Raw genomic sequence first — 110,530 nt, 5'->3', positions numbered from 1 at the left:
CGACCTGCGCCGGGCCGCCGTCGACTTCCGGACGAAGATCGCCGAGGACGACAAGTGGCGTGAGGACCTCGACCTGGTCGAGGAGAACAACGACCCCCGCCACACCCCCTGCAGCACCCCCCACCTCACCCCCCGCCCCACCCCTGCCGGCATGGACAGCGGGCCCGCCTGTGGCAGCAGTCGGGAGGGTGGCCTGCGCAGCAGGGCGGCGGGTAGCAGGGCCAGCGGGTTGAGGTAGTGCGGGCCCTGCCGCAGGCCCCAGTGGAGGCAGCCGGCCGCGCAGTGCGAGCGCGCACTGGTGTCGACCACCGCGACGGTCTCGCCCGCTGTCACCACGGCGCCCTTCTTCACCAGGGGCCGAACCGGTTCGTAGGTGGTGCGCAGCTGCGATGGGGGCGACCCCGAAACGACACCGGCGCCGTCGACAGTGCCCGCGCCCGCGCTCGCGGTCAGGGTGATGGTCAGGACTCCGCGGCCGCCGACCTGGCCGGCGAAGGTGATGTGTCCGGCGGCTGTGGCGCGCACCGGGGTGCCGGGCGGTGCCGCGAGGTCCACTCCTCGGTGGCCCGGTCCGTAGGGGGACGCGGGCGGTTCCCAGCCCCGCAGGAGTGGGGGCCGCGGTGGACCCAGCGGCCAGACCGCCCCGGGCACCGGCACCGGTGGATCCGGCGGATCGTGCGGCACCAGCGGTATCGGCACCGGCGGATCCGGCGGATCGTGCGGCACCAGCGGTATCGGCACCGGCGAATCAGGCGGCCGGTCCGGGACCGGTGCCAGGGGCGCGGCCGTGAAGGCAGGGCCTCCGGGAAGGGCGCCGCCCGGGGCGGGCGAGGCGCTGGCCGTGGTGGCCAGCAGAAGGGCGATGAGGTGCGTTGCCGTGCTGTTCATGTACGCACTGTGACGCAGGAAGCGCGCTCCGCGCTGATCTTGGTGGGGGGCTGTGGACGGGCGGGCGGTTGTGGACAGCGCCGTCACCCGGGGGTGTCGAGGTCCCGTACACTTCTTCTGGCGATCCGGGCCACCGGGTCGACTTCGCACGCCCCGCCACCACTGTCACCAGTCGTGGTAGCGCTCTTCGGTCCTTCGAGGCGCAGCGCGCCGGGGCGTCAGGACAAACCGAGAAATCAAGGAGATACGGCCATGGCCGTCGTCACGATGCGGGAGCTGCTGGAGAGCGGCGTCCACTTCGGTCACCAGACCCGTCGCTGGAACCCGAAGATGAAGCGCTTCATCTTCACCGAGCGCAACGGCATCTACATCATCGACCTGCTCCAGTCGCTGTCGTACATCGACCGCGCCTACGAGTTCGTCAAGGAGACCGTCGCGCACGGCGGCTCCATCATGTTCGTCGGCACCAAGAAGCAGGCCCAGGAGGCCATCGCCGAGCAGGCGACCCGGGTCGGGATGCCGTACGTCAACCAGCGTTGGCTGGGCGGCATGCTCACCAACTTCTCCACCGTCTACAAGCGCCTTCAGCGTCTGAAGGAGCTTGAGGCGATCGACTTCGAGGATGTGGCCGCCTCCGGCCTCACCAAGAAGGAGCTGCTGGTCCTCTCCCGCGAGAAGGCCAAGCTGGAGAAGACCCTCGGTGGTATCCGCGAGATGCAGAAGGTGCCGAGCGCCGTCTGGATCGTCGACACCAAGAAGGAGCACATCGCCGTCGGTGAGGCGCGCAAGCTCCACATCCCGGTCGTCGCGATCCTGGACACCAACTGCGACCCCGACGAGGTCGACTACAAGATCCCGGGCAACGACGACGCGATCCGCTCCGTCACCCTGCTCACCCGCGTGATCGCCGACGCCGTCGCCGAGGGCCTCATCGCCCGTTCCGGCGTCGCGACCGGTGACTCGAAGCCGGGCGAGAAGGCCCAGGGCGAGCCGCTCGCCGAGTGGGAGCGGGACCTGCTGGAGGGTGACAAGAAGGCCGACGAGGCCGAGAAGCCCGCCGAGGCCGAGAAGCCGGCTGAGGCCGAGCAGGCCGCCGACGCCGAGAAGGCCGACGAGGCTGAGAAGCCCGCCGAGACCGAGGCGCCCGCCGCCGAGGCCCCGGCCGCCGAGCAGGCCTGACGCCCGGGGCTCCGGCCCTGAACCCGAGGGCGCCGGGCCGGCGGTGAGCCGGCCGGGTGCCCGGGGGACCGGACGGCGGCAGCCGCCGGACGCGGTCCCACGGATTCGGAGTGGACGGCGGAGGCCCACGAAGCCTCCGCCGTCCATCCGTCGATCTTCGTAGATCTTCCAGACTTCGAGAGAGATTCACAGATCATGGCGAACTACACCGCCGCTGACGTCAAGAAGCTCCGCGAGCTCACCGGCGCCGGCATGATGGACTGCAAGAAGGCGCTGGACGAGGCCGAGGGCAACGTCGACAAGGCCGTCGAGGCGCTCCGCATCAAGGGCCAGAAGGGCGTCGCCAAGCGCGAGGGCCGCTCGGCCGAGAACGGCGCGGTCGTCTCCCTGATCGCCGACGACAACACCTCCGGTGTCGTGGTCGAGCTGAAGTGCGAGACGGACTTCGTCGCCAAGGGCGAGAAGTTCCTCGCGGTCGCCAACGCGCTCGCCGCGCACGCCGCCGCCACCTCCCCGGCCGACCTGGAGGCCCTGCTCGGCTCGGAGATCGAGCCCGGCAAGACCGTCCAGGCGTATGTGGACGAGGCCAACGCCAACCTGGGCGAGAAGATCGTCCTGGACCGCTTCGCGCAGTTCTCCGGCGGCTACGTCTCCGCGTACATGCACCGCACCATGCCCGACCTGCCGCCGCAGATCGGTGTCCTGGTCGAGCTGGACAAGGCGAACGCCGAGGTCGCCAAGGGCGTCGCGCAGCACATCGCCGCCTTCGCGCCGAAGTACCTGTCCCGTGAGGACGTCCCGGCCGAGGTCGTGGAGACCGAGCGCCGCGTCGCCGAGGAGACCACCCGCGCCGAGGGCAAGCCCGAGGCCGCGATCGCCAAGATCGTCGACGGTCGTCTGAACGGCTTCTTCAAGGACGCCACGCTGCTCGGCCAGCCGTACGCGCTGGACAACAAGAAGTCCGTCCAGCAGATCCTGGACGAGGCCGGCGTCACCCTGAAGCGCTTCGCCCGCATCAAGGTCGGCGTCTGAGCCGGTACGCGCTCGACCCGGGAGCCCGCTAGGGTTTCCCACGTGGACGTCGGCCGCGTGAGCGCCGGACGGCCGCAGATCTGACGAGGAGGCCATTGCCGTGAGGGACACCGCACCCACCGGCAATGGCCTTCTTCGTATGTGCACGAGGAGATCTCCATGAATCAGGGCGCCGCACAGGGCGACGACACATCCGGCAACAAGTCCGGCCGCTTCATGCTGAAGCTGTCCGGGGAGGCGTTCTCCGGCGGCGGAGGGCTCGGCGTCGATCCCGACGTGGTCCACGCCATCGCGCGTGAGATCGCCGCGGTCGTACGCGACGGCGCCCAGATCGCCGTCGTCATCGGCGGGGGCAACTTCTTCCGGGGCGCCGAGCTCCAGGTCCGCGGCATGGACCGGGCCCGCTCCGACTACATGGGCATGCTGGGCACGGTGATGAACTGCCTCGCCCTCCAGGACTTCCTGGAGAAGGAGGGCATCGAGACCCGGGTCCAGACCGCCATCACCATGGGCCAGGTCGCCGAGCCGTACCTTCCGCTGCGGGCCGCGCGCCACCTGGAGAAGGGCCGTGTGGTCATCTTCGGCGCCGGTATGGGCATGCCGTACTTCTCCACCGACACCACCGCCGCCCAGCGGGCCCTGGAGATCGACGCCGAGGCCCTGCTGATGGGCAAGAACGGCGTGGACGGGGTGTACGACTCCGACCCGAAGACCAACCCGGACGCGGTCAAGTTCGACGCCCTGGAGTACGGGGAGGTGCTGGCCCGGGACCTGAAGGTCGCCGACGCCACCGCCATCACCCTGTGCCGGGACAACAACCTGCCGATCCTCGTCTTCGAGCTGCTCGCGGCGGGCAATATCGCGCGGGCCGTGAAGGGTGAGAAGATCGGCACTCTCGTGAGCGACGAGGGCACCCGGAGCTGACCCCGCCCCCCTCGGGGAGCGGGGAGGGGATGGACAAAGGCCTGCCGGTCGGACACCGTGCAGGAACGCAACGCCGCGCGGTGAGCCACTCCGCGCGGCGGGGTGCCGGGTACCGCGGTCGATCCCCTGGTACGCGGCACGGACAGACAGGGACACGCGGGTAACGCCGGGCCCCACCGGGACGCACAGGCGCCACCGACCGACGCCTTTCCACCAGACGATCCACAGACGACACGCAGGAGCAAGTGGTGATCGAAGAGACCCTCCTCGAAGCCGAGGAGAAGATGGAGAAGGCCGTCGTGGTCGCGAAGGAGGACTTCGCCGCGATCCGCACCGGGCGCGCCCACCCGGCCATGTTCAACAAGATCGTCGCCGACTACTACGGCGCGCTCACCCCGATCAACCAGCTGGCATCGTTCTCCGTGCCGGAGCCGCGCATGGCCGTGGTCACCCCGTTCGACAAGAGCGCGCTGCGCAACATCGAGCAGGCCATCCGCGACTCGGACCTCGGGGTCAACCCCAGCAACGACGGCAACATCATCCGGGTGGTGTTCCCCGAGCTCACCGAGGAGCGGCGCCGGGAGTACATCAAGGTCGCCAAGGGCAAGGGCGAGGACGCCAAGATCTCGATCCGCTCCGTGCGCCGCAAGGCCAAGGAGACCATCGACAAGGCGATCAAGGACGGCGAGGTCGGCGAGGACGAGGGCCGCCGCGCCGAGAAGGAGCTCGACGACACCACCGCGAAGTACGTGGCGCAGGTGGACGAGCTGCTCAAGCACAAGGAAGCCGAGCTGCTCGAGGTCTGATGAACGACGCATCCTGGGGGGCCCCGCCGAAAGGCGGTTACTGGGGTCCGCCCGACCAGGGGTTCGACGCCGGGCTCGCCCCGGCCGCCCCGGCGGGTCCCGCCTACGACGGGCGTGAGGCACAGCAGACTCGCCCCATGCCCATCGTGCCCGACTCTCCCGCCGGCCCACCGCCCGGCGGCGACCACGGAGACCAGGACGACCTCGACCACGGCCGTGACCGGGGGACCGCCGCGGGCGGTCCCCCGTTCCGTGCGACGCCGCCCGACGGGCCGCCGTACGGCCCAGGCCACGGCCGGAGCCACGGCCCCGTACAGGGGCAGCCGGCGGCCGGGCAGCCGGGTCCGCCCGGCGGGCCGCCGGCCAAGCCCGAGACCGGGAACCCGTCGCCCGCCAAGAAGCGGGCCGGCCGCGATCTGCGGGCGGCCATAGGCGTCGGTGTCGGGCTCGGCGCCGTGATCCTGGCGTCGCTGTTCGTCTGGAAGGCCGCCTTCGTCGGGGTGGTCGCGCTGGCCGTCGTGGTGGGCCTGTGGGAGCTGACCTCCCGGCTCCAGGAGAGCAAGGCCATCAAGGCCCCGCTCGTCCCGCTGGCCGTCGGCGGCGCCGCCATGGTGGTCGCCGGGTATCTGCGGGGTGCCGAGGGGGCCTGGGTCGCCATGGCGCTGACCGCGCTGGCGATCCTCGTCTGGCGGATGACCGAACCGCCCGACGGCTACCTCAGGGACGTCACCGCGGGCGTCTTCGCCGCTTTCTACGTGCCGTTCCTCGCCACCTTCGTGTCGCTGATGCTCACCGCCGACGACGGGCCGTGGCGGGTGCTGACCTTCCTGATCCTGACCGTGGTCAGCGACACCGGGGCGTACGCGGTGGGCTGGCGGTTCGGCACCCACAAGCTGGCCCCGCGGATCAGCCCCGGCAAGACCCGGGAGGGACTGCTCGGCGCGGTCGGCTTCGCGATGGCGGCGGGCGCGCTGTGCATGGAGTTCGCCATCGACGGCGGCACCTGGTGGCAGGGGCTGCTGCTCGGCCTGGCGGTCGCCGCCAGCGCCACCCTGGGCGACCTCGGCGAGTCCATGATCAAGCGGGACCTCGGCATCAAGGACATGGGCACCCTGCTGCCGGGCCACGGCGGCATCATGGACCGGCTGGACTCCCTGCTGCCGACGGCGCCGGTGGTGTGGCTGCTGTTCGTCTTGTTCGTGGGGTCGGGGTGACCCTCCGGCCGCGAGGGTGACCACCGCCACCTCCCGTAGGCACGGACCGCACGGACTACGGGAAGAGGACGGGATCCCCGGACCGTTACCCTGGAAGGGCTCGCCGCCTCGCGCGGCGGGCCCTTCCGGCCTCGTACGCCGCCGCGCCGGGGCACGGACCGTCCCGGACAGGGGCGCCCCTCGGCCGACCGTCACCACCGACCAACCGCCCCCACCGCCGACCGCACCGGCGCACGCGACGCACCGACGCACCTAGGAGTAGTACGCCATGGCCCCCGCCCCGGGAGAACTGACGTTCGTCGCGCCCCGCGGCGCCAAGAAGCCGCCGCGGCACCTCGCCGACCTGTCGCCCGCCGAGCGCAAGGAGGCCGTGGCCGCGATCGGCGAGAAGCCGTTCCGCGCCAAGCAGCTCTCCCAGCACTACTTCGCCCGCTACGCCCACGACCCGGCGCAGTGGACCGACATCCCGGCCGCCGCCCGCGAGAAGCTGGCCGCCGAGCTGCTGCCCGAGCTGATGAGCGTGGTCCGGCACATCTCCTGCGACGACGACACCACCCGCAAGACCCTGTGGCGGCTGCACGACGGCACCCTGGTCGAGTCGGTGCTGATGCGCTACCCGGACCGGGTCACCATGTGCATCTCCTCCCAGGCCGGCTGCGGGATGAACTGCCCGTTCTGCGCCACCGGCCAGGCCGGCCTGGACCGCAACCTCTCCACCGCCGAGATCGTCCACCAGATCGTGGACGGCATGCGGGCGCTGCGGGACGGCGAGGTCCCCGGCGGCCCGGCCCGGCTGTCCAACATCGTCTTCATGGGCATGGGCGAGCCGCTGGCCAACTACAAGCGGGTGGTCGGCGCGATCCGCCGGCTCACCGACCCCGAGCCGGACGGCCTGGGGCTGTCCCAGCGCGGGATCACCGTCTCCACCGTCGGCCTGGTCCCGGCGATGCTGCGGTTCGCCGACGAGGGCTTCAAGTGCCGGCTCGCGGTCTCCCTGCACGCCCCGGACGACGAGCTGCGCGACACCCTGGTCCCGGTCAACACCCGGTGGAAGGTCCGCGAGGTGCTGGACGCCGCCTGGGAGTACGCGGAGAAGTCCGGCCGCCGGGTCTCCATCGAGTACGCCCTGATCCGCGACATCAACGACCAGGCCTGGCGCGGCGACCTGCTGGGCCGGCTGCTCAAGGGCAAGCGGGTCCACGTCAACCTGATCCCGCTCAACCCGACGCCCGGGTCGAAGTGGACGGCCTCCCGGCCGGAGGACGAGAAGGCGTTCGTGGAGGCCATCGCCGCACACGGAGTCCCGGTCACCGTCCGGGACACCCGGGGGCAGGAGATCGACGGCGCCTGCGGGCAGCTCGCCGCGTCCGAGCGCTGACACTCAGGCTTCCACAGACGTGCTGGCCGAAAACCGTCGGCGAAAGTGACCTAGTACCCTGGGGGCGCGCGGCAGCGACCGCGCGCCACAACTCCACAACAACACCACCATCCGACAGGGGAGCGCCACAGCGCTGAGAGTGCGGCACCGTCAGGCCGCAGACCCTCTGAACCTCGCCCAGGTCATTCTGGGTAGGGAGTTCGGTCACCACTCAAGCTGTTGCGCCCTGCCCGCCCGTGCCCTTCCCGGCGCCGGCGGGCGGGGCCGCGTCTCTTCCTGGTCACCCCCAGGAGGAATCAGTGTCCACCACCACCAGGATCGCGGCCGGTGCGCTGGCCGGCGCGCTGGGCGTCACGGCGCTCACCGCGTGCGGCGGCGACGGCGGGTCCGCCGGCGGGAGCGACGAGGGCGGCAAGACGTCCAAGACCGTCACCCTCGTCACCCATGACTCCTTCAACGCCTCCCCCGAGGTGCTGAAGAAGTTCACCCAGCGGACCGGGTACACCGTCAAGGTCCTCAAGAGCGGCGACGCCGGCGAGGCCGTCAACAAGGCGGTGCTGACGAAGGGCGCGCCGCAGGGGGATGTCTTCTTCGGCGTCGACAACACCCTGCTCTCCCGGGCCCTCGACAACGGGCTGTTCCAGCCGTACGAGGCCAAGGGCCTGGACCGGGTGCCGGAGGCGCTGCAGCTCGACAAGGGCGAGCACCGGGTCACCCCGGTCGACACCGGCGACATCTGCGTCAACTACGACAAGAAGTTCTTCGCCGACAGGAAGCTCGCACCGCCGAAGACCTTCGACGACCTGGCGAAGCCCGCCTACAAGGACCTGCTGGTGGTGGAGAACCCCGAGCGGTCCTCACCCGGCCTCGGCTTCCTGCTCGGCACCGCCGCCCGGTACGGCGACGGCGGCTGGCCGGACTACTGGAAGAAGCTCAAGGCCAACGGCGTCAAGGTGGTCGACAGCTGGGAGATCGCCTACAACCAGGAGTTCTCCGGCTCGGCCGGCGGACGGAAGGCCAAGGGCGACCGCCCGCTGGTCGTCTCCTACGCCTCCAGCCCGCCCGTCGAGGTGCTGTACGCCGAGCCGCAGCCCAAGGAGGCGCCCACCGGGGTGTCCACCGGCACCTGCTTCCAGCAGACCGAGTTCGCCGGGCTGCTGGACGGGGCGAAGAACCCCCAGGGCGGAAAGGCGCTGATCGACTTCCTGATCTCCCAGGACTTCCAGGAGGACGTGCCGCTCCAGATGTTCGTCAACCCGGTCGCCGAGGACGCCGAGCTGCCGAAGCTGTTCACCGAGCACGGCGCCAAGGCCGACGACCCGCACGCGCTCGACCCGAAGAAGATCGCCGCCAACCGCGACCAGTGGATCCAGACGTGGTCCTCCCTCGTCCTGAGGTAGTCGCGAAGACGGCGGAGAGCGCGGAGCAGACCGCCCCCGCCGCGGAAGGACCCGCGCGGAGTCTCGCGCGGCGGCGGGCGGTGCGCGCGGGGGCGCTGCGGGGCGCGCTGATGGCACTGCCGGTGGTGTTCTTCGCGGTCTTCTTCGCGTACCCGGTGGCCGCCATCACCGCCCGCGGCCTCGGCGCCGCCGGACCGGCCGGCACCGTGGGCACCGGCGGGGGCGGGCTCGACCTGGGCCGGATCGGGGAGGTGCTGGGTCGCTCCGACATCCTGGACGTGCTCTGGTTCACCACCTGGCAGGCACTGGCCTCCACCGGGCTCACTCTGCTGCTGGCGCTGCCCGGCGCCTATGTGATGGCCCGGTTCGCCTTCCCCGGCAAGCGGCTGCTGCGGGCGGTGGTCACCGTGCCGTTCGTGCTGCCCACCGTTGTCGTCGGCACCGCCTTCCTCGCCGTGGTCGGCCGGCGCGGGCTGCTGGACGAGCTGTGGGGGATCCGCCTGGACACCAGTGTCTGGGCCATCCTGCTCGCCCATGTCTTCTTCAACTACGCGGTGGTCGTCCGCACCGTCGGCGGGCTCTGGTCCCAGCTCGACCCGCGCCAGGAGGAGGCCGCCCGGGTGCTGGGCGCCTCCCGGCTCGGCGCCTTCCGCCGGGTGACGCTGCCGGCGCTCGCCCCGGCGGTGGCCGCCGCCGCGCTGATGGTCTTCCTCTTCACGTACACCTCCTTCGGCATCGTGCAGATCCTCGGCGGGCCCGCGTACACCACGCTGGAGGCCGAGATCTACCGGCAGACCGCGCAGCTGCTCGACCTGCCGACGGCCGCGGTGCTCACCCTGGTGCAGTTCGCCGCGGTCGGCGGGGTGCTGGCCGTACACGCCTGGACGGTACGGAGGCGGGAGACCGCGCTGCGGCTGGTGGACCCGGCCACCACCGCCCGTCGCCCGCGCTCCACCACCCAGTGGGCGCTGCTGGTCGGCGTCCTCGCCTCGGTCGCCGTGCTGCTGCTGCCGCTCGGGGTGCTGGTGGCCCGCTCCTTCGGCGGACCGGACGGGCTGCTGTACTATCGGGCGCTGGCCGACGCGGGCGCCTCCGGCGGCACCTTCCTGGTCGCCCCGCTCACCGCCATCGGCACCTCGCTGACGTACGCGCTCGCCGCCACCGCCATCGCCGTGCTGGTCGGCGGGCTGGCCGCGGCGGCGCTGACCAGGCGGGCCGGTCGGCTGGTCCGGGGCTTCGACGCGCTGCTGATGCTGCCGCTCGGGGTGTCCGCGGTCACCGTCGGCTTCGGCTTCCTCATCGCGCTGGACGAGCCGCCGCTCGATCTGCGCGCCTCCTGGTGGCTGGTGCCGCTGGCCCAGGCGCTGGTCGGGGTGCCGTTCGTGGTGCGCACCATGCTGCCGGTGCTGCGCGCCGTGGACGCAACGCTGCGGGAGGCGGCCGCGGTGCTCGGTGCCTCCCCGTGGCGGGCCTGGCGGGAGGTGGACCTGCCGCTGGTGAGCCGGGCGCTGCTGGTGGCCGCCGGGTTCGCGTTCGCCGTCTCGCTCGGCGAGTTCGGGGCGACGGTGTTCATCGCCCGGCCTGACAGCCCGACCCTGCCGGTGGCCGTGGCCCGGCTGATCGGCCGGCCCGGCGACCTCAACTACGGGCAGGCGATGGCCCTGTCCACGATCCTGATGGTGGTGTGCGCGGTGTCCCTGCTGCTGCTGGAACGTGTCCGGGCCGACCGCGCCGGGGAGCTGTGAGCACCATGCTGACCCTGGAGAAGGTGACCGTCCGCTTCGGCGGCCGGCTGGCGCTGGACGCGGTGGACCTGGCGGTCGCCGACCACGAGACCGTGTGTGTGCTGGGGCCCAGCGGCAGCGGCAAGTCCACCCTGCTACGGGCGGTCGCCGGGCTGCAACCGGTGGACGGCGGACGGGTGCTGCTGGACGGCGCCGACCAGTCCGGGGTGCCGGTGCACCGCCGAGGGGTGGGGCTGATGTTCCAGGACCACCAGCTCTTCCCGCAGCGGGACGTCGGCGGGAACGTCGCCTTCGGGCTGCGGATGCGCGGCGCGGCCAAGGGCGAACAGGCCCGGCGGGTGGGGGAATTGCTGGAACTGGTCGGGCTGCCGGGCGCCGAGCGGCGGGCGGTGGCCCGGCTGTCCGGCGGCGAGCAGCAGCGGGTCGCCCTGGCCCGGGCGCTGGCCCCCAGCCCCCGGCTGCTGATGCTGGACGAACCGCTGGGCCAGCTCGACCGGGGCCTGCGCGAGCGGCTGGTGGTGGAGCTGCGGCAGCTGTTCGGGCGGCTCGGCACCACCGTGCTGGCCGTCACCCACGACCAGGGCGAGGCGTTCGCGCTGGCCGACCGGGTGGTGGTGATGCGGGACGGGCGGATCGCCCAGAGCGGCACTCCGCGCGAGGTGTGGCAGCACCCGGTGGACGAGTTCACCGCGCGCTTCCTCGGCTTCGAGAACGTGACGGAGGCGACGGTACGGGGCGAGGCGGCCGACACCGCCTGGGGCACCGTCCCGGTGCCGGCCGGCTCCCCACAGGGCCGGCGCCCGCTGCTGGTCCGCCCCGCCGGGGTGCGGCTGACCGCCCCCGCCGACGGGCTGCGCTGCACCGTCGAGGCCCGCACCTTCCGCGGCCACCATGTCGCCCTGCGGCTCCGCCCGGAGAGCGGCCCCCCGCTGGAGGCGGTCTGCGCCCTGCGCGACACCCCGGAGGAGGGCGCCGAGGTGGGCGCGGTCTTCACGGCCGAGGAGATCGTGGTCCTGGGCTGAGCCCGGTGGCCGGGCCGCATGCCGGGGCCGGCCCCCCGGCGGCGCTCAGCGGGTGCCGGAGCCCGGGCGGACCAGGCCCAGTTCGTAGGCGAGGATCACCGCCTGCGCCCGGTCCCGCAGGCCTTGTTTGGCGAAGAGGCGGTTGATATGGGTCTTCACCGTGTGGTCGGTGATGGTCAGCCGCTCGGCGATGTCCGCGTTGGACAGCCCCCGGGCGATCAGCACCAGCACCTCCTCCTCCCGCGCGGTCAGCCCGGTGACCGGCGCGGATGCCCGCGGGCCGGGCCGCTGCCGGGCGAACTCGGCCACCAGCCGCCGGGTGACCCCGGGCGCCAGCAGTGCGTCGCCGCGCGCCACCACCCGTACCGCGTGCAGCAGTTCGGGGAAGGTGGCGTCCTTCAGCAGAAAGCCGCTCGCCCCGGCCGCCAGCGCCTCGTAGACATACTCGTCCAGGTCGAAGGTGGTCAGCATCAGGACCCTGATCGATCCGTCGGAGGCGGCGAGGATACGGCGGGCCGCCTCGATGCCGTCCAGCCGCGGCATCCGGATGTCCAGCAGCACCACATCCGGCCGCTGCTCGGCCACCACCCGCACCGCCGCCGCCCCGTCCTCCGCCTCCCCGACCACCTCGATGTCCTCCGCCGTCCCCAGCAGACCGACGAACCCGGCCCGCACCACCGCCTGGTCGTCCGCGACCACCGTCCTGATCACCACGGCAGCTCCGCCTCCACCAGGAACCCGCCGCGCGGACCGGGACCCGCGCTCACCCGGCCGCCCAGCAGCGCGGCCCGCTCCCGCATCCCGGTCAGCCCGTGCCCGGCCCCGGCCCGCCCCGGCTCCGCCGCACCGCCCAGCGGACCCGGGCCGTCGTCCTCCACCCGTACGGTCAGCAGGCCCGGGCCGTAGTCCAGCGCCACCACCGCCCGGGCGCCCGGGGCGTGCCGGCGGGTGTTGGTCAGCGCCTCCTGCACGATCCGGTACGCCGACAGCTCCCAGCCCGCCGGCAGTGCCACCCGGTCCCCGCTGACTTCCAACTCGGCCCGGGCGCCCGCCGCCCGGTGCTGCTCCACCAGCTCCGGAAGCCCGTCCAGGGTCGGCTGCGGGGAGGTGGCGGGCGCCCCCTCGCCCGCCCGGGTGCGCAGCACGCCCAGCAGCCGCCGCAGCTCCGCCATGGACGCCCTGGCGGTGCCCGCGATCTCCTGGAGCGCGTCCCGGGCCGCCGGACCGAGGTCGGGGGTGGTGTAGGTGGCGCTCTCCGCCCGTACCGCGATCACTGACACCGAGTGCGCCACCACATCATGCAACTCCCTCGCTATGGAAGCCCGTTCCTCCTCGGCGGCCTGCCGGCGCTCCATGGCGAGCAGCCGCTGCTGGGCCGAGTCCCGCTCCCGGCGCGCCTCCGCCCGGGCCCGTACCGCGTCCCCCGCGCTCACCGCGCCGATCATCACCACCGTCAACAGAAACGCCTCCGCGTACAGCCCCGGGTCCAGTCGGTCGCCGCGCACCGGCACCGGGACGGCGCTCCGCATCAGCCCGGCCCACTTCTGGATGTGCACCAGATTCACCCCCAGCGCGGCCAGCGCACCCGCGCCGATCAGCAGCGCCGGGTGCTGCACCCGCCGGCGCCCCAGGGTGTACAGCCCGCACACCCCGCTGACCATGGTCACCAGATAGAGGTTGGTGTCGGCGGCGAACGCCAGCAGCCCGGCCGCCACGGTGAGGATCGCGGTCTCCGGCCGGGCCCGGCGCCACATCAGCGAGGCCGCCGACACCAGCACCGACACCGTCACCCACGGGGTGCCGGGGAAGAGGACCAGTTCGGCGGCGGCGGCCGCGGTCAGGGCGGCCCCGGAGGCCCAGGGATAGGCGGGGTGCGCCACGGTCCGGCGCAGCGAGCGGGCGAGCACGTTCATGGCAGCCGATTCTCCCGGGCCGGGCCGGTCGCGCGCGTCGGAGCAGGGGTTGATCCTCCGGCCCGGCTCATGCCCCGGGTGGAGGGCGGGGTGCGGCCCGGCGGTTGACGCCCGGCGGGGTGGCCCGCTCCTAGCGTCGGGAGGCATGCGAGGGAGACGAAGGCCCTGGTCAGGGCGGTGGGAGCAGTGGGAGCGGTGGGTGTGGGCCGGGTGCGCCGGGGCGAGCGCGGGGTTCGCGTGGGTGGCCGGGCCCTGGCCGCACCGGGTGTGGGGCGGCTGCGCGGCGATCGGTTACGCGACGGCCGCGCTGCTCGGTGGGCGGTGGGCGTTTCCGGTGGCGGGGCTGGGGGCGGTGGCCGTCCCACTGGGGTGGCTGACCGTCCTGGGGCGGGGGCAGTTGGAGGTGGCCGTGGTCGAGCGGTCCGGCCGGCTGCTGCTGGCCACCGGCTCCCCGTACCCGCCGGACCCGGGCCGACTCGCCGACTACACGCCCTATCTGCCCGGTATGGCGGTGTTCGGGGCGCTGCCCGGTGATCCGCGCTGGTGGCTGGGCGGGGTGTTCGTCGGCTCTCTGTGGGTGGTGGGGCGGTTGGGGGCGCCTCCGCCGATGCGGTGGCTGGTGATCTGCCCACCGGTCGCGTTGCCGCTGGCCACCGGCGGGGTGGATCTGCCGCTCGCCGGGCTGATGTGCCTGGGGCTGGCGCTGGCCGGACGTGGCCGGGCGGTACCGGCCGGGCTGGTCCTCGGGCTGGCCGCCACCCTGAAGTGGACCGCCTGGCCCGCGCTGCCGGTGGCCGCCGCCCTGCTCGCCGCCCGTGAGCCGCTGGGCCGCCGAGCGGGGCCGGGATCGCCGGTGCCTTCCGTTCCCGGCCGTCGGAGCGGGCCGTATGCGCCCGGCCGCCGGTCCGCGCTGCGGTGTACGGGCGTGGCGCTCGCCACCGCCGCGGCCGGGACCCTGCCCGCCCTCCTCGCCGACCCGGATGCCTTCCGCGCCCATGTCGTGGATTTCCCCCTGGGGTTGACCACGACCGCCTCACCGGCGGCCAGTCCGCTACCCGGGCCGCTGCTGGCCGCCTACGCCCCCGGCGGCACCCTTCTGGCCGCCGCGCTGCTCACCACCGCCGCCCTGCTGCTGGCGCTGTCACTGGTGGTCCGTCCGCCCCGTACCACCGCCGCGGCCGCCGCCCGGCTCGCCCTCGGCCTGGCCCTGGCCACCGCCCTGATGCCCGCGTCCCGCTTCGGCTATCTGGTCCACCCGCTCGTCCTGCTCGCCACCCTCTGGAGGCCTCCGTGCCCGGCATCCCCGTCACCCTGGTCGTCACCAATGACTTCCCGCCCCGCCAAGGCGGCATCGAGACCTTCGTCAAGCAGCTGACCGACCGCTTCCCGCTCGGCCGGGTCGTGGTGTACACCTCCGCCGAGCCGGGCGGGGCCGCCCATGACGCCGCGCTGCCGTACCCGGTGGTCCGGGACCGGGCCCGGATGCTGCTGCCCACGCCGCGGACCACCGCCCGGGCGGTGGCGCTGGCCCGGGAGCACGGTTGCGAGGCGGTCTGGTTCGGGGCCGCCGCCCCGCTCGGGCTGATGGCGCCCCGGCTGCGCCGGGAGGCCGGGGTGCGCCGGGTGGTCGCCACCACCCATGGCCATGAGGTGTGGTGGGCCCGCACCCCGGGCGCCGCCGCGCTGCTGCGCCGTATCGGGCGGGGCGCCGACGCGGTCACCTACCTCGGCGCGGCGACCCGCGCCCCGCTGGCCCGTGCCCTCGGCTCCGGGGCGCGGCTGGTGCGGATGGTGCCCGGGGTGGACGCGGCCGCCTTCGCCGGGGGCGTTCCGGGGCGGATACGGCGGCGGCTCGGGCTGCCCGCCGAGGCGCCCGTGGTGCTGTGCGCGGCCCGGCTGGTGCCGCGCAAGGGGCAGGACACCCTGATCCGGGCGCTGCCCCTGGTACGCGCCCGGGTGCCGGGCACCCGGCTGCTGCTGGTGGGCGCCGGACCGGACGAGGCCCGGCTGCGTCGGCTGGCCGACCGGTACGGGGTGAGCGGGGCGGTGGTCTTCGCGGGTGGACGCCCGCATCGGGAGCTGCCCGACCACTACGCCGCCGCCGATGTGTTCGCCATGCCCTGCCGCACCCGCCGGGCCGGGCTGGAGCTGGAGGGCCTGGGCATCGTCTATCTGGAGGCCGCCGCGGCCGGACTGCCGGTGCTCGCCGGGCGCTCCGGCGGGGCGCCCGACACCGTCCGGGACGGTGAGACCGGGTTCGTGGTGGACGGCCGGGATGTGGCGGCGGTGGCCGGGCGGCTGACCGGGCTGCTCGGTGATCGAGCGGCGGCCGCCGCGATGGGCGCCCGGGGGCGGGAGCGGGTGGCGGCCGACTGGAGCTGGGAGGGCGCCTGGGAGGTGCTGGCCGGGCTGCTCGGCGAAGGGGCCCCGGTCGGCGGGCGCTAGCGGGCCCGGCCGCCGAGCCGGAGCAGCGCCTCGGGGGCCTCCTCCACGGTGTCCACCAGGGCGATCCGGTGGGCCATCGACCGCTCACCGGCGAGGGCTTGGAGCAGCGGCCAGGCGGGCAGGCGCTCGGTCCAGTGGGCGCGGTTCACGAGCACCATGGGGGTCGGCTCGCCGCGGGACTCGTAGTAGTTGGGGGTGGCGTTGTCGAACACCTCCTGGACGGTCCCGGCCGCGCCGGGCAGGAAGACCACCCCGGCGGTGCAGCGGGCCAGCAGCCCGTCCTCGCGGGTGGCGTTGGCGAAGTACTTGGCCAGGTGCGAGGCGAAGGCGTTCGGCGGCTCATGCCCGTAGAACCAGGTGGGGATGCCCACGGAGGCACCGCCCTCGGGCCAGCGGGAGCGGACCGCGAAGGCGGCCCCGGCCCAGTCGCCGATGGACGGGACGAAGGACGGCTCCTTGGCGAGCAGGAGCAGCGCCTCGTCCAGCATGGGGTCGGCGTACGGGGCGGCGTAGGCGCCGAGGTTGGCGGCCTCCATGGCGCCGGGGCCGCCGCCGGTCGCCACGGTCAGCCCGGCGCGGGCCAGCGAGCGGCCGAGCCGGGCGGCCCCCTCGTACTCCACCGTGCCCCGGGCCATCGCGTGGCCGCCCATGACACCGACGACCGGCCGGCCGTGCAGATGCTCGTCCAGTGCGTCGGAGACCGAGTCGTCGTGCACGGCCCGCAGCATCGAGGCGAAGATGTCCCCGTCGGCCTTGGTCCGCTGGAACCAGGCGTAGGTCAGCGCGTCAGGGGTCGCCTCGTAGCCGCGCTCGGCCAGGCCCGCGTACAGCTCGGCGGGGGTGTAGAGGCTGCCCCGGTAGGGGTCGTACGGCAGGCCCGGGATCGGCGGGAAGACCAGCGCCCCGGCGAGGCGGACCCGGGCGGCGGCGTCCGGGTCCATGGGACAGCCGAGGAACACGGCGCCGTCCACGGGGAGTTCGAGGAGCGCGGGGGTGCGGTCGGTGAGGTCCACGGACTGCACCCGGAATCCGGCGAGGCTGCCGGCCGCGGCCACCTCGTCGAACTCCGGGAGCGTCTCTATCTCGTGGTCGGTGCGGTGCTCGGGGGAGTGGGCCATACGGGCCACCCTAGTTGGCGGCTAACGGCCCAGCGGCAGCGCGGCCAGTTGGGCGACCAGCCAGGTGAGGGGGAGGAAGACGGCCAGCAGCACACCGGCGCGCAGGGCGGCGGTGGTGCGCAGCAGGGCGGCGGGGGCGCCGAGGTCGGTGAGGGTGCCGGTGGTGGGGGCGCGTTCCTGGCGGGACTCGACGGCGGCGGTGAGCAGGGTGGCGACGGCGCAGAGGACGACCAGGGTGGCGCCGAGGGCGGTGAGGTCGCCGAACGGGCGGAACGCCTCCTGGCGGAAGAGGACCGTTCCGTCGAGGGTCACGGCGGCCACCGCGGCGGAGACGCCGAGCGGGCGGCCGATGCGGCGGGCCTCGGCCATCAGGGCGCGGCCGGCCAGCAGCCGGGCGGCGCCGGGGCGGCCGATCTGGAGCAGCCGGCCGGACAGGTGGGTGAGGCCGGGGCCGGCCACGGCGAGGCCGATGGAGGCGATCACCCAGCCGGCCAGCACGGCGCCACGGCCGCTGCCGAGGCCGCCGGGCAGGGCGGCGCCGCCGGCCGCGTAGGTCTCGGCGGCCAGGCCCAGGGCGACCAGGGTGACGCCCCAGGGCAGTCCGGCGGGCGGTTCCTCGGGGGTGGGGCGGGCGGCGTCCGGGTCCCTCTCGGTGGCGGGCGGCTCGCGGCGGGGGCGCAGCGCCAGCGCGACGGTGGCGGTGGCGGCGATCGGGACCACGGCCAGCAGGGTGAGCGCGGCAGGCAGCGGGAGCGGCCGGCCGGCGGCGGTCAGCTCGGCGGCGGCCCCGTCGAACGGCATCCCGCTCAGGTCGCCGCGCAGATGGAGGAAGACGGCGAGGGCGAGGAGGGAGCCGGTGAGGGCGGCCAGCGCGGTGGTGGCGGCCGCGAACAGGGCGAGTTTCGCCGGGCCGAGGCCGATGGCGGAGAGCCCGGGGCGGGGCCGGGTGCCGGGGTCGGTGCGGGCGATGGCGAGCGCCAGGTGCACGGTGGCGGCGACGGGCAGCAGGCACCAGGCGAGCCGGGCGGCCGGGGCCTCGCCGCCGGGGCGGGCCAGGGCGTAGGCGAGGGCGCACAGCAGCAGGAAGCCGGTGGTGGCGGAGGCCGCGGTGACCAGCAGCCGGCGAGCCAGCACCACCGGGTGCGCGCCGCGGGCTAGACGGAGAGCGAGCATGTGTCGCGCCCCTCCGCTCCGGTGGTGGCGGTGTACGGCGTCTCGCCGATGCGGCGGCCGTCCACCAGGTGCACCGCGCGGTCGGCGAGGGCCGCCACGTCCGGGTCGCCGGTGGCCAGCAGCACGGTGATGCGGTGCGAGCGGGCGGCGGCGGTGAGGGTGCGCAGCACCTGGTTGCCGGCGGCGCGGTGCAGCGCGGCGGTCGGCTCGTCGGCGAAGAGCAGCGGCGGCAGGGTGATCAGCGCGCGGGCGACGGCGATCCGCTGGCACTGGTCCTGGCGGAGCCGGTGCGGGCGCTGGTGGGCGCAGTCGCCGGCGTCCAGGCGGTCCAGCCAGTCCAGGGCGGCGCTCTTGGCGGCGCGGTGCGCGGTGCCGCGCAGCAGCAGCGGCAGGGCGGCGTTCTCCCAGCCGGTGAGTTCGGCGATCAGGGCGGGCTGGGTGCCGATCCAGCCGAAGGACTCGCGGCGCAGCTTCTCGCGCTGGAGCCGGTCCATGGAGTGCAGGGCGGTGCTGTGGAACCAGACCTCGCCTTCGGTGGGGACGAGCCGGCCGGACAGGCAGCGCAGCAGACTGGTCTTGCCGCTGCCGCGGGGGCCGCTGACCGCGAGGATCTCGCCCTCGCGCACCCCGAGGGAGACGCCCTGGAGCGCGGGGGAGCCGTTGGGGGAGTAGTGCAGGGCGCGTGCCCAGAGCACGTCGTTGTCCGGCGGTGCCACCATGGCGTACACCTCGCTGTCGGTTCCGTGCGTCGTCGCCCGCGTGCCCGGCCTTCCCTCGTACGGGGGAGTGGGGGTGGGGCCGATCGGTCAGGGGAACCGTAGGGAGCCGGTGGGCGGCTGCCGGGACAGCACACGGCCCGGGCCCGCCCATCTCACTCGGATGGGGCAGGTCCCGGGCCGCGTTCAGCCTACGATCGTACGAACTCGATCACGGTCACAGCTTCGTCCAGGCCTCGGTGAGGGTGGCCCGGAGGATCCGCTCGATCTCGTCGAACGTGGACTGGTCGGACACCAGCGGCGGCGCCAGCTGGACGACCGGGTCGCCGCGGTCGTCGGCGCGGCAGTACAGACCGTTGTCGTAGAGGGCCTTGGAGAGGAAGCCGTACAGGACGCGCTCGGTCTCCTCGTCGTTGAAGGACTCCTTGGTGGCCTTGTCCTTCACCAGCTCGATGCCGTAGAAGTAGCCGTTCCCTCGGACGTCGCCGACGATCGGCAGGTCGTTGAGCTTCTCCAGCGTGGCGCGGAAGGCGCCCTCGTTGTCCAGCACGTGCTGGGTGAGGTTCTCGCGCTCGAAGATGTCGAGGTTGGCGAGGCCCACCGCCGCGGAGACCGGGTGGCCGCCGAAGGTGTAGCCGTGCAGGAACGTGTTGTCGCCCTTGTAGAACGGCTCGGCGAGCCGGTCGGAGATGATGCAGGCGCCGATCGGGGAGTAGCCCGAGGTCATGCCCTTGGCGCAGGTGATCATGTCCGGCACGTAGTCGAACTTGTCGCAGGCGAAGATCGTGCCCAGCCGGCCGAAGGCGCAGATGACCTCGTCGGAGACGAGCAGCACGTCGTACTGGTCGCAGATCTCGCGGACCCGCTGGAAGTACCCGGGCGGCGGCGGGAAGCAGCCGCCGGCGTTCTGCACCGGCTCCAGGAAGACCGCGGCGACGGTGTCGGGGCCCTCGAAGAGGATCTGCTGCTCGATCTGGTCGGCGGCCCAGCGGCCGAAGGCCTCCGGGTCGTCGCCGAAGAGCGGGGCGCGGTAGATGTTGGTGTTGGGCACCTTGTGCGCGCCCGGCACCAGCGGCTCGAACGGGGCCTTCAGCGCCGGCAGGCCGGTGATGGACAGGGCGCCCTGCGGGGTGCCGTGGTAGGCGACCGCACGGGAGATGACCTTGTGCTTGGTGGGCTTGCCGACCAGCTTGAAGTACTGCTTGGCCAGCTTCCAGGCGGTCTCCACCGCCTCGCCGCCGCCGGTGGTGAAGAAGACCTTGTTCAGGTCGCCGGGGGCGTGGTGGGCCAGGCGCTCGGCCAGCTCCACGGCCTTGGGGTGGGCGTACGACCACACCGGGAAGAAGGCGAGCTCCTGGGCCTGCTTGGCGGCGGCCTCGGCCAGCTCGGTGCGGCCGTGGCCGGCCTGCACCACGAACAGCCCGGCCAGGCCGTCGAGGTAGCGCTTGCCCTTGTCGTCGAAGATGTAGGTGCCCTCGCCGCGGACGATGGTCGGGACGGGGCTGTTCTCGTACGACGACATGCGGGTGAAGTGCATCCACAGGTGGTCGTACGCGGTCTTGGAGAGGTCCTTGGTCACGGCTATCGGGTTCCCCACATATAGGTCTGCTTCTTGAGCTTGAGGTAGACGAAGCTCTCGGTGGAGCGCACACCGGGGAGGGTGCGGATGCGCTTGTTGATGACCTCCAGAAGGTGGTCGTCGTCCTCGCAGACGATCTCCACCATCAGGTCGAAGGAGCCCGCGGTCATCACCACGTACTCGCATTCGGCCATCGCGGTCAGCGCTTCGGCCACCGGGTCCAGGTCGCCCTCGACGTTGATGCCGACCATCGCCTGGCGGCGGAAGCCCACGGTGAGCGGGTCCGTCACGGCGACGATCTGCATGACTCCCTGATCGAGGAGCTTCTGCACGCGCTGGCGCACCGCGGCCTCGGAGAGGCCCACGGCCTTGCCTATGGCGGCGTACGGACGGCGTCCGTCCTCCTGGAGCTGTTCGATGATCGCCAGGGACACGGCGTCGATCGTCGGGGACGATCCGTTCCCGGTCCTGGGCTCTGCGCTTCGACTTGCCACATCCTCACCATGCACCGAGACCCGTCGGTCCCGCAACCCGGAACTGATGTAATTCGTTGATCAGAGGCCGATTCGCCACCGAATCCGAAGTTCGGGGCCGTCGGCCCTGTCGAAAGCGTCGCCTCAGCGATTAGGGTGGGACTGTCCAGCCTGTGGACACCCACCGGCCGGACCCCAGAGCACCACACAAGCACCGAGACCGACAGGAGGGGTGGCACGTGACCACCGAGCTGCGTCGTCTGCGCAACTACATCAACGGGGAGTTCAAGGACGCCGCCGACGGACGGACCATCGACGTGGTCAACCCGGCCACCGGCGAGGTGTACGCGACGTCCCCGCTGTCCGGACAGGCCGACGTCGACGCCGCCATGGAGGCCGCCGCGGCCGCCTTCCCGGCCTGGCGCGACACCACCCCGGCCGAGCGCCAGAAGGTGCTGCTGAAGATCGCCGACGCCTTCGAGGAGCGCGCCGAGGAGCTCATCGCCGCCGAGTGCGAGAACACCGGCAAGCCCACCGCTCTGATGCGCTCCGAGGAGATCCCCCCGGCGGTCGACCAGATCCGCTTCTTCGCCGGCGCCGCCCGTCTGCTGGAGGGCCGCTCGGCCGGCGAGTACATGGAGGGCCTGACCTCCATCGTCCGCCGTGAGCCGGTCGGGGTCTGCGCCCAGGTCGCCCCCTGGAACTACCCGCTGATGATGGCGGTGTGGAAGTTCGCCCCGGCGCTCGCCGCGGGCAACACCGTGGTGCTCAAGCCGTCCGACACCACCCCCGCCTCCACCGTGCTGATCGCCGAGATCATCGGCGCCATCGTGCCCAAGGGCGTCTTCAACGTGCTCTGCGGCGACCGCACCACCGGCAGCGCCATGGTCGAGCACCCGGTGCCCGCGATGGCCTCCATCACCGGCTCGGTACGCGCCGGCATCCAGGTCGCCGCCTCCGCCGCCAAGGACGTCAAGCGGGTCCACCTGGAGCTCGGCGGCAAGGCCCCGGTCGTGGTCTTCGAGGACACCGACATCGCCAAGGCCGTCGAGGACATCTCGGTGGCCGGCTTCTTCAACGCCGGCCAGGACTGTACGGCCGCCACCCGGGTGCTGGTCCACGAGTCCATCCACGACGAGTTCGTCTCCCAACTGGCCAAGGCCGCCGCCGAGACCAAGACCGGCGCGAGCGACGACGAGGACGTGCTCTACGGGCCGCTCAACAACGAGAACCAGCTCAAGCAGGTCACCGGCTTCGTCGACCGCCTCCCGGCGCACGCCAAGGTCGAGTCCGGCGGCCACCGGGTCGGCGAGAAGGGCTACTTCTACGCCCCCACCGTGGTCTCCGGCCTCCAGCAGGACGACGAGATCATCCAGAACGAGGTCTTCGGCCCCGTCATCACCGTCCAGTCCTTCACCGACGAGGCCCAGGCCCTGGAGTACGCCAACGGCGTCGAGTACGCGCTGGCCTCCTCCGTCTGGACCAAGGACCACGCCCGCGCCATGCGGATGTCCAAGGCGCTGGACTTCGGCTGCGTCTGGATCAACACCCACATCCCGCTGGTCGCCGAGATGCCGCACGGCGGCTTCAAGAAGTCCGGCTACGGCAAGGACCTCTCCGCGTACGGCTTCGAGGACTACACCCGCGTCAAGCACGTGATGACATCCCTCGGCTGATCCCTGCTCACGGCCGCAGGCCCCGCCCTCTCACGGGCCGGGGCCTGTGGCCTTTTCGGGGCCTGTGGCCGTTCCGGGGACCCGTGCTTTTCGGGGCCCTGTGTAAAGGCCGCGTAAACACCGGCGTACGCTTCCGATCATGAGCGAAGTCGGCGCCCTGCAGCGGCGCATACGCCGGTGGCTGGTCCTCTTCATCGTCTGCCTGGCGCTGAGCGGGCTGACGGCCTTCCCGCTCGTCACCGAGATGCGGCTCGCGGTCGACGCCCTGAACGGCTGGGCGTCCTTCCTCGCCGACGCCTTCCCGGGGTTGGAGGGGTGGATGCTCCGGGTCCAGGAGGGCGTCAACACCGCCGACGGGCGCTACCCGTTCCTGCTCTACGGCACCGACTGGCTGGCCTTCGCCCATCTGGTCATCGCCGTCGCCTTCTACGGCCCCTACCGCGACCCGGTGCGCAACATCTGGGTGATCGAGTTCGGCATGATCGCCTGCGCCGGGATCATCCCGCTGGCCCTGATCTGCGGCCCGATCCGGGGCATCCCCTTCTGGTGGTCGGTCATCGACATGTCCTTCGGGGTCTTCGGCATCCTGCCGCTGCTCGTGGTCCACCGCCTCATCAAGCGGCTGGAAGCCCTCACCGCCCCGGTCGGCCCTCGGCCGCTGACCATGGCCTGAGGGGTTCTCCCGCTCGGCGGCCGTTACGGCTTGCGGGCCACCGCGCCGAACTGGGCGACCTCGCCGGAGGCGGCGAACCGCCAGCTCGCGCAGGAGACCAGCCCCGGCTCCAGCAGCTCAAGCCCCTCGAAGAAGGACTCCACCTCGGCGCGGCCGCGGGCGGTGATCGGCGGGGTGGCGTGGGCGTTCCAGAAGTCCATCGCCTCCGCGTTGCCCTCGCCGCCCAGCTCCAGCGTCGGATGGGTCAGCACCAGATGGCTGCCGGAGGGCACCGCCGCCATCAGGGTCCGGACGATGGTCCGGGCCTCCTCGGTGTCCAGGACGAAGTTGAGGATGCCCAGCATCATCACCGCCACCGGGCGGTCCAGGTCGAGTATCCGGCCCGCGGCGGCGACGATCTCCTCCGGCCGGTGGGCGTCCGCGTCCACATACTCGGTCACCCCCTCCGGCGCGCCGGTGAGCAGCGCCCGGGCGTGGGTGAGGACGATCGGGTCGTTGTCCACGTAGACCACCCGGGCGTCCGGGGCGATCCGCTGGGCCACCTCATGGGTGTTGTCGGCGGTCGGCAGCCCGGTGCCGATGTCCAGGAACTGCCGTATCCCGGCCTCACCCGCGAGATAGCCCACCGCCCGGCCGAGGAACGCCCGGTCGGCCCGGGCCACCTCGCCGATGCTCGGGTACAGGGAGGTGACCTGCTTGCCCACCTCCCGGTCCACCGGGTAGTTGTCCTTGCCGCCCAGCCAGTAGTTCCAGACCCGGGCGTTGTGCGCGATGTCGGTGCGGATGCGGTCGTTCATGTGCGGCTCCCCTTCGCGACTCCCGGGGCACCGGCCGCCCGCAGTACGCGGCTGAGCGCGTCCACCCGGTTGGTGGTGATCGAGTCCACCCCGTGGGCGACCAGCCTACGCATGGTCCGGCGGGTGTCCGCGGTCCAGGCCGACACCAGCAGCCCGTCCCCGTGCACCCGGTCCACCAGCTCCCGACTCAGCAGCCCGAAGCGGTAGTTGAGCCAGCGCGGGGCGAGCGCCGCCAGCAGTACGGGACGGGGCGGGGCCAGGCTGGTCCAGGTGAGGGCGATCTCCGCGCCCGGGTCGGCGGCGCGCACCAGCAGCATCGCCGAGCCGCTGGAGCAGTAGAAGACCCGGTCGGCGGCGCCCTGCTCGTGCACCGCCCCGACCACGGCGCGGACCGAGGCCTCGGTGGCGCCCGGCAGGTCCAGCATCACCCGGCGCCCCTCGGTGGCGGCCAGCGCCTCCGCCAGCGTGGGCACCCCGTCGGCGCCCGGGCCGGTCAGCGCCCGCAGCTCGGCCAGGGTGAGTCCGGAGAGCGGGCGGTCCACCCGCCACAGCCGCTCCAGGGTGTCGTCGTGCAGCAGTACGGCCACCCCGTCCCAGGTCAGCCGGACGTCGATCTCCACCGCGTCCGCGCCCCGGGCGAACGCCGAGCGCAGCGAGGCGAGGGTGTTCTCCCGCACCCGGTACGGGTCGCCCCGATGCCCGACCACCGAGACCCCTCCGGTGGCGTGCACCGGCCTCAGCGGGCGATCCATGCCGCCGTGTACGCGTCGATCTCGGCACGGAGCCGGGTCTTCCCCGCCGGGTCCAGGAAGGAGGCCTCCACCGCCTGCTTGGCCAGGTCCGCCAGGCCGCGCTCGTCCAGCTCCAGCAGCCGGGCGGCGACCTCGTACTCGGTGTTGAGGTCGGTGCCGAACATCGGCGGGTCGTCCGAGTTGATGCTCACCAGTACCCCGGCCTCCACCATGGTCCGCAGCGGGTGCTCGTCCAGGGCGGCCACCGCCCGGGTGGCGATGTTGGAGGTGGGGCAGACCTCCAGCGGGATGCGGTGCTCGGCGAGGTGGGCGAGTAGCCGCTCGTCCTGCACCGCGCTGGTGCCATGGCCGATGCGCTCGGCGCGCAGCTCGTTCAGCGCGTCCCAGATGGTCTCCGGCCCGGTGGTCTCCCCGGCGTGCGGCACCGAGTGCAGCCCGGCCGCGATGGCGCGGTCGAAGTACGGCTTGAACTGCGGACGCGGCACCCCGATCTCCGGGCCGCCCAGCCCGAAGCCGACCAGCCCGTCCGGCCGCAGGTCCACCGCCAGCCGGCAGGTCTCCTCGGCGGCCTGCAGACCGGCCTCGCCGGGGATGTCGAAGATCCACCGCAGCACCACCCCGAGTTCCGCCTCGGCCGCGCGCCGGGCGTCCTCGATGGCGTCCATGAACGCCTTCTCGTCGATCCCGCGCCGGGTCGAGCTGAACGGGGTGACGGTCAGCTCGGCGTACCGGATGTTCTGCCGGGCCATGTCCCGGGCCACCTCGAAGGTGAGCAGCCGGACGTCCTCGGGGGTCCTGACCAGGTCCACCACCGACAGATACACATCGACGAAGTGGGCGAAGTCGGTGAACACGAAGTAGTCCACCAGCGCCTCGGGATCGGTGGGCACCTTGGAGTCCGGGTGCCGGGCGGCCAGCTCCGCCACGATCCGGGGCGAGGCGGAGCCCACATGGTGCACATGCAGCTCGGCCTTGGGCAGGCCGGCGATGAAGGGGCGCAGTGCGGTCATCGGCTTTCCTCCGGTGGTGCAGGCGGGTGTACGGGTGGGTGTACGGGCCGCGAGGCTGGTCAGAGGTCATCGTAGGACGGCCGGATAACATGACCGGTACACGGATGGGGGAGTTCATGTCAGAGAAGCACGACCCGTACGACCCGTGGGCACCGCCCGGGGACGGGGCGTCCCCGGAGCGCCCGGCCGACCCGCCGGTGACGCCCCCACCCGGAAACGCACCGGGAAATCGCTCACCGGGAGTGCACGACTTCCCGACCATGACCTCGATGCCCGGCGCCGGCGGTGAGGTGCCCCCGCCGCCGACCGCCCCCGGCGGCCCGGCGCCCACCTCTCCCTACGGCTACCCCGACCCCACCGTGCCCCCGGGCGGCGGCTACGGCTATCCCGACCCGACGGTGACCTCCGGCGGCTACGGCTACCCGGTGCCGCCGCCCCCCGCCGCCTCCGGCTACCCGGGCTACCCCGGCTACGGCACCTGGGGCGCCCCCGCCCCGTCCAACGGCATGGGTGTCGCCGCGCTGGTGCTCGGCATCATCGGTGTGGTCCTCTTCTGCGCCTGGGGACTGGGGGTCATCCTCGGCATCCTGGCCCTGATCTTCGGCCTGATCGGCCGCCGGAAGGCCCGGCGCGGCGAGGCGGACAACGGCGGGATGGCCCTGGCCGGGGTGATCCTCGGCTCGGTCGCCATCGCCATCGGCGCGGGCTTCCTCGCCTTCCTCATCTGGTCCGTCGCCAACGACCCCGAGTTCTCCGACCCCGACCCGCCCCGCTACGACTCCGCGCTGGTCGTCTCCGACTCCGGATCCCCCCTCGGGCACCACTGAGCCCGCGTCCCGCCCTCCGCGGCCCGCGGGCCGGGCGACACCGAGCCCGTGAGCGCGGGTCCCTCCCCGGGCCCCGGTGGCACCGGGCCCCGCCCTCCGCGGCCCGCGGGCCGGGCGGCACCGAGCCCATGAGCGCGGGTCCCCCCCGGGCCCCGGCGGCACCGGGTCCTGCGCACTACTCCCGGCCCGGCGGCAGGCCCCGCGCCCCGAGCCCGCCCCCCCCGGCTGGGGCGCGGCCCCGAGCCCGCCGCACCCGGTCGGAGGCGCGGCCACGAGCCTCTGCCGGCACGCGTGACGGCCGTCGGGGCCCGTACGCGGGACGGCAACCGGGGCCCGTACGCGGGACGGCAACCGAGGCCCGCCCTATCCCTCCGGCCGGGGGCGCGGCCCCAAGTCGGGGCCCGCATATGACGGCCGCCCTGAGCCGCGGCCCGCACCTGTGGCGGCCGTACGGAAGCCCGTCCCATCCCGCTCCCGGCGGCGGCGCGCCCGAGTCTCGGCCCGTACGTGTGACGGTCCCCGGGGCCCGTACGGCGGCGGCCGCCAGGCCCCGCACGCATGCGTCAGCAGACCGGAGCGCGCACGCGCGGGCGGCGCCTGCCCGGAGAGCCACGCCACCCAGGGGGTCAGCGGCCCCGGCCCAAGGCTCCGGGCCGCCGGCGGCCCGGGGGGCCGCACGGGTGACGGTCACCCGGGGCGTAAGTGCGGCGGCGCCCGCCCGAAAGCCCGAGCACCCCGCACGCGCCCCAACATCAGGCGGTCGCCCGGGTCCGCGCCGCCCCCGCACGCGCCCGGACGTCAGGCAGTCGCCCAGGTCCGCGCCGCCCCCCACGCGCCCGGACGTCAAGCTGTCGCCCAGGTCCGCGCCGCCCCCCACGCGCCCCGACATCAGGCGGTCGCCCGGGTCCGCCCCCCCTCGCCCCCGCCCCGACGTCCGCCAGTCGCCGCCCCCGGCGTCAGACGGCCCCGGCTGCGGCCCGCAGCTGGGCCCGGGCCTCCATCAGGGCGAAGCCCAGCAGGTTGAGTCCGCGCCAGCGGGACGGGTCGAGGGTGCGTTCGTCGTCGGCGGGGAGGCCTATGCCCCAGATCCGGTCCATGGGGCTCGCCTCCACCAGGACGCGGTCACCGGTGGACAGCAGGTAGGAGGCGAGGCCCGGGTCCGAGGCGAACTTGTGCGTGCTGCCCTCGACCACGATGCCGAACCGCTCCCGGGCCCAGGTCTCCTCGTCGAAGCCGCGCACCAGCCGCCCCGCCTTCTTGGCCAGCGCCGGGCTCGACGCCGCGACGGCCCGCCGCTCGGCCTCCGCGTCGCCGAAGAGGCGGGCCTTTCCGGCCATCATCCAGTGCTCGGCGGTCGCGTACTCCACCCCGTCGACGGTGAACGGCGAGGGCCACCACTGGCTCAGGCAGCTCGGGCCCAGCCTGCCGTCCGGCCGCGGCCGGTGGCCCCAGAAGGGCAGGTAGCGCACCCGCTCCCCGCCGTCGATCCGGGACCGCAACTCCTCGATCTTCCCCATGCACGCGAGTCTTCCAGCCACCACTGACAGTCCGTACGGTATTTCCCCGCCCACGCGACACATGGTCGACCGAATCCGTCGCGTAACCAAAAGGCAACAACGGAATCCCTTGGCTGGTCGGCACCCCTCTGCCAGGATCGGCACTCAATTCGGGTCGGCGCCACACTGGAGAGAGCCGCCGGAGGGCGCGGCCGACCTACACAAGAGACCGCACCGGACACACCCGCTGGGACAACGGAGAACGCCATGGGCAACCGCCAGGAGCCGGACCACCGGCAGGGGCAGGACGACCAGAAGCCGGCCGACCGCTTCCCGGGGCTCGACCGCTTCGCCGCCGGGGCGAACCACATCGCCGGGAAGCTGCGGCCGGGCAGCTCGGGCCGGGAGTACACGGTGGTCGACCCGGCCACCGGGCAGGAGGTGCTGACCTACGAGCTGGCGGGCGCCGCCGATGTGGACGCCGCCGTCGCCGCCGCCCGCGACGCGCTGCCCGGCTGGGCCGGGGCCACCCCCGCCGAGCGCTCCGAGGCCATGCACCGCTTCGCCGCCGAGCTGGACGCCCGCGCCGAGGAGCTGGCCCGCGCCGAGTCCCTCCAGTGCGGCAAGCCGCTGAAGCTGACCCGCGAGTTCGACGTGCCCGGCACCATCGACAACACCGCCTTCTTCGCCGGCGCTGCCCGCCACCTCCAGGGCCAGTCGGCCGGCGAGTACAGCGGCGACCACACCTCCTACGTACGGCGGGAGCCGATCGGGGTGGTCGGCTCCATCGCCCCCTGGAACTACCCGCTCCAGATGGCCGCCTGGAAGGTGCTCCCGGCCATCGCCGCGGGCAACACCATCGTGCTCAAGCCCGCCGAGCTGACCCCGCTGACCTCGCTGCTCTTTGCCGAGGCGGCCACCGCGGCCGGCATCCCGGACGGGGTGGTCAACATCGTCACCGGCGCGGGCCGGGAGGCGGGCGAGCACCTGGTGTCTCACCCGGACGTGGCGATGACCTCCTTCACCGGCTCCACCGCCGTCGGCAAGCGGGTCGCCGAACTGGCCACCGCCACCGTCAAGCGGCTCCATCTGGAGCTCGGCGGCAAGGCCCCGTTCGTGGTCTTCGATGACGCCGACCTGGACGCCGCCGTCAACGGCGCGGTCGCCGGGGCCCTGATCAACACCGGCCAGGACTGCACCGCCGCCACCCGTGCCTATGTCCAGCGCCCGCTGTACGAGGCCTTCGTCAGCGGGGTCGCCGACCTGATGGCCGCCGTCCGGCTCGGCGACCCCTTCGAGGCGGGCACCGACCTCGGCCCGCTGATCAGCCACGCCCAGCGGGACCGGGTGGCCGGCTTCGTGGACCGGGCCCGCTCCTACGCCACCGTGGTCACCGGCGGGGTCGCCCCGCACAACGCGGGTGCCTACTACCGCCCCACCCTGATCACCGGGGCCGCCCAGGACAGCGAGATCGTCCAGGCGGAGATCTTCGGCCCGGTCCTGGTGGTGCTGCCCTTCGACTCCGACGACGAGGGCCTGGCGCTCGCCAACGACACCCCGTACGGACTGGCCGCCTCCGCCTGGACCCGGGACGTCTACCGGGCCGGCCGCGCCACCCGGGAGATCAAGGCGGGCTGCGTCTGGGTCAACGACCACATCCCGATCATCAGCGAGATGCCGCACGGCGGGTACCAGGCCTCCGGCTTCGGCAAGGACATGTCCAGCTACTCCTTCGAGGAGTACACCCAGGTCAAGCATGTGATGTTCGACAACACCGCGGTGGCCCGGAAGGACTGGCACCGCACGGTGTTCGGCGACCGGTGATCCGCGACGGGCGATGAACCGCCGGCGGCGCGGCTTTGCGGATCGGATACCGGAAGGCTCTGGACCGGACGGCCGCCGCCCGTGTCAACTGGTGGCCCGCAGGGCGGACGGCGCGGTCCGCGGAGCGGACACCCCCGGCCGCCGCCCCCAGGTGCCGGGTCCCGGTGCGGCACCCGCCACCCCTCCCCGGTTCCCGACCGCCTCCGTATCCCGACCGCACCGAAAGGCACAGCGCATGGAGCAGTACCAGCCCGAGAGCCTGTCCGCGGCCCAGGTGGCCGCCATGCGGCGCAGTCTGACCAGCGGCCGGGGCGCCCTCACCCGGCGCTCGCTGCTGCGGGCGGGCGGCTACGGGGCGCTCGCCGCGGGCTCGCTGGCCGCCCTCAGCGGCTGCGGCATCCCGCCGGCCAAGCGGGAGGGCGGCGGGCCGGCGTCCACCGACCACTCGGCGAAGGAGAAGCGGCTCACCTTCTCCAACTGGACCCAGTACATCGACGTCAGCGACGACGAGAAGAGCCGGCCCAGCCTCCAGGAGTTCACCCAGCGCACCGGGATCTCGGTCAAGTACACCGAGGACATCAACGACAACGTCGAGTTCTTCGGCAAGATCCAGCCGCAGCTGGCCGCCGGCCAGGACACCGGGCGGGACCTGGTCTGCGTCACCGACTGGCTGGCCGCCCGGATCATCCGGCTCGGCTGGGCGCAGCGGCTGGACTCCGCCAACCTGCCGAACGCCTACGCCAACCTCTCCGCCCAGTTCCGCCGCCCCGACTGGGACCCCGGGCGGGCCTACTCGTACCCCTGGACCGGTATCTCCACGGTCATCGCCTACAACGTGAAGGCCACCGGCGGGCGGAAGGTCGACTCGGTCACCCAGCTGCTGGACGACCCCAAGCTGAAGGGGAAGGTCTCCTTCCTCTCCGAGATGCGGGACTCCATCGGGATGACCCTGCTGGACCTCGGCAAGGACCCGGGGAAGTTCTCCGACGCCGACTTCGAGGCGGCCGCCGGGCGGCTCCAGAAGGCGGTGGACACCTCGCAGATCCGCCGCTTCACCGGCAACGACTACACCGCCGACCTCTCCAAGGGCGATATCGCGGCCTGTCTGGCCTGGGCCGGGGACGTCATCCAGCTCCAGGTGGACAATCCCGACATCCGCTTCGCCATCCCGTCGGCCGGCTACATCACCTCCAGCGACAACCTGCTGGTCCCGGCCGAGGCGCGGCACAAGACCAACGCCGAGAAGCTGATCGACTACTACTACGAGCTGCCCAACGCGGCCCGGCTCGCCGCGTACATCAACTACGTCTGCCCGGTCGAGGGCGTCCGCGGCGAGCTCGCCAAGATCGACCCCGAGCTGGCGGGCAACACCCTGATCCTTCCCGACAAGGCGATGGCGGCGAAGTCGCACGCCTTCCGCTCGCTGACCTCCGATGAGGAGACGGCGTACGAGGAGAGGTTCGGCAAGCTCATCGGTGCCTGAGCCCCGGGGCCGGGCCCCTCTCCTCAGGCCCGTCCCGGCGTACCGCCCCGCCCCGCATCCCCCTCGACACCCTGGGACCGCTATCCATGACGACTGACACCAAGAGCACCGGCGGCGACGTCCGTCTGACCGGGATCAGCAAGACCTACGGCTCGTTCACCGCCGTGCACCCGCTGGAGCTGACCATTCCGCAGGGCTCGTTCTTCGCCCTGCTCGGCGCCTCCGGCTGCGGCAAGACCACCACCCTGCGGATGATCGCCGGGCTGGAGGACCCCACCACCGGCACCGTGCACCTCGGCGAGCGGGACGTCACCGACCTGCCGCCGTACAAGCGGCCGGTGAACACCGTCTTCCAGTCGTACGCGCTCTTCCCGCACCTGAGCATCTACGAGAACGTCGCCTTCGGGCTGCGCCGCCGGGGCGTCAAGTCGGTGAAGGCGCAGGTCGGGGACATGCTGGAACTGGTCCAGCTCGGCGACCGGGCCCAGCAGCGCCCGCACCAGCTCTCCGGCGGCCAGCAGCAGCGGGTCGCGGTCGCCCGCGCCCTGATCAACCACCCCCAGGTGCTGCTGCTGGACGAGCCGCTGGGCGCCCTGGACCTCAAGCTGCGCCGCCAGATGCAGTTGGAGCTCAAGCGCATCCAGACCGAGGTGGGGATCACCTTCGTGCATGTCACCCACGACCAGGAGGAGGCCATGACCATGGCCGACCAGGTCGCGGTGATGAACGGCGGCCGGGTCGAGCAGCTGGGCGCGCCCGCCGACCTCTACGAGAACCCGCGGACCACCTTCGTCGCCAACTTCCTCGGCACGTCGAACCTGATTCCCGCCGAGATCGTGGAGGGCGCTTCGGAGGACCTGGTGGTGAGCGCCGGTGGCGGGAAGCTGCGGCTGCCGGCCGGGCGATGTCAGGCGCCCACCGCCGCCGGCGGTCGGCTGCTGGTCGGCGTACGGCCCGAGAAGATCAGCCTGGTGCACGCCGACGACGCCGGGACGATCCCGGACGGCCGCAACCGGCTCACCGGCACCATCGCCGCCTCCAGCTTCATCGGGGTCTCCACCCAGTACGTGGTGGACGGCCCGGCGGGCAGCGGCCTGCAGGTGTACGAGCAGAACATCGAGCGCGACTCCCGGCTCGCCCCCGGCGCCGAGGTCGTCCTGCACTGGAACCCCGCGCACACCTTCGGCCTCGACGCCGACCAGGCCATCGACGCGGGCACCCAGAAGGTGGAGGACGCCGCATGACCGGCACCACCACCGAAGCGGCCCCGCCGCCGCTGACCACCGCCCCGGCCGCCGGCGAGGTGCGCAAGCCGCCGACCCGCCGCCGGCTGGTCCCGTACTGGCTGCTGCTGCCCGGCATCCTCTGGCTGCTGGTCTTCTTCGCGCTGCCGCTGGTGTACCAGGCCTCCACCTCGGTGCAGACCGGCTCGCTGGAAAAGGGCTTCCAGGTCACCTGGCACTTCGCCACCTACTGGGACGCGCTGGCCGAGTACTACCCGCAGTACGTCCGCTCGCTGCTGTACGCCGGCACCGCGACCGTGCTCTGCCTGCTGCTCGGCTACCCGCTGGCGTACCTCATCGCCTTCAAGGCCGGGCGCTGGCGCAATCTGATCCTGGTGCTGGTCATCGCCCCGTTCTTCACCAGCTTCCTGATCCGCACCCTGGCCTGGAAGACCATCCTGGCCGACGGCGGCGCGGTGGTCGGCGCGCTGGACGCGCTGCACGTCCTGGACGTCACCAACTGGCTGGGCTGGACCCAGGGCGACCGGGTGCTGGCCACCCCGATGGCGGTGGTCTGCGGCCTCACGTACAACTTCCTGCCGTTCATGGTCCTGCCGCTGTACACCTCGCTGGAGCGGATCGACGGCCGGCTGCACGAGGCCGCCCGCGACCTCTACGCCTCCCCGGCCACCACCTTCCGCAAGGTGACCTTCCCGCTCTCCATGCCGGGCGTGGTCTCCGGGACCCTGCTCACCTTCATCCCGGCCAGCGGCGACTACGTCAACGCCGAGCTGCTGGGCTCCACCGACACCAAGATGGTCGGCAACGTCATCCAGTCGCAGTTCCTCCGGGTGCTCGACTACCCGACCGCGGCCGCGCTGTCGTTCATCCTCATGGCCGTGGTGCTCATCATGGTCACCGTCTACATCCGGCGGGCCGGAACGGAGGACCTGGTCTGATGGTGCTGCTGCGCTGGATCCGCCGCCGGCTGGTCGTCTTCGCCGGCCTGCTGACGCTCGCCTACCTCATCCTGCCGAACGTCATCGTGATGGTGTTCTCCTTCAACGACCCGGCGGGCCGCTTCAACTACGCCTGGCGGGAGTTCTCCACCGCCGCCTGGCGCGACCCCTGCGGGGTGGCCGACATGTGCGGCTCCCTCTCGCTGTCGCTCCAGATCGCCGCCTGGGCCACCCTCGGCGCCACCGTGCTGGGCACGATGATCGCCTTCGCCCTGGTCCGCTACCGCTTCCGGGCGCGCGGCGCGATCAACTCGCTGATCTTCCTGCCGATGGCGATGCCCGAGGTGGTGATGGCCGCCTCGCTGTTGACGCTGTTCCTGAACCTCGGCGCCCAACTGGGCTTCTGGACGGTGCTGATCGCCCACATCATGTTCTGCCTGTCCTTCGTGGTCACCGCCGTCAAGGCCCGGGTGATGTCGATGGACCCGCGGCTGGAGGAGGCCGCCCGGGACCTCTACGCCGGGCCGGTGCAGACCTTCCTGCGGGTCACCCTGCCGATCGCCGCCCCCGGTATCGCGGCCGGCGCGCTGCTCGCCTTCGCCCTGTCGTTCGACGACTTCATCATCACCAACTTCAACGCGGGCTCCACCGTGACCTTCCCCATGTTCGTCTGGGGCTCGGCGCAGCGCGGCACGCCCGTCCAGATCAACGTCATCGGCACGGCGATGTTCGCCATCGCGGTGCTGGTGGTCGTGGTGGGCCAGCTGCTGGCCCGCAGGCGCAACCGCGCCGCACAACCCTGAACCACCCCTGAGGGAGTTGGAAGCCATGGCCCCCGTCGCCATGCGAACCGCTGCACGATCACTCTCGGACGCCCAGCCCGTCCCCTACTGGCTGGAAGACCCGGGCAAGCCCGGCGCCCTGCCCGCCCTCACCGGCACCGAGACCTGCGACCTGCTGGTCGTCGGCGCCGGCTACAGCGGACTGTGGACCGCGCTGATCGCCAAGGAGCGCGACCCCGGCCGGGACGTGGTGCTCATCGAGGGCCGGGAGGCGGGCTGGGCCGCCTCCGGGCGCAACGGCGGCTTCTGCGCCGCCTCCCTCACCCACGGTCTGGGCAACGGGCTGGCCCGCTGGCCGGAGGAGCTGGCCACCCTGGAGCGGCTCGGCGAGGCCAACCTCGACGGTATCGAGGCCGCGGTGAAGGGCTACGGCATCGACTGCGCCTTCGAGCGCACCGGCGAGATCGACGTGGCCACCGAGCCGCACCAGGTGGACGAGCTGGCCGAGATGTACGCGGAGGCCGAGCGGCTCGGTCTGGCCGACGGGCTCCAGCTGCTGGACCGGGAGGCGGTACGGGCCGAGGTGGACTCGCCCACCTTCCTCGGCGGGCTCTGGGACCGGCGCGGGGTCGCCATGCTCAACCCCGCCAAGCTCGCCTGGGGCCTCAAGGAGGCCTGCCTCGGCCTCGGGGTGCGGATCTACGAGAACACCCGCGGCCGCGAGCTGGCGCGGGCCGGCTCCGGGATGGCGGTGCGCACCGACTACGGCCGGGTGCTGGCCCGGAAGGTCGCGCTGGGCACCAATGTCTTCCCCTCGCTGGTGAAGCGGCTGCGCCACTACACGGTCCCGGTCTACGACTACGCCCTGATGACCGAGCCGCTGAGCGAGGAGCAGCTGACCTCGATCGGCTGGCGCAACCGGCAGGGCCTCGGCGACAGCGCCAACCAGTTCCACTACTTCCGGCTGTCGGAGGACAACCGGATCCTGTGGGGCGGCTATGACGCGATCTACCCGTTCGGCGGGCGGGTCAGCGCCGAGCGCGACCAGCGCCCGGAGACCTACCTCACCCTGGCCGAGCACTTCTTCACCTGCTTCCCGCAGCTGGAGGGGCTCCGCTTCAGCCACGCCTGGGGCGGCGCCATCGACACCTGCTCGCGCTTCTCGGCGTTCTTCGGCACGGCGCACGAGGGCCGGGTCGCCTACGCGCAGGGGTACACCGGGCTCGGCGTCGGGGCGACCCGGTTCGGCGCGGACGTGATGCTGGACCTGCTGGCGGGGGAGCGGACCGAGCGCACCGAGCTGGAGATGGTCCGCTCCAAGCCGCTGCCGTTCCCGCCGGAGCCGATCGCCTGGGCGGGCATCGGGCTCACCAAGTGGTCGCTGGCCCGCGCCGACGCCAACGGCGGGCGGCGCAACCTCTGGCTGAAGACGATGGACCGGCTGGGCCTCGGCTTCGACAGCTGAGATTCTTTTCCGTCTTCGGGGGCGTTCATCGTATGAGCGCCCCCTTTGCGCCCCCGTGTGCCTCCTTCACCACCGAAGATCCGGTAAAGCCGCGTCATCATCCGCACGGGTTGTCGTCCGATCGTGTGAGCGCACCGCCGGTGTGGGGTGGTGCGGACACACGGGGAACGCGGGAGGCGTGCGGACGATGAGCGGTACGCGGGGACGGGACCACGGGGAAGCGGCGGCGGAGGCGGTACGGGCCGCGGTCGAATGGCTGGCGGCGGCCGCACCCGACCCCGGCGCCTGCCGCTGGGAGTGGGAGCGCGGCCCGCTGGGCGTGGTGCTGCTGCCGGCCGGGCGCCGCTGGGACGTGCTGATCGCCCCGGGCGACCTGGGGTACGCCACCCTGGACGTGCTCTCCCGGCTGGCCGCCCGGCCCGGCCCGGTACTGGCCGGGGCGGGGCAGGGGCGGCTCGGCTTCTTCGTCCCGCCCGGCACGGCCGCCCGCTGGTTCGGCACCGGGATCCGGGCGGCCGGCCCGGGTGCCTGGATCGCCGCGCCGCACCCCGCCCGTACCCCCGCCGGGTCCCGCTGGCTGGTCCTCCCGGACGGCCGGGGCACCCTCACCGAACCGGCGGTGCTGGAACTGGCCCTGCACGAGGCGGCGGCCCGGCTGGCGGGGTGAGGCGGGGCGGACGGAGGCCGGGCTGCCGTCGGCTGCTTCCGTCCGGGCCATTGACAAGCGCATTGGTCTGGACCAACTCTGTGCGGTGCCGCACCCCAACTCCCCCCATCCCGGAGGCAGTCGTGCCCCGCACCGCCCGCCGCGTACCCAGACACGCCCCCACCCCCTTCCGTTCGCTGATGGCCGCCGCCCTCGGCCTCGCCCTCTCGCTGGCCGCCGGAGCCCTGGCGCCGACCGCCGCCCAAGCCGCCGATGACGCCCAACTGGTCCGCAACGGCGGCTTCGAGGCGGGGCTCGACGGTTGGAGCTGCACCGCCGGCAGCGGAGCCGTCACCACCTCCCCGGTGCACGGCGGCACCTCCGCGCTGAGGGCCACCCCGGCCGGCTCCGACAACGCCCGCTGCACCCAGACCGTCGCCGTGCGCCCCGACTCCTCGTACACCCTGGCCGGCTGGGTGCGCGGCAGCTATGTCCACCTCGGCGCCACCGGAACCGGCACCGCCGACGCCTCCGCCTGGACCCAGTCCGCCCCCGACTGGCAGCGGCTGACCACCACCTTCCGCACCGGCCCGGCCACGACCTCGGTCACCCTGCACACCCATGGCTGGTACGGCACCGGGGCCTACCACGCCGACGACCTCACCCTCACCGGCCCGGGCGGCGACCCGGTGCAGATCCCGGCCGCGCCCGCCTCCGTCACCGCCAGGACGCCCACCTCCACCACCGTCCCGCTCTCCTGGCCGGCCGTCCCCGGTGCCACCGGCTACACCGTCTACCGCGACGGGGCGAAGGCGCTGAGCACCACCACCCCCTCGGCCACCGTCACCGGACTGGCCGCCGCCACCGCGTACCGCTTCGACGTCACCGCCACCAACAGCGCCGGCGAGTCACCGAAGTCGCCCGCCGTCACCGCCACCACCGCGCCCGGCGGCCCCACCGACCCGCCACCCGGCGGCGGCCTGCCCCCGCACGCCCTGGTGGGCTACCTCCACGCCAGCTTCGCCAACGGCTCCGGCTACACCCGGATGGCCGACGTCCCCGACTCCTGGGACGTGATCAACCTGGCCTTCGGTGAGCCGACCTCGGTCACCTCCGGGGACATCCGCTTCGCGCTCTGCCCGAAGACCGAGTGCCCCAACGTCGAGACGCCCGCCGAGTTCAAGGCCGCGATCAAGGCCAAGCAGGCCGCCGGCAAGAAGGTGCTGATCTCCATCGGCGGCCAGAACGGTCAGGTCCAACTCGCCTCCACGGCGGCCCGGGACGCCTTCGTCTCCTCCGTCTCGAAGATCATCGACGAGTACGGGTTGGACGGCCTGGACATCGACTTCGAGGGCCACTCCCTCTCCCTGAACACCGGTGACACCGACTTCCGCAACCCCACCACCCCGGTGATCACCCACCTGATCGCCGCCGTCCGGACCCTCAAGGCGAAGTACGGCCCGGGCTTCGTCCTCACCATGGCCCCGGAGACCTTCTTCGTGCAGCTCGGCTACCAGTTCTACGGCTCCGGGCCCTGGGGCGGCCAGGACCCCCGGGCCGGCGCCTACCTCCCGGTCATCCACGCCCTGCGCGACGACCTCACCCTGCTGCACGTCCAGGACTACAACTCGGGGCCGATCATGGGGCTGGACAACCAGTACCACTCCATGGGCGGCGCCGACTTCCATATCGCGATGACCGACATGCTGCTCACCGGATTCCCGGTGGCCGGCAACGCCCAGCGGTTCTTCCCCGCCCTCCGCCCCGAGCAGGTCGCCATCGGCCTGCCCGCCACCCCCAACGCGGGCAACGGCCACACCGCACCCGCCGAGGTCACCAAGGCCCTCAACTGCCTCACCAGGAAGACCGACTGCGGCTCCTACCAGACCCATGGCAGCTGGCCCGCGCTGCGCGGGCTGATGAGCTGGTCGATCAACTGGGACCGGTTCGGCGGCGGGGAGTTCGCCCGGAACTTCGACGCCTACCGCTGGAGCTGACCCACCACAGCGGCGCCAGCAGCAGCACGCCCAGGCAGAGGCTGCCGAAGACGTCCAGCGGCCAGTGGTAGCCGCGCAGCATGAGCCCGGTGCCCGTCGCCGCCGTCAGCACCACGGCGGCGGGCACCGCCCAGCGCCACCGCTCCCGCACCAGCAGCGCGGCGCCGCCGTACGCCACCATCGCCGTGGCGGTGTGCCCCGAGGGGTAGTAGCCGCTCGCCTCGGTCATCGGCCCCACCCGGTCCACCAGCAGCTTCAGTGGGACCACCAGGGCGGGCACCAGCACCATCGCCCCCGCCGCCCACCCGGCCGCCGCCCGGGCCCCGCGCCATACCGCCCAGATCACCGCCACCAGCAGCACCGGCACCGCGACCGGCATATTGCCCAGGTCGGCGCCCGCCTCGGCGAGGGGCGTCGGCACCGCGCCGACCAGCGCCCCGCTCACCCGCTCGTCCAACCGGACCACCGGGCCCCGGACGACCACCTGCCAGGTGGCAGCACCGAACAGCAGCACCGCGAGCAGCGGCGGCAGAAGAACGAGAAGGGCCGGCCGTCCCGGAACAGGGGGGGTAGTTCCGGGAGGGCCGGCCTCGTCGGTGTGCCGCGCGCCCCGGGGGGTGTGGGGCGGGCGGCCGTCCGACCGGAGAGGACTTCCGGAGCGGGAAGCTCCAGCGGTATGCGCCTGGGCGCTGCCGGTACGAGGCTGGGGAGGCTCCGTACCAAGGTCGCCCGCAGTCCCCTGCGGGCGGGGTGTCTCTCTCATCCGCTCAGACCGTACGGCAGAGCGCGGAGGCCGGACACCCGGATCCCCATCCCGCCATCGGCCCCCCACGACCTCTTCACAACCGGCCGCCGCCCGTCACATCCGGTACGAACCCTGTTCGGGGCGGGGCGGGGGTGACGGGAGCGTGCGCTCGTGAGTGCGGAAGCATGTTCTCTCCGTCCCCGTCAGGGGTGACACTTCCTTGCTGACCCTCGTCACGCTGTGCCACGTTGCCCTCATGGATCCAGCACAGTTCGATGGATACGCCCGACGGGGAACGGTCGACACCCTCCCGCTCATTGACGCGGCCCGCCAGTTGGAGGCGATCGCCCGCTATGTCTCCGGGGCCCGGGACGAGCTGACCCGGCGCGAGCAGGACGGCGAGATTCCCGCCCTGGACGCCGGCAAGGCGCTGGCCTTCGCTCATGAGGCCCCCTCGCTCTCCCTCACCGGCCCCGACGGTGAGACCGTCGCGGTCATCGTCTCGCCGGCCGTCCTGGAAGTCCTGGAGGACGCCGTCGGTCTGCTTCAGGGGGAGCTGGACCGCCAACGCGGCACCGGCGCCCCGGTGACCACGGAGCAACTCCGGGAAGAGCTGAAGGGGCGGATGGCTTCGTGAGCCATGTCGTATGGGAGCCGGCCGCCCGGAGCACACTGGCGCGGTACGCCAAGGACGACCCGGCCGGCGTCGATCAGGTCCTCGACAGCGTCGGTTCGCTGACGGGCAATCCCCGTCCGCCCGGTGCGCTGGACTGCGGTGACGGCAAGTACCGCATCCATGTCGGGCGGTACCGCGTCTGGTACACGATCAGGCAGCGTAAGCCCGTCGTCGTCGCCGTCGACCTGGTCGGACGGGTGAGCTGACCGCCCGGTCGACTCGGGCGCCCCCGCGCCGGGGGCGCCGCCGTCAGGCAGGGCGGCGGCCCCGGCGCGGGTTCACTGTCAGAGGGTCGCGAAGGCGTTCTCGATGATGTCGAGGCCCTCGTTCAGCAGGTCCTCGCCGATGACCAGCGGGGGCAGGAAGCGGAGCACATTGCCGTAGGTGCCGCAGGTCAGCACGAGGACGCCCTCGGCGTGGCAGGCCTTGGCGAGCGCGCCGGCGGCCTCCGGGTGGGGCTCCTTGGTGGCGGGGTCCTTGACCAGCTCGATGGCGATCATGGCGCCGCGGCCGCGGATGTCGCCGACGATCTCGTACTTCTCCTGCATCGCGGCGAGGCGGCCCTTCATGACCTCCTCGATGCGCTTGGCCTTGCCGTTGAGGTCCAGCTCCTTCATGGTCTCGATGGCGCCGAGCGCACCGGCGCAGGCCACCGGGTTGCCGCCGTAGGTGCCGCCGAGGCCGCCGCCGTGCACGGAGTCCATGATCTCGGCGCGGCCGGTGACCGCGGCGAGCGGCAGACCGCCCGCGATGCCCTTGGCCGTGGTGATCAGGTCCGGGACGACACCCTCGTCCTCGCAGGCGAACCACTGGCCGGTGCGGCAGAAGCCGGACTGGATCTCGTCGGCGACGAAGACGATGCCGTTGTCGGTGGCGAACTTGCTGATCGCCGGGAGGAAGCCCTTGGCCGGCTCGATGAAGCCGCCCTCACCCAGGACCGGCTCGATGATGATGGCGGCCACGTTCTCGGCGCCGATCTGCTTGGAGATCTGGTCGATCGCCTGGGCGGCGGCCTCGGGGCCGCAGTTCTCCGCACCGGTGGGCCAGCGGTAGCCGTAGGCGACCGGGACCCGGTAGACCTCGGGCGCGAACGGGCCGAAGCCGTTCTTGTACGGCATGTTCTTGCTGGTCAGCGCCATGGTGAGGTTGGTGCGGCCGTGGTAGCCGTGGTCGAAGACCACGACCGCCTGGCGCTTGGTGTACGAGCGTGCGATCTTCACCGCGTTCTCGACGGCCTCGGCACCGCTGTTGAACAGCGCGGACTTCTTGGCGTGGTCACCCGGGGTCAGCTCGGCCAGCGCCTCGCAGACCTCCACATAGCCCTCGTAGGGGGTGACCATGAAACAGGTGTGGGTGAAGTCGGCGAGCTGGGCGGAGGCCCGGCGCACCACGGCCTCGGCGGAGGCGCCGACCGAGGTCACCGCGATGCCGGAGCCGAAGTCGATCAGGCGGTTGCCGTCCACGTCCTCGATGATCCCGCCGCCCGCGCGGGCCGTGAAGACCGGCAGCACGGAGCCCACGCCGCCGGCGACCGTGGCGGTACGGCGGGCCTGAAGCTCCTGCGACTTCGGGCCGGGGATGGCGGTGACGACGCGGCGCTCCTGCGGGATTGCGGTCATGCGGGGCTCCTGGGGGTGATCGGGACGCTTTCGGGTCTTCAGAGTCTTTCTTCCGCAGGCTAGGGGTGGGGGAGGGGTGCGGGCATGCGCCGTTCGGGAGTGGTGCGGGGGGTGTCCTTGTCCGTGGCGGACATAGGGCGGGTCTGCGACAGAGGAGGGGGACGGACGGAGGACGGTCCGCGACAGACAGGAGGACGGTTCGGGGCGGATGGGGGACGGTTCGGGGCGGACGGGGGCGGGATGCTGACCGGTCCGTCCGGGGGCCCGGACCGTGAGTGGGGCGTGCCCGACCCCCGTCCGGGCGCGCCGTCCTCACCCGTCCAGAGTGCGCCCCCGCCGCCCCGTCCGCCTCGCTCCTCAGGGGGATCCGCCTCCCCCGGCCAGGGGAGACGGGCCGCCCCCGCGTCCCGGGAACCATGACGCGCCGCCCCGGACCGGCCCCGCCCGCGCCCCCGTCACCGGGCCGCCCCGTGCCCCGGAACCGGCCGCCTCGCGCCCCGACACCTGGCGTCCTCGGTGAACTCCCCACCGTCTGCCACTAGATTGGCCGTGCACTTCAGCGGGCCTGGCTGGTCAGGGGGCGGCGGTTCATGGATTCCGACAGCACGTTCGACGCGCGGGACGCGCGCGGTACCCGGGCCAACCCGGTGCCCCGCCCGGCCGGACCGCCTCCGGCCGGACCGCCTTCCGCCGGGCCGCCTCCGGCCGTACCGCCCTCGCCGTACGGCGCGCCCGCGGGGCCGTACGGCGCGCCCGCGCGCCCCGCGCACGCGCCCGCCACCCGGCCGGCGCTCGCCGAGTGGCTGCGGCTGCCGCGGCCCGCGGCGGCGCCCGGGATCTGGCGGCTGGGGCATGTGGAGCGGCCGGCGGAGGAGCACCACACCGTCCCGGCCCGGCAGCTGGTGAACGGCGCGCTCATCGCGTACCTCTGCGGCTGGCTGGTCTGGTCCCTGCTGTGGAACGGCTACCTCGAAGGCTGGTGGATCTTCGTCGACGACTGGTGGCTGCTGCCCATGGTGTGGCTGGTGCCGAAGGAGTGGCAGTCACCCGGGCACCCCGACTTCGCGCTCTACGCCGGGGCCACCTACCTCTGGTACGGCCTCGTCCTGGCGCTGCTGGCGCACACCTTCGGCCGGGTCGGCAACTGGGCCGAGGTGTGGCGCCGCTGGGGGGTGCCGATCTGGCCGCTGTTCGTGCTGGTACCGGGCGTCTGGCGGGAGATGCCGCGGATCGAGTGGCTGCTGACGGTGTCCAACGTCTACTACGCGCTGCTGGTCGCCGCCGTGCTGGCCGCCGTGGGGCGGGTCGGACGCTGGCCCGCGGTGCGGCGGCGGCTCGCCGGGGCGGACGGCGGCCCGGTCCCGGCGCCCCCGGAGGCCGACCCCGCCGACTGGCCCGAGGTACGGGACGCCGGGCTGGCCGAGGCGGCCGGGCGGCTCGCCGAGGCCACCCGCTCCGGGGCGCTCGGCGATGTGGACCACGCCCGGATCCGCCGCGCCTGGCAGGGCGTGCGCACCCACCCCGGGCGGCTGCCCGCCTTCGCCGACGCGGTGCGGGCGTACGGGCCGGCGGCCTGCGCTCACCCCTCCGGCGCCCGCGACCTCCCGGTCCGTACCGCCGTCCACGACCTGGTCACCGGCCAGGTGCGGATCGGCACCGCCGCCGACCACCCCCGCAACCCCTACGCCCGCCGCACCACCGGGGTCGCCCTGGAACCGGCGCTGCTCGGGACCTCGCTGCTGGCCGTGGGCCCGGCGGGCTCGGGCAAGACGGTACGGCTCACCCGCCCGGTCACCGAGTCGCTCTGCCTCCAGGCCCTGGCGGGCCGCGCCTCGGTGGTCGCCGTCACCGCCCAGGGCGCCGCGCTCGCCCCGGACGACGCCTTCGACGTGGTCGTCTCCGTGGGCCGCGAGGACTCCACCCATGACCTCGACCTGTACGGCGGCGCCGAGGACCCGGACGAGGCGGCCGGGACGCTGGCCGAGGCGCTGGTCGGCGACCTGGTGCCGGACTACCGCCGGGCCGCCACCACCCTGGCCCGGCTGATCGGCCCCTACCGGGCCGCCCACGGCCACTTCCCGCCCGTACCGGAGCTGCGGGAGCTGCTGGACGGCGCCCCGGAGGCGCTGGCCGCGCTGCGGGACGCCGTCGCCGGTGACCCGGCCCAGCTGCGCGAGCTGGACGCCCGGGCCCGCGGGGCCGGCCGCGGGGACGACACCGGGCCGCTGCTCGCCGAGCGGATCGCCTTCCTGGACCGCCCGGCCCTGGCCCGCTTCTTCCGGCCCGCCGGTGCCCAGACGGGCGGCGACGCGCCCCGGCTCACCCTGCGTGCCATCGAGCACCCGCTGCGGGTCCGGGTCGACCTGCCCGAGCGCGGCCACGCCGAGGCCTCCCGGATCGTGGCCCGGCTGCTGCTGGCCCAGTTCGCCGAGGCGGCGCTCGCCCGGGCCGACCGCTCCCTCTTCGCCTGCCTGGTGCTGGACGACGCCACCCGCACCGTCACCGCCGACTCGGTCCGCGCCGTGCAGCGGCTGCGCTCCGCCCACGCGGGCGTGGTGCTGGCGCTGCGCAGCCTGGAGGAGGTCCCGGAGAACCTGCGCGGCCCGCTGCTGGGCGCGGTCGGCTGCCGGATGGCGTTCGCCGGGATCGGCCCCTGGGACGGCGGCCGGTTCGCCGAGACCTGGGGCACCGAGTGGGTGCAGACCCGGGACGTCACCAACCGGCAGATCATCTCCGACGAGCCGCTGACCAAGGCGATGCACTTCGTCCGTCGGCTGGTCACCGGAAAGGCGGCCACCGCCGAGGCGGTCACGGTCCGCGAGGTCGAACGGCAGCGCTGGTCCGCCTCCGACCTGGCGCACTCCGTCCCGGCCGGGCACGCGGTGCTCTCGCTCTCCGAGGTCCGCGGCGACCACACGCCACCCCTGCTGGTCGACCTGCGGACGTGACAAGCTGGCACAATCGAGGGAGCGGTTCATACGCGACGGCGAAAAGGCCCGTCCCCCGGCGCCCGGGTGGGCCGGGAAAGGGCCGCCCGCACCGTCCGCAAGGCTCCCGGCCGCGAACCGCACGCGAACGGACCGCACCGTCCGCACGGCTCCCGCACCCCCGCAGCACGCCTCCGCCCCGCCGCCTGAAAGCACCACGGTCCCGCCATGCCGCCCACGCTCGCCTCGCTCGTCCAGCACTCGGCGCTGAAGCTCACCGTCCGCGCCGGGCAGGACCGCCTCGACACGCCCGTCCGCTGGGCGCACGCCAGCGAGCTGGCCGACCCCGTCCCGTACATGGAGGGCGGGGAACTGCTGCTGGTCACCGCCACCAACCTGGACGCCGAGGACCCCGAGGCGATGCGCCGCTATGTGCGGCGGCTGGCCGGGGCCGGAGTGGCCGGGCTCGGCTTCGCCGTCGGGGTGAACTACGACGCCATCCCGGACGCCCTGCTCGACGCGGCCCGGGAGGCGGACCTGCCGCTCCTTGAGGTGCCCCGGCGCACCCCGTTCCTGGCCATCGCCAAGGAGGTCTCCGCGGCGATCGCGGCCGAGCAGTACCAGGCGGTGAAGGCCGGGTTCGAGGCGCAGCGGGAGCTGACCCGGGCGGCGCTCGCCGAGGGCCCGGAGGCCGTGGTGGCCCGGCTGGCGGCCCATATGGACGGCTGGGCGGCGCTCTACGACGCCTCCGGAGCGGTGGTCTTCGCGGCCCCCGACTGGGCGGCGCGCCGGGCCGCCCGGCTCACCCCGGACGTGGAGCGGCTGCGCGAGCGGCCCGCCCCGGCCAGCGCCGTGGTCGGCTCCAGCGACGAGCGGGTGGAGTTGCAGTCCCTGGGCAGCGGCCGCCGGGTGCGCGGCGCCCTCGCGGTCGGCACCGGCGCCCCGCTGGGCACCGCCGAGCGGTATGCCGTGCATTCGGCCATCGCCCTGCTCACCCTCACCACCGAGCGCTCCCGCTCCCTCCAGGCCGCCGAGCAGCGCCTCGGCGCGGCGGTGCTGCGGATGCTGCTGGCCGGGCAGCCCGACCACGCCCGCGCGGTCGCCGGGGACCTCTACGGCGGGTTGCTGGACGCCCCGTTCCGGATGCTGGTGGCCGAACCGGCCTCCGGGGAGCGCGACCCGGCCGCCGAGCCGCCGCTGCGGGCCCTCGCCGACTCGCTGGAGGCCGCCGCCGCGCGGGCCGGCGAGTCGGTGCTGACCGTGCCCGACGGCGAGGAGCGGCTGGTGATGCTGGCCGGAGACGGCGGCGCGGTGGTGACCGCCTGCGACGGCTACGCGGAGAGCGAGTCGGACGAGGCCGGGGTGGTGGTGGGCCTGTCCGCGCCGACCGGCCCGATCGCCGCGGCCACCGCCTACAAGCAGGCCGAGCAGGCCCTCTCGGTGGCCCGCCGGCGCGGTCGCGCCCTGGTGGAGCACGAGGACCTGGCGGCCGGCTCGGTGCTGCCGCTGCTCGCCGACGACGCGGTACGGGCCTTCGCCGACGGGCTGCTGCGGGCGCTGCGCGAGCACGACGCCACCGGCCGCGGCGATCTGGTCGCCTCGCTGCGCGCCTGGCTCTCCCGGCACGGCCAGTGGGACGCGGCCGCCGCCGACCTCGGTGTGCACCGCCACACCCTGCGCTACCGGATGCGCCGGGTGGAGGAGATCCTGGGCCGCTCGCTGGACGACCCGGACGCCCGGATGGAGCTGTGGCTGGCCCTGAAGGCCACCGGCGACAAGCCCTGAGCCGGACCCGGGGGTCGGCTCAGCGCAGGTCCATCGACATCCGCAGCACCAGGCCGTCGGCCGAGGAGCGGATCCGCACCAGGTCGCACAGCTCGTTGATCATCCACAGTCCGCGTCCGCCGGAGGCCGCCGCGGGGTCCGGGCGGAACCTGCCCGCCAGCGGGTCGTCCAGCCGGCCGGCGTCCCGGGTCTCCACCTGCACCCGCCCGGGGGTGGTCCACATCCGCAGGGTGCCCCGGCCGCCGCCGTGCCGCAGCGAGTTGGTGGCCGCCTCGGTGACCGCGAGCACCAGATCGGAGCGGCGGGCGGCGCTCAGCCCCGTACCCTCCAGCCGGCCGGTCACGAAGGCGCGTACCGCGGCCAGGTCGCCCTGTGTGTACGGCAGTACGGCGACCGGCCCCGCCGGCTCCTCCAGCGGGACGTCGCACTCCGCGCACACCGCCAGCGGGTCGGCGTACTCGTCGCACTCCCGCACGCCCCCGGCGTCCGGTTCCAGCAGCGCGGGGTGGGTGCGGCGTACCAGCGCCACCACCTCCGAGGGCAGGGCGGGCTCCTGGTAGGCGCAGAGGAAGGTGGTGGGCCGGCCGGTGAAGACCAGGTTCACCAGGGCCTCCAGCCGGGCCGCCTCGACGGTCTCGGCACGGTCCCGCCCCGGCCATATCGGCTCCATGACCACCCGGGCCGGGCGCCCCGGACGCCGCGCGGCGAACGTGGTCAGCAGCGACAGCACCCGCCCCGGGTTGCGGCCCGCCTCCGCCATATCGGTCCACACCGCGCCGCCGTCAGCGCCGAAGCGGTCGCGCAGCGCCTCCAGCCGGGGCCCGGGAACCAGCACCAGCACCGGCCGGTCGGCCTCCAGCCCGTCCTGGACGAAGGAGCCGACCGCCCGCAGGAAGTCCGGCTCGTCCCGGTAGGACAGGGCGGGATGGACGAAGGACTCACCCGGCGGCAGCACCGGGTCGGTGAGCACAGTGGTCGTCATCGCACGACCTTCAGACCGGCCCGCAGCTCCGGGAAGAGACCGAGCAGCCGGTGCAGGGTGGGCGGCGCGCCGCTGACCCGCAGGCTCCGGCCGGCCGGCAGCGACCGGGCCACCTCCGACAGCACTCCCGCACCCACCACGTCGATGAACTCCACAGCACTCAGGTCCAGTTCCGCGTCCCCGTCGTCGGCCATCCGGGACAGCGCGGCCGCCGCCCCGCGGGTGACGGTGCGGCCGTCGTGGTCCAGGGCGCCTTCCAGGACCAGGCCCGGGCCGTGCGGGTGCGGCAGCGCGCGCAGCGCCGGCCGGGCCGGCGGGGCCTCGCCGGGCGGGAAGAGGGGCGCGGCCCGGTGCGCGCCGGTGAGGACGGCCGTGTCCGCGTCCGGGATCAGCCGGCGGTCGTAGAGGCACAGGGCGCTGAGCCGGGGCAGCCGGGCGAACACCTCGCGGTGGATGCGCAACTCGTACTCCAGCAGCCGGTCCGCCCCCGGCACGTCCCGGGCGCACCACGACATCTCGCCGATCGCCCGCAGCCCCGTGCAGCCGTCCGCCAGCGCCTGGGCGGTGGCGTCGTGCCACTGGCCGACCATGGCGTCGGGGTCGAAAGGGCCGGCGGCGAGATAGGTGTCGTCCGCGGTGAACACGTCCAGCCGGCCCCGAGCCCTGGCCGCCTCCACATCCATGCCCCGGGCGGCCAGCGCCGCGAGGACGGCGTCCGGGTCGGTGGCGTCGGCGAAGTAGTACAGCCGCTCGCCGCGCTCCAGCGCGGGGGCCAGGAAGCCGAAGGCCAGATCGGCCCAGGTGCGGTCGTCGGAGTAGCAGGCGCAGACGTGGTTGGGCGCGGAGGCCGGGACCGGCCCGGAACGCGTGTCGGTGCTCCCGGTCATACGGTCCCCTCCCGTGCGGTCGTCCCGCGCGCCTCACCGTGGCGGCGGGCTTCACGGTATCGCCATCCGCCGGCCACCGGGCACCCACTCCGCTTTCGCCGGCTCTTCCGCCCTCCCTGCCCGGTATCGGGCACATCCATGGCCATCGCAGCCATCCGCTGTCTAAGGTCTGCTCATGACAAGCCCCGCCGCGGAACCGGCCGCGGATCCGACGGCCTCCGACGCCGCCGCACCGGTGGACGCCGTACCCGTCGACGCCGTGGAGCCGACCGCCTCCGCCGCCGCACCGGCCGCGGCCCCGCCGGGCACCGGCCGCCGCCGCTTCGGCGCCGCGATCTGGGCGGCGCTGGGCATCGTCTACGTGGTGTGGGGCTCCACCTACCTCGGCATCCGGGTGGTCGTGGAGACCATGCCGCCCTTCCTCTCCGCCGGGGTCCGGTTCGTCGTCGCGGGGCTGCTGCTCGCCCTGCTGCTGGTGTGCCGGTACGGGCTCGGCGTGCTGCGGGTGAGCCGCGCCCAGCTGGCCTCCGCGGCCCTGGTCGGGCTGCTCCTGCTGCTCGGCGGCAACGGGCTCGTCGTCCTGGCCGAGACCACCGTGCCCTCGGGGCTCGCCGCCCTGCTCATCGCGGTCGTCCCCGCCTGGGTGGTGCTGCTGCGCACCGTCTCCGGCGAGCGGCCCGGGCGCGGCGCCTACCTCGGGGTGCTGCTGGGGCTGGCCGGGCTCGCCGTGCTCACCCTCCCGGGGATCAGCGGCGAGGTGCGCATCTGGGGTGTGCTGACCGTGATGGCCGCCACCCTGATGTGGTCGGTGGGCTCCTTCGCCTCCTCCCGGCTGCCGATGCCGAAGAACCCGTTCGCCACCAGCGCGTACGAGATGGTGGCGGGCGGCCTGGCCTGCGCCCTGGTCGGGCTGGCCCGCGGCGAGCAGCACGGACTGGACCTCGGCGCCGTCTCGGCCCGCTCCTGGACCGCCCTCGGCTATCTCATCGTCTTCGGTTCGCTGATCGCGTTCAGCGCGTACGCCTGGCTGCTGCACCATGCCCCGCTGTCGCTGACCGCCACCTACGCCTACGTCAACCCGGTGGTCGCCGTCGCCCTGGGCGCCCTGATCCTGGGCGAGGCGGTGAGCTGGCCGATCGCCCTGGGCGGCGCGATCGTGGTCGGCGGGGTCTGCCTGATCGTCTCCACCGAGCGGCGCGGCTGACCGTACGGAGCCGCCGTACACAGCGCCGCGGCTGACCGCCGTATCCGCCGTACGCGGCGCCGAGGCCGACCGCCCTGAGCCGACCGTACGGAACGGCACACCCGCCCGCCGCACTACTCCATCCCGGACAAACGCCCGTCCGCCGTCCCGGCCCTACCGTGTGAGGACGAAACCCCACTACCTCTGAAGGGCCGGGAACCGCATGACTGCCACCGCCTTCTGGCTCGCCGGCCGCGAGGCCACCGGCGAGACCTCCTTCGACGTCACCTCCCCCTGGGACGGCCGGGTCGTCGCCCAGGTCAGCGTCCCCAGCGAGGCCCAGGTCGAAGAGGCCGTGGCCGCCGCGCACGCGGTGATCGACGAGTTCTCCGCCACCCCGGCCCATGTCCGCGCCGCCGCCCTGGACCATGTCTCCCGGCGGCTGGCCGAGCGCACCGAGGAGATCGCCCAGCTGATCTCCGCCGAGAACGGCAAGCCCATCAAGTGGGCCCGCGGCGAGGTCGGCCGCGCCGTCTCCGTCTTCCGGTTCTCCGCCGAGGAGGCCCGCCGCTTCAACGGCGGCGACGCCCAGCGGCTGGACACCGACGCCGGCGGCACCGGCCGCCTGGGGCTGACCCGCCGCTTCCCCAAGGGCGTGGTGCTGGGCATCGCCCCGTTCAACTTCCCGCTGAACCTCTGCGCCCACAAGATCGCCCCGGCGATCGCGGTCGGCGCGCCGATCATCCTCAAGCCCGCCCCGGCCACCCCGCTCTCCGGGCTGATCCTCGGCGAGCTGCTGGCCGAGACCGAGCTGCCGGCCGGCTCCTGGTCGATCCTCCCGGTCACCAACGACCGGATGCCCGCCCTGGTCCAGGACGAGCGGCTGCCGGTCATCTCCTTCACCGGCTCCGACACCGTCGGCTACGCCATCCAGCAGTCGGTGCCGCACAAGCACTGCACCCTGGAGCTGGGCGGCAACGCCGCCGCGGTCGTGCTCGGCGACTGGGCGAGCGAGGAGGACCTGGACTGGGCCGCCACCCGGATCGCCACCTTCTCCAACTACCAGGGCGGCCAGTCCTGCATCTCGGTGCAGCGGGTCATCGCCGACGCCTCCGTCTACGACCGGCTCACCGCCAAGGTGGTCGCCGCCGTGGAGAAGCAGGGCACCGGCGACCCGTCCGACGACACCACCGACGTGGGCCCGCTGGTCAGCGAGGACGCCGCCAAGCGGGTGGAGTCCTGGGTGGACGAGGCCGTCGCGGCCGGCGCGAAGCTGCTGACCGGTGGCAAGCGGGAGGGCGCCACCTACGCCCCGACCGTCCTCGCCGACCTCCCGGCCACCGCCACCCTCGCCCGCGAGGAGGTCTTCGGCCCGGTGCTCTCGCTGCACCGGGTGGACGGCGAGGCCGAGGCGTTCGCCGCGGTCAACGACTCCAAGTTCGGCCTCCAGGCGGGTGTCTTCACCCATGACCTGCAGACCGCCTTCCGCGCCCACCGCGCGCTGGAGGTCGGCGGCGTGATCATCGGCGACGTCCCCTCCTACCGCGCCGACCAGATGCCCTACGGCGGCGCCAAGCAGTCCGGCGTCGGCCGCGAGGGTGTCCGCTACGCGATGGACGACTACACCTACGAGCGGGTCCTGGTCCTCACCGGCCTGGCGCTCTGACACCCCGGGGCCGCCCCCTCCGTCCGTGAGGCGACGGGGGCGGGCCCCCTTCCCGTACGGCGGCCCGGCAGCCGCCCGCACGGCCCCGAACCGGCGGCCCGAACCCACTGTGCGGGGGTTCGGGCCGCCCCCGTACCCGCACCCTTCCACTGCTCCGCCCGCCCTTTTCGCCCTCCCACCCTTCGGGTATAGGGGTCGAGTAGTACCGGCCGGTAGCACACCGGCCGGCCGACCGACTCACGGCGAGGTGAGCGCATGTCCGGCAACGGCAACCCGAAGGTCTCCGAGCGCGAAGCACGTCAGGTGGCGGAGGAGGCCCGCGAACAGGACTGGCGCAAGCCGAGCTTCGCCAAGGAGCTGTTCCTCGGCCGGTTCCGCCTCGACCTGATCCATCCGCACCCGCTGCCCGCCACCGAACAGGCCCAGGCGGGCGAGGAATTCCTGGCCAAGCTCCGCGACTTCTGCGAGACGAAGATCGACGGCGCGCTGATCGAGCGGGAGGCGCGGATCCCGGACGCGGTCATCGACGGGCTCAAGGAGCTCGGCGCGCTCGGGATGAAGATCGACAAGAAGTACGGCGGCCTCGGCCTCACCCAGGTGTACTACAACAAGGCGCTCGCCCTGGTCGGCTCGGTCTCCCCGGCGGTCAGCGCGCTGCTCTCCGCCCATCAGTCGATCGGCCTACCGCAGCCGCTGAAACTGGCCGGCACCCCCGAGCAGAAGGAGACCTACCTCCCGCGCCTCGCCCGTACCGACATCTCCGCCTTCCTGCTCACGGAGCCCGACGTCGGCTCCGACCCGGCCCGCCTCGCCACCACCGCCACGCCCGACGGGGACGGGTACGTCATCGACGGGGTGAAGCTGTGGACCACCAACGGGGTGGTCGCCGACCTGATGGTGGTGATGGCCCGGGTGCCGAAGTCCGAGGGCCACTCCGGCGGCATCACCGCCTTCATCGTGGAGGCCGGCTCCGAGGGCGTCACCGTGGAGAACCGCAACGCCTTCATGGGCCTGCGCGGTCTGGAGAACGGCGTCACCCGCTTCCACCGGGTGCGGGTGCCCGCCGCCAACCGGATCGGGCCGGAGGGCGCGGGCCTGAAGATCGCCCTCACCACCCTCAACACCGGCCGGCTGTCGCTGCCGGCGATGTGCGCGGGCGCCGGCAAGTGGTGTCTGAAGATCGCCCGCGAGTGGAGCGCGGTCCGCGAGCAGTGGGGCAAGCCGGTCGCCCGGCACGAGGCCGTCGGCGCCAAGATCTCCTTCATCGCCGCCACCACCTTCGCCCTGGAGGCCGTCCTCGACCTCTCCAGCCAGCTCGCCGACGAGGACCGCAACGACATCCGCATCGAGGCCGCGCTCGCCAAGCTCTACGGCTCCGAGATGGCCTGGCTGATGGCCGACGAACTGGTCCAGATCCGCGGCGGGCGCGGCTACGAGACCGCCGACTCGCTCGCCGCCCGCGGCGAACGCGCCGTCCCCGTCGAGCAGATCCTGCGCGACCTGCGCATCAACCGGATCTTCGAGGGCTCCACCGAGATCATGCATCTGCTGATCGCGCGCGAGGCGGTCGACGCCCACCTCGCCGTCGCCGGGGACATCATCGACCCGGACAAGTCGCTGGGCGACAAGGCGAAGGCGGGCGCGCAGGCCGGGGTGTTCTACGCCAAGTGGCTGCCGAAGCTGGTCGCCGGGGCCGGGCAGCTGCCCACCTCCTACGGGGACTTCCACCCGGCCGGCCACCCCGACCTGGCCGCCCAGCTGCGGTACGTCGAGCGCACCTCCCGCAAGCTGGCCCGCTCCACCTTCTACGCCATGTCCCGCTGGCAGGGCCGGATGGAGACCAAGCAGGGCTTCCTGGGCCGGATCGTGGACATCGGCGCCGAGCTGTTCGCGATGAGCGCCGCCTGCGTCCGCGCCGAGATGCTGCGCACCCAGGGCGACCACGGCCGGGAGGCGTACCAGCTGGCGGACGCCTTCTGCCGGCAGGCCCGGATCCGGATCGAGGAGCTGTTCGGCCGGCTCTGGAACAACACCGACGACCTGGACGCCACCGTGGTCAAGGGCGTCCTCTCCGGTACGTACACCTGGCTGGAGGAGGGCGTCCTCGACCCCAGCGGGGACGGCCCCTGGATCGCCGACGCCACCCCCGGCCCGGCCACCCGGGAGAACGTCCACCGCCCCATCCGCTGAAACCTTCATCCGCTGTTCCGCTGAAACCTCTCTTCGCTCCGCGGGCCTGTCCGGGCCCACCCGGTCGGGCCCGCACAGCGAATGGGGCAAGAATGGGGGGCATGAGCGACAGCCCAGCCCCCCTCGCAGACCCGCATATCGCCTTCGATCCCGCCGAAGGCCGCCGGGACGTCGTGGTCCTCGGCTCCACCGGGTCCATCGGCACCCAGGCGATCGACCTGGTGCTGCGCAACCCCGACCGGTTCCGTGTCACCGCGCTGTCCGCCGCCGGCGGCCGGCCCGAGCTGCTCGCCGAGCAGGCGCACCGGCTGGGCGTGCGCACCGTGGCCGTGGCGCGCGAGGACGCGGTGCCCGCGCTGAGGGAGGCGCTGGAGGCCCGCTACGGCTCCGCCGCCGGCCGCCCCGAGATCCTGGCCGGCCCGGACGCCGCCACCGAGCTGGCCGCCTCCCCGTGCCACACCGTGCTCAACGGGATCACCGGCTCCATCGGCCTGGCGCCGACCCTGGCCGCCCTGGAGGCCGGCCGCACCCTGGCGCTGGCCAACAAGGAGTCGCTGATCGTCGGCGGACCGCTGGTCAAGGCGGTCGCCAAGCCCGGCCAGATCATCCCGGTCGACTCCGAGCACGCCGCGCTCTTCCAGGCGCTGGCCGCCGGCACCCAGGCCGATGTCCGCAAGCTGGTGGTCACCGCCTCCGGCGGGCCCTTCCGCGGCCGCACCAAGGCCGAGCTGGCGGCCGTCACCCGCGAGGACGCACTCGCCCACCCCACCTGGGCGATGGGCCCGGTGATCACCGTGAACAGCGCCACCCTGGTCAACAAGGGCCTGGAGGTGATCGAGGCCCATCTGCTCTACGACATCCCCTTCGACCGCATCGAGGTCGTCGTCCACCCGCAGTCCTATGTGCACTCCATGGTCGAGTTCACCGACGGCTCCACGCTCGCCCAGGCCACCCCGCCGGATATGCGCGGCCCCATCGCCATCGGCCTCGGCTGGCCCGAGCGGGTCCCGGACGCCGCCCCCGCCTTCGACTGGTCCACCGCCTCCACCTGGGAGTTCTTCCCGCTGGACACCGAGGCCTTCCCCTCCGTGGGGCTGGCCCGGCAGGTCGGCGAGCTGGGCGGGACCGCCCCGGCCGTCTTCAACGCCGCCAACGAGGAGTGCGTCGAGGCGTTCCTCTCCGGACGGCTGCCGTTCACCGGCATCATGGACACCGTCACCGCGGTCGTCGCCGAACACGGCACCCCGGCCGCGGGAACCCGGCTCACCGTCCCGGACGTCCTGGAGGCGGAGGAGTGGGCCCGTGCCCGGGCCCGCGAGCTGGCAGCGACACTCACCGGAGAGGCGGCGGAGGCCCGCGCATGACGATTCTTCTGACGGTCCTCGGCATCGCGCTCTTCGCGCTGGGCCTGCTGGTCTCCATCGCCTGGCACGAGCTGGGCCACCTCTCCACCGCCAAGCTCTTCGGCATCCGCGTCCCGCAGTACATGGTGGGCTTCGGCCCCACCCTCTGGTCGCGGAAGAAGGGTGAGACCGAGTACGGCATCAAGGCCATCCCGGCCGGCGGCTACATCCGCATGATCGGCATGTTCCCGCCCGGCGAGGACGGCCGGATCGAGGCCCGCTCCACCTCCCCCTGGCGCGGCATGATCGAGGACGCCCGCTCCGCCGCGTACGAGGAGCTGGAGCCCGGCGACGAGACCCGGCTGTTCTACACGCGCAAGCCGTGGAAGCGCGTCATCGTGATGTTCGCCGGGCCGTTCATGAACCTCATCCTCGCCGTCGCCCTGTTCATCGGCGTCTGTATGACCTTCGGCATGGAGAAGCAGACCACCGAGGTGGCCGGCGTCCAGCAGTGCGTCATCAAGCAGAGCGAGAAGCGCGAGGAGTGCCGGTCCGGCGACCCCGTCTCGCCCGCCTACGCGGCCGGGCTGAAGAAGGGCGACCGGATCACCGCCTTCAACGGCGAGCCGGTACGCGACTGGGCCAGCCTCTCCGACCGCATCCGCGCCACCATCGGCCCCGCCACCCTCACCATCCAGCGCGACGGCCGCGAGCAGACCCTCAACCCCACCCTGATCCGCAACGACGTGGTGAAGAAGGACGCCGACGGCCGGGCCGTCGCCGACGCCTACGTCCCGGCCGGCTACCTCGGCTTCGCCGCCCAGAGCGTGATCGAACCGCTCACCCTCGGCGAGTCGGTGGACCGCATGGGCGACATGGTGGAGAACGGCGTGCACTCGGTGATCGCGCTGCCCTCCAAGATCCCCGACCTGTGGGACGCCGCCTTCGGCGACGGCGAGCGCAAGGCCGACTCGCCGGTCGGCGTGGTCGGCGCCGCCCGGATCAGCGGCGAGGTGATGAACCTGGACGTGCCCACCCAGAACATCGTGGCCTCGTTCCTGCTGATCCTGGCCACCTTCAACCTCTCCCTCTTCCTCTTCAACATGCTGCCGCTGCTCCCGCTGGACGGCGGCCATATCGCCGGCGCGCTGTGGGAGTCGCTGCGGCGCAACGTCGCCAAGGTCTTCCGGCGCCCCGACCCGGGCCCGTTCGACGTGGCCAAGCTGATGCCGGTCGCCTATGTGGTGGCGGGTGTGTTCATCTGCTTCACCCTGCTGGTGCTGGTCGCCGACCTGGTCAACCCCGTCAAGATCACCTGATGACCAGGTGATCGCGGGCCCGGGCCCGGCCGCACGCAACCGCGCGCGGCCGGGCCCGCGTCCTTACCCCCGTAGCGCACCCGTCCGTGGGCACCTCACCGCAGGGCACCCCGGGGTGTCCGGCCCGGACCCGCCGGGCCTGTAATCTCGAACCGGAGCCCGCCGATCTCGGGACCTCGATCCACACCTTGGGGTTGCACACCAGATGACCGCGATTTCTCTCGGAATCCCGACCGTACCGACCAAGCTCGCCGACCGACGGGTCAGCCGCAAGATCCACGTCGGGACGGTCGCCGTCGGCGGGGACGCTCCGGTCTCGGTGCAGTCGATGACCACGACCCGCACCTCGGACATCGGCGCCACGCTCCAGCAGATCGCCGAGCTGACCGCCTCCGGCTGCCAGATCGTCCGGGTCGCCTGCCCCACCCAGGACGACGCCGACGCGCTGCCGATCATCGCCCGCAAGTCGCAGATCCCGGTGATCGCGGACATCCACTTCCAGCCGAAGTACGTCTTCGCCGCCATCGACGCGGGCTGCGCGGCGGTCCGCGTCAACCCCGGCAACATCAAGCAGTTCGACGACAAGGTCCGCGAGATCGCCAAGGCCGCCGGCGACGCCGGCACCCCGATCCGCATCGGCGTCAACGCGGGCTCGCTGGACAAGCGGCTGCTGGAGAAGTACGGCAAGGCCACGCCCGAGGCCCTGGTCGAGTCGGCCCTGTGGGAGGCCTCCCTCTTCGAGGAGCACGGCTTCCGCGACATCAAGATCTCGGTCAAGCACAACGACCCGGTCGTGATGGTCAACGCCTACCGCCAGCTCGCCGCCCAGTGCGACTACCCGCTGCACCTCGGCGTCACCGAGGCCGGCCCCGCCTTCCAGGGCACCATCAAGTCGGCCGTCGCCTTCGGCGCGCTGCTCTCCGAGGGCATCGGCGACACCATCCGGGTCTCGCTCTCCGCGCCCCCGGCCGAGGAGATCAAGGTCGGCATCCAGATCCTGGAGTCGCTCAACCTCCGCCAGCGCCGGCTGGAGATCGTCTCCTGCCCCTCCTGCGGCCGAGCCCAGGTGGACGTTTACAAGCTCGCCGAGGAGGTCACCGCCGGCCTGGAAGGCATGGAGGTCCCGCTCCGCGTCGCCGTCATGGGCTGTGTCGTCAACGGCCCCGGCGAGGCCCGCGAGGCCGACCTCGGCGTCGCCTCCGGCAACGGCAAGGGCCAGATCTTCGTCAAGGGCGAGGTCATCAAGACCGTCCCCGAGTCCAAGATCGTGGAGACCCTGATCGACGAGGCCATGAAGATCGCCGAGCAGATGGAGAAGGACGGCATCGCCTCCGGCGAACCCACCGTCTCCGTCGCCGGCTGACCCCCCGCACCCCCGAAGGACCCCGCCCCGGCGGGGTCCTTCGCCGTACACGGGCCCCGTGTCGGCGGGTGGCCCGCCCCCCTACCGGGGCCGTGTCCGGCCCGGCGCGCCGGGCCGCCGTGTCGGGCCGGTGGCCCGCCCCTTGGCCAGGTGCCGTGTCCGGCCGCTGTGCGCGGCCGCTCGCCGCGCTTGGCGGACGGCCCGCGGCTGTCGCCGTCCCCGGGCCGGCCCTGCCGGGTGCGGTACGCGGGCGCCGTTCCCGGCCGCCGTACCCGCCGCCGGCTGGGCGCCTACCCGCCCCACGCCTACGCGGCCCGGGGCCGTCCTCGGCCGGGTGGCCCGGCCCGATACCCGCCCCCGACGGGGCGCCTACCCGCCCCCTGCCTGAGCCGTGTCCGGCCGGGCACGCCGGGCCGCCCACCGGCGCGGGGCGCTTACCCAGCCCCGCCCCCACCCGGCTGCCACCGCTCCCGGCCCTCCGCCTCAGCCCCGTACCCCGTCCATCGCCTTCGCGCCACCCCGGGCCACCCCGGTCGTGCCTGGTCCGCTCCGGCCTGACATGGCACCGGCAGGGCCGGGTACAGTGCCAGGACCCGTACGGAACGCATGTGAGGCCCCTCGTGCTGACGCAGACCACCACCCGGGTCCTCGGCCCCGGCGACCTCGGCGCAGCCCTCGCCGTGCTGGACAGCGACCCGGTCGCCAACGCCTTTGTCGCCTCGCGCGTCCAGGTCGCCGGGCTGGACCCGTGGCGGCTGGGCGGGGAGATGTGGGGCTGGTACGCGGGCGGGGAGCTGCGGTCGCTCTGCTACGCGGGGGCCAACCTGGTGCCGGTCTGCGCCGAGCCCGAGGCGGTGCGGGCCTTCGCCGAACGGGCCCGCCGGGCCGGGCGCCGGTGCTCGTCGATCGTGGGGCCCGCCGAACCCACCGCCGAGCTGTGGCGGCTGCTCGAACCGAGCTGGGGCCCCGCCCGGGACGTCCGCCCGCACCAGCCGCTGATGGCCACCGACCGGCTCGCCCGGGACGTCCAGCCCGACCCGTACGTCCGCCGGGTCCGCAAGGACGAGATGGACGTGGTCATGCCGGCCTGTGTGGCCATGTTCACCGAGGAGGTCGGCGTCTCCCCGCTGGCCGGCGACGGGGGACTGCTCTACCAGGCCCGGGTCGCCGAACTCGTCGGTTCCGGGAGGGCGTTCGCCCGGTTCGCGGACGGCAAGGTGGTCTTCAAGGCGGAGATCGGCGCCGCCACCCCGCAGGCCTGCCAGATCCAGGGCGTCTGGGTGGCGCCCGAGTACCGGGGCCGCGGGCTCTCCGAGACCGGGATGGCCGCCGTACTGCGCTACGCGCTCGCCGACACCGCGCCGGTGGTCTCCCTCTACGTCAACGACTACAACCTGCCCGCCCGGGCCGCCTACCGCCGGGTCGGCTTCCGGGAGACCGGGGCCTTCATGAGCGTGCTGTTCTGAGGCAGTGTGCTGTTCTGAGCCGGTCGGCGTCGACGTAGGGTGCGGCCATGGATGACGTCGTGGTGGAACCGGTCGACCTCACACCCCGCGTGGACGACGCCCTCGCCGTTCAGGCGCTCGCCTTCGGGCTGACCGAGGACGAGGTCGCCGTACGCCGCCATATCGTCCAGCGCCATCTGCTCAACCCCGGCGCCCGCGCCTACGGGGCGCTCACCCCCACCGGCCGGCTGGTCGGCTTCGTCTACGGGATGCCCAACGACCGCGCCCACTGGTGGTCCACCGTGGTCGAGCCGTATCTGCGGGCGGGCGGCGCCGACATCTGGCTGGACGATGTCTTCGTGATCACGGAGTTGCACGTCCTGCCCGGGTTTCAGGGGCGGGGGCTGGGAAGGGGGCTGATCACCGCCATCACGGACACCGCCGGGCAGCCGCGCTCGATCCTCTCGGCCATCGACATCGAGAGCCCGGCGCGCCGCCTCTACCGCTCGCTGGGCTACGCCGATCTCGCCCGGCGGGTGCAGTTCCCCAGTGCGGGACGGCCGTACGCGGTGATGGGGGCGGAGCTGCCGCTGCTGCGCAAGTCCGAGACGGTGGCGCCTAACTGATTTCCGCCAGCGGGCGGGGCAGGGCTAACCTCCTGGCTATCACCATTTCCACCGCAGGAGAGTTCCCCATGGCCCAGGTCCAGCGCATGTCCCGGTTGATGGTCAAGACACTGCGCGACGACCCGGCGGACGCCGAGACCCTCAGCCACAAGCTGCTGGTCCGCGCCGGATACGTCCGCCGCAACGCCGCGGGCATCTGGTCCTGGCTGCCGCTCGGCATGAAGGTCCTGGAGAACGTCAGCCGCGTGGTCCGCGAGGAGATGGACGCGATCGGCGCCCAGGAGGTGCTGCTGCCCGCGCTGCTGCCCAAGGAGCCCTACGAGGCCACCGGCCGCTGGGACGAGTACGGCCCCGAGCTGTTCCGCCTCAAGGACCGCAAGGGCGCCGAGTACCTGCTCGGCCCCACCCACGAGGAGATCTTCACCCTGCTGGTCAAGGACCAGTGCACGTCCTACAAGGACCTGCCGGTGATCCTCTACCAGATCCAGACCAAGTACCGCGACGAGGCCCGCCCCCGCTCCGGCATCCTGCGCGGTCGCGAGTTCCAGATGAAGGACTCGTACTCCTTCGACACCACCGACGAGGGCCTGGCCGAGTCCTACGCGCTGCACCGCCAGGCGTACGTCCGGATCTTCGACCGGCTCGGGCTGCGCCACAAGATCGTCTCGGCGGTCTCCGGTGCGATGGGCGGCTCGGCCTCCGAGGAGTTCCTGGCGCCCGCGGCGGCCGGTGAGGACACCTTCGTCTACTGCCCCTCCTGCGACTACGCGGCCAACACCGAGGCCGTGACCTTCCCCGGCGGCGAGCCCGCCGACGCCTCGGCGCACGGGCCGGTCGAGGTGCTGGACACCCCCGACACCCCGACCATCGAGACGCTGGCCGCCTTCCTGGACGTGCCCGCCTCCGCCACCCTGAAGAACCTGCTGGTCAAGGTGGACGGCGAGATCGTCGCCGTCGGCGTGCCCGGCGACCGCGAGGTGGACCTCGGCAAGCTGGAGGACCACCTGGCCCCCGCCGCCGTCGAGCTGGTCACCGCCGAGGACTTCACCGGCCGCCCCGACCTGGTCCGCGGCTATGTCGGGCCGCAGGGCCTGGAGAAGGTCCGCTATCTGGCCGACCCCCGGATCGCCGCCGGCACCGCCTGGGTCACCGGCGCCAACCAGGAGGGCAAGCACGCGAGGAACGTGGTCGTCGGCCGCGACTTCGCGGTGGACCAGTACCTGGACGTGGTGGTGGTCGAGGAGGGCGACCCCTGCCCGAAGTGCTCCACCGGGCTGAAGCTGGACCGCGCCATCGAGATCGGCCATATCTTCCAGCTCGGCCGCAAGTACGCGGACGCCATGCAGCTGGACGTGCTCGGCCAGAACGGCAAGCCGGTCCGGGCCACCATGGGCTCCTACGGCGTCGGCGTCTCCCGCGCGGTCGCCGCCCTGGCCGAGCAGACCGCCGACGGGCAGGGCCTGTGCTGGCCCGCCGAGATCGCCCCCGCCGACGTCCATGTGGTCGCGGCCGGCAAGGCCGCCCAGACGGAGCTGGCGCTCTCCGTCGCCGAGCAGCTGGGCGAGGCCGGGCTGCGGGTGCTGGTGGACGACCGCGCGGGCGTCTCCCCGGGCGTGAAGTTCACCGACGCGGAGCTGATCGGCGTACCGAAGATCCTGGTCGCCGGCCGCCGCACCGCCGAGGGCGTGGTCGAGCTCAAGGACCGCCGCACCGGTGAGCGCGAGGAGCTGCCGGTCGCCGAGGCGGTCGCCCGGCTGGCGAGTGCCCGCGGCTGATCGCCCGACACCGTACGCCGCGAGGCCCCTCCCCTGGCTCGGGAGGGGCCTCGCGGCCGTGTGGTGCTCAGATGCAGCCGGCCGTACCGGCGTCGTCCGACCGGTCCGCCCGGTGCGGGGGCGCCGGCTCGCGCAGCAGCGGCTCATGGGCCAGCGGCGGATCGTCCGGGTGCGGGTCGTGCACCCGCAGCGTGGGCCGCTCCGCGGTGAACGGCCGCTCGGGCGCCGGCTCCAGCTCCACCACGGGCGGCGGCTCCGGCTCCATGGCGGGCTTCGGCCGGGACTCCGGCTCCGGCTCCGGCGGTGACGAGGGCGCGGCCTGGTCCGGCGCGGCCTGCGGCTGGTTCTGCGAGGCCCGCTCCAGGAAGCGCAGCAGCTCCACCGGGAACGGCAGCACCAGCGTGGAGTTCTTCTCCGCGGCCACCGCCACGATGGTCTGCAGCAGCCGCAACTGGAGCGCGGCGGGCGTCTCCGACATGCCCCGGGCCGCCTCGGACAGCTTCTTGGAGGCCTGGAGCTCGGCGTCCGCGTTGATCACCCGGGCCCGCCGCTCCCGGTCGGCCTCCGCCTGCCGGGCCATCGACCGCTTCATGGTCTCCGGCAGCGAGACGTCCTTGATCTCCACCCGGTCGATGGTGACGCCCCAGTCCACCGCCGGGTTGTCGATCATCAGCTCCAGCCCCTGGTTGAGCTGCTCCCGGTTGGAGAGCAGATCGTCCAGGTCGCTCTTGCCGATGATCGAGCGCAGCGAGGTCTGGGCGATCTGGGAGACCGCGAACCGGTAGTCCTCCACCCGCATGATCGCGGCCGCCGCGTCGACCACCCGGAAGTAGATCACCGCGTCCACCCGGACCGTGACGTTGTCCCGGGTGATGCCGTCCTGGGAGGGCACCGGCATGGTGACGATCTGCATGTTCACCTTGTGCAGCCGGTCCATGAACGGCACCACCATGGTGAAGCCGGGACCCCGCACCCCCTTGCGCAGCCGCCCGAAGCGCAGCACCACGCCCTTCTCGTACTGCTTGATCACCCTGGCGGCGGACGCCACGTACACCACGGCGGCCGTGCCGGTCGCCGCTGCCGCCCCGAGCAGTTCCTCGACCATGACATCCCTCCCGTCCAGCGGAGGTATTCGGTGTGTTATGCCCAATATCGCACTCGGACGGGCGTAACGGACCGGTTTACCCGAACGGGATCGGGGACGGGGCCGAGGGGGCGCCTGCGGCGTGGCGGCTTCAGAGCCAGCCGGCGAACTCCAGCAGTACCTCGCCGTCCTGCCGGCGGCCCGCCGCCAGCGCCCGGACGCCCGACTCCACGGCCCGGAACAGCGTCCAGCCGCGCAGCCGCTCCCGGTCCACGTCCAGCGAGTCGGCCAGCCGGTTCACCCGGCGCCGCCCGGAGGACGGGCCGGTGTCCGCGGCCACCAGGTCCTCCACCCGGTCCCGGACCAGCCGGGCCAGGTCGTAGGCCCGCTCGCCCACCACCGGGTCCGGGCCGACCGCCAGCCAGGGGGCGCGGTCGCCGGCCAGCACCTTGCCCTGCCGGAAGCAGCCGTGCAGCAGCAGCTCCTCGGGGGCGTCCGCGACCAGCGCGTCCCGCGCCTCCAGCGCCGCCGCCACCAGATCCGCGGTCTCCGTGTCCTTGGCCGCCCGCATCGCCTCCGCCTGGCGCTCGGTGCGTACGGCGACCGACTCGAAGCCATGCCCCGCCGGGGGCTCCACCCAGAGCCGGCGCACCGTCCCGGCCGCCTCCAGCAGGGCCTTGGCCTCCGGCAGCGAACGCAGCGACATCTCCGGGTGCAGCCGCTCCAGCAGCAGCCCCGGGCCGCTGCCGTCCAGCAGCCGCACCGCGCCCCAGCCGTCCCAGTGCGCCAGCGCCGCCCGCTCCAGCTCGGGCGCGGCGAACGGCGGCGCCACCTTCAGCGCGGCCGCGCCGCCCTCGGCGTCCCGCACCAGCACCACCAGGCTGCTGCGCCCGCCCGGGACCGCCACCCGCTCGGCGTCCACCCGCCGGGCGTCCACCGCCTCACCGGCCAGCTCGGGCAGGCGGGCCAGCCAGTCCCCGGCGGCGGCGTCCCCGTAGGTCTCGCCGAGCGCCCGGACCAGTCGTCGCGGCGGTTCATAGGCCATGCGTGCGTTGTTCCCTCTCGTCAGCCGGGCTCACGGTTCCGCGTCCGTACGGGCTCCTTCCCGGTCGGAACCAGCCGGTCGGCGCGGCCCCGCCGGGCTCACGCCCGCTCGGCGAGCCCAGGAAAGGCTACGCCGCCGCCCCGCCAGCGCACCGCCCGGACCGCCGCCTCCCGCAGCGCACCGGCCGCCTCCCGGCGCAGCGGCCCTTCGGCGGCCCGTACGAGGTCGGAGTAGACGCCCGCGACCCGGTCCTCCAACTGCGCGGCGAGCCGGACGGCCGCGGCGGCGTCCGGCACGGCGAACGGCAGCGCGTAGCCGGCGGCCGAGGCGGCGGGCTCCCCGCCCAGGTCCCGTACGGTGCGCGCCAGCGCGTCCCGGCGGGCCCGGTGGGCGGCGTGCGCGGCGGTCGCCTCGCCCCGCCGGTCCCTGCCGACCCGGCCGCCGACCACCCCGTACCCGTAGACCGCCGCGTGCTCGGCGGCGAGCGCGGCCTGTGCGGCGTCCAGCGCGGCGGTGGTCATCGGCGAATCCTTTCGGCGCAGGTGGGGCGGCGACGCGGTCTCATGAGGCGGCCCCGGGCTTCGCCGCGGTCAGCAGATAAGCGTGGGCCGCACTGGCGGCGGCGACCGAGGCGAGCAGCCGGGCGTACTCGGGGGCGGCGGCGCCCAGCGCCCGGGCGTGGGTGTCGGCGGTGGTGGTGGCGAGCGCGGCCAGGTCCTTGAGGGCGGCCGCGGGGTCGGCGGGGACCGAGGCGCCGGGTGAGCCGGAGGGGCCCGCCTGGGTGGCCGGGGCGGCGGGGGTCCTCGAAGCGGAGGGCGAAGGGGAGGGGGAGGCGGTCGGGGGCCGGGTGCCCTCCGGGCCGAGTGCCGCGGTGTGCGCCGCCGCCTCGGCCCGTAGCGGAGCCAGCCGCTGCGCCAGCCCGGGGTGGGCCGCGGCCGCCGCGTCGTAACGGCTCAGCAGGGCGGTGGAGACGGCGGCCGACCGGCGGCGCAGGGTGTCCTCGGCCCGCTCCTCGGCGGTCGGCCCGGTGTCCCCGCCGGAGCCGGCCGTGCAGCCGGCCAGCGGCGCGGCGGCGCCCAGCGCCCCGGCCGCGATGAGCACCCGTCTGCGTGTCGTCCCTCTGCGCCCCACGCGTCTCTCCCGCCTCTTACGCGCCGGCCGCTCGGCCCGGCTGTGGTGCCCGGTGGTGAAGATCACCGCAGGCGAGCGTACCCGCGGCCCTGTCCGGGGTGGACGGCAACACCCCCCGCGACCAGATACCCTTCTCATCGACACGCGAGGAACCCACAACAGCACACGCGGCCGAGGAGTCACCCGGATGAGCACCACCCAGAGCGAGCGGCTGCGCGGGCTGCTGGAGCCGCTCGTCAGCGCCAAGGATCTGGATCTGGAAGAGATCGAGGTGTCCCGGGCCGGCCGCCGCCGGATGCTGAGAGTGGTCGTGGACTCCGACCACGGGGTGGAACTCGACGCCTGCGCCGAGCTGAGCCGGGCGATCTCCGAGAAGCTGGACGAGACCGACGCGATGGGCGAGGGCGAGTACGTCCTCGAAGTGACCTCGCCGGGCGCCGACCGCCCGCTCACCGAGCACCGCCACTACGTCCGCGCCACCGGCCGGCTGGTGAAGTTCCAGCTGCGCGAGGGCGGCGAGCTGACCGCCCGGATCCTGGGCGTGGACGACGAGGGCGTGGACGCCGAGGTGCCGGGTGTGAAGGGGCGCAAGCCCACCGCCCGCCGCCTCGCCTTCGCCGACGTCGCCAAGGCGCGGGTGGAGATCGAGTTCAACCGCAAGGACGAGAAGGCCGAGGACGTGCCCGAGGGGCGCCCGGCCGGTGACGACGAGACGGACGAGACGAAGGAAGAGGAGGCGTAGCCGTGGACATCGACGTGAAGCTCCTGAGGGGCTTGGCACAGGAGAAGGAGATCGCGTTCGACCTGCTGGTCGAGGCGATCGAGTCGGCCCTCCTCATCGCGTACCACCGCACCGAGGGCGCCCGCCGCCACGCCCGGGTCGTGCTGGACCGGAACACCGGCCATGTCACGGTCTGGGCCAAGGAGGAGGCCGCCGATCTGGAGGAGGGCCAGGAGCCCAAGGACTTCGACGACACCCCCTCCGACTTCGGCCGGATCGCGGCGTCCACCGCCCGCCAGGTCATCCAGCAGCGGCTGCGGGACGCCGAGAACGACATCACCTTCGGCGAGTACGCCCGCCGCGAGGGCGATGTGGTGGCCGGCCAGGTCCAGCAGGGCAAGGACCCGAAGAACGTCCTGGTCAAGCTGGACGACAAGCTGGAGGCCATCCTTCCGGTGCAGGAGCAGGTGCCGGGCGAGGAGTACGAGCACGGGCTCCGGCTGCGCACCTATGTGGTGCGGGTCGCCAAGGGCGTGCGCGGCCCCTCGGTCACCCTCTCGCGCACCCACCCCAACCTGGTGAAGAAGCTGTTCGCGCTGGAGGTCCCGGAGATCGCCGACGGTTCGGTGGAGATCTCCGCCATCGCCCGCGAGGCCGGCCACCGCACCAAGATCGCGGTCCGCTCCACCCGCTCCGGGCTGAACGCCAAGGGCGCCTGCATCGGCCCGATGGGCGGCCGGGTCCGCAATGTGATGGCCGAGCTGCACGGTGAGAAGATCGACATTGTGGACTGGTCGGACGACCCGGCCGAGATGGTGGCGAACGCGCTCTCCCCGGCCCGGGTCACCAAAGTGGAGGTCGTCGACCTCGGCGCCCGCTCCGCCCGGGTGATCGTGCCGGACTACCAGCTGTCGCTGGCGATCGGCAAGGAGGGCCAGAACGCCCGGCTCGCCGCCCGCCTCACCGGCTGGCGCATCGACATCCGCCCGGACACCGAGCAGTCGTCCGAGCAGTCGTCCGAGCGGCCCCCGTCCGGGCGGCCCGCCCCCGGGCGCGGCTGACACCGGTCCGTCCCGGGGAATGGATCTCGCCGTGATCACGTTGTGGCACGGCGAGATCACGACAACAACCGTTCGATCCTTGCCCCGAAGGGGTGAGGTCGGTGCGGGGAGGTAGACTTATCCGTGTCTGGCCGGACGCATGCCCGCGCACGCCCGGAGCGCACCTGTATCGGGTGCCGGGAGCGAGCGGCCAAGAGCGATCTGCTGCGCATCGTGTTGATCGAGGGCGGTTGCGCCCCTGATCCGCGCGGTACGCTGCCCGGCCGGGGTGCCTATGTGCATCCCGTTCCGGTCTGCCTCGACCTCGCCGTCCGCAGGCGCGCGTTCCCCCGGGCCTTTCGGGCCCAGGGACCGCTCGACACCGCGGCGCTGCGTGAGTATGTCGAGGCTCGGTAAGGAAAGAAGAAGTACGGCACGGGTCCTCCCGTGCGGTCAGGTACCTCGCGAGATGGAAGTAGGTCGAGATTGCGATGAGCACTCGATGAGTACGCGATGAGTACGCCCATGAAGTAGCGACGGTCCGGCGGTAATCCGGACCTCAAAGGAGCGAAGTGGCTAAGGTCCGGGTATACGAACTCGCCAAGGAGTTCGGTGTGGAGAGCAAGGTCGTCATGGCCAAGCTCCAAGAACTCGGTGAATTCGTCCGTTCGGCGTCCTCGACGATCGAGGCGCCGGTGGTACGCAAACTGACTGACGCGCTGCAGGGGCCCGGCGGCAACGCCGGCAAGTCCGCAGCCAAGCCCGGCGCGCCCCGCAAGGCCGCGCCTGCCAAGCCTTCGGCCCCGGCGCCCTCCCCGGCGCAGGGTGCCCGTCCGGCCGCCCCCAAGCCCGGCGCCCCCGCGCCGAAGCCGGCGGCCGCTGAGAAGCCCGCCCCCGCGGCCCCGAGCCGTCCGGGCGGTTCCGCCGCGCCGGCCGCCCCCGGTGGCCAGCGGCCCACCCCGGGCCCGAAGCCCGCGCCCCGGCCCGCGCCGGCGTCGCCGGCCCCGGCCAACCCGGAGTTCACCGCGCCGCCGTCGGCCCCGTCGGCTCCGGCCGCCGGTCCCCGGTCCGGTGGTGCCACCCCCGGCCCGCGTCCCGCGGCCCGCCCGCAGGGCGGCCAGGGTGGTCAGGGCGGCGGCCAGGGCGGACAGCGCCCCGGTGGCGCGCGTCCGGGCCAGCAGGCCCCCCGTCCCGGCGCCCCGCGTCCCGCGGGCCCGCGTCCGGGCAACAACCCCTTCACCTCCGGTGGCTCCACCGGCATGGGCCGCCCGCAGGCGCCCCGGCCCGGTGGCGCGCAGCGTCCCGGCCCCGGTGGTCCCGGCGGCGCCGGTGCCCCCGGCGGTCCGCGTCCGCAGGGCGCCGGCCAGGGCGGTCCCCGTCCCCAGGCGGGCCCCGGCGGTCCGCGTCCCACCCCCGGCTCGATGCCGCGTCCGCAGGCGCCCCGCCCCGGTGGCGGCCCCGCGGGCAACCGCCCGAACCCGGGCATGATGCCGCAGCGTCCGGCTGCCGGCCCCCGTCCCGGCCCCGGCGGCCGCGGTCCGGGTGGCGGCGGCGGTCGCCCCGGCGGTCCCGGCGGCGGCGGTGGCCGTCCCGGCTTCGCCGGTCGTCCGGCCGGTCCCGGCGGCGGTGGCGGCGGCTTCGCCGGCCGTCCCGGTGGCGGTGGCGGCGGCGGTCGTCCCGGCGGTCCCGGTGGCGGCGGCGGCTTCGGCGGCCGTCCCGGCTTCGGCGGTCGTCCCGGCGGTCCCGGTGGCCGCGGTGGCACGCAGGGTGCCTTCGGCCGTCCCGGCGGGCCCGCCCGCCGCGGTCGCAAGTCGAAGCGGCAGAGGCGCCAGGAGTACGAGGCCATGCAGGCCCCGTCGGTCGGCGGCGTGATGCTGCCGCGCGGCAACGGCGAGACCGTCCGTCTGTCGCGTGGTGCCTCCCTCACCGACTTCGCCGAGAAGATCAACGCCAACCCGGCGTCGCTCGTCGCGGTGATGATGAACCTCGGCGAGATGGTCACGGCCACGCAGTCCGTCTCCGACGAGACGCTGCACCTGCTCGGCGGCGAGATGAACTACACCGTTCAGATCGTCAGCCCCGAGGAGGAGGACCGCGAGCTGCTGGAGTCCTTCGACCTGGAGTGGGGCGAGGACGAGGGCGGCGAGGAGTACCTGGAGCCGCGTCCGCCGGTGGTGACCGTCATGGGTCACGTCGACCACGGTAAGACGCGACTGCTGGACGCCATCCGCAAGACCAACGTGGTCGCGGGCGAGGCCGGCGGCATCACCCAGCACATCGGTGCCTACCAGGTCGCGACCGAGGTCAACGAGCAGGAACGCCGCATCACCTTCATCGACACCCCGGGTCACGAGGCGTTCACCGCCATGCGTGCCCGTGGTGCGAAGTCCACCGACATCGCGATCCTCGTGGTGGCGGCGAACGACGGTGTGATGCCCCAGACGGTCGAGGCGCTGAACCACGCCAAGGCGGCCGACGTGCCGATCGTGGTCGCGGTCAACAAGATCGACGTCGAGGGCGCGGACCCGACCAAGGTGCGCGGTCAGCTGACCGAGTACGGCCTGGTGGCCGAGGAGTACGGCGGCGACACCATGTTCGTCGACATCTCCGCCAAGCAGGGTCTCAACATCGACAGCCTGCTGGAGGCCGTGGTCCTCACCGCCGACGCGGCGCTGGACCTGCGGGCCAACCCGGAGCAGGACGCGCAGGGCATCGCGATCGAGTCCCACCTGGACAAGGGCCGCGGCGCCGTCGCCACGATCCTGGTCCAGCGCGGCACCCTGCGGGTCGGCGACACCATCGTCGCCGGCGACGCCTACGGACGTGTCCGGGCGATGCTCGACGACAAGGGCAACAACGTCGCGGAGGCCACTCCGTCGACCCCCGTCCTGGTCCTGGGCCTCACCAACGTCCCGGGCGCCGGCGACAACTTCCTCGTCGTCGACGAGGACCGCACGGCCCGCCAGATCGCCGAGAAGCGCGCGGCGCGCGAGCGCAACGCCGCCTTCGCCAAGCGCACCCGCCGGGTGTCCCTTGAGGACCTCGACAAGGTGCTCAAGGCCGGCCAGATCCAGGAGCTCAACCTCATCATCAAGGGTGACGCTTCCGGTTCGGTCGAGGCGCTGGAGTCCTCGCTGCTCCAGCTCGATGTCGGCGAAGAGGTCGACATCCGGGTCCTGCACCGCGGCGTCGGTGCGGTCACGGAGTCCGACATCGACCTGGCGATGGGCTCCGACGCCATCGTCATCGGCTTCAACGTCCGCGCGGCCGGCCGTGCCGCGCAGATGGCGGAGCGCGAGGGCGTCGACGTCCGGTACTACTCGGTGATCTACCAGGCCATCGAGGAGATCGAGGCGGCCCTCAAGGGCATGCTCAAGCCGGAGTACGAAGAGGTCGAGCTCGGTACGGCGGAGATCCGCGAGGTCTTCCGCTCGTCCAAGCTGGGCAACATCGCGGGTGTCCTCATCCGCTCCGGCGAGGTGCGCCGCAACACCAAGGCGCGCCTGCTCCGCGACGGCAAGGTCATCGCGGAGAGCCTCAACATCGAGGGTCTGCGCCGCTTCAAGGACGATGTCACCGAGATCCGCGAAGGCTACGAGGGCGGTATCAACCTCGGAAACTTCAACGACATCAAGGTCGACGACGTCATCGCGACGTACGAGATGCGCGAGAAGCCGCGCGTCTGACGTGTGAGCCGGACCGGGGCCGGTCGGCGGAGGAATATCCGTCGATCGGCCCCGGCCGTTGCGTGTACGGTTCGGGTGTCCCGCCGGGAGTGATCGGCGGGGCGCCGCGCACCGCCGGAACCGCGGCGGCGCACACGAACCCGAACCGGCGGGACATCCGGTCGCGCATGTATGTGGGGACGCTGTCCTTCGATCTGCTCCTCGGCGACGTACGGTCGTTGAAGGAGAAGCGCTCCGTCGTCCGCCCGATCATCGCCGAACTGCACCGCAAGCACGCGGTCAGCGTGGCGGAGACCGGCGTGCAGAACCTCCACCGCAGGGCCGAGATCGGCCTCGCGGTGGTCTCCGGCGACGTGGGGCACCTCACCGAGGTACTGGACCGGTGCGAGCGCATGGTCGCCGCCCGGCCCGAGGTGGAGCTGCTGTCCGTACGGCGGCGTATGCACACCGACGAAGAGTGAAACGCAAGACGAAAGAGGAGATGGACCGGTGGCCGACAACGCGCGGGCCCGCAAGCTGGCCGATCGCATCCAGGTCGTGGTCGCGGAGACCCTGGACCGGCGGATCAAGGACCCCCGGCTGGGATTCGTGACCATCACGGACGCCCGGGTCACCGGCGACCTGCGGGAGGCCACGGTCTTCTACACGGTCTACGGGGACGAGGAGGAGCGGGCAGCCTCGGCGGCCGCCCTGGAGTCCGCCAAGGGCATCCTCCGCTCCGAAGTGGGCCGCCAGACCGGCGTCCGCTTCACCCCGACCCTGGCCTTCGTGCCCGACGCCCTGCCGGACAACGCCCGCACCATCGAGGACCTCCTCGACAAGGCGCGCAGCCGGGACGCCGAGGTCCGCGAGGTGTCCACCGGCAAGACCTACGCCGGTGACGCCGACCCGTACCGCAAGCCGGAGGCGGACGGGGACGACGAGGAGACGGACAAGGGCGACGCCTCCGCATGACCCAGCACCCCAAGACCCCCGACGGCCTGGTCATCGTCGACAAGCCGTCGGGGTTCACCTCGCACGACGTCGTCGCCAAGATGCGCGGCATCGCCCGCACCCGCCGCGTCGGCCACGCCGGCACCCTGGACCCGATGGCGACCGGCGTCCTCGTCCTCGGCGTGGAGAAGGCCACCAAGCTCCTCGGCCACCTCGCGCTGACCGAGAAGGAGTACCTGGGCACCATCCGCCTCGGCCAGGACACCGTCACCGACGACGCCGAGGGCGAGATCACCTCGGCCAAGGACGCCTCCGCGGTGACCCGGGAGGCCGTGGACGCCGGCGTCGCCGCACTGACCGGCGCCATCATGCAGGTGCCGTCCAAGGTCAGCGCCATCAAGATCGACGGCAAGCGGTCCTACGCCCGGGTGCGCGGCGGCGAGGAGTTCGACATCCCGGCCCGCCCGGTGACCGTCTCCTCCTTCCAGGTGTACGACATGCGCGAGGCGGTCGCCGAGGACGGCACCCCGGTGGTCGACCTGGTCGTCTCGGTGGTCTGCTCCTCCGGTACGTACATCCGCGCCCTCGCCCGCGACCTGGGTGCCGCGCTCTCCACCGGCGGCCACCTCACCGCGCTCCGCCGCACCCGGGTCGGCCCCTACAAGCTGGACGCCGCCCGCACCCTGGACCAGCTCCAGGAGGAGCTGACGGTGATGCCGATCGCCGAGGCCGCGGCGGCCGCGTTCCCCCGCTGGGACGTGGACGAGCGCCGGGCCAAGCTGCTGCTCAACGGTGTACGGATCGACATGCCGGCGTACGAGGCGGCCCCGGTGGCCGTGTTCGACCCGGACGGCCGCTTCCTCGCGCTGGTCGAGGAGCGCGGCGGACGGGCCAAGAGCCTCGCCGTCTTCGGCTGAGCCTCGCCCGCACGGGAGTTCTGCGGGGGCCTTCTCGTGGGGCGGGCCCCCCGGCCCGCCCCACGATCCCCCCGCCCCCCGTCCCCCTCGGCAACAGACTGTCCACTTCACGCCACCTTCTCACCCGGTCGGCCGGGCGCTCGGAGTGAACGGGGGTCGCGCGAGGGGGCGCGTTCGCCTTCCCCGCTCCCCGGTGATCACCCTCGGCCTACCGTCGGACCATGGAACGCGCGGACCGGAGGACGGAACCGGTACGGAACCCCGACCGGCTCGACGACCGGCTCGACGGCCGGGTGCCCGACGAGCCCCCGGCCCCGGCCGCGGGCGTAGGGGACAACGGCCGTCCGGCGGGGGAGAGTTGCCCCCTCGATGACGGCGGCCCCGAACCGGTGTGGATCCGCGACCCGGCCGGCCGGCTGCGCGGCGCCGGATTCGCCGCCGACGACCACGGCACCGTCGTCACCAGCCACCAGACCGTCGACGGACTCACCCGCGCCACCGTCCAGGGCCCGGACGGGACCGCGTACACCGCCGATGCCGATGCCGTGGTCCCGCTGCCCGCCGCCGGTCTCGCCCTGATCCGCACCGAGGGCCTGGGCCTCAGCCCCCTGCCCATCGCCACCCGTACCGGCGTCCCGGCCGGGACCTACCTCCGCTTCCACGCCGACGGCCCCCGCCAGGCCCGGGTGCTGGGCCCGGCCTCCGTGACCTACACCGCCACCGAGCATTTCCACCGCATCGACGGCGTCCTGGAACTCGCCATGGGCACCGACGCCGGTGAGGCGCTGCGCACCACCCACTGTGCGGGCGCCCCGGTCCTGGACCCGGCCACCGGCGCCGTCCTCGCCGTCCTCGGCGGCGCCCTGCACACCGGCCACCGCGCCGCCGGCTTCGCCGTCCCGCTCGCCCACGCCGCCGCCACCGACCCGCACGGACCGCTCGCCGCGCTGCTCGCCCGCAACGCCGCCACCGTCCCCGCCTACGGCGAAGACCTCAACCTGGCCGGCGCCCTCCAGCTCACCGCCACCACCGGCGCCGACGCACCGGATACCGGCCTCCCGCCCGTCGAACGCCGCCACCTCACCCGCGAACTGGACGCCTTCCTCGCCCTCTCCTCCACCGCCGCCGTCTGCGCCCTGGTCGGCGACCCCGGTACGGGCCGCAGCACCGAACTCGCCGCGCTCACCGCCCGCCGCGCCCGGGGCCCGGAACCCGCCCCCACGCTGCGGCTGCGCGGCGCGGACCTCGCCGACGGCGACGCCTCACTCGCCGACGCCCTGGCCCGCGCACTGCGCCAGGCCGGGCGGATCGCCGCCTGCTCCGGGGCTTCCGGAGACATGGCCACCGCCACGCCCGAGCGGGTGGCGCGGCTCGCCCGCGAGTCCGGCCGCCCCCTCCTCGTACTCCTCGACGGCCCGGAGGAGATGCCGCCCGGGCTCGCCCACCGGCTGCCCGACTGGACCGTCGCCACCGCCCATTGGCTGCACGCCCATGGCGCCCGGCTGATCACCGCCTGCCGCCCCGAGCACTGGGAGCGAGCGGGCGCCCTGTACCCGTCCGGGGCCCTGCACCGCCCCGGACGGCCCGCCCCCCGGCTGCCGGACGCCGTCCACCTCGGCGACCTCTCCGCCCGCGAGGCCGGCCGGGCCCGGCAGCGGTACGGCCTGCCTGCCGACGCCCTCACCGAGGCGGACGGCCGCCATCCGCTGACCCTGCGGCTGCTGGCGGAGGTCCGAGCCGCGCTGCCGGCTGGCGGGGGTGGCGGTCGGCAGGGGTGTGGGGAGGGGGCCGCCGATGGGAGCGGCGGTCGGCCCGGGCGGAAGGGAACGTCTGTCGCCGGGAGCATCGGCCGCCCTGGGCGCGAGGAGGGGGCCATCGCCGGGGGCGAGGGCTGGCCTGGGCGGGCGGAGGGGGCCGCCAGTCGGGCGGAGGGGGCCGCCGGTGGGGGTGATGGCCGGTTGCGGCGCCCGGAGGTGTTCGCCGCCGGGAACGACGGCTGGGCCCGGCACGAGGAGGGGTCCGCTGCCAGGAACGACGGTCTACCCGGGTGGGCGGAGGGGCCCGTCGCCGGGGGTGATGACCGACCCGAGCGGGCTGAGGGGGCCGCCGGTGGGAGCCGGGCTGAGGGGGCCGCCGGTGGGGGTGATGGCCGGCCCGGGTGGGCCGAGGGGGTCGTCGCCGGGAGCATGGGCCGTCCCCGGCGCGAGGAGGTGTTCGCCGCCCATCTCGACCTGAGCTGCCTCCGGGTCGCCGTCCGGGTCGCCGCCGCCTCCCGTCCGGCGCCCCGGGGCGCCGAGGTCCGGCGGCTGGCCGCCCGGGTGGCGGGACGGGTCCACGAGGCGGCCCGCCGGTGTCTGGGGCCGGGGCAGGGCGGGCTGGACCGGGCGTCCTTCGAGGAGCTGTTCCCCTGGAGCACCGGCTGGGCGTCCGCGGTGCTGACCGAGGGCCTGCTGGTTCCGGCCGGGCCCGGCTACCGCTTCGCCCACGAGGAGGTCGCCGACTGGCTCCAGGGCGCCCATCTGGACCTCGACGCGGCCCTGGACGCCCTGGTCATGCGCGGGGGAGCGGAGGGCGAGGGGCCGGGGGTGGCTCCGGTGCCCAGGGACCGGGTCGGGCCGGTCGTCCAGGCCATGCTGCTGCTGGGCAGGGTGCACGGCCCCGCCGCCCTCGACCACCGACTCCAGCGGCTGGTGCACGCCCTGGACCGGCTCCCCGCCGACTCCGCCCGGCCCCGGGTCCCGGACGCCCGCTGGTGGGCCGGACGGCTGCTGGGCGGCACCCTGGAACGGACCCCCGACCTCCGCCCGCATCTCGGCACCCTGCGGCTGCTCGCCGACCGTCTCGCGGCGGCCGGGAGTGCCCCCGTCGCCTTCGGCCCCTGGTTCTGGGAGGGGCTGCCGCTCTCCGGGGACGAGCGCGCCGATCTGCTCCGCCGACTGCTGCCCGCCGACGTACCGTCCGAGGGCTCCGGGGAAGCGGTGACGGGGTTTCCGGCCACCGCCGCCCGGTGGCTGGCCGCCGATCCGCGCGGGGTCCAGCCGCTGCTGTGCCGCTGGTTCGGCGACGAGCGCGCGCTGCCCGCCGCCCCGGGTGCCCGGGAGCGGCCGACCGTCGGCGACGCTGCGCAGGCCCTGCTGCATGCCCACCGGGCGCTCGCCCCGGACGACCTGTGCGAGGCCCTGGTCGCCACCGCCCACCCGCGCGCCGGTGACCTCCTCGCCGCCCTCGCCGAGGACGAGCCCACCGTCCTCTGCCGGGCCGTGGACCGCTGGGCCCATGACGGCGCCCGGCCGGAGCGGCGCAGCGCCGCCGCCCGGTACGCGCCGCTCGCCGCCGCCCACGCCACCACCCCCGCCGACCGGCGGCTGCTGCACTACGCGGCGCTCGCCCTGCTGGACCGCCCCGGCGACACCGAGTCACACGGCCCGGCCCTGGCGCTGCTGGTCGCCGACCCCGAGACCCGCGCCGACCAGCTGCCCCGCGCCCTGGCCGCCTTCCAGGACGGCGACCCGGCACTGCCCCCGCAGGCTCTGGCCCCCGCGCTCACCAGCCACCCCGAGCCGGTACTCGCCGCCTTCCACGAGCGGCTGGCCGCCGACCGGGACGCGGGTGCCGTGATGGAGGTGCTGGCCGCCGCCGAGGCCCCGTCCCTGGTCCGACGCGCCGCCGCGCTGGTCGCCGCCTACACGGCCCGCCATCCCGGCGGCGCCCGGAACACCGCCGCGTACCTCGATCGCTGCCTGGAACGCGGACCGGTCACCCACGCCGTACTCTCCCCGCTGGTCGGCGGGCTGCTGCGGGAGGGGCCCGCCGAGGTCCGGGCGGCCCTCGCCCGGGTGCTGGCCACCCCCGGCTCCCCGGCCTCCCTGGTGGCGCGCACCGAACTGCTGGACGAACTGCTGGCGGTGGAGGAGCGGCGGGGCCCCGACCCGGTCGTGCTGGACGCCCTGCTGGAGACCGCCGCGGCGGGCGCCGGGCTGCGCACCGAGTCCCGCACCCGGGACCTGGTCCGCCGCACCGGGCAGCTCTGGACCCGTACCCCCGAGGGCGGAGACCGACTGCGCGCGCGACTGGCCGGGCTCGCCGCCGAACGACCCGCCTTCGCCGCGCTCACCGCCCGCTGGGCCGCCGCCGACCCGGCGACCTGGCTCCCCCTGCTCGGTTCCGACACCTCACACCCCTGTTACCAGCGGTCGGACCTGACACCGATGCTGGCCGAACCGCACCGGCATGGCAGTCTTAGTCCTGCGTAATGGTTCATGCCGTACAAGGGTTCGGGCGAGGAGCGGTCACAGTGCAGCGCTGGCACGGCTTGGAGGACATCCCCCAGGACTGGGGGCGCAGCGTCGTCACCATCGGCTCGTACGACGGGGTCCACCGGGGACACCAGCTGATCATCGGACGGGCGGTGGAGCGGGCCCGTCAGCTCGGCGTCCCCGCCGTCGTCGTCACCTTCGAACCCCACCCCTCCGAGGTGGTGCGCCCGGGCAGCCACCCCCCGCTGCTCGCCCCGCACCACCGGCGGGCCGAGCTGATGGCCGGCCTCGGCGTGGACGCGGTGCTGGTGCTGCCGTTCACCGCGGAGTTCTCCCAGCTCTCCCCGGCCGACTTCGTGGTCAAGGTCCTGGTGGACAAGTTGCACGCCCGCGCGGTCATCGAGGGCCCCAACTTCCGCTTCGGGCACCGGGCCGCCGGCAATGTCGACTTCCTCACCGAGCTGGGCTCCACCTACGACTACGAGGTGGAGGTCGTGGACCTGTTCGTCACGGGCGAGGCAGGCGGCGGCAAGCCGTTCTCCTCCACCCTGACCCGCCGGCTGGTCGCCGAGGGCGATGTGGCCGGGGCCGCCGAGATCCTGGGCCGCCCGCACCGGGTCGAGGGCACGGTCGTCCGCGGCGCGCAGCGCGGCCGCGAACTGGGCTACCCCACGGCGAATGTGGACACCCTCCCGCACACCGCCGTCCCGGCCGACGGGGTCTACGCCGGCTGGCTGCTGGCCGACGGTGAGCGGATGCCCGCCGCCATCTCGGTCGGCACCAACCCGCAGTTCGACGGCAAGGAGCGCACGGTCGAGGCGTACGCAATCGACCGGATCGGGCTCGATCTGTACGGCCAGCATGTGGGCATCGACTTCCTGGCCTACGTACGCGGCCAGTTGAAGTTCTCCTCGATCGAGGAACTGCTGGAGGCGATGGCGGTGGACGTGCAGCGCTGCCGCGAACTGATCGCCCAGGCGTAGCCCCCGAGGGGTCGTGCCCGGCCCGTGACACGGACGAGGGTCCGCACCGGAGTGGAGACGGTGCGGACCCTCGTCCGTGTGTGGCGGTGACCGCCTACTGCGGGGGTGGCCCCTGCTGCGGTTGCTGCGGCTGCTGCTGGTCCTGCTGCGGGTACGGCTGGGGCTGGGCGTACGGGTCGGGGTAGGGGGCCGGTTGGCCCGGCTGCGGCGGATACGGCTGGCCGGGGTGGGGCTGCCCCGGTGCCGGCTGGGCCTGGTACGGCTGCCCGGGCGCGGCGGAGTATGGCTGGCCGGGGTACGGCTGCCCCGGGGCGGGGGCCTGCCCGGGCACCGGCTGACCCGGCAGCGGGGGAGCCATATGCGGCGGTACGGAGCCGTGGCCGTCGCCGGTCCAGAGCCCCTGCGCCTGCTGGGCCCGGGCGAAGTCCTCGGCCACCAGCGCCGAGAGGTTGAAGTACGCCTCACGGGTCTTGGGCCGCATCATGTCGAGGTCCACCTCGGCACCGGCCGCCAGATGCTCGTCGAACGGCACCACGACCACCCCGCGGCAGCGGGTCTCGAAGTGCTGCACGATGTCCTCGACCTTGATCATCTTGCCGGTCTCGCGGACACCCGAGATGACCGTGAGCGAGCGCCGCACCAGGTCGGCATACCCGTGCGCGGAGAGCCAGTCCAGGGTGGTGGAGGCGCTGGACGCCCCGTCCACCGACGGCGTGGAGATGATGATCAGCTGGTCGGCCAGGTCCAGCACCCCGCGCATGGCGCTGTAGAGGAGACCGGTGCCGGAGTCGGTGAGGATCACCGGGTACTGCTTGCCGAGGACGTCGATCGCCCGGCGGTAGTCCTCGTCGTTGAAGGTGGTGGACACCGCGGGGTCCACATCGTTGGCGATGATCTCCAGGCCGGACGGCGCCTGCGAGGTGAACCGCCGGATGTCCATGTACGAGTTGAGGTACGGGATCGCCTGCACCAGGTCGCGGATGGTCGCCCCGGTCTCCCGGCGGACCCGGCGGCCGAGCGTCCCGGCGTCCGGGTTGGCGTCGATCGCCAGGATCTTGTCCTGCCGCTCGGTGGCGAGGGTGGCGCCCAGCGCGGTGGTGGTGGTCGTCTTGCCGACACCGCCCTTGAGGGAGATGACCGCGATCCGGTAGCAGGAGAGCACCGGGGTGCGGATCAGGTCCAGCTTGCGCTGCCGCTCCGCCTCCTCCTTCTTGCCGCCCAGCTTGAACCGGGACGAGGGCGTACGGCTCGACTTGGCCTTCTGCTTGGCGTTGCGCAGCAGCCGGTCGGAGGAGAGCTCCACGGCGGCCGTGTAGCCCAGCGGCGCGCCCGGTACGGAACGCTCACGCTGGTCATGGGCGACCGACGTGGGCCATGCCGCCCCGGCCCTCGGGTCCACCGGGGGAGTGGGGCCCGCCTGCGGCTGGTCGGGGTGGTGCCCGCCGGGCTGCGGACCGGCGGAGTACCCGTCCGGCTGCGGCCCGTCCGGCTGCGGCCCGCCGGGGGGCGGGAAGCCGTAGCCTCCGGGCTGCTGGGCCTGCCCGGGCTGGGGGGTACCGGGGTGCGGGAAGCCGTAGCCGCCGGCCTCCGGCTGCGGGAGGCCGTACCCGCCCTGCGGCTGTGCCTGGGGCTGCGGTTGCGCGTAAGGCTGGGCCTGCGGCGGGGCGGGCATGGGCGGCTGGTCCGGGGCCGGCTGCTGCGCCGGGGCCGGGGCCGGGGCATGGTGCTGTGCCGGGGTGGGCTGCTGGGGCGCGGCCGGGTGCGGGAAGCCGGGCACGGGTGGTGCCTGCGGCGGCACCGCACCCGAGGGGCCGGGCGGTACGGGCTGGGCCGGCCAGGGCTGGCCGGGGCCGGGGTGGCCCGGCTGAGCGGGCTGGCCCGGCTGCTCGGGGCCCGGGAAGCCGTAGCCGCTCTGCGGGGCGCCGGGCGCCGGCTGCGGAGGCGCTGCCGGCGGCCAACCGCCCCCGTGCGGCGGCGCCGGAACCGGGCCGCCCGCTGGGGCGGGACCGGCCTGGCCGCCGTGGGGCGGCCACTGCGGGGCATCGGCCGGGGTGGCGGGCTGGTACGCGGGAGGCAGCGGCGGCAGCACCTGCCCGGGCGTCGCGGGTACGGGTCCTCCCGGGACGGGCGGAGTGACCGGCGGTTGTGTGACCGGCGGCTGGGCGGCGGGCTGCTGGGGCGCGGCCTGCTGCGGCACGGGGGCGCCGGGCACCGCGTCACCGGTGGCCGCCGCCTCACGCTCGGCCGCCTCCGCCATCTCGCGCTTCAGCGCGGCGGGGGAGAAGCGCATGGTGGCACCGCTTTCCAGATCCCCCGACCCGAAGGGGTCGTCGACCGGAGCGGGCGGCGCAGCGGGAACGGGCGCCGATGGAACGGACCGCGACGGAACGGACTGCGACGGCGTCTCGGTGACCGGACCACCGGCCCCGGCCGTCTCGGCGACCGGAGGGTCCACCGGCTCACCAGGAGCGGGCGCCGTCGAGGGAGCGACCCCCTCCGGCACTTCGGCGCTCTCCGGCACTTCGGCGCTCTCCGGCACTTCGGCGCTCTCCGGCACTTCGGCGCTCTCCGGCTCCTCGGCGCTCTCCAGCGCCGGGGCGCTCTCGTCCTCGGTGGCGGGAGCCACGGCGGCGGGAGCCCCTGCGGGTCCGGCCGGTGCATCGCCCTCCGGCGCCGCCCCGGCGGCGGCCACCGCAACGGCGTCCGTGCCCGCTCCCGTATCAGATCCCTGATCCGGGCCGTGGTCCGGGCCGGTGTCCGTACCCGCCGACGGCTGCTGCTCATCGGCGGCTGCGGCGCTCACGACCGGGGAAGCCGGAGGGGCGGGGGGCGCGGCCGGGAAGCCCTGCTCCGGCCCCGGCGGCACCGGAGCCTCGTCCGCCGGTGTCCCGCCGGCCCGCGCGGACTCGCCCGCGTTCTGCGTGTACCAGGCGGGCGGGGTGTAGTCGATGGTGAACTCACCCGTCACCTCGACGGGTTCCGCGTCGGACTCGTCGACGGGAACGTTCCAGTTCCCGTGGATGTCGTCGCGATCGCCGTTCACTTTGCCTCCTGGTGTGGTCGAGCGCCCTCGTCTTGGCGGGCGGGGGTGATCGACTGGCCGTCGATGGTCCCGGCTCTGCGAACCACCCTAAACGTCAGCCGATCCCGACCGGCAGCCCCGTCCCCGGCCCCTGCCGACGACCGTCTACCCGGCCCGGCGGCCCGCCATCGGTCCCGACCGGGCGCCCGTCATCTCGGGCGCCCGTCAGGGCCGGGCGCCCGTCACCTCAGGCGCCACCTCGGGCGGCCGTCACATCAGGTCGAACTCGCCGTCCCGCGCGCCCAGGACGAAGGCACGCCACTCCGCCTCGGTGTACCGCAGCACGGTGTCCGGGTCCAGGGACGACCGCATCGCGACCGCGCCCCCCGGCAGATAGGCGATCTCGACCCGCTCCTCGTCCGGGCTGGTGCCCGGGGCGCCGTGCCATTCGACATCGGAGATGTCCAGGGCGTACAGCTCGTCCTTCTCCTGTGCGCTGCCCATCGCGGGCCCCCTTTCCTCCGGGCGGTGCGGTGTGCCGGCGGGTGGTGCACCCTCCCCGGTGGCGCGTCCCCGCCCGGGCTCCGTGCCACCTGAAGCATCCCGCAGCATCCTAGGGGAGCCGAGGGGCGGGCCGGACCGGGTCAGTCCATCCGCCGGGGCAGCCCGAGCAGACCGGACTCGGCATCCGTGGGCGCGGTCATCACCCAGCTCCGCTCGGCACCGGAACACCAGAGGGTGACACCGTCGGCCAGCGTGGGCAGCGCGTCGACCTCCACCTGGGTCAACCCCAGTACGCGCCCGATGAGTTCACTCTCCTCCGGGGAGACCCGCTGGACGCCCACCAGGGAGGCCGACCGCATCAGCCGCGGGGCGACCGGGCTGAGGTAGGGCAGCAGGGTCAGCACCGACTGCCAGGGCGAGGCCACCACCCGGCCACGCGGCGGCCGCATCCCGCAGTCGCGCACGATGACCGCCGGGCTGCTCACCGAGGCGCCCATGGGCGGCACCCGCCCGACATCGTGCACGGTCACACAGGGCACCCCGGCGCCCGCCGTCTGCGCCAGCGCGGTCCACTCCCGTGCGCGGCCGGTCTCCACGGCGACCCGGGCGCCCGTCCCCGCCGCGCGCAGGGCGATCACCTGGGCCGTCCACAGGCCGCCGATCAGCAGCACCTCGTACGCGGTGGCCCGGTGGAAGCCGACCATCTGCGGGCGGCCCTGGGCGTCGTCCCCCACCACCACCCCGTCGTCCCCCACCGGCATGGCCAGCGCGCCGAGTTGGTCGACCGCCAGGAAGTGGCCCGCGTGCCGGGGCCCGAACATCCCCCGCAGCCCTCTGGCCCCCGTCCCGAGACTGGTCCTCATCGGGCGCCTCCCAGCGGCAGCGTCGCCAGTACGCCGGGCAGCTGCTCCCGGTCCAGTCGGAGCAGGCCCACCCGCTCGGTGCGGCCCGCCTCCTCCAAGGCCCTTCGTACGTTGACCAGTTCGGTGTCGGAGCCGCCGGTGACCCGGAGGTGGCAGGCCAGCTCCACCGTCCCCTGGCGGGCTCCCCGCCGCAGGGTCACCGACAGGGTGGTGGCGAAGGCGGGGACGGCGGTGAGCCGGGAGACCAGGGCGGGCAGCGGTACCGCGGCGCGGCCCAGCCTGGGCCAGCGCCCCACGGCGTACGTGGTGTGCCAGCGGTCGTCGCAGCGCCACACCCGTGCGGTCTCCGCCGTCCTGCGCGTCCCGGCCACCCCGGCTCCTTCGGCACGTCCGGCCAGTCGCGGGCTGGCGCAAGCCGCCATGGCCAGTGCGGAGTTGACCTCCTCCTGGTCCAGGACGACGGCCTGGAAGCCGGTGCCCGACAGCCGGCTGGCGACATGGTCGGCGAGCCGGACCAGGCAGCGCTGGGCGCCCTCCACACCGCCGCCCCGGGCGGCGACCGCCTCCCGGCAGAGCTCCGGGTCGAGCTTGACGGCTACCCAGGTCACCCGCAGCGCCGGGGTGCTGGTCTCCTTGTCCCGCTGGAGCGCGGCGTACGACACCCGGGCCACCGACTGCTGGGGCAGATGGGGCGCGGGCGCCGGGCGCACCTGCTGGACCAGCTGGACCGACTCCGGCCGGATGTCGTCCACTTCGAGCGCGCCGCCCAGTACCGAGAGGGGCAGGGCACGGGAGCCCGAGGCGGGGCGCAGCGACCGCCCGCTCGCCTCGACCCGTACCACCGCGGTGAGGAAGGTGCCGTCCCCGAGCATGCCGACCGTGCGCCGCTCCCGGTCCACATAGGGGTACGGGCGCAGCCCCGGCAGGCCCTCCGCGACCACGGCCAACGCGGGGTCGGTGTCCGCGGCCGCCGGACGGGTGGCGCGCCGGCGCCCTCGCAGCGCGAGCGTCGAGCTGAGCCAGTCCTGGACGGGCCGGCCGCGGCGGCGCAGTACGGCGAGGAGGACGAGCAGCACGGCCACCGAACCCGCCGCGACCAGCAGCGGCGTACCGCCGACCGCCAGGGCCACCGCGACCAGCACCAGGGCGAGTTCGACCAGGACCAGCTGGCGCAGCTCCACCGGGCCGATCCGGCCGGTGGCCGAGAGCGGGAGGAGTGAGACGGACGCCGGGGTGCCGCCCGGGGCGGGCGCCGCGGATGTGGCCTCGCGCCGCCGTCCCCGGACACGGCCCGGGGCCGGTCCACCGCCGGTGTGCCGCTCGCGCGTGCGCGTCCCGGTACCCATCGCCGCCGTCTGCCCCTGTCTGTCCGTGGTGCACGTCCGTCCGTGGCGCACGGCCCGTCATCACCGCGTATCCGCTGTATCCGCTCGCGAAGTGTGCCGGTCCGTCCGGTCGTTGTCCCTACCGGCCCGCCCGGGCGCTCATCGGCCGATCACCCTACCTGAGCGCGGTCCCCCGTCCGGCGGCAGGCATAGTAGGGGCGGCACGGCGGCGCCCCAGGCCTCGGCGAGCCCCGGGAGCCCCCGGGCAGAGGGACAAGGAGCACAGAGACCAGATGGCATCGCGACGGGATGAACTCAACGCGTACACCTTCGCGAAGCGGCGGCTGGTCGCGCAGTTCACGCAACCCAGCTCCACCGGTTCGGAGGAGGGCGCGCCCCGCCCGCTGCGCGGTGTCCTGCCGGGGGCGATCGTCGCCGTCGTGGTCCTCGCGGTGTTCGCCGCCTGGGGCATGTTCAAACCGGTCGCCCCGCAGGACTGGGACGAGCCCGGTCAGAACGTCATCATCGCCAGCAAGTCGACCACCCGGTACGTGGTGCTGCGCACCGGTGACCGCAAGCAGCTCCACCCGGTGCTCAACATGTCCTCCGCCAAACTGCTGATGAAGCAGGACGGCGGAAAGGTCGTCAACGTCGACGAGTCGGTGCTGGACAGCGGGAAGATCCCGCACGGCGCCACCCTCGGCATCCCCTACGCGCCCGACCGGCTCCCCGACGCCAAGGAGGCCGGCACGGCCAAGCGGTGGGCGGTGTGCGAACGCCCCGGCCAGGGCGGCCGGGCCATCCAGAAGGCCACCTTCGTCTTCGCCCAGCGCGACGAGCGGCGCACCGACGACCGCGACCGCCTCACCGGCGGCGAACTCCTCTACGTGGAAGGCCCGGACAAGACCCGTCACATCGTCGACGCCGGCGGCACCGCCTACCCGGTCCAGAACGACGAACTGCTGCTCCGCCAGCTCGTCGGCCAGCACCGGACCGCCCAGCGCGTCTCCGACGCCTGGCTGAAGACCCTCCACCGGGGCGACCGGATCACCTTCCCCACCGTTCCCGGCGACCCGGGTGCGGACGCGGACGTCCCCGGCAGCCTCGATCCGGCGCTGCGCAAGGTCGGCATGGTCCTCACCGCACCCGACGGCACCCGCCGCCAGCACTATGTGGTCCTGGCCGACCGGGTCGCGCCCGTCTCCGACTTCACCGCCAAACTGCTCCTCAGCAGCCGCCCGTTGATGATTCTGGGCCAGCACAGCCAGGCCACCCCGGTCGATCCCGGCGCCATCCTCCCGGGCGCCGCGTTCCACGCCGACATCCGCTGGCCCCAGCAGACCCCCAGGCCGGTGAACGAGGCCTCCACCGCCGAGGGCAGCCGCAACACCGTCTGCAACGTGCTGCGCGGCGTCGACCGGGACAGCGGCTCCACCACGCTCAGCACCTGGTCCGGCGACGACTTCCCGGCGCCCCTGCCCACCGGCTCCAGCAGCGCGTACGTCACCCCCGGATCCGGTCAGATGTACCGGCAGTTCACCGGCTCCCGCACCGACACCGGCTTCCTCTTCCTGGTCACCGACACCGGACTGCGCTACGCCCTCCAGTCCAACGGGGACACGGCGACCGACGACGCCGGCATCGGCTCCCCGGACTCCGCCAAGGAGCGCGAGGCCCAGGCCCTGGAGGCCCAGCAGGCGCAGAGCCGACTCGGCTACCAGGACGTCCCGCCGCTGCCCGTACCGGCATCCTGGTCCGCCCTGCTCCCGACCGGCCCCCGGCTCTCCACGGGCGCCGCCCGCCAGCCGCAGGGCTCCTGAGAGGCGGCCGTGATTTTTTCCCCCTACGCCCAGCGGCTCGCGCTGGTGGCGGCCGCCGCCCTGGCCACCCTGGTCTCCGTCTTCACGTCGCCCACCGCCCGCGCGGACACCCCCCAGCAGTGCTCCTTCCCCAACAAGCCCTACGAGGGCCGCCCCTGGTCCCTCCAGCGGGTGCTGCTGGACGAGGTGTGGAAGCAGTCCACCGGCCAGAACGTGCGCGTCGCCGTCATCGACACCGGCGTGGACGTGAAGAACCCGCAGCTCACCAAGGCCGTCGACACTCGCAGCGGGATCAACCTCATCCCGATGAAGGCCAAGGACGCAGGCGGCGACCCGGTGGAGCGGGGCAAGGAGAACGGCACCACCGACACCGTCGGCCACGGCACCAAGGTCGCCGGGATCATCGCCGCCCGGCCCGCCGAGGGCACCGGCTTCAGCGGCCTCGCCCCGGATGCGACGATCATCCCCATCCAGCAGAACGACGCCTACGGCAACGGCACCGCCGAGACCCTCGCCACCGCCATCCGTCATGCCATCGACGAGAAGGCCGACGTCATCAACATCTCCCAGGACACCGCGAAGGCCCTCCGCCCCGCCCCCGTCCTGGAACAAGCCGTCGACGAAGCCCTCTCCCGCAACATCGTGGTCGTCGCCTCCGCCGGCAACGACGGCCTCGGCGGCAATGTGAAGCGCACCTACCCCGCCTCCTTCAAGGGCGTCCTGGCCGTCGCCGCCTCCGACCGCAACAACGAGCGGGCCCAGTTCTCCCAGTCAGGGGACTTCGTGGGCGTCGCCGCGCCCGGCGTCGACATGGTGAGCACCGTGCCGGGCGGAGGGCACTGCGCCGACAACGGCACCAGCTTCGCCGCCCCGTACGTCGCCGGGGTGGCCGCCCTGCTCAAAGCCAAACACCCCGACTGGACCCAGCGGCAGATCGTCGCCCAGATCCAGCAGACCGCCGAACGCTCCACCGCCGGACACGACCGGCTCGTCGGCTGGGGCGTGGTCGACCCGGTGCGCGCGCTCACCGAGGACGACACCCCGGTCGAGAAGCCGGTCGCCCGCGAGGGCATCACCCGCGCCGAGGCGCCTGCCCCCGGCGCGTACCACCTCGGCGAGACCCCCGACCAGCGCAACGCCCGCCTGGCCACCTATGTCATCGTCGGCGGCGCCGTCCTGATCGCGGCCGTCTCCGGCGCCGCCATCGCCGCCCGCGACGCCCGCCGCCGCGCCTGACGTTGCACTCGCACGGTACGGAACTGAGCACCCGCGAGGGTGGCTTGGGCCCGCCCTACCCATTGGTTCGTTGTCATACCCGGTGGCTAGAGTGGCGGAGCGCACGTCGTGAGCAGTTCCACGACAACAGAAGCAAACGGGGAGGAACGGGCATCGTGCTCGACGCGGCAGGTGACGGGGGGCGTTGGCGGTGACTGATGTCGTACGCGGCGAAGGTGCGCTGCGAGCCTTCAAGGCACAAGTGGACAGACTCCTGACGGAGTTCGAGGGCGGCGCGGCCGGCAAGACCAGGGTGGCCGATCCGGGAGTGACCCGCGACTCGCTGGGCACGGGCATGTGCTTCGCCGAGGCGGACGGTTTCTACACCCAGTACAACCGGGTCCACCAGTCGCTCCTCACCCTCTCCAAGTCCCTGAACGACCAGATCGAGCTCTACCGGCTCGGCGTCCACGCGGCCGACGTCGGCTACGACGACGTGGACGACGACACGCGGCGGAGCTTCCACGCCATCTACACGAAGCTGGACAAGGCGTGGGACAAGGCGCAGGGCGGCGCGTCCGCGCCGGAGCGCGAGCAGAGGGACGCTCCCAACGTGACCAAGGACATGGGGTGACCGCCGATGACTGAGCCCAAGCCGCCGGCACCGCAGACCGCGGACCAGCGCCACGAGCAGGTGGAGGACTACCAGCAGGCCTTCGACACGGCTGCCGAGAGCGTGACCAAGAAGGTCGCCGCCGTCCAGCAGCTGCCGTTCTTCGGTGTCTTCGGTGGACGCACCTCCTTCGAGGACGTACCGCTCAATTCCATGCTGGACCTGCTCGACAGCGCCAACCCGGCCGACCTGTCGGAGGCCGGCCGCAGACTGCAGCGGGTCACCGAGGCGCTGAACGATGCCGCGAAGCAACTGGACGGCTATGTCCGCGCGACCGAGTGGAAGGGCGCGGGCGCCGAGGAGTTCCGCCGCTTCGGCAGCGAACTGACCACCTACACCTACGGTCTCGGCACGTTCGCCAACGCCGTCGGCGCCCAGATGGAGATCGCCGCCACCGGTCTGACGTCCGTCCGCAACTCGGTACCCCCGCGTGACGGCCGTCTCGTCCAGAAGCGCCCCGAGGACTTCCCCCTCATCGAGCGCGGGACGGACAACCCGGACTACCAGAAGGCCGTCAAGGTCGAGAAAGACCGCCAGGAGGCCATCAACCAGATGAACCGCCTGGCCTCCTTCTACTCGGTCTCGGAGACCATGCTCGCGGCGCAGGAACCGCCTACGCTTCCGAAGCCGCTGGGGGCGGCGGTGCCGCCGCCATCGGGTTTGAAGAACGACGAAGCCGCTCCGAGTGGGGGATCGACGAGGCACTCAAACCTCGCGGGTAGGACTCCGTTGGAAGGCGGCACTGTACGGATCACCACCACTCAGTCGGGTGACATCCCTGTGCAGACGGATCTCACCCAGGCAAGGCCGATCGAAGCCATCGGAGGCGGCCAGCGTACGGAGATCAACAGCGTTGGGCCGCTGGCTCCTCCGGCGCAGCCACCGACGGCGACGCAGCTGCCTGCAACTGGTCCGGCCGCTACGGGTGCCGTGCCCCCTCACATGGTGGGAGGGGTACCTCCGATCAGGCCGGCCAAGGCCCCGCCCACTGCTGGTGGGACCTCTGGTGTACGACGCCCAGGCGGCATTCCGGGTGTCAACGCGACGGGCCGACCTGCAAACGCGGTCGGTGGCGGCTCGGCCAGGGGAGGGACCGCCGCAGGCATGGCCGGACGTCCTGCAGGGGCGTCCGGTAGCCGAGGTGGATCGGCTTCGGCGACGGGCCGCCCCGGAGGACCCGTGGGCGCTCACGGCGTCGGTAACGGGTCCGGTGCCGCCGGACGAGCCGGGATGCCGGGTGGTGCGGCCCAGGGGCCGACGGCGGGTCGATCCGGCGGTGCCGTGGCTCAGGGGGCCGGTGGCCGCTCCAGCGGTGGGGCCTTCGGTGCTCGGGGCTCGCAAGGCGGGATTGTGGGAGGTACACCACAGCAGCGCCCTACCACCGGTACAGGATCACGGGTTCCTCGGGGCACCGTCATCGGTGGTGAATCCGCCGCGGGAGGGCGCACGTCAACCTCCCGTCCCATGCCGGGTGGAGTGATCGGCGCGCAACAGGCTGCGGGCTCCTCCCGCTCCACAGGACGTGGCACTGCCAGCGTGAACGGAGTTGTAGGCACTCCGAAGGGCGGCCCTCAGCCAGACAGCACCGCCGGAGGCACGCGCGGCAACAGGCGTCGCGGAAGCAAGCAGAACGACCGGAACGAGGCAGCTCGTCCGGACTACCTGACGGAGGACGAGGAGACCTGGGCATCCAGGCGCAGGAATATCGTCCCCCCGGTGATCGACTAGGCACGCGGAAGGTCCGAAGTCACCATGACGCCAGCAACCCATCCGGCTCCCGTACGACGAGCGAGGCGTGTCCGCCACTGTGCCGTCGCCGCGGCAGCCGCTTGGACCATGACGGCTGTCGGCCCTGCCGCCGCCGCTCCCGCCGCTGATCCCCAAGGCAGCCAGTGGTACTTGGACGCTATGCACGTCGACGAGATCTGGAAGTCGACGAAGGGGGAGGGCATCAAGGTCGCGGTGATCGACAGCGGCGTCAATGACTCGGTGCCCTCCCTGCGGGGTCAAATCCTTTCCGGTCGGGACTTCACCGGTGTCAAGGGTGACGAGAAGGATGACTACACCGGTCACGGAACCACGATGGCCGAACTCATCGCAGGGACTGGCAGAGGTGGTGGCCTGCAAGGGCTGGCCCCCGAAGCCAAAATCATTCCTTACCGGGTGGCCGACACCGAGATGCAGAACAACAACAAAGTGAACGCCTTCGACATCAGGCAGGCCATCCGCGCAGCCGCCGACAGCGATGCCCAGATCATCAGCATGTCGTGGGGCAGCGAGTACTACAGCCACGATGTTCGTGACGCCATCGAGTACGCACAGGCCAAGGGCAAGTTGTTCTTCGCCGCTGTCGGGAACTCGGGTGACAAAGGAAACGCGGAGTCCTATCCGGGTGCCTACCCCGAGGCGGTCGCCGTAGGTGCGACCACTTCGGAAGGCAGAGTCGCCAAGTTCTCTCAGCACGGTGACAAGGTCGACATCTCTGCTCCTGGAGCAGATCTCCTGGGCTGGTGTGACGAGACGTTCACGCGATACTGCAAGATCCAGGGCACCAGCGGGGCCACCGCTCTAGCCTCCGCCACCGCCGCCCTGATCTGGTCCAAGCACCCCGAGTGGACCGGCAACCAGGTCCTCCGGGTCATGTTCGAGTCAGCAGGCCGCGGCGAGAACTGGGAGCCCGGCACGGTCAGCCGCCAAGTCGGGCACGGTGTGGTCCGTCCCAACGCCCACATCACCCGCGGCCTCGGCAAGCCCGGCGACCCCGACGTCAGCCCGGACACCGGCAAGCGCGTCGGCGGCAAGCCCGGCTCCGCGTCGAAGTCCCCGACTCCCGGCACCTCCAAGCAAGCCCCCGACGCCGCCCCATCCGGCGACAACCCCGCCCTGGCCGGCTCGGCGAGCGGCAAGGCCGACGACTCCGGCGGCACCAACTCCGCGTACCTCATCGGCGGAGCCATCGCGGCCACCGCCGTCCTCGCCGGTGCGGGCGCACTGGTGGCCCGCCGCCGTCGTCAGGCCTGAGCAGTCCCTCGACACCACCTCGGGCCGGTCAACCGACTGGCCCCCTCCACCAACGAACCCAGCAGAGGGAGAGGAACATGGCAGTCCAGAAGGTCAATGGCGTCAATCTCGTCAGCCTGCAGAACGAGATCACCGAGTCCTTCAATGACGTCAAGGGCCAGCTGCAGAGCCTCCAGGGCGTCATCGACAGCCTGGAAGGCAACTGGCGAGGCATCGGCGCTGGAGCGTTCGACGTCAAGCAGACCCAGATCAACAACGGCATGGTGCGTATCGGCAAGCTGATGCTGATCTTCCAGGAGGCGATCGAGGCCACCCGTGTGATCGCCGGCAACACGGACGACGACGTCGAGCGTGCGCTGCGCGGTATCGACGTGGTCGACGGCTACTCCGGTGACGCGGCCGCGCAGGCCCGCACCTCGAACCTGTCCAGCTACTGAGCGCCGCCGAGCACCCGCGCTCCTCAGCCACATCACCACCGCCACACCACCACTGCCTCATAAGGAGTGAACGTGACCAGCAAGTTCGACGACGGGACCATGGTCGTCACCTACTCGTCCCTGGATGCCGCGTCGCAGACGATCAAGGCCCAGGCCGAGCGCCTCTACTACTCGCTGGAGGGCATCCAGGCGAAGATCCGGCAGATCTCCGACACCTTCGAGGGTGAGGCCCGGACCGCGGCTGACGCCAACCACGCCAAGTGGGACGCGGAGAGCCGCGCCATCCTCCAGTCCCTCAAGGCCATCGCCAAGGCCGTCGCCGAGGCCGCCCCCGCCTACCAGGCGGGCGACAAGCGAGCCGCCGGCTACTTCTAAAGTCGGCCGGTCACCATCACGAGCATCAGGGCCGGAGTGGGCAGTGCGGGAGGTGCCCACCCCGGCCCTGTGTCGTCTCTGCGTACAGGGCGCGTCAGTCAGTTGCTCCGAGTGAGCCGCGGCGCCGAGTCAGGGAGCTTCGACGGAAGGTCGCACCGGGCGTCCCGGTGGGCGTAGTGCGCCGCACTGACGGCCAGGTCGGCCAGGCTCTGCCGAAGGGCTGCGCTTGCCGGCCGCTCGTACTCCCGAAGGTAGACACCCACCTGAAGCCCCTGAGGGCCGAGCGCCGCCTGCTTCGTTGACAGGCACGGCACGTTGACGGCCGCTTGCCCGTCCCCCACCACCGCCAGAGTCCCGGCCGTGAACGTCTGGGTGTCGTCAGAACCGTGGATGAGTACCTCGTCGATCCAGTCCTGCCTGGCCGGTTCGTAGTCCGTGAACTCGGCCGTGGAGTACAGCAGGACCGACCCATCCGCCGAACGCACATCGCATCCCAACCGATAGCCGACCCAACTGCCGCCGACGCTTCGAGGCCCGTTGCCGCTTCGGCTGAAGGAGTACTCCGGCCGATCCGGCAACACAGTGTCGAGTGCCGGCAAGGCGTTCGACGCATCGCCGAAAGGAGCACAGACCTCGCCTGCGGTGATCTCCGCGCGCCGCTCGAAGGGCGGCAGGCCCCATGCGTACAGCACGCCCGTTGTCAGCGCCGCAACTGTCAGCACGACCACCAGCGTGACGTGTACCTTTCTTGGACGAGCCACGTCCCTACTCCTTCTTCTTGTCGAGTTCACGTGGCAATCCCTGGCCATCCATGTGCGTGCTGACGCTCGCGTGAGCGTTGACGAAGCCTCTTTCTGCTGCTGTGCCTACGCCGGACACAATGTCTGACGCGGGGTTCCCAGCGTGCTCGGCTGCCTTCTGCGCGGCTGATTCAAGGAGGTTGTAGGTGGATTCCTGAGTATCCGAGATCTCCTTGCCGTTGCGGTAGATGACCTCGTCCGAGCTGTCCTTCATCAGGCCTTCGGTCAACGCGCTGAGAATCTCGTCGGCGGCGGTGCCCGCAACTCCACCAGCCACCAAACCTCCCGGTCCGACGGTGGGAGTGGTCACGACGCCGATACCGATGCCGATCCCCGAACTGATCCATGTGCTGGCTGTCTCGAGCCCATCATTGAATTTCTTGTCCGCCTCGCCGCCCTCGACCTCGTTGGCGTATGCCCGCCCAGCTCCGATCGTGCCTTGAACCTCGCCGCTCGTTTCCGCGATCTTATGGATGGTTTCCTTGAGTGATTCGCGGTTTGTGAGTGCTGGATCCTCGAAGTGGGCTTGAGGGTGTGCGAAGTGGTATTGCATCAGATTGGCAGTGTAGCTATGTTGCCCGACGCTGACCGCCGCGTATCCTTCCGGATTCTGGCCGACTGTGTACAAGAATCTCGTCAGGTCATGAGTGTCCAGCTTGGCCGTTTCACCGGAGGCGGGGAAGAGAAGGGGCTCATGCACCTTTCCTGCGTGCAGCCCCCGGTGCACATCCGGCATGTACTCCGCCGTGATCCGCCCCAGGCTGTCCGACATGTAGCCGTTGTTCAGGAGGCGGTCAGGAACCTGGGAGACCGAGGTGACGATGCTCTCGACCAGGCGGGCCTGTTCGCGGCTGTGCGCCGGAGTGTCGGTGGTGGGCATCTCCCCCGCTCCGTGACCGGTCGCGGCCGCCTCCAGGGCGAGCGCGAGGTTGTTGCGGCCCTCGATGCTGTCCTCGCCCTTGGTGTCCACCTCCGGCGGCCAGTGCCGTTCCTCGAACAGGTACTGGAAGTTGCTCAGACCCACCTTCCCCTTGAAGGTGTCTCCGTCCGTGTCCCTCTCGAACTCGTGGTCATCGTCCTTCGTCAGGAACGGCTCGTTGAAGAACTCCGCGCCGGCGCCCGGGTTGTTGGAGAGAGCCTTCAGGTATCCGACGAGAGGGTCCGAGCCGCTGTCCGTGCCGGTCCGGTTGAGGGAGGGGCCCATGTGGGCCGGAGACATCCAGGCCGCGTGCCGTCCGTTGTCGCTCGCCTCCTTCTCCACCTTCATCAGCGCCCGGCCGTAGTCGTTCAGGAAAGTGTCGTCGTAGTCGCCCCAGCGCATGAGGTTGCTCATCACCTGGAACCCGCGGGTGAACCCGTACTGCCCCACGGGCTGGCCGCCCAAGTCGGTCATCTCGCGCTTCCACTTCGCCATCTCCGGCGTGTCCGCCTGGGATGCCGCGGCAAGGGTGAGACCGAGGTGCTTCTGCAGGTCGTCGAACTGGTCGCGGCGGCCGGTCGCAAGGTCGCGGTCGATGCCCCGGTCATTGACGCCGGCCCAGAACTCGAGCACCCCCTTCGCCCCCAGTTGCTCGGCGAAGCGCTCGGCGAAGAGCTGGTCTCCCGAGTTCTCGGCCAGACCCGCGTTGAGTTGGTCGAATTCGTCGACAGTGAGGTCGTCGAGGTCCTTGGCGGCCACCTTGGCGAGCTTCTCGGCGGTCCGGATCGCTGCTGCCGCGCTGTCGCGGTCCTTGTACTTCGCGTCGGTGAACCCGTAGTCCGTGAGGTCCACCAGGGCTTTGAGCGAGGTGGCCGCCGTGGAGTCGATCTCCGTGGCCTTGTCGATGATGACCAGGAGCTCGTCCCGCAGCGTGTCGACTTGCTTCTGGGCGACGTCCTTGGCGCCCGGGTCGGCCTCCACGGTGAACCCGTGCCCGTGCACCTTGACGGTGATCCGCTGGCCGCGCCCTCGCTCGACAGCCTCCCTGAGAAGCCTCTGCTGGGCCTTCAGCTCGTCACGGGTGTCCTGGAGAATGTCGCGTATCGAAGTGGCCTGGGTGTGGGCGTCGGCGAACTCTCCCGCCGTCTTGCCGATGAACTCCCGAGAGACCGCGGCGTTGTACCCGGCCCAGTTCGCCTTGTCGGCCATTCCCTTCAGGCCCTTGTGCGCGTCCCGCTCCAGGTTCTTGAGCTTCGCCAGCATGCTCGTCCAGTCGGTGACCGTGTCATCGAGCTTCGCGAAGTTGGCGGAGTGAAGTGATTCGAAGTCCACAGGCCGGCCTCTCAGTCCTTCTTCTTTTCCTGCTCACCGTGGACTGGGCTCTTGTCACCCCGGGCCGCCCAGGACTCGGCGAAGCCCGCGTCGAGAGTCTGGATGCTGCTCACATGGCGTTCGATGTGGTACTCGTCGCCCTGATGGGCGTTCTTGGTGAAGTCCATGTGGTTGGAGATGAGAGCGCAGGCGTCCATGAGGGTGCCCAACTGGCGGTCCCAGCGGGTGGCGACATGCCGGAGCGCGCCACCCAGCGCGAGTCCCTCACCGGACAACGCGCTTCCGCAGTCATCCGTGTCCGCGACGCGTGCTTCCTTCCACAGCCGGTTGTACAGCCCGAACGCCTCGTTCCCGATCGCCGCCAGATCCTTCTGGGAAACGGCCAGGTCACCCACGGGCGCCCCGGCGTTCGGCAAGTCCTCCGGCGGCAACTGGTTCAGCTGCATATGTGTCGAGCTTCTCTCAGCCGCTGCGGCCTTCAACTGCTCCCACTCGTCCCAGGCCACCAGCCCGGCTCCTTCCCCAGCACCCTCCGGCGCGCTTCGCGTTTCGTCGAAACCTATGGAACGGCGAGTCGTGGCTGCAAGACCGGCTGCCGGCAGCGCCCGGCCCACCCTCAGCCGTGTCACCCCCCGTCCTCCACCGGCGGCATCAGCCCCGTCTGCACCAGCGGGTTGCCGCGCTGGCGGGAGACGAAGACGCCGCGGCCGGCCGGCATCGGGCGCATCCGGACGCCGCCGAGGATCTCGCCCTCCTGGGGGTCGCCGGAGAGCAGCACGCCCACCGCGCCGAGCTCGGTCATCCGCTGGACGAAGGGCTCATAGGTGGCGCGGCTGGCGCCGGCGGCGTTGCGGGCGATGATGAAGCGCACCCCGACGTCCCGGGCGAAGGGCAGGTGCTCGGTGAGCTTGGCCAGCGGGTTGCCGCCCGACGTGGACACCAGGTCGTAGTCGTCCACCACCACGAACACCGTCGGGCCCCGCCACCAGCTGCGCTCCCGCAGTTGCCGCGCGGTGACGTCGGCCGAGGGGGTGCGGCGGCGCATCAGGTCGTGCAGGGCGTCGACATGGTGCTCCATCGCGTTGGACATCGGCACGTACTCGGCCAGGTGCGAGGCGGGGGTGACGTCCAGCAGGGCGCGGCGGTTGTCGATGACGAAGAACTTGCAGGAGTCGCCGTCGTACCGCTCACTGAGCTGCTTGATCAGCAGCCGCAGCAGATTGGACTTGCCCGACTCCGCGTCGCCGAAGACCAGCAGGAACGGATCGCGCTCGAAGTCGGCGAACACCGGCTCCAGGGAGTTCTCGTCGATACCGAGGGCCACCCCGCGCTCCGGGGCCGCCGAGCCCGCCGGGAGCAGCCGGGCCGGCAGCTCGCGGGGGAGCAGCCGTACCTCGGGCGCGCCGGGGACCGTCCAGTGCCGGGCGCACTCGCGGGCCATCGCCGCGGTGGCGTCGGAGAGCTCGCTGCCGGAGGCCACGCCGTCGATCCGCGGGACGGCCGCCATGAAGTGCAGCTTTTCGGGGGTCAGGCCGCGGCCGGGGACCCCGCCCGGCACGTTGACGGCCACCTTGCGGTCCAGCTCGGAGTCCATGGTGTCGCCGAGCCGCAGCTCCAGCCGGTTCATCAGATGGTCCTTGAGGTTGGCCCGGACCTCCATCGAGCGTGAGGCGGTGAGCACCACATGGATGCCGTAGCCGAGGCCGCGCGCGGCGATGTCGACCACGATCGGCTCCAGGCCCTCGTACTCGGTGCGGAAGGCGCCCCAGCCGTCCACGACCAGGAAGACATCGCCCCAGGGCTGGTCGGAGACGGGGATCTCGCCGCTGGCCCGCAGCCGCCGGAAGGTGGCGATGGAGTCCACCCCGGCGCTGCGGAAGTACTCCTCGCGCCGGCTCAGCACCCCGTACACCTCGGCCACCGTGCGGCGCACCCGCTCCGGGTCCAGCCGGGAGGCCACCCCGCCGACATGGGGCAGCCCGGAGAGCGAGGCCATACCGCCGCCGCCGAAGTCCAGCCCGTAGAACTGCACCTCGTGCGGGGTGTGGGTGAGGGCGAAGGCCGACACCAGCGTCCGCAGCAGGGTGGACTTGCCGGACTGCGGGCCGCCCACGATCTGCATATGCCCGGCCGCCCCGGAGAAGTCCCGGTACAGCGTCTCGCGCCGCTGCTCGAACGGCTTGTCGACCACGCCCAGCGGTACGACGAGCCGCCCGGCCCCCTCGTAACCGGGCCGCGTCAGCCCCCGGCCCGGCACTGCGGCCAGCCCCGGCAGCAGCTCGTCCAGCGGCGGCGGGTTGTCCAGCGGCGGCAGCCACACCTGGTGCGCCTCCGCGCCGCGGCCCTCCAGCCGCCGTACCACCACATCCAGCACCGTGTCCGTCAGCGCCTCGTCCTCGCCGGAGCGCTGCCCGGGCACCCGGGGCCGCTCGGCGGGCGGGACATGGCGCACCGCCACCGGGGCGGCCGTGAACAGCACCGGCCGGCGGTCCACCGGCAGCGGGCCGCCCGGCGCCCTCTCGCCCCGGTCCTGGCGGTACGGCCCGGAGACATACGCCGCCTTGAACCGCACCATCTCGTCGGTGCCGTACTTCAGGAACCCCGAACCGGGCACGTTCGGCAGCTCATAGGCGTCCGGCACCCCCAGCGCGGCCCGCGACTCCGCCGCCGAGAAGGTCCGCAGACCGATCCGGTACGAGAGGTAGGTCTCCAGACCGCGCAGCCGGCCCTCCTCCAACCGCTGCGAGGCCAGCAGCAGATGGACGCCGAGCGACCGGCCGATCCGGCCGATCTGCACGAACATGTCGATGAAGTCCGGCTTGGCGGTCAGCAGTTCGCTGAACTCGTCGATGACCAGGACCAGGGAGGGGATCGGTTGCAGCGGGGCCCCGGCGGCCCGGGCCTTCTCGTAGTCGTGGATGTTGGCGAAGTTGCCCGCGTCGCGCAGCAGTTCCTGGCGCCGGTTCAGCTCACCGCGGATGGAGTCGCCCATCCGGTCCACCAGGGTCAGATCGTCCGCCAGGTTGGTGATCACCGCCGCCACATGTGGCAGCTGCGACATCCCGGCGAAGGTCGCGCCGCCCTTGAAGTCCGCCAGGACGAAGTTCAGCGTCTCGGAGGAGTGCGTCACCGCCAGCCCCAGCACCAGGGTGCGCAGCAGCTCCGACTTGCCCGAACCGGTCGCGCCCACACACAGCCCGTGCGGGCCCATGCCCTCCTGCGCCGCCTCCTTCAGGTCCAGCATCACCGGCGCGCCGTCCTCGCCGACCCCGATCGGCACCCGCAGCCGCTCCGAACGCGACCGGGGCCGCCAGGTGCGGGCCACCTCCACCGAGGCCGCGTCCCCGAGGTTCAGCAGATCGGTGAAGTCCAGGTTGGCCAGCAGCGGTTCGTCGTCGTTCGCCCCGCCCGACGCCATCCGCAGCGGCGCCAGCTGGCGGGCCAGCGTCTCGGCCGCCGGGAGGGTCAACCGGTCCGGAACCCCCTCGTATACGGTGTCCCGCCCCGCCTCCAGCCGCAGCGTGCCCTCGCGTACGAGGAGCGACAGGCCACCGCCGCGTGCCCCGCCGGCCGCCGCCTCATCCGCCGCGACCTGGAGCACCGTCACTCCCTGCAAGCCCTCCGACGGGGCCAGCGCGGACATGGGGGAGAGGTACTGCCCGTCCAGCACCACGACCAGATGCGGCTGGTCCGCGACCGGCGCCCCACCGGGCGTGAACCGCGGCCGGCCCTCCAGCCACCCGCCCAGCAGCTCCTCCAACTCCCGTACGCCGGTGGTGATCAGCCGCCGCGAACCGGCGCCGTCACCCTCCCCGGGCGCCTGCGCGTGCGGCAGCCACTTGGCGAACTCCCAGTGCGGCGCCTCGGCCGGCCCGGCCGCCACCGCGATCACCAGGTCGTCGGGGGAGTGCAGCGCGGCCAGCGAGCACACCATGGCCCGGGCCACCGCGCGTACCGCCTCCGCCTCGCCACCCACCGTCAGCTGGGGGAAGGCGCGCAGCGACACCGCCACCGGTAGGCCGTCCACCATCCCGTGGGCGTCCACGAACTGCCGCAGCGCGCTCGCCGTCAACGGCTCCAGCTCGTCCACCGGACCGGTCTCCGGGGCGAGCAGCGGGGTGGCGAGCTGCTGCCCGCCCAGCCCGACCCGTACCTGGCCGAAGTCGTCGTCGCCGGTCCGCCGCTCCCACACCCGGCTGCCCTCGGCCACCAGCGCCCACAACTGCTCCGGCGCCGGGTGCAGATAGAACTGCCCGTCCCGCTGCAACCGCGCCGTACGCCGCACCGCCCGCCGGGTCTTGGCCAGATACGACAGGTAGTCGCGGCGCAGATCGGCCAGTTCGCCCTGGGTGCCGCGCCGGTAGCGGACCATCATCGCGATCGCCATCCCCACCGTGGAGGCGATCATCACCATGCCCATGATCCGCATCACGGGATTGGGCGTCATGAAGAAGAAGACCACCGAGCCGCCCATGCCGAGCGTCGGCAGCAGCTGCATCAGCATGCCCTCCTGCTGCCCTCGGGGCAGCTCCGGAGGCGGTTGCAGCTGCACCGGCTCGTCGGGCACCTCCGACGGCAGGGTCCGCGGTGGGCGCTTCACGACGATTTGACTCACAGCTCACCAATTCCCTTGGCGTACGGAAACGTTCGTATCGGCGCCCCCGTGGCGACGGGCTCCGTGCGCGGCAAGGGATCCTACTTGTGCGGCCGGTCGAGGCGGAGCGATAGGGTGACGCCCGGCGCCGGCGCCGGTGCGCCTGTGAACCGGGCAAAGGGATGCGCGGGACAGGGACGAGACCGGCCAGTCCGTTGCGCACGACCAGCCGCCCCCGCTCAACCGGTGACGCCCGCCCGACCGGTGACGCCGGGCCGACGGTGACGCCGGCGACGGAGCGGTCGGCCCGCACCACACGACGAGGGGAAGCAGCAGGTGAGCACCACCGCCTCAGCCGCGGCCGCCGCACCAGGCCGGCCGGCCGCGGCGGCACCGTCCGGCGGGACCGGCTTCTGCCGGATCACCGTCGTCGCGCCCGACGGCCGCGTCGACCTCGCCCTGCCCGACGACGCCCCCGTCGCCGACCTCTACCCCGAGGTGCTGCGGCTCTCCGGCCAGAGCCCCGCCCCCGGCGCCCCGGTCGGCTACCACCTGGTGCGCCGCGACGGCACCGTGCTCGACTCGGCCCGCTCGCTCACCGCCCAGCGCGTCCTCGACGGCGAACTGCTCTTCCTGCGGCCGTTCGCCGAATCGCTGCCGCCCGCGGTGTTCGACGATGTCTCCGACGCCGTCGCCTCCGCCGTCGCCCGCGACCGCACCCTCTGGTCCGACGCGCTGATGCGCGGCGCGGGCCTCTTCGGCGGCGCGGTGCTGCTGGTCCTGCTCGCCTTCGTGCTGTGGACCTCCGCCCCTCGGCACGACACCCACGGCCTGCCCGGCATCCTGGCCGGCACCGCCGCCGTGCTGCTGCTGTCGCTCGCCGGGGTACGGGCCCGGGTCTACGCCGACCGCGGCTCCGCCGTCGCCTTCGGTATCGGAGCCCTGGCCAACGCCGCCGTCGCAGGCGCCGGACTGCTGCCGCTCGCCGCCGGGCAGGGCATCGGCCGCCTCCAGGCGCTGCTGGCCCTGGCCGCGGTCCTGCTGGCCGCCGTGCTGCTGATGGTGCTGGCCCCCGGCGGCGACAGCCCCTTCGTCGCCTTCGCGTTCGCCGCCGCGCTCGGCGCCCTGGCCGTCTTCACCGCCATCCTCACCGGACTGACCCCCGCCGAGGGCGCCGCCCTCTGCGCCCCGGTCGCCGCCGGCGCCCTCGCCTTCCTGCCCGGCCTCTCCACCCGGTTCGCCCGCCTCCCGATCGGCTTCGAACCGCCCCGCCCCTCCTACGGCGGCGGCTACGGGGACGGCGAGCCGCCCGCCCCGGTGGACGCCGAGAAGATCGCCGCCCAGGCCCGGCGCGGACACGAACTGCTGGTCGGCCTGGTCGGCGGCTGCGCCCTGCTTGCCGTCGGCGCCGCCGCGGTGCTCGGCTTCTCCGACGGCCTCTGGCCCCGGCTGCTGGCCCTGGCCACCGGCGCGGCGATGATGATGCGCGCCCACCTCTTCCGCTACACCGCCCAGGTCGGCTGCGCGCTGGCCTCCGGCCTCGCCGCCCTGGTCGTCCTGGGCCTGGGCCTCTGCCTCAACCCGCCGGCCGGGCTCCTCGCGGCCGCGCTGCGCGGCGACGGCGGGCCGCTGGCACTGCGTACGGTGTGGCTGAGCGCCGCCGTCGCCGCGGTCGCCGCCCTGATCACCGCCATCGGGCTGATCGTGCCGCGCGCCGGGGTCACCCCCTTCTGGGGCCGCTTCCTGGAGATCGCCGAGGCCTTCGTCCTGCTCACCCTGGCCCCGCTGGCCCTTGCCGTCTTCGGCGTCTACCACTCCATCCGGGCACTGACCTCCTGACGGTGGAGGCCGCTCCCGGGGCTGGTACGCTGTGTGACGGCCGTTTGTGTACGCGCTCCCGGTTCACCTGGGAGCAGCGCCCATCGGACCTTCGCCCGTCGAGTCACGGAAGCTCCCCCGAGATCAGCCTCGGGGCACTCGCGGGCGCTCGAACCACCTCAAGGAGTACGCGTGTCTCTCGACGCCGCCGTGAAGAAGCAGATCATCTCCGAGTTCGGCACCAAGGAGGGCGACACCGGCTCCCCCGAGGTCCAGGTCGCGATGCTCTCGCGCCGCATCTCGGACCTCACCGAGCACCTCAAGACCCACAAGCACGACCACCACTCCCGCCGTGGTCTGCTGATCCTGGTCGGCCAGCGCCGCCGTCTGCTGCAGTACCTGGCCAAGAAGGACATCCAGCGCTTCCGTGCCCTGGTCGACCGCCTCGGCATCCGCCGCGGTGCGGCCGGCGGCGCCAAGTAAGGACGCCGTGAAGGGAGCGGTTCCCGATTCCAGGGGGCCGCTCCCTTCGCCGTACGTGCGCGGTGTCACTCCGGCTTTGTAGGCTGGAGACGACAACAGAACACCGCGCGACGAAAAGCCCCGTGCCCTCGCACGGAGAAGGCCCCCCGCCGCCGGTCCTCGGTAGTGGCCCCCGGGAGCACGCCCCCGGGTGCTTCGATCGAAGACCGGCCCGCACAGACGGCACTTCTCCGCCCCGTCCCCGCCGCACGGGCGCCCGGGCCCACCGGAAGGGCCCGAGCGGGGACGAAAAGACGCGAAGCAAAGACGACAACGTAAACGGAGAAACCACTGGTGGAGAACGAGACCCACTACGCCGAGGCCGTCATCGACAACGGCGCCTTCGGCACCCGCACCATCCGCTTCGAGACCGGCCGGCTGGCCCGCCAGGCCGCCGGGTCCGCCGTGGCCTACCTGGACGACGACACCATGGTGCTGTCGGCCACCACCGCCTCGAAGAAGCCCAAGGACCAGCTCGACTTCTTCCCCCTGACGGTGGACGTCGAGGAGCGGATGTACGCGGCCGGCAAGATCCCCGGCTCCTTCTTCCGCCGGGAGGGCCGCCCCTCCGAGGACGCCATCCTCACCTGCCGCCTGATCGACCGCCCGCTGCGCCCGTCCTTCAAGAAGGGCCTGCGCAACGAGATCCAGGTCGTCGAGACGATCATGGCGCTCAACCCCGACCACCTCTACGACGTGGTCGCCATCAACGCCGCCTCCTGCTCCACGCAGCTGGCCGGCCTGCCCTTCTCCGGCCCGATCGGCGGCACCCGGGTCGCCCTGATCAAGGGCCAGTGGGTCGCCTTCCCGACCCACACCGAGCTGGAGGACGCCGTCTTCGACATGGTCGTCGCCGGCCGTGTCCTGGAGGACGGCGACGTCGCGATCATGATGGTCGAGGCCGAGGCCACCGACCAGACGATCCAGCTGGTCAAGGGCGGTGCCGAGGCCCCCACCGAGGAGGTCGTCGCCGCCGGCCTGGAGGCCGCCAAGCCCTTCATCAAGGTGCTCTGCAAGGCCCAGTCCGACCTCGCCGCCAAGGCCGCCAAGCCCACCGGCGAGTTCCCGGTCTTCCTCGACTACGAGGACGACGTGCTGGAGGCTCTGACCGCCGCCGTGAAGACGGAGCTGGCCCAGGCGCTCACCATCGGCGGCAAGCAGGACCGCGAGGCCGAGCTGGACCGCGTCAAGGCGCTCGCCGCCGAGAAGCTGCTCCCGAAGTTCGAGGGCCGCGAGAAGGAGATCTCCGCCGCCTACCGCTCGCTGACCAAGTCCCTGGTGCGCGAGCGCGTCATCAAGGACAAGGTCCGCATCGACGGCCGCGGCGTCACCGACATCCGCACCCTGGCCGCCGAGGTCGAGGCCATCCCGCGGGTGCACGGCTCCGCCCTGTTCGAGCGCGGTGAGACCCAGATCCTGGGCGTCACCACCCTCAACATGCTCCGCATGGAGCAGCAGCTGGACACCCTCTCCCCGGTGACCCGCAAGCGCTACATGCACAACTACAACTTCCCGCCGTACTCCACCGGCGAGACCGGCCGCGTCGGCTCCCCCAAGCGCCGCGAGATCGGCCACGGCGCTCTCGCCGAGCGCGCCCTGCTGCCGGTGCTGCCGACGCGCGAGGAGTTCCCCTACGCGATCCGCCAGGTGTCCGAGGCTCTCGGCTCCAACGGCTCGACGTCCATGGGCTCCGTCTGCGCCTCCACCATGTCCCTGCTGAACGCCGGTGTGCCGCTCAAGGCCCCGGTCGCCGGCATCGCCATGGGCCTGATCTCCCAGGAGATCGACGGCGAGACGCACTACGTCACCCTCACCGACATCCTCGGTGCGGAGGACGCCTTCGGCGACATGGACTTCAAGGTCGCCGGCACGAAGGAGTTCGTCACCGCCCTCCAGCTCGACACCAAGCTGGACGGCATCCCGGCCTCCGTCCTGGCCGCGGCCCTCAAGCAGGCCCGCGACGCCCGCCTCCACATCCTCGACGTGATGATGGAAGCGATCGACACCCCGGACGAGATGTCCCCCAACGCCCCGCGGATCATCACCGTCAAGATCCCCGTGGACAAGATCGGCGAGGTCATCGGCCCCAAGGGCAAGATGATCAACCAGATCCAGGAGGACACCGGCGCCGAGATCACCATCGAGGACGACGGCACCATCTACATCGGTGCCGCCGACGGACCGGCCGCCGAGGCCGCCCGCGCCACGATCAACGGCATCGCCAACCCGACCATGCCGGAGGTCGGCGAGCGCTACCTGGGCACGGTCGTCAAGACCACCACCTTCGGTGCGTTCGTCTCCCTGATGCCCGGCAAGGACGGTCTGCTGCACATCTCGCAGATCCGCAAGCTCGCCGGCGGCAAGCGCGTGGAGAACGTCGAGGACGTGCTCGCGGTCGGCGCCAAGGTGCAGGTGGAGATCGCCGAGATCGACCAGCGCGGCAAGCTCTCCCTGATCCCCGTCCTCGCGGACGAGGACGGCTCCGACGACGACACGAAGGCCGACGCCGACAAGTGACGTCCCGCAGCCTCAAGACGACGGCCCGCACCTCCACGGAGGCGCGGGCCGTCGCCCGTACCCAAACGCTCCTCAAGGGCCAGGGCGGCATCGGCACCGTCCGCCGCACCACCCTCCCCGGTGGGCTGCGGGTGATCACCGAGACCCTGCCCTCCGTCCGCTCCGCCACCTTCGGCATCTGGGCGCACGTCGGCTCCCGCGACGAGACGCCCGCCCTCGGCGGCGCCACCCACTACCTGGAGCACCTCCTCTTCAAGGGCACCGCCACCCGCAGCGCCCTGGACATCTCCTCCGCCATCGACGCCGTCGGCGGCGAGATGAACGCCTTCACGGCGAAGGAGTACACCTGCTACTACGCGCGGGTGCTCGACACCGACCTGCCGCTCGCCATCGACGTGGTCTGCGACATGCTCACCGGCTCGCTGATCCGCCAGGAGGACGTGGACGCCGAGCGCGGCGTCATCCTGGAGGAGATCGCGATGACCGAGGACGACCCGGGGGACGTCGTCCACGACCTGTTCGCCAAGACCATGTTCGGCGACACCCCGCTCGGCCGCCCCGTGCTCGGCACCGTCGACACCATCGAGGCGCTGGACGCCGCGCGCATCCGGCGCTTCTACGCCAAGCACTACGACCCCACCCACCTGGTGGTCGCCGCCGCGGGCAACGTCGACCACGCCGACGTGGTACGCCGGGTCCGCCGCGCCTTCGACAAGGCCGGCGCCCTGGCCCGTACCGACGCCGCCCCGCTCGCCCCGCGCTCCGGCACCCGCGCCCTGCGCACCGCCGGCCGGGTCGAGGTCATCGGCCGCAAGACCGAGCAGACCCATCTGGTCCTCGGCGTCCCCGGGCTGCCCCGCACCGACGAGCGCCGCTGGGCGCTGAGCGTGCTCAACACCGCGCTCGGCGGCGGTATGTCCTCCCGCCTCTTCCAGGAGGTACGGGAGAAGCGGGGCCTGGCCTACAGCGTCTACTCGTACACCTCGGGCTTCGCCGACTGCGGCCTGTTCGGCGTGTACGCGGGGTGCCGGCCCAGCCAGGTCCACGACGTGCTCAAGATCTGCCGCGCCGAGCTGGACCGGGTCGCCGCCGAGGGCCTGCCCGAGGACGAGATCGCCCGCGCCATCGGCCAGCTCAAGGGCTCCACCGTGCTCGGCCTGGAGGACACCGGCGCCCTGATGAACCGCATCGGTAAGAGCGAGCTGTGCTGGGGCGACCACATGTCGGTCGACGACATGCTGGCCAAGATCGCCGCGGTCACCCCCGACGACATCCGGGACGTGGCCGCCGACCTGCTGACCCGGCGCCCCTCGCTGTCGGTGATCGGCCCGCTGAAGGACAAGCAGGCCGACCGCCTCCACCAGGCCGTCGCCTGAGTACCCCTGATCACTGTCGTACCGATCACTGGAGAGACATGAGCAGCAAGCTGCGGGTCGCCGTCCTCGGCGCCAAGGGCCGCATCGGCTCCGAGGCGGTCCGCGCCGTCGAGGCCGCCGAGGACCTGGAGCTGGTGGCCGCCCTCGGCCGCAGCGACAGCCTGGACGCCCTCGACGGCAGCGGCGCCCAGGTGGCCGTCGAGCTGACCACCCCCGACTCGGTGATGGCCAACCTCGACTACTGCGTCGGCCGCGGCATCCACGCCGTGGTCGGCACCACCGGCTGGACCGAGGAGCGCCTGGCCACCCTCACCGGATGGTTGGAGAAGTCCCCCGGCACCGGGGTGCTGATCGCCCCGAACTTCTCCATCGGCGCGGTCCTCACCATGAGGTTCGCCCAGCTCGCCGCCCCGTACTTCGAGTCCGTGGAGGTCGTGGAGCTGCACCACCCCAACAAGGTGGACGCCCCCTCCGGCACCGCCGCCCGCACCGCCCAGCTGATCGCCGCCGCCCGCGCCGAGGCCGGCTCCGCCCCCCAGCCGGACGCCACCGCCACCGCCCTGGACGGCGCCCGCGGCGCCGACGTGGACGGCGTACGGGTGCACTCGGTACGGCTGCGCGGGCTGCTCGCCCACCAGGAGGTGCTGCTCGGCGGCGAGGGCGAGACCCTCACCGTCCGGCACGACTCGCTGCACCACTCCAGCTTCATGCCGGGCATCCTGCTGGGCGCCCGCAGGGTCGGCTCCGCGCCGGGCCTCACCTTCGGGCTGGAACACTTCCTGGACCTGGGCTGACACCGGACATGCGCGCCAAGATCAGTTACCTCGTCACGGCTGCCGTCCTGGCCGTCTTCTTCGTCCTGGTCGGCGGCCGTGCCGTCGCCCTCATCGGCGTCGGCACCCCCATCGCCGTCGCCATAGGGATCGCGGCCCTGACGATGCCGCTGATCGGCGTCTGGTTCCTCTGGCAGAACACCCGGTTCGTCACCCGCGCCAACAAGCTCGCCGCCGAGCTGGAGGCCGAGGGCGGGCTGCCCGTCGACGAACTGGCCCGCACCCCCGGCGGCCGGATCGACCGCGATTCGGCCGACGCCGTCTTCGCCCGCCGCCGCGCCGAGACCGAGGACGCGCCGGGCGACTGGCGCTGCTGGTTCCGGCTCGCCATCGCCTACCAGGACGCCCGCGACACCCCGCGGGCCCGCAAGGCCATGCAGCGCGCCATCGCCCTGCACGACGGACGCCGCCCGGCCGCCTCCTGAGAGAGGCGCACCGGACGGCGTCCGTGGCGTGTTCCCGCGTACGGTGTCAGCGGGCCGCGGCGTTCTCCGCGTTCTCCGCGTACGAGGTCAGTGGGCCGCGGCGTACTCCGCGTTCCAGGCCTCCACCGTGTCGGCGGCCCGGTCGAAGGCCTCCACCCGGGACAGGAAGTCCGCGCTGTGGTCGGTCAGCAGCACCACCTGGTCACCCGCGCCGTTCGGTACGAGGACCAGGGCCTGGCCCTGCACGGTCCTCGGCAGCCCGAGCCACCGCACCGGCTGCTGCACCGTGCGCACCGCCTTGGCCCGGGACCACGGCAGAGTGGTGGTCCGCAGGAACCCGACCCGCCGCACCCCGTGCCGACTCACCCAGGTGCCCATCCGCAGCAGCCGCAGCGCCGCGAGCACCACCAGGGAGGCCGCCGCCAGGCAGGCCGCCGCGGCCGTGCCCGCCGCGGCGAACGCGATGATCACCGTGGCCAGCAGCATGAACGAGGCCAGCAGCAGCGCCAGCGCCGCCGCCCCGACCCGCCAGGGGCCGGGGCGGTACGGGCGGCGCCACTGGTCGTGGTCGTCGAACGGGAGCGCGACGTCCTCACCGGCGTCAAAACCGCGGTCGGCCGTCAGAAAGGGCAGGGGCACGACTGATCCTCACTCATACACACGCTCGATGGGGCTTGTGCCGGGTGAGGCTACCCAGCCCTTCCGCGACCGGCCACTCCAGGGTGGCCGCCGAGGGAGGGATCAGCGTCCCTGGGATGCCTCGGACTGCTGACTGTGCCCGGTGGTCCCCGGGCCCGCTTCCATGGCCGGCAGACCGAAGAGCAGCGACCCGACGAGACCGGCCACCACCGTCAGCCCGACCAGCGTACGGCTCGCCACCTGCGAAAGACTCGGACGCTGCCGCGCCGGAGGGGTGACATTGCTGCGGAAGCGATCGGCCTCCGCGACGAACTGGAACGGGACGGCCTCGCTGCGGGGGCTACCCAGCGGCAGCTGGGAGGAAGTCATGGGTGAACACTCCTTGCGATCGGTGCCTCGTGTGGCGAACTCCGCCACCGCGCTCAACCGGTCAGACGCACGGCACGGCTGTTCGGTGCCCGATTGCCCGATATCAATCCGAACATGTGTCGATCGGACCGAACGGGACGGGGGTGACCCGGCGCCACCCGGCACCCCGCCGGATCGTTAGGCTGGGCACCTCCCCTCATGACCGGAAGTGACCGGAAGGACCCCCGCGTGCCCGCCTCCCCCGCCGAACCCCCGAAGAAGCCCGACTTCCGCGGTGATGTCACCGTCGACCTGGTGCGCAGCGCCGCCGGCGACTCCGACGTCCTGTGGGCGGCCCGGGTCTCCACGGCCGGCGAGCAGTCCCTGGAGGAGCTGACCAAGGACCCCGAGCGCTCCAAGGGCCTGATCAACTACCTGATGCGGGACCGGCACGGCAGCCCCTTCGAGCACAACTCGATGACCTTCTTCATCAGCGCCCCGATCTTCGTCTTCCGCGAGTTCATGCGGCACCGTGTGGGCTGGTCTTACAACGAGGAATCCGGCCGCTACCGGGAGCTCCAGCCGGTCTTCTACGTGCCGGACGCCTCCCGCAAGCTCGTCCAGCAGGGCCGCCCCGGCAAGTACGTCTTCGTCGAGGGCACCGAGGACCAGCACCGCACGGTCACCGAGGCGATGGAGGAGTCCTACGTCCAGGCGTACGCGGCGTACCAGCGGATGCTCGCCGACGGCGTCGCCCGCGAGGTGGCCCGCTCCGTCCTGCCCGTCGGCCTCTACTCCTCGATGTACGCCACCTGCAACGCGCGCTCGCTGATGCACTTCCTGGGGCTGCGCACCCAGCACGAACTGGCCAAGGTGCCGTCGTTCCCGCAGCGGGAGATCGAGATGGTGGGCGAGAAGATGGAGGAGCACTGGGCCCGGCTGATGCCGCTGACCCACGCCGCCTTCAACGCCAACGGGCGCGTCGCACCCTGACCGCCCCGGCGCACGCCGGAGCGGTCGCACGGGCGTTCCACCACCCACCCGATGTGTCCGGATTGCGGCGCTTTGAGAAGTTCATCTAGGCTGATCAAACGGACCCGGCACTGCCTGAACCCCCGAGCAGGCAGTGCCGGGCTCCACCGTCCGCAACGTCCCCCGAGGGGACCCCGCGCGCTGAGCAGCGAGTAGCGTGTTACCCATGGCTCCGATCTCCACTCCGCAGACCCCCTTCGGACGGGTCCTCACCGCCATGGTCACGCCCTTCACGGCGGACGGCGCACTCGACCTCGACGGCGCGCAGCGGCTCGCCGCCCACCTGGTGGACGCAGGCAACGACGGCCTGGTCGTCAACGGCACCACCGGCGAGTCCCCGACCACCAGCGACGCGGAGAAAGACCAGCTCGTACGGGCGGTCCTGGAAGCGGTCGGCGACCGCGCCCACGTCGTCGCCGGCATCGGCACCAACGACACCCGCCACTCCGTCGAGCTTGCCCGCACCGCCGAACGCGCCGGCGCGCACGGCCTGCTCGCGGTCACGCCGTACTACAACAAGCCCCCGCAGGAGGGCCTGTACCGGCACTTCTCGGCCATCGCCGACGCCACCGGCCTCCCCGTGATGCTCTACGACATCCCCGGCCGCAGCGGCGTCCCCATCGACACCGAGACCATCGTCCGGCTCGCCGCCCACCCGCGGATCGTCGCCAACAAGGACGCCAAGGGCGACCTCGGCCGCGCCAGCTGGGCCATCGCCCGCTCCGGCCTCGCCTGGTACTCCGGCGACGACATGCTCAACCTGCCGCTGCTCTCGGTCGGCGCCGTCGGCTTCGTCTCCGTGGTCGGCCATGTCGTCACCCCCGAGCTGCGCGCCCTGCTGGAGGCCCACCTGGCCGGCGACGTCCAGAAGGCCACCGAGGTCCACCAGCGGCTGCTGCCCGTCTTCACCGGCATGTTCCGCACCCAGGGCGTCATCACCACCAAGGCCGCCCTCGCCCTCCAGGGCCACCCGGCCGGGCCGCTGCGGCTCCCGCTGGTCGAGCTCAGCCCCGAGGAGACCGAGCAGCTCAAGATCGATCTGGGCGCCGGCGGGGTACAGCTCTAGACAGGGGCGTCATCCCCGCAGACTTCACAACTGAAGATCCACAATCGAACACGCACCACCGCACAGACGCACCACCGCACACCGACAGCCGAACACACATCACGCAGACGCTGACGAACACCGACAGCACGTGCACGAATGTCACGCGCGCCACGTGCCCGTAGAAGGCACGTGGCGCGCGTGGTGAGGAGAGTCTTTTGAGTCATCCGCATCCCGAACTGGGCGCACCCCCGAAGCTCGCCAAGGGTGGCCTGCGCGTCACCCCGCTCGGCGGTCTCGGCGAGATCGGCCGGAACATGACCGTCTTCGAGTTCGACGGCCGGCTGCTGATCGTCGACTGCGGCGTCCTCTTCCCCGAGGAGGAGCAGCCCGGCATCGACCTGATCCTGCCCGACTTCACCAGCATCAAGGACCGCCTGGACAAGGTCGAGGGCATCGTCCTCACCCACGGCCACGAGGACCACATCGGCGGCGTCCCCTACCTGCTGCGCCTCAAGCCCGACATCCCGCTGATCGGCTCCAAGCTGACCCTCGCCCTGATCGAGGCCAAGCTCCAGGAGCACCGCATCCGCCCGTACACCCTGGAGGTGGCCGAGGGCGACCGCGAGCGGCTGGGCCCCTTCGACTGCGAGTTCGTCGCGGTCAACCACTCCATCCCGGACGCCCTGGCCGTCGCCATCCGCACCCCCGCGGGCATGGTGGTGCACACCGGCGACTTCAAGATGGACCAGCTGCCGCTGGACAACCGGCTGACCGACCTGCACTCCTTCGCCCGCCTCAGCGAGGAGGGCATCGATCTGCTGCTGTCGGACTCCACCAACGCCGAGGTGCCGGGCTTCACCCCGCACGAGCGCGACATCTCCAACGTCATGCGTACGGTGTTCGCCGGGGCCCGCAAGCGGATCATCGTGGCCAGCTTCGCCAGCCACGTCCACCGCATCCAGCAGATCCTGGACGCCGCCCACGAGTACGGGCGCCGCGTCGCCTTCGTCGGCCGCTCCATGGTCCGCAACATGGGCATCGCCCGCGACCTCGGCTACCTCCGGGTGCCGGCCGGTCTCGTGGTGGACGTCCGCGCGCTGGACGACCTGCCCGACGAGGAGGTGGTGCTCGTCTGCACCGGCTCCCAGGGCGAGCCGATGGCGGCCCTCTCCCGGATGGCCAACCGCGACCACCAGATCCGGATCGTCCAGGGCGACACCGTGATTTTGGCGTCCTCCCTGATCCCCGGCAACGAGAACGCGGTCTACCGGGTCATCAACGGCCTCACCCGCTGGGGCGCCAACGTCGTCCACAAGGGCAACGCCAAGGTCCATGTCTCCGGGCACGCCTCGGCCGGCGAGCTGCTGTACTTCTACAACATCTGCCGCCCGCGGAACCTGATGCCGGTCCACGGCGAATGGCGCCATCTGCGGGCCAACGCCGAGCTGGGCGCCCTGACCGGCGTCCCCAAGGACCGGATCGTCATCGCCGAGGACGGCGTGGTCGTCGACCTGATCGACGGCAAGGCCAAGATCACCGGCAAGGTGCAGGCCGGGTACGTCTACGTGGACGGGCTCTCCGTCGGCGACGTGACCGAGTCCTCCCTCAAGGACCGCCGCATCCTCGGCGACGAGGGCATCATCTCGGTCTTCGTGGTCGTGGACTCCACCACCGGCAAGATCACCGGCGGCCCGCACATCCACGCCCGCGGCTCCGGTATCGAGGACAACGCCTTCGACGCGGTGGTCCCCCGGATCCAGGACGCCCTGTCCCGCTCGGCCGCCGACGGCGTCGCCGAGCCCCACCAGCTCCAGCAGCTGATCCGCCGCACTGTCGGCAAGTGGGTCTCGGACACCTACCGGCGCCGGCCGATGATCCTCCCCGTGGTGGTCGAGGTCTGATCCGTCCGGATTCACCCTGATCCGCGACTGACCTACGACCGATCTGTAGAGGGTGCTGGTGACGGTGTGGTAGATCGGCGCGGCGTAGAGCTCGCCGTCCTGGGTCATGGCGGCCAGCGCGGTGGGGCGGAAGGCGGCGCGGGCCTTGCCGAGATGACCCCCATCCTGGCCAAGGCCGTCGCCGGCAAGTAAGCCGACCGGCGTCCGGGCGTACCGCCATACACCCGGC

The 110,530-nt window shown here is 73.0% G+C and carries 91 protein-coding genes and 1 riboswitch; of the genes, 61 read left to right on the top strand and 30 right to left on the bottom strand.

The window, feature by feature from the left end; all coding sequences use genetic code 11:
• On the bottom strand, positions 1-888 hold an 888-nt coding region (locus tag ABZ945_RS21030), incomplete at its 3' end, for a M23 family metallopeptidase (RefSeq protein WP_361271548.1).
• Positions 889-1,140: 252 nt separating this feature from the next.
• Between ABZ945_RS21030 and rpsB the strand changes: the two genes are divergently transcribed.
• The 9 genes from rpsB to ABZ945_RS20985 all read left to right on the top strand — a co-directional run bounded on the left by rpsB (position 1,141) and on the right by ABZ945_RS20985 (position 11,588).
• On the top strand, positions 1,141-2,067 hold the full coding sequence (gene rpsB, locus ABZ945_RS21025) for a 30S ribosomal protein S2 (protein WP_361271545.1): 927 nt from the start codon (positions 1,141-1,143) through the stop codon (positions 2,065-2,067).
• A 195-nt stretch (positions 2,068-2,262) separates the two neighbouring features.
• On the top strand, positions 2,263-3,099 hold the full coding sequence (gene tsf, locus ABZ945_RS21020) for a translation elongation factor Ts (protein WP_248636158.1): 837 nt from the start codon (positions 2,263-2,265) through the stop codon (positions 3,097-3,099).
• Positions 3,100-3,258: 159 nt separating this feature from the next.
• Entirely contained in the window at positions 3,259-4,023 is a 765-nt protein-coding gene (gene pyrH / locus ABZ945_RS21015) for a UMP kinase (RefSeq protein ID WP_361271543.1), read from the top strand.
• A gap of 248 nt (positions 4,024-4,271) precedes the next feature.
• Positions 4,272-4,829 carry a ribosome recycling factor gene (gene frr / locus ABZ945_RS21010; RefSeq protein WP_361271541.1) on the top strand — a complete coding sequence of 186 codons (558 nt, stop codon included), beginning with the start codon at positions 4,272-4,274 and terminating at the stop codon, positions 4,827-4,829.
• Positions 4,829-6,043 (top strand): phosphatidate cytidylyltransferase, encoded by a 1,215-nt coding sequence (locus ABZ945_RS21005; RefSeq protein ID WP_361271538.1) that lies wholly within the window; start codon positions 4,829-4,831, stop codon positions 6,041-6,043. Before frr ends, ABZ945_RS21005 begins: the two co-directional genes overlap by 1 nt.
• A 268-nt stretch (positions 6,044-6,311) precedes the next feature.
• A complete protein-coding gene (gene rlmN, locus ABZ945_RS21000; RefSeq protein ID WP_361271535.1) occupies positions 6,312-7,421 on the top strand; it encodes a 23S rRNA (adenine(2503)-C(2))-methyltransferase RlmN in 1,110 nt (369 codons plus the stop codon).
• A 106-nt stretch (positions 7,422-7,527) separates the two neighbouring features.
• Positions 7,528-7,637: riboswitch (TPP riboswitch) on the top strand.
• A gap of 83 nt (positions 7,638-7,720) precedes the next feature.
• On the top strand, positions 7,721-8,821 hold the full coding sequence (locus ABZ945_RS20995; protein WP_361271532.1) for a thiamine ABC transporter substrate-binding protein: 1,101 nt from the start codon (positions 7,721-7,723) through the stop codon (positions 8,819-8,821).
• A gap of 110 nt (positions 8,822-8,931) precedes the next feature.
• Positions 8,932-10,566, top strand: coding sequence for an iron ABC transporter permease (locus ABZ945_RS20990; RefSeq protein ID WP_361271561.1), 1,635 nt, complete (start codon positions 8,932-8,934; stop codon positions 10,564-10,566).
• A gap of 5 nt (positions 10,567-10,571) precedes the next feature.
• Positions 10,572-11,588 carry an ABC transporter ATP-binding protein gene (locus ABZ945_RS20985; RefSeq protein WP_361271558.1) on the top strand — a complete coding sequence of 339 codons (1,017 nt, stop codon included), beginning with the start codon at positions 10,572-10,574 and terminating at the stop codon, positions 11,586-11,588.
• Positions 11,589-11,633: 45 nt separating this feature from the next.
• Here the strand turns inward: ABZ945_RS20985 and ABZ945_RS20980 are convergent, their stop codons facing one another.
• Entirely contained in the window at positions 11,634-12,302 is a 669-nt protein-coding gene (locus ABZ945_RS20980; RefSeq protein ID WP_361271530.1) for a response regulator transcription factor, read from the bottom strand.
• Positions 12,296-13,501, bottom strand: coding sequence for a histidine kinase (locus tag ABZ945_RS20975; RefSeq protein WP_361271527.1), 1,206 nt, complete (start codon positions 13,499-13,501; stop codon positions 12,296-12,298). Before ABZ945_RS20975 ends, ABZ945_RS20980 begins: the two co-directional genes overlap by 7 nt.
• Positions 13,502-13,742: 241 nt before the next feature.
• Here ABZ945_RS20975 and ABZ945_RS20970 point away from each other — a divergent pair, with 241 nt between their 5' ends.
• Both ABZ945_RS20970 and ABZ945_RS20965 read left to right on the top strand, forming a co-directional pair.
• The gene (locus ABZ945_RS20970; RefSeq protein WP_361271525.1) at positions 13,743-14,876 is read left to right on the top strand and encodes a hypothetical protein; all 1,134 of its coding nucleotides are present in this window, start codon (positions 13,743-13,745) and stop codon (positions 14,874-14,876) included.
• Positions 14,801-15,946, top strand: coding sequence for a glycosyltransferase family 4 protein (locus ABZ945_RS20965; RefSeq protein ID WP_361271555.1), 1,146 nt, complete (start codon positions 14,801-14,803; stop codon positions 15,944-15,946). Before ABZ945_RS20970 ends, ABZ945_RS20965 begins: the two co-directional genes overlap by 76 nt.
• On the opposite strand, the gene ABZ945_RS20960 is transcribed toward ABZ945_RS20965, so the two are convergent.
• The 5 genes from ABZ945_RS20960 to ABZ945_RS20940 all read right to left on the bottom strand — a co-directional run bounded on the left by ABZ945_RS20960 (position 15,943) and on the right by ABZ945_RS20940 (position 21,026).
• Positions 15,943-17,064: an LOG family protein gene (locus ABZ945_RS20960; RefSeq protein ID WP_361271522.1), complete on the bottom strand. Its 1,122-nt coding sequence runs from the start codon at positions 17,062-17,064 to the stop codon at positions 15,943-15,945. The two genes, ABZ945_RS20965 and ABZ945_RS20960, sit on opposite strands and share 4 nt — an antisense overlap.
• 21 nt (positions 17,065-17,085) lie before the next feature.
• Positions 17,086-18,237, bottom strand: a complete 1,152-nt coding sequence (locus ABZ945_RS20955; RefSeq protein WP_361271520.1) for a hypothetical protein — start codon at positions 18,235-18,237, stop codon at positions 17,086-17,088.
• Positions 18,219-18,956, bottom strand: coding sequence for an ATP-binding cassette domain-containing protein (locus ABZ945_RS20950; RefSeq protein ID WP_361271518.1), 738 nt, complete (start codon positions 18,954-18,956; stop codon positions 18,219-18,221). The genes ABZ945_RS20955 and ABZ945_RS20950 overlap by 19 nt, the downstream gene beginning before the upstream one ends.
• Positions 18,957-19,170: 214 nt before the next feature.
• Positions 19,171-20,550: an aspartate aminotransferase family protein gene (locus ABZ945_RS20945; RefSeq protein WP_361271516.1), complete on the bottom strand. Its 1,380-nt coding sequence runs from the start codon at positions 20,548-20,550 to the stop codon at positions 19,171-19,173.
• Complete coding sequence (locus ABZ945_RS20940; protein WP_248636168.1) at positions 20,535-21,026, bottom strand: Lrp/AsnC family transcriptional regulator; 492 nt, start codon at positions 21,024-21,026, stop codon at positions 20,535-20,537. The genes ABZ945_RS20945 and ABZ945_RS20940 overlap by 16 nt, the downstream gene beginning before the upstream one ends.
• Positions 21,027-21,244: 218 nt before the next feature.
• On the opposite strand from ABZ945_RS20940, the gene ABZ945_RS20935 reads away from it, so the two are divergent.
• Positions 21,245-22,681, top strand: a complete 1,437-nt coding sequence (locus ABZ945_RS20935) for a gamma-aminobutyraldehyde dehydrogenase (RefSeq protein WP_361271513.1) — start codon at positions 21,245-21,247, stop codon at positions 22,679-22,681.
• A 139-nt stretch (positions 22,682-22,820) separates the two neighbouring features.
• Positions 22,821-23,354 carry a hypothetical protein gene (locus tag ABZ945_RS20930; RefSeq protein WP_361271511.1) on the top strand — a complete coding sequence of 178 codons (534 nt, stop codon included), beginning with the start codon at positions 22,821-22,823 and terminating at the stop codon, positions 23,352-23,354.
• 23 nt (positions 23,355-23,377) lie between these two features.
• Here ABZ945_RS20930 and ABZ945_RS20925 read toward each other — a convergent pair whose 3' ends face one another.
• From ABZ945_RS20925 to ABZ945_RS20915, 3 genes are read right to left on the bottom strand one after another with little or no spacing between them, the layout of a single operon-like run.
• Positions 23,378-24,151 carry an SAM-dependent methyltransferase gene (locus tag ABZ945_RS20925; RefSeq protein WP_361271509.1) on the bottom strand — a complete coding sequence of 258 codons (774 nt, stop codon included), beginning with the start codon at positions 24,149-24,151 and terminating at the stop codon, positions 23,378-23,380.
• Complete coding sequence (locus ABZ945_RS20920; RefSeq protein WP_361271506.1) at positions 24,148-24,882, bottom strand: glycerophosphodiester phosphodiesterase; 735 nt, start codon at positions 24,880-24,882, stop codon at positions 24,148-24,150. The genes ABZ945_RS20925 and ABZ945_RS20920 overlap by 4 nt, the downstream gene beginning before the upstream one ends.
• 5 nt (positions 24,883-24,887) lie before the next feature.
• Positions 24,888-25,913, bottom strand: a complete 1,026-nt coding sequence (locus ABZ945_RS20915; RefSeq protein ID WP_361271503.1) for an adenosine deaminase — start codon at positions 25,911-25,913, stop codon at positions 24,888-24,890.
• A 116-nt stretch (positions 25,914-26,029) separates the two neighbouring features.
• On the opposite strand from ABZ945_RS20915, the gene ABZ945_RS20910 reads away from it, so the two are divergent.
• Entirely contained in the window at positions 26,030-26,740 is a 711-nt protein-coding gene (locus ABZ945_RS20910; RefSeq protein WP_361271500.1) for a DUF4190 domain-containing protein, read from the top strand.
• Between the two features lie 956 nt (positions 26,741-27,696).
• On the opposite strand, the gene ABZ945_RS20905 is transcribed toward ABZ945_RS20910, so the two are convergent.
• On the bottom strand, positions 27,697-28,257 hold the full coding sequence (locus tag ABZ945_RS20905) for an NADAR family protein (protein WP_361271498.1): 561 nt from the start codon (positions 28,255-28,257) through the stop codon (positions 27,697-27,699).
• A gap of 246 nt (positions 28,258-28,503) precedes the next feature.
• Between ABZ945_RS20905 and ABZ945_RS20900 the strand changes: the two genes are divergently transcribed.
• From ABZ945_RS20900 to ABZ945_RS20865, 8 genes are all read left to right on the top strand, one after another.
• A complete protein-coding gene (locus ABZ945_RS20900; protein ID WP_361271495.1) occupies positions 28,504-30,060 on the top strand; it encodes a gamma-aminobutyraldehyde dehydrogenase in 1,557 nt (518 codons plus the stop codon).
• A gap of 235 nt (positions 30,061-30,295) precedes the next feature.
• On the top strand, positions 30,296-31,543 hold the full coding sequence (locus tag ABZ945_RS20895; protein ID WP_361271493.1) for a spermidine/putrescine ABC transporter substrate-binding protein: 1,248 nt from the start codon (positions 30,296-30,298) through the stop codon (positions 31,541-31,543).
• Positions 31,544-31,629: 86 nt separating this feature from the next.
• Positions 31,630-32,787, top strand: coding sequence for an ABC transporter ATP-binding protein (locus tag ABZ945_RS20890; RefSeq protein WP_361271490.1), 1,158 nt, complete (start codon positions 31,630-31,632; stop codon positions 32,785-32,787).
• On the top strand, positions 32,784-33,725 hold the full coding sequence (locus tag ABZ945_RS20885) for an ABC transporter permease (RefSeq protein WP_361271488.1): 942 nt from the start codon (positions 32,784-32,786) through the stop codon (positions 33,723-33,725). The genes ABZ945_RS20890 and ABZ945_RS20885 overlap by 4 nt, the downstream gene beginning before the upstream one ends.
• Positions 33,725-34,528: an ABC transporter permease gene (locus ABZ945_RS20880; RefSeq protein WP_361271485.1), complete on the top strand. Its 804-nt coding sequence runs from the start codon at positions 33,725-33,727 to the stop codon at positions 34,526-34,528. Before ABZ945_RS20885 ends, ABZ945_RS20880 begins: the two co-directional genes overlap by 1 nt.
• Before the next feature lie 25 nt (positions 34,529-34,553).
• The gene (locus ABZ945_RS20875; protein ID WP_361271482.1) at positions 34,554-35,972 is read left to right on the top strand and encodes an FAD-dependent oxidoreductase; all 1,419 of its coding nucleotides are present in this window, start codon (positions 34,554-34,556) and stop codon (positions 35,970-35,972) included.
• A gap of 187 nt (positions 35,973-36,159) precedes the next feature.
• On the top strand, positions 36,160-36,639 hold the full coding sequence (locus tag ABZ945_RS20870; protein ID WP_248636182.1) for a hypothetical protein: 480 nt from the start codon (positions 36,160-36,162) through the stop codon (positions 36,637-36,639).
• 179 nt (positions 36,640-36,818) lie between these two features.
• Entirely contained in the window at positions 36,819-38,615 is a 1,797-nt protein-coding gene (locus ABZ945_RS20865; protein ID WP_361271480.1) for a glycoside hydrolase family 18 protein, read from the top strand.
• On the opposite strand, the gene ABZ945_RS20860 is transcribed toward ABZ945_RS20865, so the two are convergent.
• Positions 38,551-39,129, bottom strand: a complete 579-nt coding sequence (locus ABZ945_RS20860) for a phosphatase PAP2 family protein (protein WP_361271477.1) — start codon at positions 39,127-39,129, stop codon at positions 38,551-38,553. The genes ABZ945_RS20865 and ABZ945_RS20860 overlap by 65 nt on opposite strands.
• A 487-nt stretch (positions 39,130-39,616) precedes the next feature.
• Here ABZ945_RS20860 and ABZ945_RS20855 point away from each other — a divergent pair, with 487 nt between their 5' ends.
• Positions 39,617-39,997: a hypothetical protein gene (locus ABZ945_RS20855; protein WP_361271474.1), complete on the top strand. Its 381-nt coding sequence runs from the start codon at positions 39,617-39,619 to the stop codon at positions 39,995-39,997.
• On the top strand, positions 39,994-40,242 hold the full coding sequence (locus tag ABZ945_RS20850) for a type II toxin-antitoxin system RelE/ParE family toxin (protein ID WP_361271472.1): 249 nt from the start codon (positions 39,994-39,996) through the stop codon (positions 40,240-40,242). The genes ABZ945_RS20855 and ABZ945_RS20850 overlap by 4 nt, the downstream gene beginning before the upstream one ends.
• A 78-nt stretch (positions 40,243-40,320) precedes the next feature.
• Here the strand turns inward: ABZ945_RS20850 and gabT are convergent, their stop codons facing one another.
• Positions 40,321-41,655 carry a 4-aminobutyrate--2-oxoglutarate transaminase gene (gene gabT, locus ABZ945_RS20845; RefSeq protein WP_361271469.1) on the bottom strand — a complete coding sequence of 445 codons (1,335 nt, stop codon included), beginning with the start codon at positions 41,653-41,655 and terminating at the stop codon, positions 40,321-40,323.
• A gap of 590 nt (positions 41,656-42,245) precedes the next feature.
• Here gabT and ABZ945_RS20840 point away from each other — a divergent pair.
• Together ABZ945_RS20840 and ABZ945_RS20835 are read left to right on the top strand one after the other, a co-directional pair.
• Positions 42,246-44,603, top strand: coding sequence for an ATP/GTP-binding protein (locus ABZ945_RS20840; RefSeq protein WP_361271466.1), 2,358 nt, complete (start codon positions 42,246-42,248; stop codon positions 44,601-44,603).
• 207 nt (positions 44,604-44,810) lie between these two features.
• Positions 44,811-46,367, top strand: coding sequence for a PucR family transcriptional regulator ligand-binding domain-containing protein (locus tag ABZ945_RS20835; protein WP_361271463.1), 1,557 nt, complete (start codon positions 44,811-44,813; stop codon positions 46,365-46,367).
• Between the two features lie 19 nt (positions 46,368-46,386).
• On the opposite strand, the gene ABZ945_RS20830 is transcribed toward ABZ945_RS20835, so the two are convergent.
• Both ABZ945_RS20830 and ABZ945_RS20825 read right to left on the bottom strand, forming a co-directional pair.
• Complete coding sequence (locus ABZ945_RS20830; RefSeq protein WP_361271460.1) at positions 46,387-47,349, bottom strand: sensor histidine kinase; 963 nt, start codon at positions 47,347-47,349, stop codon at positions 46,387-46,389.
• Entirely contained in the window at positions 47,346-48,236 is an 891-nt protein-coding gene (locus ABZ945_RS20825; RefSeq protein WP_361271458.1) for an MEDS domain-containing protein, read from the bottom strand. The genes ABZ945_RS20830 and ABZ945_RS20825 overlap by 4 nt, the downstream gene beginning before the upstream one ends.
• A gap of 175 nt (positions 48,237-48,411) precedes the next feature.
• Between ABZ945_RS20825 and ABZ945_RS20820 the strand changes: the two genes are divergently transcribed.
• The 9 genes from ABZ945_RS20820 to ABZ945_RS20780 all read left to right on the top strand — a co-directional run bounded on the left by ABZ945_RS20820 (position 48,412) and on the right by ABZ945_RS20780 (position 61,146).
• Positions 48,412-49,440 (top strand): EamA family transporter, encoded by a 1,029-nt coding sequence (locus ABZ945_RS20820; RefSeq protein WP_361271455.1) that lies wholly within the window; start codon positions 48,412-48,414, stop codon positions 49,438-49,440.
• A gap of 202 nt (positions 49,441-49,642) precedes the next feature.
• Positions 49,643-51,085: an aldehyde dehydrogenase family protein gene (locus tag ABZ945_RS20815; protein WP_361271453.1), complete on the top strand. Its 1,443-nt coding sequence runs from the start codon at positions 49,643-49,645 to the stop codon at positions 51,083-51,085.
• 255 nt (positions 51,086-51,340) lie between these two features.
• Positions 51,341-53,275, top strand: coding sequence for an acyl-CoA dehydrogenase family protein (locus tag ABZ945_RS20810; RefSeq protein ID WP_361271450.1), 1,935 nt, complete (start codon positions 51,341-51,343; stop codon positions 53,273-53,275).
• 101 nt (positions 53,276-53,376) lie between these two features.
• Entirely contained in the window at positions 53,377-54,639 is a 1,263-nt protein-coding gene (dxr, locus tag ABZ945_RS20805; RefSeq protein WP_361271447.1) for a 1-deoxy-D-xylulose-5-phosphate reductoisomerase, read from the top strand.
• Positions 54,636-55,937 (top strand): site-2 protease family protein, encoded by a 1,302-nt coding sequence (locus tag ABZ945_RS20800; protein WP_361271445.1) that lies wholly within the window; start codon positions 54,636-54,638, stop codon positions 55,935-55,937. Before dxr ends, ABZ945_RS20800 begins: the two co-directional genes overlap by 4 nt.
• A gap of 205 nt (positions 55,938-56,142) precedes the next feature.
• Positions 56,143-57,300: a flavodoxin-dependent (E)-4-hydroxy-3-methylbut-2-enyl-diphosphate synthase gene (gene ispG, locus ABZ945_RS20795; protein WP_361271442.1), complete on the top strand. Its 1,158-nt coding sequence runs from the start codon at positions 56,143-56,145 to the stop codon at positions 57,298-57,300.
• Positions 57,301-57,920: 620 nt separating this feature from the next.
• On the top strand, positions 57,921-58,766 hold the full coding sequence (locus ABZ945_RS20790; protein WP_361271440.1) for a GNAT family N-acetyltransferase: 846 nt from the start codon (positions 57,921-57,923) through the stop codon (positions 58,764-58,766).
• 47 nt (positions 58,767-58,813) lie between these two features.
• Positions 58,814-59,371 (top strand): GNAT family N-acetyltransferase, encoded by a 558-nt coding sequence (locus ABZ945_RS20785; RefSeq protein ID WP_361271438.1) that lies wholly within the window; start codon positions 58,814-58,816, stop codon positions 59,369-59,371.
• 68 nt (positions 59,372-59,439) lie between these two features.
• The gene (locus ABZ945_RS20780) at positions 59,440-61,146 is read left to right on the top strand and encodes a proline--tRNA ligase (RefSeq protein WP_361271435.1); all 1,707 of its coding nucleotides are present in this window, start codon (positions 59,440-59,442) and stop codon (positions 61,144-61,146) included.
• Positions 61,147-61,213: 67 nt separating this feature from the next.
• Here the strand turns inward: ABZ945_RS20780 and ABZ945_RS20775 are convergent, their stop codons facing one another.
• The 4 genes from ABZ945_RS20775 to ABZ945_RS20760 all read right to left on the bottom strand — a co-directional run bounded on the left by ABZ945_RS20775 (position 61,214) and on the right by ABZ945_RS20760 (position 64,406).
• Positions 61,214-62,251: a slipin family protein gene (locus ABZ945_RS20775; RefSeq protein WP_361271434.1), complete on the bottom strand. Its 1,038-nt coding sequence runs from the start codon at positions 62,249-62,251 to the stop codon at positions 61,214-61,216.
• A gap of 130 nt (positions 62,252-62,381) precedes the next feature.
• The gene (locus tag ABZ945_RS20770; RefSeq protein WP_361271431.1) at positions 62,382-63,275 is read right to left on the bottom strand and encodes an aminoglycoside phosphotransferase family protein; all 894 of its coding nucleotides are present in this window, start codon (positions 63,273-63,275) and stop codon (positions 62,382-62,384) included.
• Between the two features lie 98 nt (positions 63,276-63,373).
• Positions 63,374-63,796, bottom strand: a complete 423-nt coding sequence (locus ABZ945_RS20765) for a DUF4439 domain-containing protein (RefSeq protein ID WP_361271428.1) — start codon at positions 63,794-63,796, stop codon at positions 63,374-63,376.
• A gap of 40 nt (positions 63,797-63,836) precedes the next feature.
• Positions 63,837-64,406: a hypothetical protein gene (locus tag ABZ945_RS20760; RefSeq protein ID WP_361271426.1), complete on the bottom strand. Its 570-nt coding sequence runs from the start codon at positions 64,404-64,406 to the stop codon at positions 63,837-63,839.
• 187 nt (positions 64,407-64,593) lie between these two features.
• Between ABZ945_RS20760 and rimP the strand changes: the two genes are divergently transcribed.
• The 9 genes from rimP to ABZ945_RS20715 all read left to right on the top strand — a co-directional run bounded on the left by rimP (position 64,594) and on the right by ABZ945_RS20715 (position 76,942).
• On the top strand, positions 64,594-65,148 hold the full coding sequence (gene rimP, locus ABZ945_RS20755) for a ribosome maturation factor RimP (RefSeq protein ID WP_361271423.1): 555 nt from the start codon (positions 64,594-64,596) through the stop codon (positions 65,146-65,148).
• Between the two features lie 2 nt (positions 65,149-65,150).
• Positions 65,151-66,188 carry a transcription termination factor NusA gene (gene nusA, locus ABZ945_RS20750; protein ID WP_361271420.1) on the top strand — a complete coding sequence of 346 codons (1,038 nt, stop codon included), beginning with the start codon at positions 65,151-65,153 and terminating at the stop codon, positions 66,186-66,188.
• Positions 66,189-66,311: 123 nt separating this feature from the next.
• Positions 66,312-66,584 (top strand): YlxR family protein, encoded by a 273-nt coding sequence (locus ABZ945_RS20745; RefSeq protein WP_361271418.1) that lies wholly within the window; start codon positions 66,312-66,314, stop codon positions 66,582-66,584.
• A 155-nt stretch (positions 66,585-66,739) separates the two neighbouring features.
• Entirely contained in the window at positions 66,740-69,853 is a 3,114-nt protein-coding gene (infB, locus tag ABZ945_RS20740; protein WP_361271415.1) for a translation initiation factor IF-2, read from the top strand.
• A gap of 167 nt (positions 69,854-70,020) precedes the next feature.
• Positions 70,021-70,314, top strand: a complete 294-nt coding sequence (locus tag ABZ945_RS20735) for a DUF503 domain-containing protein (protein ID WP_361271413.1) — start codon at positions 70,021-70,023, stop codon at positions 70,312-70,314.
• Positions 70,315-70,342: 28 nt separating this feature from the next.
• On the top strand, positions 70,343-70,807 hold the full coding sequence (gene rbfA, locus ABZ945_RS20730; protein WP_361271410.1) for a 30S ribosome-binding factor RbfA: 465 nt from the start codon (positions 70,343-70,345) through the stop codon (positions 70,805-70,807).
• Positions 70,804-71,703, top strand: coding sequence for a tRNA pseudouridine(55) synthase TruB (gene truB / locus ABZ945_RS20725; protein ID WP_361271407.1), 900 nt, complete (start codon positions 70,804-70,806; stop codon positions 71,701-71,703). The genes rbfA and truB overlap by 4 nt, the downstream gene beginning before the upstream one ends.
• Positions 71,704-71,924: 221 nt before the next feature.
• On the top strand, positions 71,925-75,956 hold the full coding sequence (locus ABZ945_RS20720; protein WP_361271405.1) for a serine protease: 4,032 nt from the start codon (positions 71,925-71,927) through the stop codon (positions 75,954-75,956).
• 41 nt (positions 75,957-75,997) lie between these two features.
• Positions 75,998-76,942 (top strand): bifunctional riboflavin kinase/FAD synthetase, encoded by a 945-nt coding sequence (locus ABZ945_RS20715; RefSeq protein WP_361271402.1) that lies wholly within the window; start codon positions 75,998-76,000, stop codon positions 76,940-76,942.
• Between the two features lie 94 nt (positions 76,943-77,036).
• Here the strand turns inward: ABZ945_RS20715 and ABZ945_RS20710 are convergent, their stop codons facing one another.
• The 4 genes from ABZ945_RS20710 to eccE all read right to left on the bottom strand — a co-directional run bounded on the left by ABZ945_RS20710 (position 77,037) and on the right by eccE (position 82,521).
• Positions 77,037-79,985: an SCO5717 family growth-regulating ATPase gene (locus ABZ945_RS20710; RefSeq protein WP_361271399.1), complete on the bottom strand. Its 2,949-nt coding sequence runs from the start codon at positions 79,983-79,985 to the stop codon at positions 77,037-77,039.
• A gap of 249 nt (positions 79,986-80,234) precedes the next feature.
• Positions 80,235-80,468 carry a DUF397 domain-containing protein gene (locus ABZ945_RS20705; protein ID WP_248636213.1) on the bottom strand — a complete coding sequence of 78 codons (234 nt, stop codon included), beginning with the start codon at positions 80,466-80,468 and terminating at the stop codon, positions 80,235-80,237.
• 140 nt (positions 80,469-80,608) lie between these two features.
• Positions 80,609-81,331: a hypothetical protein gene (locus ABZ945_RS20700; RefSeq protein WP_361271396.1), complete on the bottom strand. Its 723-nt coding sequence runs from the start codon at positions 81,329-81,331 to the stop codon at positions 80,609-80,611.
• Positions 81,328-82,521 carry a type VII secretion protein EccE gene (gene eccE / locus ABZ945_RS20695; RefSeq protein WP_361271553.1) on the bottom strand — a complete coding sequence of 398 codons (1,194 nt, stop codon included), beginning with the start codon at positions 82,519-82,521 and terminating at the stop codon, positions 81,328-81,330. Before eccE ends, ABZ945_RS20700 begins: the two co-directional genes overlap by 4 nt.
• A gap of 428 nt (positions 82,522-82,949) precedes the next feature.
• On the opposite strand from eccE, the gene eccB reads away from it, so the two are divergent.
• The 7 genes from eccB to ABZ945_RS20660 all read left to right on the top strand — a co-directional run bounded on the left by eccB (position 82,950) and on the right by ABZ945_RS20660 (position 90,197).
• Positions 82,950-84,476, top strand: a complete 1,527-nt coding sequence (eccB, locus tag ABZ945_RS20690; RefSeq protein ID WP_361271393.1) for a type VII secretion protein EccB — start codon at positions 82,950-82,952, stop codon at positions 84,474-84,476.
• A gap of 60 nt (positions 84,477-84,536) precedes the next feature.
• A complete protein-coding gene (gene mycP, locus ABZ945_RS20685) occupies positions 84,537-85,712 on the top strand; it encodes a type VII secretion-associated serine protease mycosin (protein WP_361271550.1) in 1,176 nt (391 codons plus the stop codon).
• 241 nt (positions 85,713-85,953) lie between these two features.
• A complete protein-coding gene (locus ABZ945_RS20680) occupies positions 85,954-86,325 on the top strand; it encodes a hypothetical protein (protein WP_361271390.1) in 372 nt (123 codons plus the stop codon).
• Positions 86,326-86,331: 6 nt separating this feature from the next.
• Positions 86,332-88,092, top strand: coding sequence for a hypothetical protein (locus tag ABZ945_RS20675; RefSeq protein WP_361271387.1), 1,761 nt, complete (start codon positions 86,332-86,334; stop codon positions 88,090-88,092).
• 180 nt (positions 88,093-88,272) lie between these two features.
• Complete coding sequence (locus ABZ945_RS20670) at positions 88,273-89,385, top strand: S8 family serine peptidase (protein WP_361271385.1); 1,113 nt, start codon at positions 88,273-88,275, stop codon at positions 89,383-89,385.
• Positions 89,386-89,462: 77 nt separating this feature from the next.
• Positions 89,463-89,822 carry a WXG100 family type VII secretion target gene (locus tag ABZ945_RS20665; protein WP_361271383.1) on the top strand — a complete coding sequence of 120 codons (360 nt, stop codon included), beginning with the start codon at positions 89,463-89,465 and terminating at the stop codon, positions 89,820-89,822.
• Positions 89,823-89,894: 72 nt separating this feature from the next.
• Positions 89,895-90,197, top strand: coding sequence for a WXG100 family type VII secretion target (locus tag ABZ945_RS20660; protein WP_361271380.1), 303 nt, complete (start codon positions 89,895-89,897; stop codon positions 90,195-90,197).
• A 98-nt stretch (positions 90,198-90,295) separates the two neighbouring features.
• On the opposite strand, the gene ABZ945_RS20655 is transcribed toward ABZ945_RS20660, so the two are convergent.
• The 4 genes from ABZ945_RS20655 to eccCa form a co-directional block, all read right to left on the bottom strand.
• On the bottom strand, positions 90,296-90,919 hold the full coding sequence (locus tag ABZ945_RS20655) for a hypothetical protein (RefSeq protein WP_361271377.1): 624 nt from the start codon (positions 90,917-90,919) through the stop codon (positions 90,296-90,298).
• Between the two features lie 43 nt (positions 90,920-90,962).
• The gene (locus ABZ945_RS20650) at positions 90,963-93,248 is read right to left on the bottom strand and encodes a DUF6571 family protein (RefSeq protein ID WP_361271374.1); all 2,286 of its coding nucleotides are present in this window, start codon (positions 93,246-93,248) and stop codon (positions 90,963-90,965) included.
• Positions 93,249-93,259: 11 nt separating this feature from the next.
• A complete protein-coding gene (locus ABZ945_RS20645; RefSeq protein WP_361271372.1) occupies positions 93,260-93,754 on the bottom strand; it encodes a hypothetical protein in 495 nt (164 codons plus the stop codon).
• A gap of 119 nt (positions 93,755-93,873) precedes the next feature.
• Positions 93,874-97,863, bottom strand: coding sequence for a type VII secretion protein EccCa (gene eccCa / locus ABZ945_RS20640; RefSeq protein WP_361271369.1), 3,990 nt, complete (start codon positions 97,861-97,863; stop codon positions 93,874-93,876).
• A gap of 315 nt (positions 97,864-98,178) precedes the next feature.
• Between eccCa and eccD the strand changes: the two genes are divergently transcribed.
• The 6 genes from eccD (at position 98,179) to ABZ945_RS20610 (ending at position 105,333) form a co-directional block, all read left to right on the top strand.
• Entirely contained in the window at positions 98,179-99,681 is a 1,503-nt protein-coding gene (gene eccD, locus ABZ945_RS20635) for a type VII secretion integral membrane protein EccD (RefSeq protein ID WP_361271367.1), read from the top strand.
• A gap of 171 nt (positions 99,682-99,852) precedes the next feature.
• On the top strand, positions 99,853-100,143 hold the full coding sequence (rpsO, locus tag ABZ945_RS20630; protein ID WP_248636225.1) for a 30S ribosomal protein S15: 291 nt from the start codon (positions 99,853-99,855) through the stop codon (positions 100,141-100,143).
• 333 nt (positions 100,144-100,476) lie between these two features.
• On the top strand, positions 100,477-102,699 hold the full coding sequence (locus ABZ945_RS20625) for a polyribonucleotide nucleotidyltransferase (RefSeq protein ID WP_361271363.1): 2,223 nt from the start codon (positions 100,477-100,479) through the stop codon (positions 102,697-102,699).
• Positions 102,696-104,075 (top strand): pitrilysin family protein, encoded by a 1,380-nt coding sequence (locus ABZ945_RS20620; protein ID WP_361271360.1) that lies wholly within the window; start codon positions 102,696-102,698, stop codon positions 104,073-104,075. The genes ABZ945_RS20625 and ABZ945_RS20620 overlap by 4 nt, the downstream gene beginning before the upstream one ends.
• A gap of 38 nt (positions 104,076-104,113) precedes the next feature.
• Entirely contained in the window at positions 104,114-104,869 is a 756-nt protein-coding gene (gene dapB / locus ABZ945_RS20615) for a 4-hydroxy-tetrahydrodipicolinate reductase (protein ID WP_361271357.1), read from the top strand.
• Positions 104,870-104,877: 8 nt separating this feature from the next.
• Entirely contained in the window at positions 104,878-105,333 is a 456-nt protein-coding gene (locus ABZ945_RS20610; protein ID WP_361271354.1) for a hypothetical protein, read from the top strand.
• 87 nt (positions 105,334-105,420) lie between these two features.
• Here the strand turns inward: ABZ945_RS20610 and ABZ945_RS20605 are convergent, their stop codons facing one another.
• Positions 105,421-105,972, bottom strand: coding sequence for a hypothetical protein (locus tag ABZ945_RS20605; protein WP_361271351.1), 552 nt, complete (start codon positions 105,970-105,972; stop codon positions 105,421-105,423).
• Between the two features lie 102 nt (positions 105,973-106,074).
• Positions 106,075-106,341: a hypothetical protein gene (locus ABZ945_RS20600; RefSeq protein WP_361271348.1), complete on the bottom strand. Its 267-nt coding sequence runs from the start codon at positions 106,339-106,341 to the stop codon at positions 106,075-106,077.
• A 228-nt stretch (positions 106,342-106,569) separates the two neighbouring features.
• Between ABZ945_RS20600 and thyX the strand changes: the two genes are divergently transcribed.
• The 4 genes from thyX (at position 106,570) to ABZ945_RS20580 (ending at position 110,493) form a co-directional block, all read left to right on the top strand.
• Complete coding sequence (thyX, locus tag ABZ945_RS20595; RefSeq protein WP_361271347.1) at positions 106,570-107,313, top strand: FAD-dependent thymidylate synthase; 744 nt, start codon at positions 106,570-106,572, stop codon at positions 107,311-107,313.
• 205 nt (positions 107,314-107,518) lie between these two features.
• A complete protein-coding gene (dapA, locus tag ABZ945_RS20590; RefSeq protein ID WP_361271345.1) occupies positions 107,519-108,418 on the top strand; it encodes a 4-hydroxy-tetrahydrodipicolinate synthase in 900 nt (299 codons plus the stop codon).
• Between the two features lie 197 nt (positions 108,419-108,615).
• Complete coding sequence (locus ABZ945_RS20585; RefSeq protein WP_361271342.1) at positions 108,616-110,301, top strand: ribonuclease J; 1,686 nt, start codon at positions 108,616-108,618, stop codon at positions 110,299-110,301.
• Between the two features lie 66 nt (positions 110,302-110,367).
• Positions 110,368-110,493: a hypothetical protein gene (locus ABZ945_RS20580; protein ID WP_361271339.1), complete on the top strand. Its 126-nt coding sequence runs from the start codon at positions 110,368-110,370 to the stop codon at positions 110,491-110,493.
• The last annotated feature ends 37 nt before the right edge of the window (positions 110,494-110,530 follow it).

This window comes from Streptomyces sp. NPDC046887 (genome assembly GCF_040644755.1).
In the GTDB taxonomy this organism is placed as follows: domain Bacteria; phylum Actinomycetota; class Actinomycetes; order Streptomycetales; family Streptomycetaceae; genus Streptomyces; species Streptomyces lichenis.
This window is presented reverse-complemented; position numbering and strand designations above follow the sequence as displayed.

Bases quoted from the DNA above. Each gene is read 5' to 3' on its own strand.
- rpsB (WP_361271545.1), top strand. From the start codon at position 1,141: ATGGCCGTCGTCACGATGCGGGAGCTGCTGGAGAGCGGCGTCCACTTC.
- tsf (WP_248636158.1), top strand. From the start codon at position 2,263: ATGGCGAACTACACCGCCGCTGACGTCAAGAAGCTCCGCGAGCTCACC.
- pyrH (WP_361271543.1), top strand. From the start codon at position 3,259: ATGAATCAGGGCGCCGCACAGGGCGACGACACATCCGGCAACAAGTCC.
- ABZ945_RS21005 (WP_361271538.1), top strand. From the start codon at position 4,829: ATGAACGACGCATCCTGGGGGGCCCCGCCGAAAGGCGGTTACTGGGGT.
- rlmN (WP_361271535.1), top strand. From the start codon at position 6,312: ATGGCCCCCGCCCCGGGAGAACTGACGTTCGTCGCGCCCCGCGGCGCC.
- ABZ945_RS20990 (WP_361271561.1), top strand. From the start codon at position 8,932: ATGGCACTGCCGGTGGTGTTCTTCGCGGTCTTCTTCGCGTACCCGGTG.
- ABZ945_RS20985 (WP_361271558.1), top strand. From the start codon at position 10,572: ATGCTGACCCTGGAGAAGGTGACCGTCCGCTTCGGCGGCCGGCTGGCG.
- ABZ945_RS20975 (WP_361271527.1), bottom strand. From the start codon at position 13,501: ATGAACGTGCTCGCCCGCTCGCTGCGCCGGACCGTGGCGCACCCCGCC.
- ABZ945_RS20960 (WP_361271522.1), bottom strand. From the start codon at position 17,064: ATGGCCCACTCCCCCGAGCACCGCACCGACCACGAGATAGAGACGCTC.
- ABZ945_RS20955 (WP_361271520.1), bottom strand. From the start codon at position 18,237: ATGCTCGCTCTCCGTCTAGCCCGCGGCGCGCACCCGGTGGTGCTGGCT.
- ABZ945_RS20950 (WP_361271518.1), bottom strand. From the start codon at position 18,956: ATGGTGGCACCGCCGGACAACGACGTGCTCTGGGCACGCGCCCTGCAC.
- ABZ945_RS20930 (WP_361271511.1), top strand. From the start codon at position 22,821: ATGAGCGAAGTCGGCGCCCTGCAGCGGCGCATACGCCGGTGGCTGGTC.
- ABZ945_RS20925 (WP_361271509.1), bottom strand. From the start codon at position 24,151: ATGAACGACCGCATCCGCACCGACATCGCGCACAACGCCCGGGTCTGG.
- ABZ945_RS20915 (WP_361271503.1), bottom strand. From the start codon at position 25,913: ATGACCGCACTGCGCCCCTTCATCGCCGGCCTGCCCAAGGCCGAGCTG.
- ABZ945_RS20910 (WP_361271500.1), top strand. From the start codon at position 26,030: ATGTCAGAGAAGCACGACCCGTACGACCCGTGGGCACCGCCCGGGGAC.
- ABZ945_RS20905 (WP_361271498.1), bottom strand. From the start codon at position 28,257: ATGGGGAAGATCGAGGAGTTGCGGTCCCGGATCGACGGCGGGGAGCGG.
- ABZ945_RS20900 (WP_361271495.1), top strand. From the start codon at position 28,504: ATGGGCAACCGCCAGGAGCCGGACCACCGGCAGGGGCAGGACGACCAG.
- ABZ945_RS20895 (WP_361271493.1), top strand. From the start codon at position 30,296: ATGGAGCAGTACCAGCCCGAGAGCCTGTCCGCGGCCCAGGTGGCCGCC.
- ABZ945_RS20890 (WP_361271490.1), top strand. From the start codon at position 31,630: ATGACGACTGACACCAAGAGCACCGGCGGCGACGTCCGTCTGACCGGG.
- ABZ945_RS20885 (WP_361271488.1), top strand. From the start codon at position 32,784: ATGACCGGCACCACCACCGAAGCGGCCCCGCCGCCGCTGACCACCGCC.
- ABZ945_RS20880 (WP_361271485.1), top strand. From the start codon at position 33,725: ATGGTGCTGCTGCGCTGGATCCGCCGCCGGCTGGTCGTCTTCGCCGGC.
- ABZ945_RS20875 (WP_361271482.1), top strand. From the start codon at position 34,554: ATGGCCCCCGTCGCCATGCGAACCGCTGCACGATCACTCTCGGACGCC.
- ABZ945_RS20870 (WP_248636182.1), top strand. From the start codon at position 36,160: ATGAGCGGTACGCGGGGACGGGACCACGGGGAAGCGGCGGCGGAGGCG.
- ABZ945_RS20865 (WP_361271480.1), top strand. From the start codon at position 36,819: ATGGCCGCCGCCCTCGGCCTCGCCCTCTCGCTGGCCGCCGGAGCCCTG.
- ABZ945_RS20855 (WP_361271474.1), top strand. From the start codon at position 39,617: ATGGATCCAGCACAGTTCGATGGATACGCCCGACGGGGAACGGTCGAC.
- gabT (WP_361271469.1), bottom strand. From the start codon at position 41,655: ATGACCGCAATCCCGCAGGAGCGCCGCGTCGTCACCGCCATCCCCGGC.
- ABZ945_RS20840 (WP_361271466.1), top strand. From the start codon at position 42,246: ATGGATTCCGACAGCACGTTCGACGCGCGGGACGCGCGCGGTACCCGG.
- ABZ945_RS20835 (WP_361271463.1), top strand. From the start codon at position 44,811: ATGCCGCCCACGCTCGCCTCGCTCGTCCAGCACTCGGCGCTGAAGCTC.
- ABZ945_RS20830 (WP_361271460.1), bottom strand. From the start codon at position 47,349: ATGACGACCACTGTGCTCACCGACCCGGTGCTGCCGCCGGGTGAGTCC.
- ABZ945_RS20825 (WP_361271458.1), bottom strand. From the start codon at position 48,236: ATGACCGGGAGCACCGACACGCGTTCCGGGCCGGTCCCGGCCTCCGCG.
- ABZ945_RS20820 (WP_361271455.1), top strand. From the start codon at position 48,412: ATGACAAGCCCCGCCGCGGAACCGGCCGCGGATCCGACGGCCTCCGAC.
- ABZ945_RS20815 (WP_361271453.1), top strand. From the start codon at position 49,643: ATGACTGCCACCGCCTTCTGGCTCGCCGGCCGCGAGGCCACCGGCGAG.
- ABZ945_RS20810 (WP_361271450.1), top strand. From the start codon at position 51,341: ATGTCCGGCAACGGCAACCCGAAGGTCTCCGAGCGCGAAGCACGTCAG.
- dxr (WP_361271447.1), top strand. From the start codon at position 53,377: ATGAGCGACAGCCCAGCCCCCCTCGCAGACCCGCATATCGCCTTCGAT.
- ABZ945_RS20800 (WP_361271445.1), top strand. From the start codon at position 54,636: ATGACGATTCTTCTGACGGTCCTCGGCATCGCGCTCTTCGCGCTGGGC.
- ispG (WP_361271442.1), top strand. From the start codon at position 56,143: ATGACCGCGATTTCTCTCGGAATCCCGACCGTACCGACCAAGCTCGCC.
- ABZ945_RS20785 (WP_361271438.1), top strand. From the start codon at position 58,814: ATGGATGACGTCGTGGTGGAACCGGTCGACCTCACACCCCGCGTGGAC.
- ABZ945_RS20780 (WP_361271435.1), top strand. From the start codon at position 59,440: ATGGCCCAGGTCCAGCGCATGTCCCGGTTGATGGTCAAGACACTGCGC.
- ABZ945_RS20775 (WP_361271434.1), bottom strand. From the start codon at position 62,251: ATGGTCGAGGAACTGCTCGGGGCGGCAGCGGCGACCGGCACGGCCGCC.
- ABZ945_RS20770 (WP_361271431.1), bottom strand. From the start codon at position 63,275: ATGGCCTATGAACCGCCGCGACGACTGGTCCGGGCGCTCGGCGAGACC.
- ABZ945_RS20765 (WP_361271428.1), bottom strand. From the start codon at position 63,796: ATGACCACCGCCGCGCTGGACGCCGCACAGGCCGCGCTCGCCGCCGAG.
- rimP (WP_361271423.1), top strand. From the start codon at position 64,594: ATGAGCACCACCCAGAGCGAGCGGCTGCGCGGGCTGCTGGAGCCGCTC.
- ABZ945_RS20735 (WP_361271413.1), top strand. From the start codon at position 70,021: ATGTATGTGGGGACGCTGTCCTTCGATCTGCTCCTCGGCGACGTACGG.
- truB (WP_361271407.1), top strand. From the start codon at position 70,804: ATGACCCAGCACCCCAAGACCCCCGACGGCCTGGTCATCGTCGACAAG.
- ABZ945_RS20720 (WP_361271405.1), top strand. From the start codon at position 71,925: ATGGAACGCGCGGACCGGAGGACGGAACCGGTACGGAACCCCGACCGG.
- ABZ945_RS20705 (WP_248636213.1), bottom strand. From the start codon at position 80,468: ATGGGCAGCGCACAGGAGAAGGACGAGCTGTACGCCCTGGACATCTCC.
- ABZ945_RS20700 (WP_361271396.1), bottom strand. From the start codon at position 81,331: ATGAGGACCAGTCTCGGGACGGGGGCCAGAGGGCTGCGGGGGATGTTC.
- eccB (WP_361271393.1), top strand. From the start codon at position 82,950: ATGGCATCGCGACGGGATGAACTCAACGCGTACACCTTCGCGAAGCGG.
- ABZ945_RS20675 (WP_361271387.1), top strand. From the start codon at position 86,332: ATGACTGAGCCCAAGCCGCCGGCACCGCAGACCGCGGACCAGCGCCAC.
- ABZ945_RS20670 (WP_361271385.1), top strand. From the start codon at position 88,273: ATGCACGTCGACGAGATCTGGAAGTCGACGAAGGGGGAGGGCATCAAG.
- ABZ945_RS20665 (WP_361271383.1), top strand. From the start codon at position 89,463: ATGGCAGTCCAGAAGGTCAATGGCGTCAATCTCGTCAGCCTGCAGAAC.
- dapB (WP_361271357.1), top strand. From the start codon at position 104,114: ATGAGCAGCAAGCTGCGGGTCGCCGTCCTCGGCGCCAAGGGCCGCATC.
- ABZ945_RS20610 (WP_361271354.1), top strand. From the start codon at position 104,878: ATGCGCGCCAAGATCAGTTACCTCGTCACGGCTGCCGTCCTGGCCGTC.
- ABZ945_RS20600 (WP_361271348.1), bottom strand. From the start codon at position 106,341: ATGACTTCCTCCCAGCTGCCGCTGGGTAGCCCCCGCAGCGAGGCCGTC.
- dapA (WP_361271345.1), top strand. From the start codon at position 107,519: ATGGCTCCGATCTCCACTCCGCAGACCCCCTTCGGACGGGTCCTCACC.